Below are 115343 nucleotides of genomic sequence, written 5' to 3'. Positions count from 1 at the left end.
TGAGGCCCTGCCACAGCTAGCGACTGACGTTGAGGTGGCACTGCTGCGCACGGCACAGTCTGCACTGGGCAACGTGCGCCAGCACGCCGCGGCAAGCCGAGTCGTTGTGAGCCTCACCGAGTCTGGCGGCGCAGTGCGCCTCAACATTGCCGACGACGGTGCGGGATTCGATGTTGCCGCCTGGGAGCAACCAAGCGACGCAGAGTCCTCGAGCTATGGCCTGCGTTTCATTCGGGCGCGACTGCGTGAGCTCGGGGCGGGCTCGACATTGAGAGCGCGCCCGGTGAGGGAACCACCGTCTCGGTGTACCTGCCACTTCGACCGGGGAGCACACGGCTCGCGCAGGATCAGACCCAAGCAGAGGAGACCCCATGAGCATCACGGTGCTGCTAGTTGACGACCATCCCGTCGTGCGAAGCGGTCTGCGGGCGGTGCTTGAGAACGCGGAGGGCCTTCGCGTGGTTGGCGAGGCCGCGACCGGCGAGGAAGCGGTGACGCTCGCGGAGCACCTTCGTCCCGACGTTGTGCTGTGCGATCTGCGGCTCGGGGAAGGCCTTGACGGTATCCAGACGACCGCGATGCTGCGACAGCTTGATTCCGCACCGGCCGTGCTGATCCTGACCACCTTTGATCGAGACGCCGAGATTCTCGGGGCCATTGAGGCCGGAGCCGCGGGCTACCTTCTCAAGGATGTTGCACCGCAGGCGATCGTCGAGGGCATTCACCGGGCCGCCGCGGGCGACGTGATTCTTGCGCCCGAGCTGGCGTCACGCGTCATCCAGGGCATGCGCAATCCACTGCCGAAGCTCACTGAGCGAGAGGTAGAGGTGCTGCGATTGCTCGCCACGGGATCCACCAACAAGGAGATCGCCCTCGCCCTGTTCGTGAGTGACGCGACTGTGAAAAGCCATCTCGCCCACATCTTTACCAAGCTCGGCGTCGATGGCCGCTCACGGGCCATCCACGTCGCCCAAGAGACCGGGTTCATCTGAGCCCCGTTGTTTTTCTGACCACCCACCCGAAAGGTTTTCTCGTGAAGAAACTGCTCTACGCCTCGTTCATCTACATGCTCGCCGGGGTGCTCTCCGGCCTGTTCTACCGCGAGTTCACGAAGCTCAACGGCTTTCCTGAGGGGCAGTTCACCCAGCTCGGCCTTGCCCACACCCACCTGCTGATTCTCGGCTTTGTAGTGCTGCTGATCGTGCTGCTGTTTGAGAAGGTGTTCACCATTTCGGATAGCCCGAAGCTGTTTCGCTGGTTCTTCTGGCTGTACAACTCCGGCGTGATCCTCACCTCGGCGATGCTCATCGTGCACGGAAGCCTGACCGTGCTTGGCCTGGAATCGTCCGCGATGATCGCGGGGATCGCGGGACTCGGGCACATGCTCGTAACGGCGGGCCTGATCGTGCTGTTTGTTGCGCTGCGCCGCGCAGTAGTGCGGAGTTCTGCTGCGGTGGTGCCGCAGGCGGTGGCCGCCTAAGCCTTCTCGATAAATGCCTGCGGGGCAGCGTCTCAGTGAGAGACGCTGCCCCGCAGGCAGTGGTGCGATTCCGCGTTATTCGCTGAGGGTGGTGGCCCTGCGGCGGATCCTGGTAGCGAAGAGCACCGCACCACCCGTGAGCAGAAGTGCGCTCAGGATCAGCGCGCCCGCGGCGAGCCGTCCGCCGGTTGTGGCGAGGCCCGCGCCCGCGGCGTCGGTGCTGGGTTCGGGTGTAGCTCCGGATCCAGAGCCGTTGCTGCCGCCACCCGTTGAGGTGCCGCCGCCCGAGCCGTTGGTGCCGCCTGAACCGCCATTACTGTTGTTCCCGCCGCCGGTGCCGCCGTTATTACCGCCGTTGCCGGTCTCGCCGGGCTTCTTCCACGTTACGGTTGCGGTCGCCTCGGTCGAGTTGGCAACGGTGCTCGCGGGCCCCTGCCCGCTCGCGGTCGCGGTGTTGGTCAGCGTTTCGGCACTGAGCTGCGCCGCGGTCAGTGCCGAGGTCGCGGTGGCGGTCACGCTCTCACCCGGGGCAAGATTGCCGGGCTGGTCGGGCCACTCGCCGAACGTAATGGTAGACAGACCGGCCAGCTGATCCTGAATCTCAACGCCGTTCAGCGCAACCTGACCCGAATTGGTGACCGTGAAGGTCCAGGTGACAAGGTCGCCCGCGACCGGCGACTCCTTCACGCTGCCCGACTTCTCGATCGAGATGGAGACCGGGTCGAAGCGGTACCCGAAGTCGACATCGGTTAGATTCTCTGCAACCCCGAGGGTGAGCAGACCGGAGTCGCTGTTGAGGTCACCGTCGAAGTCCTCGATGTTGACCAGGTGCTCGCTCGCGGTTGCGCCAAGGGTCGAGGTGTCGACCGTCGTCCGATAGACGCCGTCGCGCAGACCAGTGAAGGAGTAGCTGCCGTCGGCGGATGTGGTGGTGGTGCCGAGCTCCACATCGTTCTCATTGAACAGGGTGACGGTTGCGCTCGGGATGGGGCTCTGCCCAATCGCTAAGCGGGCGAGCTGATCCTGCTTCCAGACGGATCCGCTGATTGAAGATGCAACGTAGTCAATCTGCGCGGGGTTCGACTTGCCGAGCAGGCCGTCGACTCCAAGCCAGGTGTTGACGTTGTTGACGAGCTCGTCGCTGGTCTGTGCGCCGTCGAGATCCGCTGCGACGTAGAGACCGATGTAGCCCGCTGTGGTCGCCGCAAAGTCGCCAACGACAACACGAAGCGCGGTGATTCCGCTCACGCTGCCAAGATCGGTGCCGTCGGTGTCGACCCAGTCGAAGGAGTCGTCGTCGGGGCTCGCGGCGTAGACCGCGGCGGATGGAGCCGTCGTGTACTGCAGCTGCAGATCACCCGAGGTCAGCCCGGTGAAGTGGGCTTCCGTCGGCTGCAGAGTTCCGGCAAAGGAGCTGCCACGCGGGTCGCCGTCGAACGGGAGCACGTCAACAAAGTAGGACTTACCTTGGCTGCTCGTGGTGGTGTTGTACCAGCGAGCCTCCCATTCAGCGGTGTCACCCGGCTGAAGCGGCTGGGGGCTGAGAACGATCTTCTGGCCAGACACGCTCTGGGTTTGCTGCACGGTGACCGTGTCGGTGCTCGTGCGGGTGTCAGGGGTCTGGAGTGTTCCGTTTGCGCTGATGACTGCCGTGGTGACGAGTGTCTTCGAGGTGGGGGCAAAGAAGGAGGAGGTGACGCTGTATGTAAACGTCGGCAGGGTCATGGTGGTGTCCCACTCGCCGTCGTACGCGTAGTGCAGGGTCATACCCGACTCGGGAGTGCCACTCGTGGTCTGTGTCCAGCCCGCTGGGGCGTCGTCGAGACGCACCTCAACAAGACCCGCTGGCAGCGCGACATCAACGACCAGGTCTTGCATGGTCGCGGTGTATTCGGCGCCCGGCGGTGGCGTCATGACCGGCTTCACCGTGTAATTCACGTTGGCGCCGCTCGAGATCGAGCTGCTGCTCGCCTTCACCTCGGTTGAGATGCGGTAGCTGCCGACGATCACGTACTGGCTTATTGAGGTGCCCTTGGGCTCTTCGTCGTAGATAAAGACCGCGCGATCCTCGACCTTGGTTGTGACCGGTGCCACGATCTTGTACGGAACGCCGACCGTGAAGTACGCGCTCGTGTAGGACTCACCCCTCTTCCAGACCCCCTCGTTGCCGGTGTACTCGACTCGGATGCCTGAGACCCGCGAAACCCCGCCCGCCTCTGCGATCGAGTCAAACCACAGGTTTGATTCGGGAGAGGCAGAGTTTGAGCCGGTGGTGTACTTCACGGTGTACAGGCTTGGACTGAGCGAAGTGGAACCGAAGTTCTGGCCCACGTAGATGCTGCGTCCATCAAGGATCTGCTGCTGTGTCGGATCCCAGAAGTCATAGGCAACGGGATGCGTCATGCCGTCCGACATTGAATCAGAGGAGGACGCGTTCATGAGGAAACGGGAGACAACCAGGCTGCCCGGTGCGACCTCGCGATCCTGATCGGTCAGCCCGGTGCCGCTTGTGATCGGCACGAGGTTGCTCTGCGAAATAGGGTCCGCTGTTACGTTGCCGGCTACCTTCTGATCGCTGAAGAGGTAGATGCCCTTCAGGATCGTCTTGCTCTTGGAATCTCCCGGACGTTTGATGGTGCGGGTGACGCTGGTGTTGTCAGTGTTGACGTAGAAAGCCTCACCCGAGGCAGACTTCAGAACTGAATCGGGAGCGACCGTGTTCTTCACCGTCAGATCGCTTCCGTTGACGGGAAGGTCAGTGAGGCGAACCCAGAGTCGAACATCGACCCAGGCGGAGGGAATCTCAGTGAAGCCGTCCAGCGTCACAGCCATGGTGTTGCCGCTCTGGTTAATCGTGGCCTGCGCGCCTGGTTCAGACTTGCCGACAACCTCACCTACGAACTCGGCGCTCGGGTTCGCGCCGGTGACAGTGAAGGTGTCACGCAGCACGGCGGGCTGAGCGATCTGAGCGTCGGAGGCGCCGATGGCAAACTGATCCTCGGCCTGCTTGAGGCTCAGACGGTAGTCAAGGTAGCGCGCTTGGACTGAGCCCTTGCCGTCGTTGAAGTTGTGAAACGTTGTTGGCGTCGAATTCTTCAGATCTGTCTTCCACAGCTCGGTTCGCGGTTCGCTGACAACCTCAATGTCGTAAGCGGTGGCCGTCTGCGTGCCGTTGCCATCGGTCGCGAGCATCGTGGGGGAGTACACGCTGCCGTTGGGAGCGGAAGAGGAGGGAATCGCGCGCAGCGCACCCATTTCGAAGAGTGCGGGGTTGCCAGGTATCAGTGTCGACACTGTGGCCGTGAGGGTGCGGCCATCCTCGCTGATGACACCCGTCGAGCGATACACCGAGGAGGAGGAATTGACGAGTGCGAGGGTGGTGGGATCCCAGCTCCATCCCTCAGGAAGAGTCTGCTCGAAGGTCGCGTCACTCAGATCGGTTCCGCGAATCTTCCAGCTAAAACCGACGGTGTCGTTTGTGGCGACTATCCCGTTGTTGGGATCTTCATCGAGCCCGGGCGCCGAATGGCCGTCGTAGAGCACCTCAAGCGAAACCGAGGTGAGTGTTCCACCCGGTGCCGCCTGCGCCGCAGTAACCCCGAAAAACGGTACGAGTCCGACGAGCAGCGCGACCGTTGCCGCGAAGGCCGCGCGAATACCTCGCGAGCTGTGCGTGCGCTTCGAGCGAGTAGCTGATTTCTGTGCGCGCTGAGTCATAACTGTAAGTTCCATCCCCCAAAGGTTCGAGGCGCAGTGCACCCCCGTGCGACCGTATGACCGGTCAGAATTTGCGCCGATGTTCATTCTTTCAGCGGAAACCACGCGCATAGGCGGTTCTTCGATTTACAGTGTGGGCTGCGGCTCAAGATCAGTACGGGCGAGCTCGAATCTCCGTGGGGTACTGATGTAATTCGAGGCTTCAGGTACGTGTGACCGAGCTTGGCTCAGTGATCGCGCTAACTCCAGCAGGCAGAAAGCAACGCCCCAACCCCCAGACCGTTGCACCCACTGCAACGACGAATTGTTGAGAGCGCATCGCCTGGGCTAGCCTCGCGATCGTGGTCATCAACGAAGATACATCCGCTGCTCGCACCGTCGCGGTGCTCGAAGCGCTCGCCGAGCCGAGCGACGGCGAACGCGGCGGGCACTCGGTCTCGGCCATCGCCCGCGCGATTGGGCGCGACAAGTCGAGCGTCTCCCGCCAGCTCAAGAGCCTCATCGAGCTCGGCCTCGTCGAGAAGAACGCCGACGGTGGCCACGTGCTCGGCTGGCGCGTTTTCACCATTGCCGCCCGCGCCGGTGACCAGCGTCTACTGCTGTTCGCGCCCGCGGTCATGCGGCAGATCGGGCGCCAGACCGGGGAGCGGGTGCACCTGTCGATTCGCCGCCAAGACGAGGTGCTGACCATTCACACCGAGGGTCCGCAGCGCGCCATCGGCACGGTGGGGTGGATCGGCCGCGCGGTTCCCATTCTCGGCACCTCTTCGGGCCGTGCCCTGATGATCGACGATAGTGACGAAGAGATCCGCACCATTTTCGCGCAGACGGAACTGTCGGAGCTGCAGGCGCAGCCGTCAGAACCCGGGCACTACGATCAGGCCCACCGCGGATCCAACCTGCCCCGCACGGCCGAAGAGACTATCGAGCGGGTGCGGCAGGCGCGGGATCAGGGCTTCGCCGTCACGGTTGACGAGCACGAGGAAGGCCTGGCAGCGATCGCCGCGCCGATCCGCGACGTGCACGGTCGTATCGTCGCCGCCATCAACGTGTCGGCCCCCACTTTTCGCATCGCCGACCGGGTCGCCGATCTGTCGCGCATGATCCACCGAGCCGCCGTCTACCTCAGCAGCGCCGTCTCGTCACCCGCGTCCGCACAGCGCGGCGCGCAATTCACCATCGATAACGAAGGCGTGGGCCCGGCCCGGCCAGAGAGGAGGAGTGCCTCATGAGCTTTATTGACTACATTGCGACGAACTGGAACCGCATCGCTCACCTATTCATGCAGCACGTGGAAGTTGTGTTGATCGCGGTCTCCATCGCGGCGGTGCTGAGCCTGTTGCTCGCCGTTGGAACAGAGCGGTTCCCGGCGCTGCGTCGAGTAGTGCTCTCGATTACCAGCACGCTGCTCACCATTCCGTCGTTTGCGCTGTTCGGGTTGATGATCCCGCTGTTTGGGCTCGGCGTCGCGCCCACGATCCTCGCCCTGACCATCTACGCGATGTACCCGATTCTGCGTAACGCGGTCACGGGGCTAGAGGGTGTCAGCCCCGGCCTCATCGACGCGGCGCAGGGTATGGGAATGGGCAGCGTGCGCCGGCTTGCACGGGTCAAGCTGCCCCTGGCGTGGCCCGTGATCCTGAACGGCATTCGTGTCGCCACGATTATGGTCGTCGCCACTGCCGCGATCGGCGCAGCAGTTCGCGGGCCCGGGCTCGGCGAACTCATCTTCACAGGGCTGTCGCGCATCGGCGGGGCGAACGCACTCAACGAGGCACTCGCGGGTGTTGTTGGCATTGTGCTGGTCGCCGGTGTGCTCGACGTGCTCTTCATTCTTATTGGCCGCATCACCACCTCGCGAGGTCTCAATGTCTAACACTCCCACCACCAAACCCATGATCCGCCTCGAAAACGTGACGAAGCGCTACGACGGATCCGACACGCTCGCCGTCGCGCCGCTCAACCTCGAGATCAAGGAGGGCGAGTTCGTCTGCCTCGTTGGCCCCTCGGGCTGCGGCAAGACCACCACACTCCGCATGATCAACCGGCTCGTTGAACCCACAAGCGGCACCATCTGGATCGACGGCAAAGACGTCACCCACGGCGACCCTAACGAGCTGCGCCGCCACATCGGCTACGTGATTCAGCAGGTTGGCCTGCTGCCGCACATGACGATCGAGCAGAACATCGGCCTCGTGCCGGGCATGCTCGGCTGGGATAAGAAGCGGATCGCGGATCGCGTCACTGAGTTGCTCGATCTCGTCGGGCTCGATCCCAAAGTCTTTCGCAAGCGCTACCCCAAGCAGCTCTCGGGCGGTCAGCAGCAGCGCATTGGAGTTGCCCGCGCGCTCGCCGCAGACCCGCCCGTCATGCTGATGGACGAGCCCTTCGGCGCGATCGACCCGATCACTCGCGATCGTCTGCAGGAGGAGTTCTTGCAGCTGCAGGAGCGCATCCGCAAAACCATTGTCTTTGTGACCCACGACATTGACGAGGCGCTGCGTCTCGCCGACCGCGTCGCTATTTTCGCGGAAGGATCACGCCTCGCGCAGTTCGCCTCACCGCTCGAAATCTTGAGCAATCCCGCTGACGACTTCGTGCGCACCTTCATCGGTGAGGGCGCCGCAGTGCGCAGGCTCAACCTGCTGAAGGTTGGGGAGCTCGGGATCGCGCCCAGCGACATTACGGGTGTGCCCTTCGTTGACGTTGAAAGCACCACAACGGTGTCGGCGGCGCTTGAGCGCATGCTGAACGCTGGGGCCTCGGCGGTGCGGGTGCGCGGTGGTGGCAGCTTCACCGTGCAGCAGATGCTGCTGGCGACGACGGCAGAGACGGACGGTGCTGGTGCTGGCGCCGGTGCTTCTGCGGCTGGCGCGGGCGAAGCGGTGGCCGCGTCGTGACCGCCCAGACCATCGCCCCGGCGACCTCTCTGATCGGCATCAAACCGCCGCGCAAGCCGGTCAACTATGCAATCTGGGTGCTGCCCAGCATCGCGGTGCTGCTTGTGGTCGGCTGCTTCGTCTACATCGCAAACGCGTCGCTCGACGACATCGAGGCTCGCGCCCTCGCACCCGAGGCCATCAGCGCGGCGTTCTGGGCGCACATTCGCCTCGTGCTCGTCTCGACCGTGGTGGTTGTGCTGCTCGGAGTACCGCTCGGCATTGTGCTGAGCCGCAAGTGGGCCAAGCCGATCCGCCCCGCCGTTCTTGCCGTCGCCAACGCGGGCCAGGCGATCCCGTCGATCGGTGTGCTGGTGCTGCTCGCGCTGCTCTTCGGCGTCGGCTTCGACAAGGCCGTCATCGCGCTTGTGCTCTACGCGCTGCTGCCCGTGCTGCGCAACACCCTCGTGGGGTTACAGCAGGTTGATCCGTTTGTGATCGACGCGGGGCGCGGCATGGGCATGGGGCCAATGCGCATCCTGTGGCGCATCGAGCTGCCGCTCGCCGTGCCGGTGATGCTTGCGGGCATTCGGGTCGCGCTCATCTTGAACGTCGGTGTCGCAACGCTCGCCACGTACACCAACGCGGGCGGGCTCGGCGACCTGATCGAGCGCGGGATCGTGCTCAACCGCATGCCGATTTTGATGGTCGGCAGCCTGCTCACCATTGCACTTGCCCTCGCGGTCGACTGGATCGCCGGCCTCATCGAAACCAGGCTGCGCCCCAAGGGCATCTAGCTGATCCTCACCCCTCATTTCCCTTTCTCCCCAAGAAACAAAGGAACCCCATGAAGAAACTCACCCCCCTCGCTCTTCTCGGCGCCGCAGCACTGTTGCTGACCGGCTGCTCGCTGAGCGCAAGCGGCGATACCGGCGGCACCGTTGCCGCGGGCTCGCTCGCAAAGATCGGCGACCTCAGCGGTGCAACCATCGCGGTTGGCAGCAAGGAGTTCACCGAGCAGCAGATCCTCTGCGAGATCACCGCGCAGGCCCTCGAGTCAACCGGCGCGAAGGTGAAGCGTGAGTGCGGCATGAGTGGCTCGGCCACCGTGCGCTCGGCGCTCGAATCCGGCAGCATCGACATGTACTGGGAGTACACCGGCACCGGCTGGATCACGCACCTCGGCAAAACCGATCCCATTGTGGATCCGGTCGAGCTGTGGGAGACGCTCGACAAGACGGACCAGGCGAAGAACGGCATCACCTGGCTGAAGCCCGCTCCGGCGAACAACACCTATGCTGTTGCGGTTGAGGCGAAGAAGGGCAAAGAACTCGGCGTCTCGACCCTCTCGGAGTACGCGGCGCTGGCCAACAAAGACGCGGCGGCAGCCTCGTTCTGCGGCGCGGCCGAGTTCTTCGGCCGCAACGACGGCTGGCCGGGGCTTGAGAAGGCCTATGGTTTTGACCTGCCTCGCGACAATACCTCGGAGCTCGCGGCGGGCGCCGTCTACAACGGGATCGCCAAGCAGAACCCCTGCAACTTCGGCGAGATCTTCGCGACTGACGGTCGTGTGCAAGCCCTCGGCCTGACCGTGCTCAAGGACGACAAGAAGTTCTTCACGCCTTACAACCCCGCGGTTGCGGTGCGTTCGGATGTCTTGAAGAAGAATCCTCAGCTCGCCGACATCATGGCTCCGATCTCGGAGGCCCTGACCGACGAGGCGCTGCAGAAGCTCAATGCCCAGGTTGACGTTGACGGCTCGACGCCCGCCGACGTAGCGAAGAAGTGGCTGCAAGACGAAGGATTCATCGGTGCCTAACACGCTCCCTGTTGCCGACGTCGCCGGGCAGCGGCTGCGCGTGCGTGTGCTGCAAACCGCTCCGATGCTCGGCGACGTCGACGGCAACCTCGCGCGGCTCGATGCCGCGGTGGCGGCCGCCGCGGATCGCGACCTCGTGCTCACCCCCGAGCTCGCGACGCACGGCTACGATCTCGGGCGAGTACCCGAGGTGTTGCCGCTGTCGCTTAGCGACCCGCGGCTTGTCCGACTTGGCCAGCACGGTCCCGCGGTCGTCGTCGGCACCGCAGTGCGTGCACTGCACGGTCAGTACAACGCGGCGGTGCTTGTGGGCGGGGGCGCCGGATCGCGCGGCGCTGCTGCTGGCTCGCAGGGCACCGGATCGCGCGGCGCTGCTTCGGGGGCGCCCGCCGATCCCGTGTCCCAGCACAAGATCACCCTGCCCACCTACGGCCGCTGGGAAGAGCGCAAGCACTTTGTTCCCGGCGGTCGGGTGCGGGTCACCGACGTTTCCCTCGGTGGTGGTGGTGGTGGCAGCGTACGAGTCGCGACCCTCATCTGCAACGACGCCTGGCAGCCCCAGCTCGCGTGGATCGCCGCGCAGCAGGGCGCCGAGGTGCTGCTCGCCCCGAGCAACAGCGTGATCAGCGAGGTCGGCATGCCGACCAGCGAGGCGTGGGACACGCAGCTGCGTGGCCTGGCCGTATCGCTACAGTGCTACATCGTGTTCTCGAACCGCGTGGGCGAAGAACCGTGCGGTCGCTTCTGGGGCGGCTCTGCCGCCTACGGACCCTCGGGTGAGGTGCTCGCTCGCGCCGACGACTCCGAGGGAGTGCTCGACGTCGATCTCGACCTCGCTCACCTGCGCGAACTGCGCCGCCGCTGGCCCTTCTTGCGGGAGTCGCGCGCCGACGTTGTTTTACGTGAAACGCAGCGCCTGCTCGACCGGGAGGCCGAAGATGTTTGACGCACACGTGCACGCGGGCCCAGATGTGCTTGACCGCATCGGCGACGACACGGACATCGCCCAGGCATATGCCGCAGCCGGATACACCGGTTTTGTGCTCAAAGCCCACTACGAGTCGACCGTTGGCCGAGCCCACGCCGCGGCCAAGTCGAGCGGGTTGCAGGTGTTTGGTGGCATCGCCCTCAACCAGCACTGCGGCGGGGTCAACCCGAGCGCGGTCGCGGCGACCCTCAGCGCGGGGGGCCGTGTGGTCTGGATGCCCACCGCCGACTCGCACACGCAGCAGACCGCGGGATTGCCCAGGCTCTGCCACGACGAGCCCCGCATCGGTGATCAGTTTTACGCGCTGCCGCCAGTCGACACCTCGACCCTCGCCGACACCGAGGCTGTGCTCGCACTGATCGCGGATCACGACGCCGTGCTGGCCACGGGCCACGTCAGCGGTGCCGAGGTGCGCTGGTTGCTGGAGCACAGCAAACGCTTCGGCGTTGGGCGAGTGCTCCTGACGCACCCCTCGTATACCGTGCCCGGGCTTGACGCCGCGGAGATCGCCGAGCTTGCCGCCCTGGGCGGGTACGTCGAGATCACCTGCTACCAACTGCTGCACCAGCCGGGATGCACGCCCGAGCTGCTGGCGGAGGTCGCGCGCGCCGCGGGGGATCGGCTGATCCTCTCCTCGGATGCCGGGCAACCGACGTCGCCCACGCCTCCCGAGGCCCTGCAACTGCTGATCGACACACTCGCCGCGCAGGGTGTGGACCGCGGTCGCCTGCAGGCCGCCGCGAGCGACGTGCCTCTCGCGCTGTTTGCGCCCTGATCCTGAACCAAAGACCCACAACCAAACACAACACCGAACACAAAGAGGAACAACACCATGATCGAGAAGAAGACGACCTTCTACAGCGAAGGCGCCGTGCTGCAGGCGAGCTTCTACTACCCCGACGACTACGTTGCCGACGGAAACCACCCCGTGCTCATCGTCAACTCGGGCTACCAGGGCTTCAACGAGTTCTACCCCAAGATGTTTGCCGAGCTGTTCACAGCGCGCGGCTACGTCTGCTTCGGCTTCGACTACCGCGGTATGGCCGACAGCGAGGGTCCCAAGGGCACCGTGCTGCTTGAGCAGCAGGTCGAAGACGTGCGCAACGCCGTCACGTTCGTGCAGAACCAGCCGAACGTTGACCCGAAGCGCATCGCGCTGCTCGGCTGGGGCATGGGCGCCGCCAACGTGGTGATGGCCGCCGAGCACGGCCGCAACGTCGCGGCGGTCGTCGCGATGAACGGCTTCTACGACGGGGAGCGCTGGCTCAAGTCGGTGCACACCTACGACGAGTGGACCAAAATTCTCGAGGAGGTCGAGCAGGATCGCGTGCGCCGCGTGCTCGAGGGCGAGTCGAAGCTCGCCGACACGTTTGAGCACTACCCGCTCGATCCCGCCACCAAGGACTACGTGGCGAACGAGCTTGAGCAGGTCTACGGCTTCGGCCACCCGACCCGGCTGCAGTTCACGGAGTCGATCATCAGCACCAACGTCGAGCAGGCTGCGGCTCGGCTCGACACGATCCCGCTGTTCATTGCGCACGGCGTCGATAACACCCTGCACCCGATCGCCGAGGCCGAGGGGCTCTTCGCGGCCGCAGCGTCACCCAAGGTGTTCTACCGCGTCGACGGTCGCCACAATGACTTCATGTTCGTCGATCACCCCGTCTTTGTGGCGATGTGCGACCAGGTCGAGGCGTTCTTGACTCCCGCCTTCGAGGAGAGCGCCCACGAAAAGGCCCTCATCGTCGCGTAGGGGCTTCTTCGCCACCCCAGCCCCGCCACCCCTGCCTGCCCCTGCCCGCCTCCTGCCCTGCCGCCCCGCCTCCACTCTGCCCCGCACCCTGCCACCCCCGCCTCCTCCCGAGGCCAACCCCCTGCGGTGAACGCAAATCAACATTATGAGAGGACTAAATGTTGACTTGCGTTCACCGCAGGGGAGGGGGAGGGTGGAGGCGAAGGGGGAGGTGGAGGTGGAGGTGAAGGGGTCCCCTACTCACGAAAGATGCCCATGCTGACACTGCGCGATGACCTGGCCACACGCTCGGTCTACGTCTCGGACGCCTCCATCTACCGGCGGTTTCCCGAGGCAATCGTCGAGCCGAGCTCCGTCGACGAGATTCGCGAGGCGCTCGCGCTGGCACAGGAGCGCGGCTGGTCGGTGACGATGCGCGGTGGTGGCACCTCGGTCGCGGGCAACGCGATCGGGGAGGGGCTCATCATCGACACCTCCCGTCACTTCAATCGGATTCTCGATATCGACCCCGACAGGATGACCGCGACGATCGAGCCGGGGGTCATCTGCGACCAGCTGCGAGACGCCGCCGCTGTGCACGGGCTCACCTACGGGCCCGATCCCTCGACGCATTCCCGCTGCACGATCGGCGGCATGGTCGGCAACAACGCCTGCGGCTCGCACTCGGTGGCCTGGGGCACAAGCGCCGACAACCTCGTGTCGCTGGTCATGATGCGCGCGGACGGCACCGAGGTCGAACTCTATAAGGGCGGCACGTCTGATCCTGATCTCAGCGATGCACTGCGCGGACTGCGCGACGCCAACCTCGCGATGCTGCGCACGGAACTCGGGCAGTTTCCGCGTCAGGTTTCGGGTTACGGCCTGCACTACCTGCTGAGTGAAAACGGCTTCGATACGGCCAAGGCGTTTGCGGGTTCCGAGGGCACACTCGGGATCATCACCCAGCTCAAAGTGAAGCTCGTTCGCAAGCCGGCAGCGACCGCACTCGCGGTGCTCTCGTTTGCTGATGCGATCGATGCGGCCGCGGCGGCGCCCCGGCTGCGTGTGCCCGGGGTCACCACGATCGAGGGCATGGGCGCGGATCTGCTCGAGGCACTGCGCAGCCGGCCCGGTCGCGAGGGTGCTGGTGCCGAGCTGCCCGCCGGTGGCGGCTGGCTCTACTGCGAGGTCGGGGGAGCATCGGCGGAGGAAGCCGAGGGGATCGCCGCGGATCTGCCCGGTGTTGTGAGTGACCTCGCTGTTGATTCCGTTGTCGTGAGCGACCCGCTGCGGGCGCGGGCGCTCTGGGAGATTCGCGAGGCTGGCGCTGGCATCGTGACCCGCCTGCCCGACGGTGGTGAGGCCTGGCCCGGCTGGGAAGACTCGGCGGTGCCTCCCGAAAAACTCGCCGACTACCTGCGCGACCTCTACGCGCTGCTCGACGAACTCGACCTACGAGGCATCCCCTTCGGCCACTTCGGCGAGGGGTGTGTACACATCCGAATCTCGTTCGACTTCGCGACCGAACAGGGCATGCAGGTCTACCGCGGATTTTTGGCGCGGGCCTCGGAGCTCGTGCGCAGTTACGGCGGATCCGTGTCGGGCGAGCACGGCGACGGACGCGCGCGCTCTGAGCTGCTCGAGGTGATCTATTCACCCGAGGCCCTCACGGCGTTTGGCCAGTTCAAGCGCATCTTCGACCCCAAAAACCTGTTCAACCCCGGGGTGCTGGTTGATCCCGAGCCCGCCACTCAGGGCATTCGACCGGGCATGGGCGCCCGCACGTTCGACATCACCCCCGTGCACGCGTTCAGTCACGATGGCGGTTCGTTCGCCGCCGCGGTCAACCGCTGCGTGGGGGTTGGATCCTGCCGCTCCGACATTGGCGCGATGTGCCCCTCGTTCCAGGCGAGCCACGACGAGAACAACTCCACGCGCGGGCGCTCGCGCAGCCTCGCCGAGATGCTGCGTGGTGAAACACTGACCGACGGCTGGCACTCCGCAGAGGTGCGCGAGGTGCTCGACCTCTGCCTGTCTTGCAAGGCCTGCGAAGCCGAGTGCCCCGTGAACGTCGACATGGCGACCTACAAATCCGAGTTTCTGCATCACCACCACGGCTCTGGACTGCGCTCGTTCTTCGGTAGGCGTCGTCGCCCGCGCGCGCACTTCACTATGGGGTGGATGCCGCTGCTGATGCGGACGGCCTCGAAGGTGCCGGGATCCTTGCGGGTGCTGAACTGGCTTGAGTCGTTTAGGCCGATTGAAGAGCTGACGAAAAAGCTGGGCGGGCTTGAGCCACAGCGCAGCATGATCACCTTCTCGGAGCAGTCGCTCGCCAAGTGGCATCGTAAGCGCTCGCGCGGCTCGGCGGCGGCCACCGGGCTCTCCGGGCCCACTACCGGCGATGCCAAGCCAACCGTCGTCATCTGGCCCGACACCTTCACGAACTTCACGGCGACAGGACCCGGGCAAGCGGCCATCGAGGTGCTCGAGGCTATGGGCTACCGGGTGCTGATCCCGATGGGAGACGTGTGCTGCGGGCTCACCTGGCACTCGACTGGACAGCTCGACATGACCAAGCGGATGCTGCAGCAGACACTCGACACGATGGGTCCGCTGCTCGACGCAGGGTACCCGGTGCTGGGACTTGAGCCCTCGTGCACCGTGATGCTGCAGAAGGAGAGCACTGAGCTGTTGCCCGATGATCCGCGGGCGGCGCGGCTTTCAAGGCAGACGGTGTCGTTCGGGTCATTTGTGGCCGATCACCTTGCCGCGGGCGGCGAGTGGCCGTTTGCTCGGCTCGGCGGTTCTCGGGCGGACAGCGGCGCGGGTGCAGGATCGCCCGCCGATCCCAAACCGCAGCGCGCCGTCTGCCAGGTGCACTGCCACCAGAAATCAAACGCCGGGTACGGTGACGAGTTGGCGATCCTTGAGAAGCTTGGCGTCGCGACCGACGTGGTCGGCGGTGGATGCTGCGGGCTCGCGGGCAACTGGGGGTTCGAACCGGGGCACTTCGAGATGTCGCAGACGCTCGGTGAGCGCGAGCTGTTCCCGAAGATCCGTGCGGCGGGCTCAGAAGATCTCGTGATCGCTGACGGCTTCTCGTGTCGCGTGCAGATCTCGCAGGGAACCGACGCCGAGGGGCTGCATCTCGCTGAGGTGATGCGGCGGGCGCTGATTTCACCAAACTGAGCGGACTACACCGGAACCTGAAAAACCTCACCGGGCACCCGCAGCGCAGCCGTTGAGATGCGGCGGTCGAAGGTGGCGAGTTGGGCGCCATGTTTGTGGGCGAGTAGAGCGAGGTAGGTGTCGGTGACCTGCGCTGAAGTTTCGAGGCGAGAAGGGTCGATGTCGGGGCTGAGCAGCGAGACATCGTCGGCAATGTGCTCGTGATTACCGACTGTGAGGAGGGTGCCGAGGCTCTCAAGCACCATGCCGGGGGTTCGTGCGCCTGGGTACTTTGGCAGACTGATGATGCGAACAGTTCCGTTCTCGGTAATGGGGCAGCTGAGCCAGTCACGCATCGCGCCACCATAGAACCAGCGGTTTGCGGCCGCATGAAATTGTTGGGCAGGATCAAGTAGCGCGATCAGCACGTTGGTGTCGAGTAGATAGCGACTCATGCAAACTCATCAATGAGTGCCTGGGTTTCTTCGAAGCTCACGACTCCACCCTCTGGCCGACTGGGTAGTATTTTTACCCCGTAACGTTCGAAAAGTGTGGTGGCATCTTGAGGGCCGTCGTATTCGAGACTTACCTCGTTCGTTGGAAATATGAAGTCGGTGAGGATAGCGCGAGCCTCGGCTTCCATGGAACGGCCACTCGCGCGAGCACGTTCACGCAGACCTTCCTTTACTTCGTCGGGTAGTTGACGAATAAGCAACTGAGCCATGACGGTCACCTCCAACGTTGATATCAAGCTTTGAGAAAATGATATCAATATAAATTTCGAGTAACAAGGTCCTGCTGATGCAATCAGGGAGTGAAACTCTCGAGGTCGCAGCTCTCGGAAGAGTTGTGATCACTGTAAATCCGTAATAATTCGCCGGGTAATGCGTCTTATGTATGTGATGGTACTTCTAGCGGTGCTCGCGATAGTTGGCTCCGGGGGTGCCCATCATGGTGTGAGCAGCGGCGGCAACCGCAAAACCGAGGGTTCAAACTTTACGGTTTTGCTTGGTTGCCGCCGCCACTCACGAACGGGAGTCTGCCCCCTACTCGTATCGCAGTGAGGTTACCGGGTCGGCCTTCGCGGCGCGTGCTGCTGGGAGCGTTCCAGCGAGGAACGCGATCCCCATCACCACGAGAATGATGGTCGCGATCGATGCCGGGTCGAACGCGATCAGCGTGAGCCCGTTGAGGTCTGCCAGCAGTGACGTCGACAGCGCCGAGCTCAAGGCCGTGCCGGCGATCATCGCGATGATCACACCCACCGCGCTGCCGAGGAAGCCCAGGAACGCAGCCTCAAGGCTGAACAGCGAGAACACGCGACCGCTGCCCATGCCCATCGCCTTCATCAGGCCGATCTCGCGGGTGCGCTCCTGCACCGACATGAACAGGGTGTTCACGATGCCGAAGCTTGCCGCGAGCAGCGCGATGATCGCAAACGCGTTCAGCACGAGCACGATGCCGTCGATCACGGTCTTGATCATGCCGAGCTGATCGGCAACGGTGGTGCCGGTGAAGCCCTCGTCGGCGAGCCGATCCTTCAGCGCCGACACCTGGGCATCGCTTGCGTCAGAGGCAAACCACACGGTCGCGCTTGAGTAGCGGTCAGCCTGTTCCGTGGGAATGCCGGTGTTCTGCAGCTCGAAGAGCTTGTTGGTGAGTGTGTCATTGGGCAGAATACTCGCCCCGAGTGGCGACACGAGCGCCTGCTCGGTAACCCCCACGATCTTCGCGTCGACTGTGTGCGGCGCGCGCATCGCGTCGGTGATCCCGATTGTGAGTGTGCCACCGAGCGCGTCTTTTGCACTCGAGAAGCCAAGCGACTTCACGTAGCTGTCGGGGATCGCGACCTCGAACGACGTCGAATCGCTCGCGGGCTCGGCACCGGCCGCCAGCAAAGTGGTCTGCCCCGGCACGAGGCTACCGACGCTCGCCACGTACTTCTTGCTGCCATCAACCTGCACGTAGTCGGGTGAGATGCTGCGGGTTGCATGCACCTTTTCGACGCCCTTGGTGCCCTTGATCGTGTCGATGTTTGCAGGGGTCAGAGCGATCACGGTGGATCCTGGCCTGCCCGTTGCGACCGCATCGGGGTTGTACTCGACCGGCCCCGAATCGCCAGACGCCATCGGGTTCGAGTTCTCGGGGGTGCCGGTCACGGTCATTGCGTTTGAGGATCCGACTCCACTCACGGTGTCGTCGATGTACTGGTTGATGCCGGTGCCAAGGCCGCTGGTCAGTGTGAGCGTGAACGCACCAACAAAGATCGCGAGGATCGTGAGGAGCGTGCGGGTTTTCGAGCGGAAAGTATTGCCTACGGCTGTGCCGATAAGGTCGAGAGTTTTCATGCTGCAACCCCCTGCGCGGCAACGGCGCTGTCTTCGACGATCTCGCCGTCACGAATCAGAATCCGGCGGTCGCAGCGCGCCGCCAACTCCTCGTCGTGGGTCACCACGATGAGCGTGATCCCGTTCTCTCGATTGAGCGTAAACAGAATATCTTCGACCACCGCACCCGTTGCCGAGTCGAGGTTGCCGGTTGGCTCATCGGCGAAGATGATGCGCGGGTTATTCACTAGCGCGCGGGCGATCACGGCCCGCTGTTTCTGGCCGCCCGAGAGCGCAGACGCCTTGTTCTTCGCCTTCGAATCGAGCTCAAGCTGCTCGAGAGCGGCCATGCCGCGCTCGCGACGAGAGGATCGGCCCACCCCCGCAATTTTCAGGGGCAGGATCACGTTGTCAAGCACACTCTCGTTGCCCGTCAAGAAGAACTGCTGAAACACAAAACCGAACGTCTTATTGCGCGTGCGGTTCAGCTTGGCTCCCTTGAGCGACTGGGTATCGACGCCCTCCAGCTCAATCGTGCCGCTGTCGGGCGCATCGAGCAGCGCCAGCACGTGCATGAGTGTCGATTTGCCCGAGCCACTCTTGCCCACGATCGCGACGCTCTCACCCTCGCGAATCGTGAAGCTGATGTCTTTCAAGGCCTCGAAGCGGTTTGCGCCCTGGCCATAGGTTTTGTTCACGTGCGAAACCGCGAGAATCGGCTTCGCGTGGGGATCAGTTTTGTTCATGCTCCCAGAATCGCGCGTTGCGCTCGATTGCGCGTCGCCCAGCGGGGTCATTTCCGTGTACAGCATCCGCGGTATGTTGCGGCTGGGTCTAACCCCCTGGCGCGATCAACCCGCTCTCGTAGCCCGCGATCACCAGCTGCGCGCGGTCGTGGGCGTTGAGCTTCGACATCACCCGATTGACGTGTGTCTTTGCGGTGTGGGGTGAGATGAACAGTGCATCGGCGATCTCCTGATTCGATTGCCCACGCGCAACGAGCAGCAGCACCTCGCGTTCGCGCTCGGTGAGGTGTTCCAGGTCGACGGTTGGTTCGGGCTGCGTGGCGGGTGCGGCCGTGAGGTGACGACTGATCAGCGCACGGGTCGCGGTCGGCGAGAGCAGCGCGTCACCGGCGGCAATGGCGCGCACGGCGCGGCAGATGTCTTCCGGCTCCGATCCCTTACCGATAAACCCGCTCGCGCCCGCCCGCAGTGCCGACACCACGTACTCGTCCTCTTCAAAGGTGGTCAGGATCAGCACCCGCGTTGATTCGGGAGGCGCATCAGCTGGAGTCGGCAATGCGGCACAGATCAGCGAGGTGGCGGTGATCCCGTCCATCTCGGGCATTCGAATATCCATGAGCACCACGTCGGGGCGCAGGGCCGCGGTGAGCTGCACTGCCTCGGCACCGTTGCTCGCCTGGCCGACAACACTGATGTCGTTCTCCGCCGACAAAATGGCGCTGACCGCCTGACGGATGAGTGGCTGATCGTCAACAACCAGGACGGTGGTCACGTGAGGGGCTCCTTTGAAAGAGGAATGCGCGCGGCGACTCGCCAACCACCCGGAGCCGGGCCAGCTTCGACCTGCCCACGCACGGAGGCAACGCGCTCGCGCACGCCGATGAGGCCGAGCCCGGCACCGTTTGGTGTGGGGAGAGTGGGCAGCGCAGGATCGGGATCGGCCGCGTCGAACGGGTTCGTCACGATGATCCTGAGTTCGCTCTCTTCGACAACGACCAGCAGGTGCGCGCGATGATCGGCTCCGTGTTTATGGGCGTTGGTGAGCGCCTCCTGAATCACGCGGTAGGCCACGGTGCTTGCGGCGCTGCCGACGCGAGTGAGGTCTCCTTCGCAACGGAGTGTGATGTCGAGGCCGGATCCGGTGAACTGGGTGATGAGCTGGTCGAGTTGGCCGAGGTCGTGCTGTGGGGCTGTCGAGGCGGTGGCCGATCCGTCATCGTCGCTGCGCAGCATCGCCATGAGGTCGCCGATCTCGCTGAGCACTGAGCGGGAGGCCTCGCGGATCGTGGCGAGTGAGGTCTTGGCGAGCTCCGGAGCCGCATCAACCGAAGAGGTGGCAACCCCGGCGTTGAGACTGATGACGGCGATCTGGTGCGCGACAACGTCGTGCAGATCCCGAGCGATGCGCAGCCGCTCCTCGCTCACCCGCCGCCGCGCCTCGGCCTCGCGGGTTTCTTCGGCGCGCCTTGCCCGCTCGGTGATCGCCTCGATGAACTGCCTGCGTGAGCGGGTGGCATCACCCGCGGCGACAGCGACGGCGATGGTGAGCGCAAACTGCACCACTCGCGGACTGAAACCGTCGATGATTGCCAGGGGAATGCTCAGCACGATCACAAACACGACAATGCCGACCGCAACCAAGATGCCGCGTCGCCTAGTCGAATGGTTGACGTACCCAAAGACCATGATGGCAACCGCCATGATGAGCCCGGAAGACATGACTCCGGTCAGGGCGACGATGGTGAAGCAGGCGACCGCGAGCGCCAGTGCTGTGCGGGGAAAGTGGCGTCGCAGCGGCAGCAGCACGATGGTGACGCCGGCAAACACGAGAGTGAGTGTGGTCGGGCGCACGTAGTGATCCCCGGGAACCGGGGCGTAGGTCATCGCGATAATCAGGAAGGCGAGAAAGATGTCGATCACCACGGGCGGTGGCGGACGCAGGCCAAGCACACCGCGCGGCGGCATCTCCACTGCTGTCTCCGGCTGAGCACCCATGGTTCAAGTATGCCTGGCGCAAGGGTTTGTGCGACGAGTGGCCAGGTTAGTGACGAGAGGCAAGGAAACCTACACGTAGTTATCCTTGCCTCTCGTCACTAACCTGGCCGAATGTTCACTTCCGAAACGCATTCAATTACGTAGTTTCACCGCAGAAATTACGTACTTGCCCCTTTTGGCGTCATGCGAGGGGTACGTAGTGCTTCAATTTGATGTTGGGGGCATTGTGTTGTCGTGGCACTTGTTTGAAACGTTCAGGGAACTCTCGGAAAAAATCTCCTTCCGCATGCAATTTATTGCGCGGTTTGACTCCTAGTGGGGTGTATGGAGGTCTTCAACCGTTCTCCTGAGTTTCAGCGGTTGGGTCTGGTTCTTTGAGATCTCCTCATGCAAATAGGGGCGCGTTTGGTGCGGGCCAGTGGGAAACGACTGACAGAGGAAATATGAGCAACACGGTAAAACAAAAGCTGGTGACGGCTCGCAGACGCGATGCTGGTACAGCTGGCAGGTTCGGGATCACACAAAAACCTTGGGCGGCGCTCGCCGCGGTGCTAGTGGGATTGCTCGCATTCAGTGGCCTGACGGCGAGCCCGGCGCTTGCTGATCCCGGTGACCTTGGCCTTTCCGTAAAGAACGGTGGGGTGACGACGGTTTCTGCGTTCACCGACACCGTACCGTTTGAGGTGCAGATCTCGCTTCCATCCGGCACGGCGCTGAAGCCGGGGGCGGTTACGAAGCTGGTGCTCGACAGATCTCTGAAGCGCACAAACAACGGTCCGTTGCCAGTGGGTGCGACGGCGCACTCCTGGGATGAACAATCGAACACCTACACGGTGACCTGGGGAGCACTCGTCTCGGGATCCGTCTACTCGGCAACTGTGAACGCGATTCCCTCGGCAACCGCAACCCTGGCGGAAACGTTCCAGGCGACCGCCACAACAACCGGCGTGACCACTGACAATGCGCCGATTACCCAGACGGTTTCGAGCGCCCCCATCACGGCAACGGGTACCACCATTCCCGCGACCCTCACGCAGCCACTTCCCGGCCAGTGGACTGCACCAGCTCCGACTTTCACGCTGAACCCTGGCGTTTCCAGCACTGGCTGGCCCCAAATGCTGCAGGCTGCCGGTGCAAAAACCGCATTCCGCAACCTGCAGGTTTCAACACAGTGGGGCGTGCAGAGTGGCACCGATAACCTGCTGCCACGAAGCTGGGTCAATACCGGTCCGCAGATGGTGAACGAGGGTGTATTTGTAAACCGCACGGTACTGCAAGACGATGCATCGGCACGCACGTTTGCTTACGGTGCGTTTGGCTGGCCGAGCACGTCGGCGCTCATGCAGTTCACGGTGACCGTGCCGGTGGGCGCCGCCCCCGGAACGTACTCTGTGCCATTTCAGGTGCTTGACGACGCCGATGCAAGCGGTGCGACCAAAACGATCGTTTCTAGCTCAGCGCTGAAAGTTGTCGTTCCTGAGCCCGCTGCGACCAACGTGGCGTACGTTGCGACGCAGGGTGCAACTCAGGCGGTTGCGGGCGAGCCCTTTGATTGGGTGCAGCGGATCGGCATCTCGGCAATCACGCCTCCTGTCAAAAACTTCACGGTTATCTCGAAGACTCCAGCAGGCGCAATTCCGCGTGGATTTACTTCCAACTACATAGACGGAACGGGCGGAGTGGCCACGCTCAAGAGCGTGGAGTACACAACCGATGCTTCAGTGACTGAGTCGAGCTCTTGGCAGACCCTGCCGCTTTCGGGCGGCCTGAGCGGGCAGATCACCCTTGCCGACCCGTCGGTTATTACCGGTTTCCGCTACGTGCTCAATGATTTTGGAATCGCGATTAACCGGGATGCAGGCGGCGCGTCAATTTCCTTCCAGGCTGACCCGGGCCTTGCTGAAGGCGCAACTCTTCGCTTCGACACCCCGTCGGTGACATATCGTGACGCTGTTGTCGGCGACATCACAATGACTCCAAACACAGGGTTCGGCAAGACCGTCACGATCGTGGCAGAATCGGCGACGCCGTCGCAGATTGAGTCCACAGACACCCCGGTTGGCAACGGTGCGGTGAGCTTTGACCGGACTTACGCCAACGGCAAAACACTCAGTGCCCGCCTGTTTCTCGGTTCCGACGGAGTGAAGGCGTTCAAACAGCCCTACATCTTTTTTGTGACGCCAAAGGGAATGGCGGCGTCGAACCTGAACCCATCAATCTGTGGGCCGATGGCCTGGGCAAATCAGTCTGACGGTTGCAGTCGAGGTTTTGTCGAGACGTACCCAACGGTGGCCGCCAACACCGGCAGCATTCCGCTCTCCGACGGATCCACGCTGAACTATGTTCGGATCACCAGCGGTCAACTCGGCTACGGCGCAGTTGGATTCCAGCAGCTCCTCACGAGCCCGAACCTCAAGCTCAACACGATGCTCGCGGGCACGCAGAAGGTGCTCGTTGGCATGGGATCACTTTCGCAGGACGCCTTCACCGTAAATGCCGCCCGCACGAAGGCCGACTACTCAAAGAAGTCCCTGTCTGCTGCGGCATCGTACGGCGCATACTCCGGGCTTTCGTCCGAGATTCACACCGCCCTGCAGGGCCTCGGCATTACAACCGATAACGCGATGATGGGCGAAAAGACGTTTACGGTTTCCCCATCGACTTCGGTTGGCTCGGTGACCTCGATTAAGGGGTCCGAAGACGCAGCCGCGATTGTGCAGGGCGCAGGAACCGCGACCGCTCGCCCGGGCGGATCGGTGAGCTACAAAGTGGACGTTTCGAACACGGGGTCGCAGACGTACAAGGACTTCCAGTTCATTGACGTGCTGCCCGCGAATGGCGACAAGTACACACTGAACTCGGCGGTGTCTCGTGGGTCGGCATTCGACGTGAACCTCTCCGGCAACGTGCAGGTGCTCGTCAACGGAGCTCCCTCGAGTGGCGCGACGGTCGAGTACACCACCTCAACGACCCCGGCGCGTTTCGACGCCGCCGGTGCCGACATCGCCGGTGACGCGTGGACCCCTTACACGGGCACCGCGACCGGTGCGAAAGCGCTGCGCGTGACGCTCGCCAGTGGCGTGAACTTCAACCCCGGCGACAAGATCACACTCTCGTTTGATGCGACCGTGCCTGCTTCGGCGCCGCGTGATGGGTCGACGGCGAAGAACACGATCGCGTACAGGTTCCAGGTTGGTGCGGGTGTGTGGGCTGCTGCTGAGACGCCGTCGGTGCCGGTGAAGTCGTCGGCTCCCGCTGGTGATACGCAGTTGTCGGGTCTGGCGTTCCTTGATCTGAACGGTGACGGGATCCAGAATGCGGGTGAGCCCGGTCTCAACGGGTCTGGTGTTGCTTTGCAGTTGTACAAGATGGTGTCGGGATCGCCGGTCGCTGTTGGATCACCCGTGACTCCGAACCTTGATGCCGGTACGGATGGGGTGTTCTCGTTCATCGGCCTTGACCCGAACCTGAGCTACCGGGTGAAGCCGGTCTCGTCGAACAGCAACGTCACGTTCACGTCGTCGGCGCTGGATGCTGATGGGTTCTTGAAGTACGTGCAGATCACAGATGCCGCAGTGAACGGTTCGGAGAACACGACGCAGTACGTCGGATCCTCGTCGTACTTGATCGGTGATCAGGTGGGTGCGAAGAAGTGGATCAAGGATCTGCGTCTGCCGCTGGTCGCGAAGACGACCGTGTCGGGCAGCTTGCAGCTGACCGATACCGTGAATACGCCTCTCACCGCGGGTACCGGTTCAGCAGCAGCACCGTACGTGAAGGACTACACGGTCAAGCTCATGAAGGGCGCGACCCAGGTCGCCACGACGACGACCAACGAGTCGGGTGCGTACACGTTCACGGGCATCGCCGGGCTGACCCCCGGTGACTATTCTGTGGTGTTCACCTCGCCGAGTGGCCGCAAGCTGGTTGCCTCGCCGCTCAACAACACCTCGGTGTTCAGCGGCGCGACAACTCCCGCGGTGGATGGTGTGTACAAGCTCACGAACATGCAGCCGGGGACCGGCGCGACTGGTGTGAGCGTGTACTACACCGACACTGACGCTCCTGTTGCGAGCGTGGCAGCGTTTACCGGTGGTGTGACGGTTGGATCGGCACGGTACAACCCCGCGAGCGCCACACTCAGTGGCACCGACGTGGGTACCTTCATCAAGAGCTACGCCTGGCAGGTGCTTGATGCCTCCTCGACTGTGGTGGCCTCGGGTAATGCTGCCGCGACTGGTGCTGCCGACACCCCGGCCGTCACGATCCCGGGTTCGCTCGCGGATGGTGCGTACACGCTGGCGGTTGCCGCAACTGATCTCGTTGGCAACGTGTCGGCGGTGAAGTACACCGCGTTCTCGGTTGATAAGACAGCGCCCGCTGTTGCGAGCACCGCTACGTCGGTGACGTATGCGAAGGGGAGCCCGGCTGCTCCGACGACCGCGGCTGGTTGGATCGCGCTGTATGGTGTGACTGCCTCTGATGCCGGTTCGGGCATGCCCGCCGGTGGTGGGATCACGGTTGACTCGTCGGCGGTGAAGACCGGTACCGCTGGTACTTACACCCTGAAGTTCACGGCGACCGATGCTGCGGGCAACGCGACCGCGTCCTATAACGTGTCGTATGTGGTCGCGTATGTCGGTGATCCGACGATCTCGCTCGGTTCGAACGCAGCGTTCTTCGAGATGGGGACCACGCAGCCCGCGAACGATGCCGCAGTCAAGGCGCTGTTTGGCGGCGTGACGACCGGTACGAGCGGTGGCGCGACCGTTGCGAGCGTGGCCGTTGACGCCTCGGCCGTGAACTATGCCGTGGCAGGTCCATACGCGGTGGTCTTCACGGTGACCGATTCGCTCGGCTACACCGCATCCGTGACAGGCACGCTGACGGTGCGTGACACGATCAAGCCAACGATCGCATCGACGAGTACTGCGCTCACGTTCCATGAGGGTGACGCGCAGGTCTCGGACGAGGCTGGCTGGATCGCAGCCTTTGGGGCGACGGCAGCTGATTCGGGATCAGGGCTCGCGAGCCTCACCGCTGACGCGAGCGCCGTCAACTACGCCACCGCTGGCACCTACCTTGTGGTCTTCACTGCAACCGATAACGCGGGCAACACGCAGACGAAGTCCGTGACCTACACGGTCGCGTTTGCGGGCGCACCGGCCATCACGCTCGGCAACGACCCTGTCGTCTACGAGATGGGCGACACGAAGCCGGCAAGTAAGGCTGATTGGATCGCACTGTTCGATGCGAAGGCGACAACGGCTGCCGGTACGACGCTCAAGTCGCTCACGGTCGATTCGACCGCGGTCGATTTCAACACCCTCTCCATGACGGGTTACAACGTCACGTTCACCGCGACGGACTCGTACGACAACACGTTCACTTACACGGGTAAGTACGTGGTGCAGGATACGAAGAAGCCGTCGGTCACGATCGGAAAGGACACCGCGAAGCACACGCAACGCGAGCCCCTTACCCCGATGACCACGCAAGACTGGCTCAGCCTGTTCGACGTGACCGCACAAGACACGACCGGTGGCAGCGGAATCGACGCCGACGCGTGGACGGTCACCGAGGGCGTGAACTACAACGCCGCGGGCGACTACACGATCGAGTTCGTGGCCCACGACAAGGCGGGCAATGCATCTGCGAAGCAGACCGCGACACTCACCATCCAGGCACCACCAACCGCGGACTCCGTGGCAATGAAGGTGGCCCAGAATCAAACCATCGTGCTCGATCCGAACGCTCGCACCGAAACGACCGGATCCCTTAAAGATCTCACCGCTTCGGCACTCGGCACACCCTCTGCGGGTGGCAAGGTTGCGCTCGACGGTAAGGGTGGTGTGACGTACACCCCGGCGAAGGACTTCTTCGGCCAGGAAACCGTGGTCATCACGGTGACGGACGACCTGAGCCAGACGGCAGAGATCACCTACACCTTCACTGTCGTGAAAAAGGGCAAGGTCCTGCCGAAGCTGCCCGAGTACTTCGTGCCCGTGGATGGAACGGCAACGATCCCAACGGCCGACGTGCTGGGAGCAGTTGACGTCGACGGCCTCACGATCGACAAGGTCGCAACCCCGGCCGGGTTCCACGGCAAGGTGAAACTCGACGGTGACACACTCGCGTTCGCAACGGACGGCACGGACTGGCACGGCGACGAATCCTTCACCGTGACCGTGAAGGACGAGCTCGCCCAGTCGGTCGAGGTGCCGGTCACACTGCACGTGCTCATGCCGACCCTCACGAGCGACAAGGCTAACGGCTACGCGGCAAGCACCGAGGTCACGGTGACCGCGAACGGGCTCGTACCTGGCAGGCAGTACTCGGTTGAGTTGCACTCGAGCCCGATCCTGCTCGGCAAGATCACCGCGGACGTAAACGGTTCAGGGCAGTTGACGGCCCTGATCCCGAGCGAAGCCAAGGCGGGTAATCACGAGATCGTGCTGCTCAACGACGCGGCCCAGACAAGGGGCGCCGTGAAGTTTGAAGTGCTCACAAAGGACCAGCCGCCGGTCATCGTGCCGCCGACAAAACCCACTGTCGCGACCGCTGCGTGGTTGTCACTCACGGGTGGAAACGGTCCGGGTCTTGCGCTCGCGATCGGATTGCCGTTGCTGCTTGCGGCTGCCGGGTTGTTTGTGGTCCTGTGGCTCCGCAGGAAGAAGCGCGAGAGTGACCAAGAAGTAACAAATTAAGTCATACCAAGTTACGCAATGCAGCGGAGCCGTGCAGCCGAAAACCCAGTGGGAATCGGCTGCACGGTTTCGGCAGTTATGGAATGAAGATGGGGATCGCAAAAAAGCACTACACGCAGGAGTTCTTGGACGACCAAGATCTTCTGCAGCGCCATCGAGCAGGCGACCCAGCCGCCTTTGGCGAGCTCTTCGCAAAGCATCGCCGGTTCGCCTACTCGCGCGCCTGGAAGTATGTTGCGACGAGCGACCAGGCTGACGATCTGGTGGTTGAAGCGTTCACCCAGATTCTCGAAACTATCAGGCGGGGCAAGGGCCCGACGATCTCGATGAGTCACTACCTCATCTCGACGATTCGCAGCATTGCTAGGGATGAAGAGCGGGAGGAGAAGGCCGAGGTTGCCCTTGATCCGGAAGACCTGGCCCGGCTGTACGAGGGTGAGCACTTCGCCATTTCGGGATACTCGGCCGAATGGCTCAGTGAGGCCTTCAACTCGTTGAGCGCCAGGTCGCAGCAGGTGCTCTGGTACCGGGCCGTGGAGAACATTCCGTCTCGCGAGATAGCGGAGCTTCTTGGCGTGAGCTCCGCTACCGCCACCCGGGCCTATCAGAGTGCCGCCGCAGAGCTTCGTGAGCAGTTTGTGGTGAGATCGGTTGCTGCGTCACCGAACCGCGCCTGCCGCGAGTACGCGCCGATGCTGCAGGAGGTTGCGAGGCGCAAGGGACGCTCGCGCGGGGTCGCCCTGAGCCCTGGGCTGCGCGAGCATCTTGAGACGTGCAACCGGTGTGTGCTCGTCGAGTCTCGTCTGCGAGGATCAGACCGGGTGTTGCTGTCGATCGTGTTTCTGGCTGGGCTCGGCACGCTGGCGGCCGAATCTCTGCGCAGCACTCCAGCCTCGGCGACGGCGGCTTCCCTGTTCGCCTCGGTCGGTGCGCCGCTCAAAGCCGCCATGGTTGTAGTGCCGCTTGTTGCTGCCGTGGTGTTGGGTGGTGTGATGTGGTCGCCACCGCTGTCCGACGGCATGCAGGTTCAGCTCGGGGAAAGCATTGGAGCCGTGAGTACCCTGCTGCGGGTGGGCAGCTGCGAGTTGCAGCGCCAGGCCGTCGACGTGCGCACCGAGGTGTGGAGCCTCTCCGAAGACTCGGCAAGCTGCAACGTAAAGATTGAAGTCGTCAAGGCCGCCGAATCCGGGGCCAATAACCAGGACCCAGTACGCACAACGGTGCTCGACACGACTCGGTCACCCCGCGCTCGGGCGCTCGAGGTGGTGCGCCCCGGCACCTACAGCGTCACGCTCTCCGACGACACCTCGGCCAAAAAGACCGCCGTAAACGTGCGATCTGCGAGGTAGCAAAAACTACGTAGTAACGGGTGTAAACATACGTATCTCAGGCACTCCACAGCTTCAGACCACCCCGCTCGAAGGGCCCCCTAGGGGCGTGATGACGCAGGTCTTGGCAGGTTTGCTGACCGTTGCGGGAAACTGCACACTACGTCCTCTGTTCTCAGGAATACTTACCCGGCGGTTGCGTCTGCCTACTATGAAATCCTCGCGACGGTTCTGAAACTTCGCGGCCTTGCAGATATATTTGCAAGGCACCCGCGCTCGGTCACAAGGGGAAACTGAGCGCCTCTCATTGAAAGTCAGACGTTGTAGTCGGTCCCTACGGCTCGATCAGGCCAGGAAATCACATGCAGTCATCCACGTCAGCAGCGATGTCAGACGAGGCGTTCGGCGAGCTCTTCGACCAGCTTCGCCCGAAGCTGGTCGGCTACGCCCACGGCTACGTAAGGGACTCGGCCGCGAGCGAAGACGTTGTCTCTGAGGCGTTTCTTTCTGTGCTCGCGATGATTCGCAAGGGCGCAGGGCCAACTCCCGAGACCTTCCTCAGCTACATGCGCGTGTGCATTCGAAACGAGTCGATCAACTACGGCAAGCGGGTAAACCGCGAGGTTGCGACCGACGAGCTTGCAGACCTGCTCGACGCAGAAGCGAACGTGGATCCCGATCTTGTCGGCAACGAAACCTGGGACGAGGGTGCTATCTCTCGGGCATACGCCGCCCTGCCGCAGCGTGCGCAGCAGGTGCTGTGGCTCGCCGAGGTCGATGGCGAGAAGATGGCCGATATCGGCGAGGCGCTCGAGATCTCTCCGCAAGCGGTTGCCACCGCTGCGTTTCGAGCGCGAGAGGCGCTGCGCCTCAACTACCTCGTGGAGGTGACGGCCGGTGAGAGCGCGTGTGCCAGCCTGCCGCAGATGTATCTTGCCCAGTCGGTGCTCAACGTGGTGCCGAGCAAACGGGCCAAGCGAGTTGCCCGCCACCTCGAGGAGTGCGCGCACTGCACGGCCACGGCTAAGCGGATGCGCTCGATCTCGTTGCCGGTGAACACCCTCGTGGTTGTTGCCGCAAGCGGAGCGCTCATGCACGAAATCGTGTGGGGTGCGGCTCCCGCGTCGGCAACGACGGGTGCGGCGGCCGGCACCACCGTGACGACCGCCTGGTTTGCTCGCAAGGGTGTGATCGCGATTATGGCCGGTGCTGGTGCGCTGGTGATTGCGATTGGGCTGTTGTTGCTGAACGCCCCCGTTAACTCGGATGCGGCCCGGGATTCCGGCACTTCCGGCACTGCACACTCTGCCGGTGGGTCGACGGTTCAGGATCAGGGATCCACAAGCTCCCCGAAGAAGCAGGGTGAAACGAAGGCCCCGCCGACGAAGCCGAAGAGTGATAAGCCCTCGAGCAACACCGACTCGGGAACGAACAACTCCGGCGATGGTAATTCCGGTGGTGGTGACGCAGACGTGGAGTTGCCGCCCGGAGTCCGCTCGCTCGACTGGGCCAATGGCGATCACATTGCGCTGCTCAACGTGCGCTTCGACCAGTCGACCAGGCCCGATGCCTACTCGGTCACGGTGACTGCTCCGCCCGGCGTGAGCATTCTGAACGCCTCGGCCGGGTGTGAGGTGAGCGGATCGACCGCCGTCTGCATTCCCGACCCGACCTTCGTTGGCCTCGATGATTACAACTGGAAGTTCCAGTTGTCGGACGAAACCGACGGCTTCCCCAAGGCGCAGATCGCGCGCCTGTAGTTCTGGCTCGAGCAGCGCCCTTCGGCGCTCTCTTCAACGACTCAAAAATTGATGAAACATCAATTTTGAAAATCACGTAATCAACGATCAATAGCGCTCTCTTCCCTATGAGCCACTCATCTGCCTGAGGCAGAGCAAGGAAAGTGAAACCGTGAATACCACCCCCACCGTTCGAAATTTGAAGCGCGGAAAGAAGCTGACCATTCAGTCCGTTTTCGCGCTGCTCCTGACCGTCATGCTGTCAGTGCTGGCCCTGAGCGGGCCGGGTCACGCTGCCTTTGCTGCTCCGGGTGGCGGTGGACTTCTTGAGGGCAACGAGGGCATGCTCAACACGGCCCTCGCGCCTAAGAATGCCACGGTCTACTCGGGTGACACGCTCGTATACGAGGCGCAGCTGAGCTGCTCGGATCCGGCGCAGTGCACCAACGTGACGCTGCACTTCAGCAAGCCGGCCGGTGTGACTGCCGGAGCGAAGGGTATTGTCAATACGCCGTACCCGCCCGGAGTGACCTCGGTCGCAATGAATGACGACGGCACGATCGACGTGGTGTACTCGGCAACGCAGCCGGGGCTTGTGTCGCAGCTTACGGTTTCGTGGCCCACGAAGAACTACTTCACTGCTCCGGGTGACCAGACTACGGTTATGACGGTGTCGCAGCCGGGCCTACCCGATGTGACGCGCGAAGCGACCATCGACCTGAAAGCGGCGAGCGAGCTTGTGGTGCAAAAGGGCGGAGCCGCGCAGACTAAGCCAAACGAGGTCTACTGGTACACGGTGAACTACGGTGTCACCGACCTCGATCCTGCGTCTCTGCACGGTGCCATCGGTTACCACGACATCACACTCGTGGATCAGCTTCCCCCAGAGGCAACGTATGTTGCGTCCACTAAGGGTGGCGTGTACGACGCGGCGACCCACACGGTTACCTGGCACCCCAGCTACATCGAGGGTGATGACTACGTCAACGTCGCGGTGACTTTCCCGGATTCCGCGATGGACACGACGATCATTAACCACGTCTCGCTGACCGGTACACAGAACGTGAGTAATGTACCCGAGACCGTCACGGCCCAGTCTCCCGTCGACATTCGCGACATTCCGACGATCTATAAAACGAACGCTCAGAAGACTGGAACCTCGTTTATCGCAGACGTCAGCCAGCACTTCGATATTCAGGCCGACAACTTCGGTAACGTCGCCGTGGATATCAATATTAAGGATCCGATTCCCGCGGGTGTTGTGGTGCAGAGAGCCGAATGGGGCTACTACAAAGATGGCGCGCGCCCGGGCAGCACTGTTGAATTCCTCTATGCCGATGGCACCTCTAGCGGCCCCTTAGATTTTGGGCTTGCCGGTGTTGACGTTCCGACTGGTGCTCCGCGAGTGACCCAGGTGAACTTCTTCTTCAAGAATGTGCCCGTCAACGGACACGTTGAAGGGGTCATCCGATCGATCGCTGACTGGGATGTCATGGGTGACAACACTGTGGTTACGAACTGCGCAACCATTGAGACTGTTGGCGCCGACGACAAACAGACTCAGTGTGCAAGCGTTCAAACGTCTCTCGTGCCGACTCCCGATCCCGCAATCGGAAAGAGCACCCCGCAGACTCCCGTTGGCCCCGGCGGCACGATGACCTGGACCCTGGAACTTGGCAACAGCAACGGGGTGACGCCGTGGATGCCGGTTGTATATGACGACATTCCAAACCAGCTGACCTTTGTGCCCGCAACCTTCAGGGATGCCGCCAACAACCCCGCTTACTGTCCTGCCGCGAGTGAGTACACCGAAGAGGTGCTCGACGGCTGGAACAGCCAGCACGGCACACCCTTCGTGGATGGGCCCCGCGCCACCACAGTACGTTGGACCTACAGCGGAACAAAGGGAATCTTGATCCCGCTCTACGGTGCGAACTGCAAGTACCAGTACGAGACGGTTGTGAACCCGGGTGCCGCCTCGGGCACCTACACCGGTAGCGCCACCCAGGCAGACTATCGAGGCAACCTCGTTCAGGCATTTGACCGAGATGTGCGCATCCCCGGTGGCCCGTACGGCTGGGTCTGGGACGTTTTTGACACCGATGGTGACGGTGACACCACCGAGAAAGCGGCGCGCAATGGCGGTTCTTTCACCGTCGCCGACACCGCGGCAACGTGGATCGAAAAGCACGTGACCGGCGACAAGGACAACGGCAAGTGGTTCGACTCTGCCGAGGTGCCCGGCCAGTCTGATCAGGTCGGCACCTCGACCCCCGGCGGTACGGTCTCGTACTCCGTGAAGATGGGTAACTATGGCAACCGCGATCTCAAGAACCTGGTCGCCTACGACCTGCTGCCGTACCCGAACAACCACGGTGTGACCAACGGTCGCTACGCGCAGAACCCTCCGGGCCTGGGCAACGAGTGGATCCCGACCATGACGGGGCCGATCACGGTGAGTGATCCCTCGACCGAGGTGACCTACTCGACAAAGACCGACCCGTGCCGGCCCGAAATGGACAACTCCGACAATCACTCGGCACCGTTCTACTGCGGTGGAGCTCAAGACACCTCGTGGCAGACAGCTGCAGAGGTGACCGACTGGTCGGCGATCCGCTCGATCCGCTTCGACTTCGGTGATCGGGTGTTCAAGGGCGGCGAGTTCGTGAACGCCGAGTGGACGATGGCAACACCGACCACACTGGCTGACGGTTCGCCGATCCTCGGCGGAGAACGGACCTGGAACCGCATCGCGCTCGACTCGGTGCAGGCTGCTGACGGCTCTCCGATGCTCGCGGCTGAGGCGCCGTGGGTTGTGGATCAGATGGCTGAGCCCACAGAGCCCGCGATCCACATCGAGAAGTGGTCGACGGCCGACGGGTACCCCGCTGGCGACTTCGACACCGCTCCCGGTAAGACGGTTGCGGTTGGTAAGACGACTCCGATCACGATGACCATCACCAATAATGGTGTTGAGGATCTGCGTGATGTGACGGTCAGCGATGCAACACTCGATGGCCCTGCGATGACGGGCTTGAGCTGTGACTTCTCGAAGCTTGGCGGTCCCGCCACGGGTGTCACCTGGAAGGGCACGTTCAAGGTTGGCGACAGCTTTGACTGCACCGGCACGGTACCTGCGCTGAAGTCGGGCAAGACCCACGGCGACAATGCTTCGGTTACAGGTACTGGCGAGAAGTCGGGCACCAAGGTGAGCGATGAGGATCCGTGGTACGCGGTCGCAGAAACAACGTATGCGATCGGCGACTACACCTGGGTCGACGCGAACAGCAACGGCATTCAGGATGCGGGCGAGAAGGCAATCTCGGGCGTGACGGTGATCCTCTTCGGATCAGACGGCACTGAGGTCAGCCGCACGACAACCGACAAGAACGGGTACTACCACTTCGACAACCTCTCAGCCGGCGACTACACGGTCGAGTTTGGGGCGGTCGACGGGTACACCCGCACGACAGCACTGGCGGGTGACGACTCAACGGTCGATTCCGACGCCGATGTGACGACCGGCCGCACGGCCGTGATCCACCTCGGTGAAGGCGAAGCCAATGTGACACCGTCGGTCGCGAGTGACGGGGTTGAGGCTCCGTTTATCAACCGCACGATCGACGCCGGCTACGTGCTGATCCCGACCCCCTACACCGACACCTTCGCAATCGGTGACTACACCTGGATTGATGCCAACAACAACGGCATTCAAGACAAGGGAGAGAAGCCGATTTCGGGAGTCTCGGTGATCCTCTATGGAGCCGATGGAACCGAGCTCAGCCGCACCACCACCGACAAGAACGGGTACTACCACTTCGACAACCTTGCCGCCGGTGACTACACCGTCGAGTTCGGTGACGTGAAGGGGTACACCCGCACGAAGGCGCTGGCTGGCAGTGACTCGAAGGTCGACTCCGATGCTGACGCGAAGACCGGTCGCACCGCGGTGATCCACCTGGGCAAGGGTGAGGCAAACGTGACACCCTCGGTTGCGAGTGATGGGGTTGAGGCTCCGTTTATCAATCGCACGATCGACGCCGGGTATGTGCTTGATAAGGGCCCGGTTCCACCAGAGGTCGGCCGCGTCAAGATCGTGAAAGACGACGGGCGCACGCTCGTCAAGCCGGGCGAGACGCTGAACTACAAGCTCGTTGTGACGAACTACACCAAGCTCATTGCGCCGAAGGTCGTGGTGCGCGACGCGCTGCCCGACAACGTCACGTTCGTGAAGTCGTCAATTCCGGGCACGGTCACCTTCGACAACCCGCGCGGTTTCGAGTGGTCGCTGGGCGATATGAAGCCGGGTGAGGTGCGCACGATCGTGGTGACCGTGGTCGTCAACAAGGGCCTGCCGGGCGACACGAAGATCGTCAATACGGCAACCGTGACCAGTGACGGCACCTGCACCGATGACCCGAAAATGCCGGGTGACGAGTGCTCGTCCACCGACATCGACCGCACCCCCGCAGGCCTCTGGGTCTCGAAGAACGACCACCGCAGCGAGGTGCGCGCGGGTGACACCCTCACCTACGACGTGACGATCGGCAACTCTTCAACAAAGAGTTCGGTCAAGAACGCCGTTGCCACCGACAACCTGCCGAAGAACGTCGAGTTCGTTTCGGCAAGCGATGGGGGAGCGCTGTCGGCCGACCGCACTGCGGTGACCTGGCAGATCGGAACCCTGGAGCCTGGCGCCTCGAAGACCGTGAAGGTGACCGTGAAGGTCGCTGCCTCGGCGAAGGGCGGCGACAAGGTCGTGAACACGGCGACCGTCAAGGCTCCGGGCGAGTGCACCGATGGCCCCATGGACAGTGACTCCTGCACCTCGACGGACACCGACAAGGTACTGGCGACCGAGTTCTCGTGGCTCGCTGTCACAGGTTCGGGATCGACGCTCGGCCTGCTGGGCGGCGCAACCCTCGTGCTTGCAATCGGAGCTGTGCTGATGGTTCGCCGTCGCCGCACCGCCGAGTGAACCCTTCAAGCTTAAAAAATCACCAATTTAAAGGAGAACACCATGGGACTATTTTCCCGATCCACCGACCGTGACGAGGCGATGGCAACCGCCGACAAGATCACCTCGGGCAAGGGCTTCACCGGCCGCATCGCGAAGGCGATGATGGGCAGCGAGAACCTCGCCAACGCTCACGGCGCCGTGCAGGCGGCACAGGGTGCGCAGCTCGCGGCCGCCGCGATGGCGCAGGGTATGCCGACCATCTCGGCGCGTGTCGTTGCCGTGGCAGACACCGGCAAGCTCGTCAATCACGACCCGGTTGTGGTGCTGCACCTCGTGCTGAACGACGGTAACGAGAGCCAGATTCAGCTTGAGACGCTGGTCTCGAAGCTGCAGATTCCGCGGGCCGCCGACATCGTGCTGGTGATGCCAAACGCGCAGGCGCCGCAGGGCTACCTGTATATGGGTCCCGCCGCCTAACACACCTGCGAAGCCGAGCGGGATCCCAGGTTGCTCTGGGGTTCCGCTCCTTCGTGTTGATCCCCCCCTCCGCTTCAACCCGATCGAGAACACCATGTCACTGCAGAACCCCATCATTGCTGCGCAAGAACGAGCCGAGAAGGCGCGAGGATCGGGCGGTAGCCTGTTCGCTGCCGTGATCTTCGCTGGCCTGACCGCCGTTGCGGGTGGTTCGGCCGGGTGGGGATTCGGCATCATCATGAATCAGTTTCGGGTGATGTCGCTCAACAGTGTGTTCGAGTGGGACACGGCTGATGCGGCGGACTGGCCGCTGCCGTTCTTTGTGGGTCTCTTCGGGGGCATCATTCTGGGCGGCCTGTACGCGCGGGCGGCACGTCGTTTCCGCGGTGCTCCGGCGCTGATCGGGCCGTTCTTCTTCACGGCGATGGGTGTGGCAGTTGGGTTCTGGATGTATAGCCAGAACTGGACCAAACCGACCGAGACCGGGTACGCGGTCGACACGACCTTTGGTGGCTCGGAGCCGTGGGGAATCATGGCGTGGGTCATGTATTACGCCAACCTTTGGATTCCCGCCGCGATAGTGCTGGTGGCCGTGATCGCGCTCGTGTCGCGGCTCGTGTTTGTTGGCAAGGTGTCGAAGAAAAGGGAGCGGGCTGAAAAGCTTCTTGCGAGCGGTACCCAGGTTCCAGGCACGGTGAGCACTGTGACCGAGACCGGGCTTGAGATCAACAACCAACCGGTGATCTCCTTTGTGGTGAGTTTTGTTGATCCTGCCGGCCAAACCCGCTGGGTCACGAAGAAGGGCCAGTTTCCGCGTGCAACCCTGCCGCGCATGGGCGACAGCGTGACGGTGTTCTTCGACCCCGCGACGATCGATGACGAGAAGACGATCGCGGTCGGGTTCGCAACGAGCGCGACGCCTCCGGGGGCGTAATGAGTGCTCGCCGGGGCCGGTAGGTACAACCTCCAAAACTACGACTCCTGCGGCAAAACTACTTATCTTTTGATCTCTCACTACGTACTGCGTTATCCCTCCTGCCTACTATGGCTGCGACGCGATGGTTTCCATCGCCCGGTCAGCACAACACCGTGTTGGCCTCTCGTGTCCGGCAGAGCAAGGGGAAGCGTCGGATGCATCTAGTTCGACGTTTGACCCGCGCACTGAGCCCCGTTTGGTGTCGTCGGGCGAGAGATCACTATGTCGCCACACGTTTCTGTACCCGTCTCAGACGAGGAGTTCTGCGAACTCTTTGAGCGGTTCCGACCGATGCTCATTGGGTACGCTCGCCGATTCGCCCACCCATCCGTCGCGAGCGAAGATGTTGTTTCTGAGGCATTCACCTCGGTGCTTGCGCGCATTCGGCACGGTGCGGGCCCGACGGTCGAATCGTTTCTGAGCTACATGCGGGTGTGTATTCGAAACGAGGCCACCCGCGCCAACCGGATCGCAAAGCGTGAGCTGATGAGCGGCGAGTTCACAGAGCTCGTTGACGGTCTCATCGCAGACGAAGAAGAACCGGCCACGATTCCCGACGCGTGGGATGAAGACGCGGTAACCCGAGCCTTTGGGGCTCTGCCGCAGCGAGAACAGCAGGTGCTGTGGCTCGCTGAGGTTGACGGCGAAAAGATGAGCGAAATCGGCGCTCGGCTCGAACTCTCTCCCAACGCAGCAGCGGTTGTGGCATTTCGGGCGCGGGAGTCTCTGCGGCTCAACTACCTACTCGAGGCCACCGCTGAGGCGAGCAGTTGCGAGCAGTTGCCGCGCATGTACCTGGCGCAGTCCGTGCTGAATGTGGTGCCGCCAAAACGCGGCAAGCGAGTTGCCGGGCACCTTGACGAGTGCACGAAGTGCACGTCAATGGCTCAGCGTATGCGGGCGATCTCGTTGCCGGCCGCCACCCTGGTGGTGGTCGCCGCGGGCGCAGAGATTATGCGAGAGATTGTGTGGGATGTGGCCCCCGCGTCGGCGATCGAGGGTGGTGTGGGCGGAGGATCCTGGCTCACCACAAAGACAGCAAAAGTGTTGATTGCCGCGGCAGGCGCCGCTGTGGTGGGTGCGATCGTGATTGTTGGGTTGCAGGGATCCTCGCCGAAAACCGATGGCCCTGGTGAAGCCTCATCGGGCGCGGCATCGTCGCAGACGACGGAGCCCGCCGCCAGCGACGACGCAACCACGACGCTTCCGGGCAGCCCGAAGAAGCATCCGAATGACACTGGCCCTCGGCCAGACGGCAACCAGCCGGACACCGCAAGCGGTGACTCCGGCAACACTGGCACCGATAACAGCGGTAACGGAGGCGGCGAAGATCTGCCGCCGGGGGTCCGTTCTCTTGACTGGCAAAACGGCAATCAGGTCGTGCTGCTGAACGTGCGCTTCGACCCAGACACACAACCCGACGCCTACTCGGTTACGGTCAACGCACCCGCGGGTGAGACGATCCTGCAGGCCTCGGCCGGGTGCGCGGTGACCGGCGCAACGGCGGTGTGTGTGCCCGGTCAGCGGTTCGTTGGCCTCGAAGACTACAACTGGAAATTCAAGCTATCGGGTGGAGCGAACGGTCGCCCCACCGCCGAGATCAATCGGCTCTAGTTCGGCGCTCTCGCCGATCTTTCTACGCGTTTCGAAAAACCTGTAATCAATTCGTCGCCGGGGCATCTTTCCTAACTGTCCCCAATTGCACCCCCGGTGTGTTTTGAAGAAAGAGTTCACTGTGTATACCCCTCTGATCGCAGCCAGGCCACGCGGCCGTAAATCCATGCGTACGTTGCTGCTGGCTATCGTGGCCGTTCTTGTTGTGCCCTTGTTGGTGCTTGGGGGATCAGCCCACAGCGCCTTCGCCGCTCCCGGCAACGACGGCATGCTGAGCACTGCGCTGGTTGCCAAGAACACCACTGTCTATTCTGGCGACTCGCTCGTCTACGAGGCGCAGCTGAGCTGCTCGGATCCTGCTCAGTGCAAGGACGTGACACTGCGCTTCAGCAAGCCCGTCGGTGCCACGGGTGCCGCGACGGTCGTCAAGCCGTATCCGCCCGGGGTGACCTCGGTTGTGGCCAACGCCAACGGCACGGTCGACGTTGTGTATGCGGCGACGGAGGCTGGGCTGGTGTCGCAGCTGACGATCTCGTGGCCGACCGAGAACTACACGACGATGCCTGGCGATCAGACGACGGTGATGACGGTGTCGCAGCCCGGCAAGGCTGACGTTACCCGCTCCGCAACAATCGAGCTGCTCGCGGCGAGTGAGTTGCAGCTCACGAAGCGCGGCGCACCGCAGACTCGACCCAATGAAAACTACACGTACTCCCTCAGCGCCGACATTACACATCTTGATCCCGCCAGCGACCACGGCGCAATCGGGTACCACGACCTGACGCTGGTTGACACTCTGCCAGCTGAGGCGACGTTCGTGAGCGCAACGGCAGGCGGTACTTACAATGCTGCGAGCCACACGGTCACGTGGACTCTCGACAACCTGTTTGGGCACGCAGACGCGAGCGTAACCGTCACCTTCCCGGCATCTGCAACGGGCAAGACCATCATTAACACTGCGACGCTTACGGGCACACCAAACGGCAGCCCCAAACCCGAGACAAAGACCGCGCAGTCTCCGGTGGTTGTCGCGGATACACCGCCTGACTATCGTGTCACGGCCTCAAAAACCGGCACGTCGATCAGCCGCGGGGGTGGTCAGCAGCGCTTCGAAATCGTCGCGACCAACTGGGGCAACCTGACCCAAGACATCACGGTGACTGACCCGATCCCCGACGGCCTCAACGTGACAGTGGTTGATCGCGGGCCCGAGTGGCGCAACGTGCACCCCGGCAGCACCGTCGAGTTTACGTATGCGGACGGCACCAGCAGCGGTCCACTCGATTTCAACGTGGATCGGGTCGAAGTTCCTGCGGGCGCACCTCGAGTGACCAAGGTGACCGTCAAATTTGTTGGTGTAAGGGTCGAAGAATCTTTCAGCGTTGCCATCTGGTCAGACGGTGATTGGGACGCCCTCGCCAATGTCACTGAGATTACGAACTGCGCCACGGTTAAGACCGCTGGTGCCAGCAACCAGGTCAGGCCCTGCGCGACCATTGAGGTCTCGCAGGTTCCCACTCCGAAGCCTGCCATCTACAAAGATGCATCACAGACCCCCGTTGGGCCCGGCGGCACGATCACCTGGACGCTGCAGTTGCAGAATAACGACCTCAATACTCCGTGGATGCCGCTTGTGTACGACGACATTCCGAACGAGCTGAGCTACCAGACGGGTTCTTTCCGGGCGCTTGCAAGCAACAAGAGCTACTGCCCGGCAGCATCGGAGTTCTCGGAGGAGGTGCTGAACAATTGGAACCAGGCGCACGGCACCCCATTCACAAGTGGCCCGCGCAGCGAGACCGTGAAGTGGACCTACACGGGCACTAAGGGCATCCTGATTCCGAGTCTCAACACCAACTGCAAGTACCAGTACGACACCGTCGTGAACCCGGGTGCGGTTTCGGGAAGCTACACGGGTGAAGCAACTGAGCCCTCGTACCGTGGAAACCTCGCGACGGCGTTTGATCGTGATGTGCGCGTTCCGAACGACTCCAACGATTGGAGCGCAGACCTTTACGATGCTGACGGCGACGGCGACACGAAGGAATACGCACCGCGCGCTGGTGGGGCCTTTACGCTCGCCGATACCGCCGCGACATGGATCGAAAAGCACGTCACCGGCGATCAAGACAACGGCAAGTGGTTCGACTCCGCCGAGGTTCCCGGCCAGTCGAACCAGGTGGGCACCTCGACCCCTGGCGGCACGGTTTCTTACTCCGTGAAGATGGGCAACTTCGGCAACCGCGATCTGAAGGATCTCGTCGCGTACGACCTGCTGCCGTACCCCGGCAATCACGGCGTGACCAACGGTCGCTACGCGCAGGATCCCCCTGGCAATGGCAACGAGTGGGTACCGACCATGACCGGGCCGATCGCGGTGACCGATCCTTCAATGACGATTACCTATTCGACCAAGACCGATCCGTGCCGCCCCGAGATGGACAACTCCGACGACCACAGTGCCTCCTTCTACTGCGCTGGTGCCCAAGACACCTCCTGGCAGACCGCTGCCGGGGTGACCGACTGGTCGGCGATCCGCTCGATCCGCTTCGACTTCGGTGAGCGTGTGTTTAAGGGTGGCGAGTTTGTGGACGCCCAGTGGACGATGGCCACACCAACGACGCTGGCCGACGGTTCGCCGATCGTGGGCGGCGAGCGCACCTGGAACCGTATCGCGCTCGACTCGGTGCAGGCGAAGGATGGTTCGCCGATGCTTGCGGCCGAAGCGCCGTGGGTTGTGGATCAGATGGCCGAGCCAACCGAGCCCGCGATGAGCGTCGAGAAGTGGTCGACTGACGATGGGTTCCCGGCTGGCGACTTCGACACGGCTCCCGGCAAGACCGTCACGATCGGTTCTGCGACACCAATTACCATGACCGTCACCAACACCGGTGCTGAGGCGCTGCGTGATGTGACTGTCTCCGATGTGACCCTCAACGGGCCCGCGATGACCGGCCTGAGCTGCGACTTCTCGAAGCTCGGTGGGCCCTCGACCGGTGTGGCCTGGGGCGGCCCGTTTGTGGTCGGCGCGAGCTTCGAGTGCACCGGCACCGTGCCCGCGCTGAAGTCGGCGCAAACCCACGGCGACAGCGTCTCGGTGGCGGGCGTCGGGGTGTCCTCCGGCACTCGGGTGAGCGACGAGGATCCCTGGTACGCGGTCGCCGCGACCACTTACGCGATCGGCGACTACACCTGGGTCGACGCCAATAAAAACGGCGTTCAAGACAAGGGAGAGGATCCGCTTGCGGGGGTCTCGGTGATCCTCTATGGAAGCGACGGCACCGAGCTCGCGCGCACCACCACCGACAAGAACGGTTACTACCACTTCGACAACCTGGCTGCCGGTGACTACACCGTCGAGTTTGGGGCTGTCGACGGTTACGACCGCACGGTCGCGCTTGCGGGCAGCGATGCCACCGTCGATTCGGATGCCGATGTGGCCACGGGCCGCACCGCGGTGATCCACCTGGGTGAGGGCGAAACAAACGTGACCCCCTCGGTCGCGAGCGACAAGGTGGATGCTCCATTTATCAATCGCACGATCGACGCCGGGTACGTGAAGATTCCTGCGCCGGTTGACGAGATCGGTCGGGTCAAGATCGTAAAGGACGATGGGCGTACGCTCGTCAAGCCTGGCGAGACACTCAACTACGTTCTCGAGGTGACGAACTACACGAAGTACACCGCACCCGACGTGGTCGTGCGCGACGTGCTGCCCGACAACCTGACGTTTGTGAGGTCGTCTATTCCGGGTACGGTCTCGTTCGACAACCCGTACGGTTTCGAGTGGTCGCTTGGCGATATGGCTCCCGGTCAGGTGAAGAAGATCACCATCACCGTCACGGTGAACAAGGGCCTGCTTGGCGGCACCAAGATCGTCAACACGGCCACGGTCACAAGTGACGGCACCTGCAAGGACGACCCGAGCATGCCCGGTGACGAGTGCTCCTCCACCGACATCGACCACACCCCCGAGGGGCTGTGGGTGTTGAAAGATGACCACCGCACCGAGGTGAAGGCCGGCGACACACTCACCTACGACGTGACAATTGGTAACGACTCGGTCAACACTGTCGTGAAGAACGCGATTGTCACGGACATCCTGCCGAAGAACGTGTCGTTCGTTTCGGCGAGCGACGGTGGCAAGCTGTCTGCTGAGGGCTCTGCGGTGGTGTGGCGGGTGTCTTCGCTTGCGGCGGGTGCTAACAAGGTTGTGCACGTCACGGTAAAGGTGTCTGAGCAGGCGCGTGCTGGCGACAAAGTCGTGAACAGCGTGGTCGTTAAGGCGCCGGGGCGCTGCGAGGATGACAACGACACGTGCACCTCGACCGACACCGACCGTGTGGTTTGGGCGACCGACCTCGCACTGACCGGCTTCGAGTCGGCGGCCGCCCTGACGGGTGTTGGCCTGCTGCTCGCTGGCCTGGGTGCCGTGCTGGTACTACGGCGCCGCTCCCAGCAACACCCGGCTCGCAACTAATGGCCACCTAAGTGACGAGAGGCCAGGAAAACTGCGCGTGGTTATCCTGGCCTCTCGTCGCTAACCGGTGCACTCGCGGGAGAGGGTGATAGCTTTCAAGAGGCGCGATCAACGCATAGACACGTTGGCGTGGCCTCTATTCCCTACTCTGGAGGAAGATATGCATGTCTAAGTACCGGGTTCAGAATCCTGCCACCGGCGAGATTCTCGAAACGTTCGAAGCCGCAACCGACGCACAGATCGAGGAGACCCTCGCGAGTGCCGATGCGGTCTACCGGGAATGGCGAGAGCGCAGCGTGCAGGATCGCGCCGCCGTCGTCAAACGAGTCGCTGAGATTTTTGAGGAGCGCAAGGAAGAGCTCGCGCGTCTCATCGCGCTCGAAATGGGCAAGTCGATCGCTGAGTCCATCGACGAGGTCGAGTTCGCACGCGACATCATCGAGTACTACGCGGTGCACGGGCCCAGCCTGATCACCGACTACGAGATCCCGAGCACCGTGCCGGGTAAGGCTTACATCGAGCACCGCCCGGTTGGCACGCTGCTCGGTGTGATGCCGTGGAACTTCCCGTACTACCAGGTCGCCCGCTTCGCGGCGCCGAACCTGCTGCTCGGCAACACCATTCTGCTGAAGCACGCTGATATCTGCGCGCGCTCCGCCCTCACGATCCAGGAGATCATGGAGCAGGCGGGTGTGCCCGTTGGCGGTTACCAGAACGTCTTCGCGTCGCACGATCAGATCGCAACAATCATTGCGGATCCCCGCGTGCAGGGTGTTTCTCTCACCGGTTCCGAGCGCGCTGGCGCAATCATCGGCGCGCAGGCAGGCGCCCACCTCAAGAAGTGTGTGCTTGAGCTCGGCGGCATCGACCCGATGGTGGTGCTCGACTCCGACGACGTCGCAGCCGTGGCGAAGCAGGCGTGGGACTTCCGCGTCTACAACGTCGGCCAGGTCTGCAACTCGAACAAGCGCCTCATCGTCATGGACACGATCTACGACGAGTTTGTTGCCGAGCTGAAGAAGCTCGCGACCGGGCTTACGCCAGGGGATCAGCTGGACCTCGCCGAGGGCCAGTACGTGCCGCTGTCGACCCGCGCTGCGGCCGAGACCGTCAACGCGCAGGTGCAGAAGGCAGTTGCCGAAGGTGCGACGCTCGTTGCGGGTGGCGTGCTGTCCGAAGGACCCGGCGCGCACTACTCGCCGGCCGTTCTCGTTGACGTGCCGCGCGATTCGGAGTCTTACGGCGAGGAAATCTTTGGACCGGTCGCGACCGTCTACAAGGTGTCGAGCGACCAGGAAGCGCTTGAGCTTGCGAACGACTGCGCGCTCGGCCTCGGTGGTTCGGTGTTCTCGACCGATGAGGCCCGCGCGACCCGCGTTGCTTCACAGCTCGAGGTCGGCATGAGCCACGTCAACACGATCGCGGCAGAAGCGGCTGAGATCCCCTTCGGCGGTGTGAAGCGCTCCGGCTTCGGCCGCGAGATGGGCCCGGTTGGCATCGGCGAGTTCGCGAACAAACGACTGTTCTTCGTGTCGGCGTAGTTTCTGGCACGTGTTGCTTGAGGGCCGCGGGGGTTTCCCCGCGGCCCTTTTGGCATCTGTGGACCCCGTTCAGGGGATCGCAAGCGATCGAGTCTGTACACTCGACTAGCCGGTAGTCACCGGTTCAGAGAGGAGACAGCTGGTAATTGGGCGCCGCAGGTCGGTAGTTTGCGCCCACCGAAAGGACGACGGGTTCATGTTAAAAATGAACGCGCGAATTTCCGGCATGTTGTTCGCAGTCTCGAGTTCGGTCAGCAACCAGGTTGGCGCGGGCATGGGCGCCCTGGTTTTTCCAGCAATCGGTCCCCTCGGCGTTGTGGCCGTGCGCCAGTTTGTCACGGCGATCGTGTTCGTGTGCCTGGCGCGACCTAAATGGCGGCAGCTCACCCGACGCGACTGGGCGTACGCGGGCGCGCTTGGCGTGGCCCTCGGCGCGATGAGCGCGGGCACTTACGGAGCCATCAACCAGATCGGCCTTGGCCTCGCCGTGACCATTGAGTTTCTGGGCCCCCTCGGTGTGGCGATCGCCATGTTGCGGCGCCGCATCGACCTGTTCGCCATCGTTGCCGCCCTGGTTGGAGTGGTGCTGCTCGTGCAACCGGGGCCAACGAGCAACTACCTCGGAGTCGCCTACGCCGGTATCGGGGCCCTGGGCTGGGCGTCGTACATTCTACTGAACCGCACCCTCGGTGCTCGGCTGAACGGGCTCGAGGGACCCGCGGTTGCGAGTGTTGTTTCGGCGGTGCTGTGGATCCCGGTCGCCGTATTTTGGTTTACGGCCCACCCGCCGCCGCTCTGGGCGATTGGCGTTGCGATGGTGTGCGCGATCTTCTCGTCGTTGCTCCCGTTTGCCTCAGACCTGGCTGCCCTGCGACGGGTGTCCGCCGGAATATTCGGCATCTTGACCAGCCTGAATCCGGTGTGGGCGGCGCTGATCGGCTGGCTCGTGCTGGGACAGCTGCTCGAACCACTCGAGTGGACCGGGCTCGCCCTGGTCGTCGGTAGCAATGCGCTCGTGATGGCTACGTCTTCGCGGCGGTAACGGGTTCCGCGTGTAGCGGTCGAGCCTGCGCTTCGCTGCCGTGCTTGCGCCTCGCCACCGTGCTTGCGTTTCGTCGCCGTGCTTGCGCTTCGCCGCCGAGCTTGCGCTTCGTCGCCGAGCTTGCGCCTCGCTGCCGAGCCTGCATTCCAGCGCTGAACTTGCAGTTCTGAACCGCACTTTCGACGCTGCAATGCAGGCTCGGCGACGAGGAGTCGCCCGCACCCGGATCTTGGCCCCGTGTATAGGCTTACACTGTGAAACCGACGGTGCATGAGCTCACAGTCACTGACGGCACCGTCATTTCTTACACGGTGTTTGAGGGGGCCGATCCTGCCGTTGTGATCCTCCACGGTCTCATGGGCAGCGGTCGCGAGTTCATTCCCACGGCGCATGCGCTTGAGGGCCGAAAGGTCGTGCTTGTTGACCTGCGTGGGCACGGTCGAAGCACCCGGATCCCGAGCGACCTTTCGCGTGACGCGTTTGTCAGTGACGTTGCAGCCGTGATTGATGCGGTAACCGAGGGTGGGACCACCGGGCCGGTCGATCTGGTTGGCCAATCGATGGGAGGCCACACAGCGATGCTGGTGGGTGCCGCCCACCCGGAAAAGGTGCGTCGACTCGTGCTGTTAGAGGTTGACGAGGGGAACGGATCTCCCGAGGATCATGCGGACCTTGGCGAGTGGTTACGTGCCTGGCCCGTCCCGTTTGCGAACCGTGAGGCGGCGATCGCTCACCTCGGTGATGACCCGCTGTCACAGGCGTGGGCAAATGATCTTGAGCAGCGCGCGGACGGTCTACACCCGCGCTTCGACGCCGACGTTATGGTCGAGACGATTCGGGCCGTCGCCGTGCCGCGCTGGGAGGAATGGGAGAGCGTCAGCGCGCCAACTTTGGCTGTATATGCAAAAGGCGGCATGTTTACCGCTGAGCAGAAAGATCGGTTCATCTCGCGAGGTGCACAGGTGACTCGCGTGGATCTTGCCGGGGGATCACACGACGCTCATCTCGACGCGTTCGATGAGTGGGTCGCGGCGCTTTCGGGGTTTGTTGCGGCGTAGATGTTGGTAGTGGCTCTGGAGCCTAGAGCCGCAGCGCGGGCATCTCCACCAGCGCCTCGATGGCTGACCCAATGCGAAACACCATTCCCTCTTCGAACGGGTGACCGACGACCTGCACCCCGGTGGGCACCCCGACGCTCGACATGCCGCTGGGAACCGATAACACCGGGCAGCGGTTTGCCACGTTGAAGGGGCTGGTCATGTGGGCCTCCCAGTAGTGGCCGAGGCGCCTGGTGTCGCTGCTGCTGCCATCGCCGCCGCTGTTGGGCGCCGTGACGCCATCGAGATAGTTTCCCTCGGCATCGAGCATCTCCACGGCCTGCGTTGGGGTGAGGAGCGCGTCGAGCCCCGACATCTCAAGGGCCAAATCGCGCTGCAGCGAAGCGTCCATCGCCAATGACTCTGGAAGCGAAACCTCGCGCGCGACCGACGCCGCATCCGCGATGAACTGGAGCGTGTAGGCGGCGAGCTGATCCTCGGTTCCCGCGGTGATTTCGGACATGGCCGGCCCAAGAATGTGCCCAAAGTGGGCGAAGGTCGTTCGGGTGATTCGCTCGGTTGTCCAGGGCAGCGACACGGGCACAATCTCGGCTCCCGCAGCCTCAAGCAACTGGGCCACGCGCAGGGTGTTGGCGCGCACGCTCGCTGCCACGGGATAGTCGCCGAGCGTCACATCCAGGCCAATCCGAAGCCCTCTCACGGCATCTGGGCCCGTCGGCTGCCCATGATCCGGCCGGATCCCGTGCGCTCCCCACGACCCGTGATCGACGGGATGACGACCACTCATCACTCCCGCCAGCAGCGCCGTGTCGGCCACCGTTCGCCCCATCGGACCATCGCCGCGATACCAATCCGCGGCCAACGGAGGCAGTCCGGGCACACGACCGTAGGGGGCCTTGTAACCAACGGTGCCGGTGAACCCCGCCGGAATTCGAGTGCTGCCAGCAATGTCTGAGGCTGTAGCTAGGGTTGCCATACCGGCCGCGAGAGCAGCACCGGCACCCCCGGAGGATCCGCCGGGAGTGGCAGCAGGGTTCCAAGGATTGCGGGTAATACCCCAGAGAGGAGAGTGCGTGACAGTAGCGCAAGAGAATTCGGGTGAGGTCGTGCGCGCGTGAATGATGCCCCCGGCGGCGAGCACACGCTCAACGACGGGGTGGTTTGTCGCCGCGATTTCACCCTTGCAGGCGGCAAGACCCTGGGTTAAGGATCGACCAGCGAGACCGTGCTTCTCCTTGGTCGCCACGGGGATCCCCAGAAGCGCCGGGGTTCGGGTGCCATCGCGGCGGGCGTTTGCGTAGGCGTGGTCTGCAGCGACGGCAGAGGTCATTGCGTCTTCGAAGAGTAGCTCCGTGAAGGCGTTGATGCCGGTGGAGCGGTCACCGTTCACCGCGTGGATGCGTGCGATTGTCGCGGCGAGGAGTTCGCTCGGGACGAGGGATCCGTCGCGGAACGCGGCGAGTGCCTCGGTCGCGCTGAGCGAGGTGAGGTCGTCAGTCTGTGCTGGCCCGGTACCTGGTGCGGGACAGGTTCCTGGTGCGGGACCGGTTCCTGATGCGGGCCCGGATGCTGGTGCTGAGGTGCTGGCGACCCGCAGGCGCTCAGTGAGCTCGGCCGAGCTCATGACTGGGCCATCGCTTCACGAATAAGCCCTTGTTCAGACAGCGCCCCACCCAGCATTCGCCAGGCCACCTCGGTGAGCATGTCGACGCCCGCGACCATGTCCTCGTCGCGGCTGAACTCGCGCTCGCAGTGGCTGACGCCGTCGACTGAGGGGATGAAGAGCATGACGGTGGGGGCGATCCTGTTCATCGCGACGGAGTCGTGGCCCGCCATGGTGCGGATCCTGCGAGCGCCCAAACCAAGCTCAGTGGCGACCTGCTCGGCGAGCGCAATCCCGGCCTCCGGGTAGTGCTGGTTGTCACGCACGTCGAAGTCGCGCACATTGATGGTGAGTCCGGCGGCATCACCGATCTCCGCGATCTCGGCGAGCAACCGGGCCCGCGCAGCGAGCACAACCTCCTTGTCGGCCGCCCGCAGATCGGCAACGAGATGCACACGACGAGCGACAACGATGGGGGAATTCGGTTCGAGCGTGAGCTGACCCACCGACGACACCAGAGCTTCAGGTTCAAAATGCCCCGTCACCTCGTGCACCTTCACGATCACCTTCGCGGCGCCAACGAGCGCGTCGTGCCGGTCCGCCATCGCGGTTGCTCCCGTGTGGGACTGCTCGCCCAACACCTCAATATCGAGCTTCTGCGTGTACCAGCTGAAGTCGACCGCGCCGATCGGCATCGACTCGCGCTCCAAGATGCGCCCCTGCTCGATGTGAATCTCGGCGTAACCGGCGATCTCTGGTCGGGCATCAGTTCCGAGGTACCCGATCTCGCCCAGCGCCTCCCGCACAGACACCCCAGCGAGATCCCGAACCTCAAGCATTCGCTGCTCATCCATGAGACCCGCGAACACAGAGCTACCCATGATGGACGGTGGAAAGCGGCCACCCTCCTCGTTGAACCAGTTGACGACCGCAAGATTCAAGCGGGGCCGCGGCTCGCCGGCGGTAACGCGCTCCACAAGACGGTCCGCCGCGTGCAGCGCGGCAATCACACCGTAGGCCCCGTCGAAGCGACCGCCGAGCGGCTGCGAATCGAGGTGTGAGCCGAGCAGAATGTGCGGCGCACCGGGCTCAAACTCAACGAGCGCGAACTGGTTGCCGATCCCGTCGACACGCACCTCCCAGCCGCGATGCTGCGCGAAAGCGCGAAACCACTCGCGGGTGAGGCGATCTTCGGCGGTTGCGGCCTGGCGATCCACGCCTTGGTTCGGGGTTGCCCCGATTGCGGCGACCTCGTGGAAATCGGAGAGAAAGCTGGTGGCGCTCATGCGTCGGCTCCTTGGGTAGTCCGCCGCTTGAGCGGGTGGGTTTCGGGCACGTTGGTGAAAACGAGAATGAGGAAGACGATGGCTGCGGCTATGGCGACGTAGATGCCCGGGCTGGCGTTCATGCCGGTGGCGTCGACGAGCCAGGTGCCAACGAAGGGCGCGGTGCCGCCGAAGAGTGCGTAACCGACGTTGTAGCTGACGGCGGCAGACGTGAAGCGGGTGCGTGTCGTGAAGATCTCGACGAAGAAGGTGTAGCAACCGCCGCCGTAGGTGCACAGGCACAGCACAAACATGAACTGGCCGAGCAGCGCGAGCACGAGGGATCCTGAGGTGACGAGCATGAACGCGGGTATGGCAAGTACGGCGATCGCGAGTGATCCTGCAATCAGCATCGGTTTGCGGCCAACCCGGTCACCGAGGATGCCACCGAGGGGAGCACCAGTGCGTAGAGCAGCATGGCCGCCGCATTGATCAGCAGTGACTGTTCGCGGCTGAGCTCACCCGCGGTCTGCACGTACGAGACGAAGTAACCGGTGAGAAAGTAGAAGCCCATCGCGGTGAGTCCCATCACCAGGATCACCTGCAGCATCTTCAGCCAGTTCTCGCGGAACGCGTCGCGAATCGGGGTGTGCACCTCGCCGCTGTGCTTCGCCTGCACCTGCTTAAACGCCTCGGATTCCTCAGTGCGCGTGCGGATCCACAACCCAAAGAGTGCGAGGGGTAGCGCGAGCAAAAACGGAATCCGCCAGCCCCAGCTCTGAAACGCTTCGGTATCCATGTTGGTCGAGAGGACCAGGATCAACGTGCCGCCAATCACCGAGGGCAGTGCCGTCGCGGCAAGGGTGATGTTCAGCCAGAATCCACGGCGGTCCTTTGGCGCGTGCTCGAAGACGAACGCGGGCGCACCAACCGATTCGCCGCCAGCGGAGAATCCCTGCAATAGGCGGCAGAGCACCAGCAGGATTGGCGCGAACACTCCAATCTGCGCGAACGTCGGCAGCACCCCGATTGCCGCGGTGGCCCCACCGATAGTGAGCAGCGTCACGTAGAGCACGGGCCGTCGACCGTAGCGATCCCCGAGGGCCCCGAAGAAGAGTCCGCCGAGCGGTCGGATGAGGAAGGCAACACCAAACGTCGCGAAGGTTGCGAGCAGCGCCGCGACGGGGCTTTCTCCAGGGAAGAACAGCTGCGAAAGGGTGATGGCCGAGAGCCCGTAGAGGCTGAAGTCGTAGAACTCGATGAACTGGCCGACACTGCCGGCGAGCAGAACGCGCCGCTTCGTGCGGTCGAGCGCGCGGCGCTCAACAACGGGTAGCGGGCCGGTGGGAATGTTGACGGGATCGGTCGCGGGGGCGACGTTTGGGGGAGTTGCCTCGCGTGGTGGGTCGGATTGAAGCGTCATTGCGTTCTCCTGGGGTGTGCCTGCGGGTGTGGATCACGGCTTCGTTGCCGGTACAGCCAACTCGAGAGTCGGGGCACTCCCTATCTTCAGGGTCGGCGAAGCTCCCGTCGAATGGAGATGTTCGTTGCTTCTGATCGATGAAATCGATGTGAAGTGGTGCGAGGGGCTTCCGGGGCCAGTTGATCCTGCCATGACCCACAAGAGGCAAGGTTAGTAACTTAAGGCCAGGTTGCTGACGCGGAATTATCCTGGCCATTGGTTACTAACCTTGCCTTTGGTCGCCAGAAGGCCGCCCCAAACACACAGCCTCAAACGCCAGCGACTTACGCGTCGGCCGGTTGTCGACGAGCCGCACGAGCGAGGCCTCCGTTGGTGGCAGGGGATCGGCGAGCCGAATCGGCACCACACGCTCTCCCGCGTAGGTCATGCCGTGATCGACCCAGTGGTTGAGCACCGAGTAGCCGTGCCCGAGGGCAACAAACGAGCGCACCGTCTCGTAGCCGAGCGACACGTGGCGCACGCGGGGCGTGATCCCGAGCTGCTTGAACAACCCCAGGTAGTACTCGCGAGTGTGCGGCAGATTGAGCAGGATCAGCGGCTCGTCTGCAAACTCAGCGAGACTGGCCTCGCTGCGACCCGCGATAGCGAGCGGATGATCCTCCGGCACAATGACGTGCGGCGACACTCGCTCCACGACCTGGCGCGTGAAGCGATCGCCAACCCCGAGGTCGTACATGAGGGCTACCTCGCAGTGCCCGTCGAGCAGCGCCTGTTGCAGGGTGCCCTGATCACCCTCAAGAAAGACCAGGTTGACCTCGGGGTGTAAGCGCTCGAACTTCTGCAGCAGCACTGGCGCGCGAAACGGCGCGAGTGGCGCGTATATGCCCACGACGAGCTCGCCAGTGAGCACCGGGGTGTCTTCGCGCACGGCGCGGGAAATAAGCGAGGCCTCCTCGAGAAACGCTCCGCTGCGCGCGAGCAACGTCTGCCCGGCGGGCGTCAAGCGGAGCCCGCGGCGCGGCAATCGCACAAAAAGTGGCACGCCAAACTCGGCCTCGAGCTGCGCGATGGCGCTGGAGAGCGTCGACTGCGTCACGTTGAGCTCGGCCGCCGCGGCCGTCATGTGCTCGAGTCGGGCGACCGTCGCGAAGTAGCGCAGCTGAACCAGGGTGAACGACGTTGTCATGGCGTCATTCTTGCAGGCTTGGGTTGAGGATCAGACAATCCGCAGCAGCGACACCGACTTCTGCTCGCCGAGTTCAGCGATGTTGGAGTTGATCGCGACCCTCAGATCAGACGCATCCATCGCCGAGGTAAATGCGATCCGCAACTGCCCACTCGAGTCGGGCGCGAGTGTGCCAACCGTGGTGCTAACGACGTGATCTGAAACACCCGCGTACTGCACATTTCCGCTCTGCTGGCTGCCCGGTGGCACGAGCGTCGCCCGAGAGTCGAGCGTCACAGTCACGACGATTCCGGTGAGTGTGCGCCCCGTCGGGTTATGAAAGCGGATCACCGCTGTTCCCTGCCCGTTCTGCAACAGGGAAGCGTCGGTATCGAGATAGGCGATGGTGTCATCGATGTTCACCGGCGGCGGAGGGTCAGTGGTGCCTGAACCGTCAGTACCTGAATCATCACCCTGGTCGTTAGTCGTGGAGGAGTCGGGGTCGGGCGCGGGGGTTGTCGCTGAATCGGTTTGGCTCTGCGAGTCGGAATGAGAGCTCTGGTCTGAGGGGATAACGGGCGTCGGTTCGGGATCCGGGATGTTGTTCGCCGCAGCGATCGTGACGCCGGGATCCTGTTGCTGATCCGACACGATGGCCTGCGTGGTCACGGCACCCAGCGCAATGACGGCCGCGATCCCGACCCCAATCAATAATGCGGGGCGGGCGCCGACCCGAGAAGCTGCGAGGAACCTGCCCGCCGATCCTTGTGCAGCCTGAGCGGGACGAGCACCGGCCCAACCGAGAGCGCCAAGCACCCCGGCTCCCAGGATGATCGGCGCGATGACACCGTGAATACCGCGGTTGACATCGCGCAATTCTGCCGTGGCGGCGGTGCAGTAAACACAGTGACTGACGTGGTTTGAGACGATGCGTTTTGTGGTCGGGCGAACGGTTCCGCGTATATACCGCGGGAGCAATTTGGATACCGATCTGCACTCGTCATCACGTTCCGCCGAGGTGGAGATATGCACGCGCAGGTATTCTTCGCGAAGGTGTTCTTTTGCTGTGCGGAGTGCTCTGTAGGCGACGGGTTTACTGAGCCCGAGAATGTCTGAAGCGCTTGAAACCGTGCGGTTTTCAACCTCGGTGCACCAGAGAATTTCTTTGTCTTCGGGGGTGAGTCCGCTGAAGGCCGCCCGCACGAGTTCGGTCTCTTCTGGCTCAAGCTCGGGTGCAAATTCGGCGGCGGGGATCAGGCTTTCATCCCACTCATCGATGTCGACGTAGCGGCGTTCGGTCGCGGCTGTACTGTATGCCGCATTTCGGATGGTGCTGTAGAGATACGCGCGAAACATAGAGGTTGGACCCGACCCTGTTCGGATCGCGGAGAGGATGCTCGTGAACGCGTTGGCGACGAGATCTTCGGCCTCGCTGAGGGATCTCGCCCACTTCTTGGCAACGGAAAGTGCTGCGCCGCAATGGCGCTGGTAGAGCTGGGCGTAAGCGTCTTGGTCGCCTTCGCGAACGAGAGTAAGCAGATCGATATCGCTGATGAAACCAGCGTCGTTTGACGTAATCAGGTGTTCGCCGAGAGGGTTGGGCATTTCAACTTTTCTGCGTAGACGGGCGAGCGGCGCCAGGGGCAATGCCCGCAAGCGTGGAGCGAAAAGTTCGTAGTGCCCGGCTGTGACCACTTCATATGGTGCGCGGGCTACGTACATTTCGGGGCGAATAGTTCGTAGTCGCCGAATATTTTTCGGTAATGAAGCCTAGGTAACTAGGCTCAGTTCCTGCCAGTTCGTCCGTTTTCTGCATAAGCGGACTGGAGTTGTGCTCGACCGTGATCTGAATTCCACAGGGTAAAGCTGAAAGTTACCTGGGAAGGCGGACGGGGTGATCAATAGCCCGCTCTTCATAGGTGTGAGCAGAAGTCTCGCCCGTGAGGGTGCGGCTCTCTACTCGACTGTATATCTCTCGAACGTTGGTGCACTGCATTGCTCCGACGGGTGGTTCTAGGAAGGTCCCCGCTTTATGTCATCCCCCCAAGTTCTGAATTCTCCGCGCACAGCGTGGCTGAAACGACATCGATCTCTCGGGATCGCCGTTGCGATCTTGATGGTCGTTGCCGTTGTGCTCACGGCTGGTGTCACCATGGCGCGCGCCGCGATCGGTTCGGTGTCGGAGGTGACGCTCTCAGTCGTGTCAGATGGCACGGCTCCGTTTGATGCCGACAACGCCGCAGGCAACGACAGTAGCTCTAACAATGGAATCGTGCGCACTGGCGACTTCGTCACTTATAGGTGGGCCTACTCTGTGGCCACTGCTGGGGATGTGACGTTTAAGCAGACGCTCCCTGCTGGGATGAAGTGGGACGCCGGTTCAACAACCAACTGTTCCGAGGGAGCAGCGGCTATTGCAGGACAGGTTCTGACTTGCACAATCGCGAACGCGCCTTCGGGATCGGGCGCGTACAACGTGAAGGCAAAGGTATTAGGGCTCGCAAACGGGGCGACACCAACGGTCTCGGTGACTGCAACTACCGGTGGAGTCACCTCAAACAACATCTCGGTAAAAGTATCAGCGAGTGCACCGCAAGCGATTCTAGACTTTTCTAACGCTCAGATCCCAAACCCAGCAAAGGGGCCCGGAACGTTTAGTGGCGTCGACGGTATTTACGTTCAGGACCGGGTTAATCTTTACATGCCGGTCGATCCAAGTAAGGGCGTAAAGGGGCTGCAATCATTGCAAAACCCAATGACCTTTACGGTCAATCTTCCGTCAACTCCTGCTGGCGGAGTGGTACGAAACTGTGGCACCAGCCCATCCACGACGGGCGACCCAACTGTTGGTGGTACGTCAATCACTTGTACCCAGCCGGGCGGTGCAGGCACTCCGATTACTGTTTCGGTGACCGCGAACTCAACTGTAGATTCTTGGCCAACAAAGGGCGCGAGCGGTGCTGCTCTCCCATCGGACCGTGCATATTTCTTCTCAGGAGCGTTGGCAGTGTGGTATCCGCTGAGCAGCTTCCCCGCCAATACGACCACAGTGATTCAAGAACAGGCAACCGGATTTGACCCTGTTGGGTTGGACGGCTCTTCTAATTTCGGTGCGGGATACGCCCCAAATCAACAACCGGGTGCAAGCTGTGTCCCGACCTTACCTGGCAACTGCGCAAAGCTTTCCTTCAACACAAGTCAAGTCTTTGTTCAAGACTGGAGGTTGTGGACATCTGGAACGACTGGCGTGCCCGTTGCCGGGGCAAGCGCTGTAAGCGACGGCACAGCCCCCCTGTACCCCGGTACAAAGTACCGTGCGTACTACAACATTCAGGCGGGCGCAGCAAATACCCCACTCGATAACCTGCGTGAGTGCCTGGTGTTTGATAACACGATTGTGAACGTTGACCCCACCGTCGACACTTATTTGACCGTGAATTCAGTCAGGGCCGCGTCCAGTGACTATGTACTTGAATACGGAACCGGTTCATTCGCTTCAGATTTTGAACGGAACAATGCCAATTGTGGTTCTGCTGGTGACGGGGCTGCAGGATGGTATTCAAGTATTGCTACCGTCCCGGGTGGCGCGGCTGCGATCACTTCCGTACGTGTGCGTTACTTGCTTTCTTATCCAGCGGGAATGAACGTAGCTATGTATGCGTCGATGCAGCGCACATCGGCGCCGTTGGTCGACGGCACACGCATCAGTATTTTTAGCAACTGGAATGCGGACGGAACTACTGGGGCGCGTCAGAACAACCTTGGGAACAGCGGCAAGGCTTCGATCGCTGAGGTGAGGAATACCGCGGCTTGGGATCAGGCGACGGGTGCTCCGGGCAATGTTCGTCAGGTGACAATTAAGCCGTCAGTGTCGACTCCGGATGGTGAGACCTGGGCGACGGCGCAGGATGTTCGGGTGACTGTAAAGTTGCCGAACGCGTGCGTGACGTATCAGACGGGTTCTGCGTCGGTGACGCCGGTTTCTGTGACCCCGCCGGTTGCGGGTTCGTGTTCTGCATCTGATCCGGGTCAGACGGTTGTATTTAGCTTGGGGCCGTGGCCGGTGAATACGCCGGTGCCTGCGATCACATTTAACACGATCGTGTCGCCGTTGATCGCCACGCCTTCGTCACAGACGGTGACGTCGACGATCACGTCGGCGTCGGATCTCGCGACCGACGCGTCAGGAGTACGCAACGCGTCTGCTCTGCTGCAGGTGAATAGTCCCGCGGTCTTTGCGGTGACGAAGACCTCGTCGTCGTTGACGGCGAATCCGGGTGTGCCGTTTACGTACACGATTGGGTGGGCGAACCGCCTCACCAACACCGCCGGTACGGGGTCGTTTGTCGATGTGCTCCCCTTTAACGGGGATAGTCGTGGCACGACGGGTTTGAACGGAATGACCGTTGATTCAGTGACGCCGTCTGCTGCCGACACTTCGGTTTGGTACACGTCGGATGTGTCTGCTGCTGTGCAAGCGGCGGTTGCCGCGAACCCGTCGGGTATGACTGGGATCACATGGACCGACGTGAAGCCTGCGACGGTGACGGCGATCCAGTTCCGGACTGGGGAACTCACCCCAGGAACAGTTCAGTCCGCCGATATCGTGGTCACCCCAGGTGAGCTCTCGCGCACCGGCGTCATTAAGAACGACGTGTGGGGGAAGGCAACTGCGGTGACCGCCCCTGTGCAGGGAGCATCCCGAGTGTCGATGACCTCGTCGGCTGCGGAACTGTCGGGCAACGTATACAAGGACGTCGACTACTCGTTCTCGAGGACCGCCGGTGATACACCGATTGCGAATCCGGTCGTGAAGATCGTATCGGGATACGGGTTTGGTGCAGATGGCATTGATGACGGTGGCATGGGTGATGATGTGCCGCTCGCGGCTCCAATTACCGCGGACTCGTTCGCAAATGGTGACTACGACTTCCCGGGTGTTGCGCCCGGTAAGTACAACGTGGAGTTGACCGCACCCAACGGCACACACGTGGTGGTCTCCCCGAAGCAGCCGATCGAGCTCGCGAATGGTGCGACGGTGACGGGGAAGGACTTCGGGGTGCAGGCAGATATTACGCCGTCGGTCGCGAAGGACGACACCAAGTCCGTCGGCATCAACAGCACCGCGAACACTATTAATGTGTTGGCGAATGACACGCTCAATGACGCGTCGGTGAAGATCACCAAGACGGGTGCCACCTCGAATGGTGGGACCGTTTCGATCGCTGCCGACGGCCAGACGGTCAGCTACACGCCTGCGGCTGGGTTTGTGGGTGATGACACGTTCACGTACACGATTGCGGACAAGTCTCGCCAGGAATCTTCTGCGACAGTGACGGTGCACGTGCTGGCGGCACCTGTTGCTGGGAATGATACGGCGCAGACGGGTGAAAAGCAGGCTGTCACGGTGAACGTGCTCAGCAATGACACTGGCATCAACCTGCAGGTGACCGGGAAGGGTGCGAACTCTGACGGGGCCGTCGTGATTAACGCAGACAACACGATCACGTACACTCCGAACAGTGGGTTCAGCGGCCTGACCTCGTTCACGTACACGGTGACCGACAGCGTAGGCCAGACTGCCACCGCGACGGTCACGGTAAATGTGATCGCGAAGCCGATCGCTCGTGACGACACCGCAACAATCGCGCAGGGTGCAACCGCGACTGTGGCCGTGCTCACAAACGACACTGCGACGCTGCCTCGCGTCACACTCGCGAGCACGAACGATGGCACGGTTGTGGTGAATGCCGATAACACGGTCTCGTTCACCCCAGCCACTGGGTTCTCGGGTGTCGCGGTTGTGGATTACACGATCACGGACACCGTCGGACAGTCCGCGTCAGCGAAGCTGCGCGTCACGGTCGTGAAGGCCCCCACCGCTACCCCTGACACGGCGACGACGGGGCAAGACAAGCCGGTCACGGTTGATGTGCTCGCGAATGACACAGGCACGAACCTGTCTGTCGCGGTCACGACCGCTCCCACCAACGGCTCCACTACGGTGGCAGCGGATGGCCGGGTCACGTACACCCCCGCGAAGGGATACACCGGCACGGACACGTTCTCGTACACCGTCACCGACAGTGTCGGGCAGACCGCAACCGCGACCGTCACGATCACGGTGGTGGCGGGTCCGGTCGCGGTCGATGACAGTGCGCTGACGAAGGAAGACACGCCTGTCTCGATCGATGTGCTGAGTAATGATGTTGGTGACGGGATCACCCTCACCAGCATTGGCGCGAACAGTGATGGCAGCATCGTGGATAACGGTGATGGTACGGTCACGTTCACCCCAAACAGCGGGTTTACCGGTGGTACGACGTTCACGTATGTCGAGACCGACAAGTACGGCAACACTGCCACCGGCACCGTTACCGTCCGTGTGATCCAGAAACCCGTCGCAACCGATGACACCGCGACGACCGCACACCACACGGCTGTCTCGGTTGATGTGCTCGCGAACGATACCGGGACCGGGCTCACCGTGACGAAGGTTGACGACAGCACGGATGGCACCGCGGTGATTGGGTCGGATGGGAAGGTGACGTTCACCCCGAACGACACCTTCGCAGGCGACACTGACCTCACGTACACGATCACGGATGTCGTCGGACAAACCGCGACCGCGAAGATCCACGTGCACGTGGTTGCGGTTCCGGTCGCGAACCCCGATGTGGTGAAGACCCCGCAGTCGACCGCGGTCACGGTTGCGGTCCTGGGGAACGATGTGGGTGAATCCTTGTCGGTGCTGGGCTTGGGTGACCTCGCAGATACCACTGCTCCTACCGCTCGCACGGCTCCTGCCACCACCCTGGAACTCGACGGCGGGACCGCGGTCGTGAACACGGACGGCACGATCACGTTCGCACCCAAGGCCGGCTATTTCGGGGTGGTGACGATCCCGTACACCGTGATTGACGCGGTCGGACAAACCGCCGAGTCGAACCTCACGGTCACGGTCGTGAAGGCGCCGACGGCGCCTGACGTGAAGACCAGCACCGAACAGAACACTGCGGTGACGGTAAAGCCGATGGACAAAGTCACGGGTGAGAAGGTCACCCTCATCTCCGTCAGCGACCCGAAAGACGGCGCGGTGAAGGTGAATGATGACGGCACGCTCACGTTCACCCCGAACGACGGCTATGCGGGAACGACCTCGTTCACGTACACGGTCGCGGATGATCTAGGGCAGACCGCGACGGGCACCATCACGGTAGTTGTCATGAAGAAGGCTGTCCCGTTCGTCTCCCCAACCGAACAGCCCAAACCGGTAGTGACTGTGGGCGGGCTCGCGCTCACCGGCGGTGACATCGCCGGGGTAGGTATCGCGGCCGCGATCCTGCTCGCCCTCGGCGGCACTGCCCTCGTGCTGGCACGCCGCCGCCGGCGGGGAGACCGCCCGGCCGGGTAAAGAAGACCGGCCAACGCTTCTCCCCCTTTTCCCCCAAAGACGAAGCGTTGGCCCCAACGAAAACGGCAGAAGGCCCGGAACAGTTCCTGTTCCGGGCCTTCCCCCTTTCTATGGCGCCGCGACCCGTATACTATTCAAGTTACATTGACGCAGTAGTGCTGGGGAGCCTACTTCATTCTCAGAGAGGTCTGCATTTATGCATGCCAGAAGTACTTTTGTGAACCGTTTTCGCTCCCACGCTGATCACCGCGTACTGACGGCGGTGGTTGCCATTGCCGCGGTCTTAGCAATACTCGTCGGGGCGGGGATCTCGGCCGCCCAGGCGGCCATCGGTTCCGTTTCGGGCGTGACCATTTCGGTGGTGTCAGACGGCACGGTTCCCTTCGACGCCGACGATGCCCCCGGCAACGACTCTGGCGCGACCAACGGCATCGTGCGCACGAGCGACTTCATTACGTATCAGTGGGCCTACTCGGTGGCGACCGCCGGTGACATCACCCTGAGGCAGACGCTGCCCACGGGATTGAAGTGGGACGCCTCTTCAACAACGAACTGTTCGCAGGGCGCCAGCGCCATCGCGGGTCAGGTGCTCACCTGCACGATCGTGAACGCGTCAGCGGGAGCGGGGGCCTACAACGTCAAAGCGAAGGTGCTGAACGTTGCGAACGGTGCCTCGGTGGCGGCCTCGGTTACGGCAACGACGGGCGGCGTGACCTCAAACACCGTCAACACCGCTGTGTCGGCGGCTCCGAAGGCGATGCTGGACGCCTACCTGCCCACCAGTGTCGGCCCCGTCTACGTGCTCGGAACAGGCGTCAACGCGGGCATTCCCGGCTTTCGTTTCCCTTTCTCAGCCGACCTCTACATGCCAATTGATGCGTCAAAGGGCGTGCGCGGCCTTGAGTCTCTGCAATCCCCACTGACCTTCACGGTGCAGCCCCCAGCGGCGTACCCCACAGCCACGCTGTGGAGCTGCGGGGTTGGCGGCCTATCACCCACGACTCAGCCCTCGCCCAACGGCGGCGGCACGAACGCGGTGATCGCCTCGGGTTCTTGGACGTGCGCGCAGCCCGGTGGCCCAGGCACTCCCATCACGGTGACCGTGACCGGCGCTAATACGACCCTCGACACCTATCCCTCACGCAGCGTGCTGGGTAACCTGCTCGACGCCACGAAGGCCTACTTCGCGGTTGGCTCGGTGAACTGGTGGATCCCAGAGTCCGCCTTCCCAACCGGAGCAATCACCAGCTTCACGACTCAGGTCACGGGCTACGACCCCAACGGCCTCTCGGGTGCTTCGAACTTTGGCACTGGGTACGCCCCCGCGCAAGAACCGGGCGCTCCCTGCATCACGACCAAGACTCCCAGCAGCAACTGTGCGACCCTCACGCTCGACCGGTTGAATACCAACCTGCAGATCTCCTCCTCGGTTCAGGCGTCAACGTCGACCACTTCGACGCCGATTCCAGGCGGAACCGTAACGACGGCCGGTGACGGCCCCGTGACCCCGGGTCAAAGCTTCGCCTTCAGAACGGGTGTCACTAACCGCGCCACAAACGGCCCCGCAACGGGCGTCACCGTGTGTGCGAAGTGGGATCCTGCCCTCGCGACGATCGATGACACGCAACCTCCCGTGGTGATCTTGGGGGTCACGAGCCTCGCCTACGTGGTCGAATACGGTAATCACGTGTTTGCGAGTGACGCACTTCGCAGAACCGGCACCTGTGATGCCGCGGGCGATCCCGAGTGGTACTCCTCGATCGCGGCGGCCGGTGGCCCCAGCGCTGTGACCCAGGTGCGCGTGCGCATGCTCGACCCCTACCCGGCGGGCAGCGGATCCACGACCATGATCGTGCCGGTCATTCGCACAACCCAGCCGCTGCCCGATGGCTCGCCCGTCCCGTTCTTCTTCGCGATGCAGTCCAGCGCTGGCAACCAGGTCTCGAGCTACGTGCCCGCGACCAACGCGAACTCCAGCTCTGGCGGCCGCGCGCTTGCCGCCTCGGCCGCGGTGCGAAACACGGTTTCGTGGGACGCGAGTTCGGGTGTGCCCGGTGACGTGCGCCAGGTATCGGTGCAGCCCACCGTCACTACACCTGACGGCGCGACGGGTGTAACTGCCCAAGACGTTCGGGTGAGTGTGACCCTGTCGAGCCCGTGTGCCGCATATCAGGTTGGATCGGCGTCGCTCACTCCCATTTCAGTGACGCCGCCCACTCCGGGTTCTTGCACTGGCGGTGGAGCGGGGCAGACCCTTGTGTTCGATCTCGGCCCCTGGCCGGTCAACACTCCGGTGCCTGCGGTCAACTTTAATACGGTGCTGAGTCCGCTGACTGCAACGCCCTCGTCTATTGTGGCCACGTCGACGATCACGTCGGCGTCAGACCTCTCTACGAACGCGAGTGCGGTTCGCACCGCATCGTCCACCTTGCCGGTCAGTGCCCTTGCGAGCTTCGGCGTCACCAAAACCTCCTCGGCTTCAACCGCGACCCCCGGCGTGCCCTACACGTACACGATCGGTTGGGCGAACCGATTGCCAACGACAGCGGGCACCGCGTCGTTTGTTGACGTGCTGCCGTTCAACGGCGACAGCCGCGGCACGACGGGTCTGAGTGGCCTGACGGTGAACTCGGTCACGACCTCGAAGCCCGCGGTCACGGTCTGGTACACCTCCGACCCGTCGGCCGCTGTCGAAACGGCGGTGCACGCGGACCCCTCCGGCATGACCGGGGTCACCTGGTCGACGGTTAAGCCCGCGACGGTGACGGCGATCCAGTTCCGCACCGATGAGCTGGTATCTGGAACAGTCGAGTCCGCAGACATTAACGTCACTCCCGGCACACTCTCGCGATCCGGAACCATCAAAAACGACGTGTGGGGCAAAGCGAGCGGCATCCCAGCGCCCGTGCAGGGGGCCTCGCTCGTCACGATGACCTCGTCAACGGCCGAGCTCTCGGGCAACGTCTACAACGATCTCGATTATTCGTTCTCAAAGACCCCGGGTGACACCCCGGTGCCGAATCCGACGGTGCGCATCACGGGTGGTTACTCCTTCGGCCCTGACGGCGTCGACAACGGTGGCACTGGCGACGACGTGCCCGTCACGGTGCCGATTGATGCCGAGGGGCAAGCGAACGGCGATTACCTGTTCCCGGGTGTGCTCCCGGGCAGGTACACGGTCGAGGCGACCGCTCCCGCTGGTTCGAACGTCGCGGTGTCGCCGCCGATGCCGATCCTGCTCGCGAGCGGGGCCACGGTCACCGGCAAGGACTTCGGCATTCAGGTCGACGTCACTCCGTCGGTTGCGGTCGACGACGTGACCTCCGTGCCCATGGACGCGGGTGCAACGCCCATTGACGTGCTCGCGAACGACGAGATCAACGATTCGTCTGCCGTGGTCACCGCGACCGGCGCAACCTCAAACGGCGGCACGGTCACCATCGCCGCAGACGGCAAGTCGGTCAACTACACGCCAGCCGCGGGATTTGCCGGCACCGACACCTTTACTTACACCATCACCGACAAGGCCCGGCACACCTCGACCGCCACGGTGACGGTGAACGTTGTGGCTGCCCCGGCAGCGCAAAACGACACGGCACAAACGGGTGAGGATCAGGCCGTGACCGTCGACGTGCTTGCGAACGACTTGGGCGTAGACCTGCGAGTGACCGGCACGGGATCGAACTTAGACGGCACCGTCGCGATCAACCCCGACAACACGGTCACCTTCACACCGAACACCGGGTTTACCGGGGCCACCACCTTCACCTACACAGTGACGGATAGCGCCGGGCAGACTGATTCGGCGACCGTTACGATCAATGTGATTGCCAGGCCCATCGCCCGCGACGACAGCGCGACAGTGGCTCAGGGTTCGACGGTCACCGTGAACGTGCTCGCCAACGACGACGCCACGCAGCCGACCGTCACGAGCGCGACGTCGGCCAATGGATCGGCGGTCGTGAACCCCGATAACACGGTGTCTTTCACTCCCTCACCGGGCTTCTCGGGGCCAGCCGTGGTCGACTACACGATCACGGACGCCGTGGGGCAGACGGCATCGGCGAGGATCTTCGTAACCGTTGTTGAGGGGCCGGTTGCCCGCGACGACAGCGCCACGACGGGGCAGGGTGTGCCCGTTCTTGTCGATGTGCTCGCGAACGACGACGGCGACAACCTCACCGTGACCATTGCCAGTGACCCGGCGAACGGAACAGCGATTGTGGAGTCCGACGGCAGGGTGACCAACACGCCGGTCGCCGGCTTCGCTGGCACCGACACCTTTGAGTACACGGTCACTGATCCCGTTGGTCAAACTTCGACCGCAACCGTCACCATCACGGTCGTCGCGGGGCCCGTCGCGGTTGACGACTCCGCGCTCACTCCAGAGGACACGGCCGTAACCGTCGACCTGCTCGCCAACGATGTGGGCGAGGGCCTCACCCTCACCGCGGTCGGCACGAGCGCCGACGGCACCATCGTCAATAACGGCGATGGCACCATCACCTTCACGCCAAACGCTGGTTTCACCGGGGCAACAGAGTTCACCTATACGGTGACCGATTCCTTCAGCAATACCTCGACCGGCAACGTGACGATCCGGGTTGTGCAGCGACCAGCCGCCACCGATGACTTTGTGGCGACTCCGCAGGGCCAGGCGGTTGTGATCGACGCGATTGCCAACGACTCGGGCACCGGGCTGGCGGTCACCGCGCTCGACGTGAACGTGAACGGCACGGCCACGATCGAGGCCGATGGCACGGTGAAGTTCACTCCGAACGCGGGCTTTGTTGGTGACACCGAGGTCGGGTACACCATCACCGATGTTGTCGGCCAGACCGCGACCGGCACAATCCATATTCGTGTGGTGCAGAACCCCGTGGCGAACCCCGATGTCGCAAAGACGCCGCAGACCACCGCGGTCACGGTGCCGGTGCTCGCCAACGATACGGGCGACTCGCTGTCGGTCACGAGCATCGGGGCGATCACGTCTCGTGGTGCCGCGGCGGCCGCGGTGACCGCCGCCTCGGGAACGGCCGTGATTAACGCCGACGGCACGATCACCTTTACACCGGCCAGTGGGTTCTCGGGGGTCGTCACCATTCCCTACACGGTGACCGACGGGATCGGCCAGACCTCAACAACCACACTCACCGTGACGGTTGTGCGTGCCCCGCTCGCCCCAGATGTGAGCGCGACCACCAAAACCGCCACACCCGTGACCGTGCGGCCGATGGACAAGGTGACGGGGGAGAACCCGCGGATCATCTCGGTCGGCACGACCGCCGATGGCACCGCCGTGCTGAACGCGGACGGCACCGTCACATTCACGGCTCGAAAGGGTTTCACGGGCAAGGCGACCTTCACCTACACCGTGATCGATGACTTCAGCCAGGTGACGGTCGGCACCATCACGGTGACCGTGACGGGGGAATCGGGGCCACCGACACCGCCGCCGACCACCCCACCCGTGCCGCCGACAACACCACCCGGTGGCACCCCGGTGGGTGGCCCGACCGGCGGCCTCGTCAACACCGGCGGTGACATCGCGGGGTTCGGGATCGCGGCCGTTGTTCTACTGCTGCTCGGTGGCGCCACGGTCGTGCTTGCACGCCGTCGTCGTCGTGAACGCTAGTCCGGCGCTCATGAGGTACCGCTCCGTCATCCTGCGCGAGCTTGCGAGTCGCAGGATCTCACACGAGATTCTGCGACTCATCCCTCGCGCAGAATGACGGGGGTTATCTGAGCAGCGGCCTCAGCAAGCAGCTCGAGGCAATGCTCCTGCAGCTCCGCGAGCGTAGCGGGACCCTGGGCGATGGAGAACGCTGCGGTGACGCCCGCCTGACGGGTCTCCGCAGCTGAGAGAGCGACGGATCCCGCGATCACAACCACGGGAACCCGACCAGCGGCGGCAGCGACCACACTCGACACGACCTTGCCGTCGAGCGACTGTGCATCGAAGCGTCCCTCGCCGGTCAGCACGAGGTCCGCGCTCGCAAGCGCCTCCCGAAGTCCCACGACCTCGCTCACAAGCTCGGCGCCGGGAACAAGCTCGGCGCCGCAGAGCGCCACGAGCCCGAGGGCCAGCCCTCCAGCAGCGCCGAGGCCGGGCCGATTCATTAGGTCGGCCGAGTGCGCAGCACCCGCCGCCCTAAGTAGTGCGGCCAGCCGCTCAAGTCCGGCGTCAATCTCGGCCACTTCCGCGGTGCCAGCACCCTTCTGCGGCCCAAACACCGCGGCGGCACCCCGCGAGCCGATGAGTGGGTTGTCAACGTCGCAGGCGATCCGCCACTTCACAGCCCGAGCGCGGGCATCAAAATCGGCGAGGTCGATCCTCGCTAGGTCTGTCAACCCGCGAGCACCCGGGGCCACCTCGTCCCCGAACGAATCGAGCAGCCGCGCGCCCAACGCCCGCAGCATGCCCGCACCGCCGTCGCTCGTGGCAGACCCGCCGATGCAGAGTAGAACTTCGTCAACACCGGCATCAAGCGCCGCGAGGATCAGCAAGCCAACCCCGTACGAATCGGCATCGAGGGCCCGCAGCGGCTGATCCGACACCCAGGGCAGGCCGTTGGCGTCTGCCGCCTCAATGATCGCCAGGCGGCCAGCAGATGTGCGATCCACACCACCGCCCGATCCTGAACCCCTAAACCCCACTCGCCCGGTGCGCGGGCGACCCAGGGCATCGCTCGACGGGACCGATGTAACTCGCCCGTCCCAGGCCGAAACGAGCGCATCGAGCGTGCCCTCTCCGCCGTCGGCCAGGGGGATCTCGACGACCTCACAGGCCGCCCCGAGCGCAGATCGCGCACCGTCGGCAAGGGCGCCCGCGGCAGCCGCGGCAGAGCAACTGCCCTTGAAAGAATCGGGTGCCACCACAATCTTGAGTGCTGCTCTGCTCATGCTCGCAAGGCTACCGCGTAGGCGAACCACACGGAGGCTGTCGCGAAAATCTCAGGAATGGCCGAGCTTTACCGGAATGTTACTTGTAGGCGAGGGTTGGCTCATCCGCGAAAAAACGGGAGAAATGACCTTTTGCTCTAGTCAGCGTATGGAGCCAGGTAGATACAATGTAGTTATACAGATGGCACCGCGCAGTACACTCAAGGCGAGGTGTCAATTAAGCACACTACACAGGAATAAATTGGAGGATCGATGAAGATTCGTTACGCCCTTCCCGCCCTTGCCGCCGTCGCAGCGCTCACGCTTGCCGGTTGCACAAACACCACGGACGAGCCCAAGAAGGACTCGACCGACTCCTCGAAGGTCACCGTCGACGAGGCTGCGGTCGCGCTCCTCCCCGCGAAGATCAAGGACTCGGGCGAGCTGACGATCGGCACCGATGCAGAGTACCCGCCGAACGAGTACAAGGACGACAACGGCAACCCCGCAGGCTGGGGCGTCGATCTGGCAGAGGCCGTTGCCGGCAAGCTGGGTCTGAAGCCGAAGTGGGAGATCCTCGGCTTTGACAGCATCATCCCGCGCATCCAAGAGGGCGCACTCAACATGGGATCCTCCTCGTTCACCGACAACGTTGAGCGTCAGAAGTCGGTCGACTTCGTCAACTTCCTGAACGCCGGTACCCAGTGGGCTGCTCCTGCTGGTTCAAAGGTGAACCCCGATGACGCCTGTGGCCTGAAGGTCTCGGTTCAGTCGGGCACCGTGCAGCACCTCGACGAGCTGCCCGCAAAGTCGAAGGCCTGCACCGACGCTGGCAAGAAGGCCATCGAGATCCTGCCGTTTGACGGCCAGCCCGAGGTTACCAACGCCGTTGTTAACGGTTCGGCAGACGCCTTCTCGGCTGACCTGCCCGTCACCGGCGACGCCGTGAAGCAGCTGGACGGCAAGCTCGTGACCGTTGGAGAGGTCTTCGACGCGGCTCCGTACGGCTTCGCAACCGAAAAGGGTAGCGACACGACCAAGGCTGTGCAGGCTGCACTGCAGTCGCTCATGGATGACGGTACCTACCTCCAGATCCTGACCGACGCGGGCATTGAGTCGGGTGCGCTGACCAAGGCCACCATTAACGCTGGCAAGAACTAACGAAGGGGCCTTGACGAGTCATGTCTGAATCGTCACCTCGGGGCGTGGGGGAGCAATCCTCACGCCCCGAGGCGTATCAAGAACCGGAAGCGATCCAAGCGATCAAGCTTCGCCACCCAGGGCGCGCGATTCTCGCGGTTGTGCTTCTTGCCGCCGCCGCGCTCTTTATCTACGACGCGGCGTTTAACCGCCCGGTCTACAACTGGCCATCGGTAGGAAAGTACCTCTTCGACGTACGAATTATCGACGCTATTGGCTACACGCTGCAGCTCACCGTGTACTCGATGATCATCGCGGTTGTATTGGGCATCGCCCTCGCGATCATGCGGTTGTCGCCGAACCCCGTTGTGCGCTCGGTTGCCTGGGTGTACCTGTGGATCTTCCGCGGTACCCCCGTGTACGTGCAGCTCACGTTCTGGGGCCTGATCGGAGTGGTCTACAAGACCATCGACATCGGCATCCCCTTTACCGAACCGTGGCTGTCGCTCACCACCAAGGATCTGCTCAGCTTCTTCACGCTCGCCGTGATTGGCCTTGCGCTCAACGAAGCCGCCTACATGGCTGAGATTGTGCGTGCTGGTCTGCTGTCGGTCGACAAGGGCCAGGACGAGGCCGCGGTCGCTCTCGGGCTCGGCTGGTGGCACACGATGTCGCGTGTGGTGCTGCCGCAGGCAATGCGGGTGATCATTCCGCCGACCGGCAACGAAGTCATATCGATGCTGAAAACGACGTCTCTGGTGACCGCGGTGCCGTTCACGCTCGAGCTCTACACGAGGTCTCGCGACATCGCGTCACGCACCTACGAGCCCGTACCGATGCTGATCGTGGCGTCGATCTGGTACCTCGTTATTACGTCGATCCTGATGGTTGGTCAGTACTACCTTGAGCGACACTTCGCGAAGGGTGTCGCGCAGCGGCCAGACGTGATGCAGCCGTCGGTTGAGACCGGCGTGATCGGTGTGATGCCCGGTGGCACCGAGCACCACCAAACATTTAACGAAGTTGAGGGCGGCGATACGATCGTGCCGCCGCACGGCCGACCAGGAGGAGGTGGCGCATGAACATCCACGCAACCGATGTCCCTATGGTTTCTGCCGAGGGCGTTTCGAAGTCGTTCGGTAGCAACCTCGTATTGAAGTCGATCTCGCTTGAGGTGCAGCGCGGCGAGGTGCTGTGCCTCGTTGGTCCGTCAGGATCGGGCAAGTCAACGTTCCTGCGGTGCATCAACCACCTCGAGACCGTGAACGCGGGCCGTCTCGCCGTTGACGGTGAGATCGTGGGCTACCGTCAGAAGGACGACAAGCTCTACGAGATGCACCCGCGTGAGGCAGCGAAGCAGCGCCGCGACATCGGCATGGTGTTTCAGCGCTTCAACCTGTTCCCGCACATGACGGCGCTTGAGAACGTGATGCTGGCACCGCGCCTGCTGAAGAAGGGTGAGAAGGCGATCCTCAAATCGCGCGCGATGGATCTGCTCGCTCGTGTGGGTCTCGCCGAGCGCTGGGATTACTACCCCGCGCACCTTTCGGGTGGCCAGCAGCAGCGTGTTGCGATCGCCCGCGCGCTCGCAATGGAGCCGAAGCTGATGCTGTTCGACGAGCCGACATCGGCGCTCGACCCCGAGCTCGTTGGTGAGGTGCTCGACGTTATGAAGGGTCTCGCCGAGAGTGGCATGACCATGATCGTCGTGACCCACGAGATGGGCTTCGCCCGCGAGGTCGCCGACAAGCTCGTGTTCATGGACGGCGGCGTGGTTGTCGAGGCCGGCGATCCCGCCGAGGTGCTGAGCAACCCGCAGCGCGAGCGCACGAGGGCCTTCCTCTCGAAGGTGCTGTAGGGGCCAGGGCGCACCCAAACCCGCTCGCCCAAACCCGCTCACTCAAAACGGTGTAGCCATATTGCTAGTTGGCAAGAGCTCAACTAGCAATATGGCTACACCGTTTTTTGCAGGGGTAGGAGGGCCTACGCGTTAACGCCCAGATCGTTCTTAATCTTGGTGGTCGAGACACCCTCGGTGCGGTCGAGGTAGATGACCTCGCAGTAGTCACGCAGCAACTCGAAGCGGGGATCCCCCTCCCAGTCACCGCCCATCACGACGGCGTCGATTTCGTACTTCTGCACGTCGCGGATCTTCTGATCCCACTCCTGCTCGGGGATCACCAGATCCACGTAACGCACCGCCTCGAGCATGTTCTTGCGCGTTTCGAAGTCGTGGTAGGTCTTTTTGCCTTTGCCCTCGTTGAACTCCTCGGTCGAGGCGGCCACCACGAGGTAGTCACCCAGGGCCCGTGCGCGGCGCAGCAGACGAATGTGCCCCCAGTGCAGAAGGTCGAAGGTGCCGTAGGTCAGGATCCGCTTCATCTCTCCATAGTACGGTCGCTTGGCTGTGCGGCGTAGTTTTGCGGGGTACGTGTGGTGCTTCGGGTACGTACGGGAATCGCCACGCCTCTTAGTGATGTCTGAAAACTACTACTGTCTCGCCGTTTTGGTACTTCGGAATGGACGGGTGGCGAGCGTGACCGATTTGGCTGGCTATGTTTGAATTCACGCCAATGATTAGGGGAGTTATTCATGCGTAAGGTTCATTCAACTCGGGGACGCCTGGCAGCCATTGCGGTTGCCCTGGGACTCACAACAGCCATGGTTACTGGAGCCGCGGGTGCGGCGATGGCTGCCGACATGACGCCGTATCAGGATCAGCGAGCGATTCCAGATCAGCTGACCAGCTGGATGCCCGGTGCGGGCACCGTTTCTGCACAGCCCTTTGTGCCGCAGACGACGGGTCTCGCTTCGTCGATGACAATCTGGTCGTTCCAGCAGAACGGCGCAAACATTGTTGATCCCGAAATTCACACGATGGATGCCTCCAACGATGTGAGCGCTGATCCGATCCCAAACGGAACCGGCACCGCAACCGTCAGCTCCACCCCGGATCCCTCGCTTCCAGCGAGTGGCACAGATGACTTCTACCCTGTGACCATCACCTTCCCGAACGCCCCTGAGCTAACCGCGGGTTCCTCGTACGTTCTCACGTTCACGTCGCAGGCCGGGGATCGCTCGTACGCGCTTGGACTGAGCTGGTTTGGCGGGGATCCCGAGACCTACATGCAATACAAAGACGCCGGACAAACCGATTGGGCTGGTAACAGCGGCGTGATCTGGTTCGAGCTCAACATGACGGCGCTTCCTGACACCGTGGCCACAATAGCGCCATCATTCACGAAGTCCACGACGTGCGATGTTGAGTCGACCGTGACTCTGCCGCAGGTTGCCGGTGTGACGTATGCGCAAACCCGCGTCGGTTCGACCGTGACGGTGACCGCGACGGCCGATACCGGATACGTGCTGGACGCCGCGAGTGAAACCTCGTGGACCTTCGACGTGGCCGCAGATGCCTGCTCGACCGTTCCTCCGACAGTACCTCCAACGGTGTCGCCCACAGTGCCACCAACAAACCCGCCCACAACGACAAACCCGCCCACCACGCCTCCAACGACTTCGACCACTCCCGCAACCGCTGTCACCCCAGCAGCATCCGCCGCATCACTCGCGGTTACCGGTGGGACGTCGCAGTTGCCCGTGATCATTGCCGCGGGCGTTCTGTTGCTTGCCGGTGCGGCAGCTCTCGTAGTGCGCCGTCGCCGCCGCGCAACGGATGCGAGCGACTAGGCAGAGGGCCCGACACCCTTCCTCTTTGCAGCTTGCCCGCGTAGTCTGAAAGGACCCGTTCAAGCGCACAATTGCAAGGGAGGGCATTATGCAGAACACCGAAGATCGCCACGTTCCGGATCACGAGTCTGACCCCGCGCACACGCCAGGCGACGGCTGGGTTGGTGAGGGTGGCGCGTCACACTTGGGGCCGGCCACACACACTGACACCGGTCACCACGACCTCGACGAAGACGACTCGAAGTAGTCGTCCGAGCGAGCGTGCTAGCTCAGCAGCAGCATGACCCCGGCGACGGCTGACACCAAAGCGATCAGCAGCGCGACACCGATCAGGATCGCGTGCACCTTGAGAAAGTAGGTGGCGCGACCCTGATCGTCGTGCGCCCGGGCGTCGGTCTTCACCCGCGTCCAGAATCGTGGCCACACCACCACGTTGTACACGGCATTAACGAGCAGCATGATTCCAGCGAAGACGGTCATGACAACCAGCCTACGCGCTAGCAGTGGTCTCACTCCCTTGGGCGTGACTGCGACGCCCGGGAGGCCGCAACTCCAAAGCACAGCTCACCCGCCGAGGCGACGGTGAGCAGGAGCAGGATCATGGCCCACGGCAGTCCGACCTGCGCGAGCAGGCCAAGCAGCAACGGTCCGGTTGCCGCGATTGCATATCCAACGCCCTGACTCACCGCCGAGAACGACGCGGTCTGCGTCACGCTCGGTGCCGTGAACACAATCAGGGCGATGGCGAGCCCAAAAGCGGCGCTCTGCGCCACCCCAAGCGCAGCCACCATCAGCGGGGCAAGCGCCAAGGGGCCGAGCGCGAGCCCCACCAGACCAAGCGCTGACAGGATCGCGATCCCCGCGATGAGGCCGGTACGCAGTTTCGGGCGCGAGGCAAGTGTTGGTGCCAAGAGTGAGGCGGGCAGCCCGGCCACGCTCATCCACGCGAGCAGCAGGCCCGCGTGTGTGGCGTCCATACCGCGGTTGGTCGCGATGGTCGGTAGCCACGCGGTGAGCGAGAAGTAAATGAGTGCCTGGCACCCGAAGAACCCGGTCACCGCCCACACGCCCGGAGCGCGCAGCACTGAGGCGGCTGGCGAGGCCGACCGCTGACGTGCCGGCCGCGCGAGACCGAGCCGCGGCGCGAATCCAATCACAAACCCGAGCGCCACCAGCAGCGGCACACCCCAGGCTGCGAGGGTGGGCGCAACGGCGTCGCCCAGCGCGTGGAACAGCGGCACGGCGAAGGCCGCCCCCGCGGCAGCGCTCACACCAAAGGAAGTCGTGTAGATGCCGGTCCAGAAGCCGCCGCGGTGCGGCAACGCGTGTCGGATGATCTGGGGCGCGAGGATCCCGAGCAGCGCGATGACCCCGCCTACGATCACGGTGCCAACAAACAGCAGGGGCGCAGAAACTGGCCGCAGCAGCGTCGCAACGGCAAGAAGTGCAAGCAGCACAGTGAGGGCGCGCTCGAGCCCGAGTCGAGAAACAAGCAGGGGAGCGAGGGGCGAAGCAAGGCCAAACAGCAGCACCGGGATCGCACTCAGCACGGCAAGCCCCGAGGCCGAGAGCGAGAAAGCTGTGCCAATATCACCGAGCAGAGGCGAGACCGAGGTGATCGGAAAGCGCACACTCAGGCCGATGGCGACGACGAGAACGCCGCCCGCGATTCCTTGACGTCGGTTAGCTCCACTCATTGAGCAGTCGCGTCTGTTGTTCGAGAACTCCGAGGGCTGCCGCCTGTGCGGAATCAGGATCGCCAGCTGAAATGGCGAGAAAGAGCTGCTCGTGCTGGTCGGCCTTGTCTGGGTCGCTGCCGTTTGAGAGGCAGGAAGCGTCTGTCACTGACTCGCGCAGTGAGGTGTCGAAGCTCGCGTAGATGTCGGAGAGCAGCCTGTTGCCAGACGCGTCCGCGATCCCAAGATGAAACGCAACGTCGGCCGCTGCGAACGCCGCCGTGTCGTTAGCTGCGATCGCGAGGCTGCGCTGTTGCAGGTGAGAAGCAAGCTGCATGAGGTCTTCGTCGGTGCGAGCTTGGGCGGCCTCACTCGCTGCCAGTGCATCGAGTGCACGCCGCACGGTGATCACCTCGCGGCTGTCGGCCGAGTGCAGGGTGCGGCGCAGCGCCACCTGGGTTGCATCGGTGGCGATGAGATACGTGCCGTCGCCCTGGCGGGTCTCAAGCAGGCCGAGCTGCACGAGCGAGCGCACCCCCTCGCGCACAGAGGTGCGGCTGACTCCCAGAATGGAACCCAGCTCGGCTTCGGACGGGAGCCGGTCGCCAATTGACCAGCTTCCCTTGGCTATTTCACGCTTCAACTCGTCGACCACAGTGTCAACGAGAGAGCGCCGTTCAATAGGTTGCACGATTTTTTCCTTGCAGTATTGAGTGGTTGTGTGGTTATCATATGTCTGATGACCCGACCGGCGCTAGCGTCAATTGGGTCGAGGAATCAGTTCGATTGAGAAAGGTTCTCCAATGACGGTGACCCAGAACTCCACGCTTCTCGCGACCCCAGGGCTGGTTGACGCGCACATTCACCCCGACAAGTCGGCCTGGGGTGCACCCTGGATGTCGAGGAAGCTCGCGGCGAACCTTGCCGAGCTGATCGCAAACGATCGCGACTCGCAGTTCGACTTCACCATGAGCGTTGAGGATCGGGTCACCGGCCTGTTCGAGCAGGCGGTCGCAAACGGTACGCTCGCGCTGCGCGCCCACGTCGACGTATCACCCGAGCTCGGCACGACACACGTCGAGGGCGTCCGCGCAGCGGCCGAGCGCCTCGCACCGTTTCTCACCGTGCAGATCGTCGCGTTTCCGCAGTTCGGGCTGCTCACCAACCCCGGCACCCTCGACGTCATGGCTGCCTCGCTCGACGCGGGCGCCGACATCGTTGGTGGCATTGATCCCGTTGGTGTCGAGGGAGACATGCACGGCCACCTCGACGCGGTCTTTGGCCTCGCCGACAGCAAGGGCCGCGACCTCGACATTCACCTGCACGACGGCGGTGAGACTGGCCTCGAGCAGATCCGCGAGATCGCGGCGCGCACCATCGCCACCGGTCGCCAGGGCCGGGTCACCATTGGGCACGCCTTTGCGCTCTGCGACGAGTCACTGCCGAGCCTGGGCCAGACACTCGACCTGGTTGCAGAGGCGGGGGTGTGGATCGCGACCTGCGGCCTGGGCGCAGACCCGGTGCCGAACCTCGCCCAGCTGCAGCAGCACGGTGTGCGCGTCGTCGCCGGCTCCGACGGGGTGCGCGACACCTGGAGCCCCTTCGGCACGGCGAGCATGGTGGATCGCGCGCACCTCATCGCCTACCGCACCGGTGCGCTGACCGATGCCGACCTCGAGCACGTGTTGAGCCTCGCCACCAAGGCGGGCGGCGAACTGCTCGGTGTGCCAGAGATCGCGAACTGGGCCGGGCCGGAGAGCGACACCCGCCTCGAGTTTGCCGCCGAGAACCTCGCACAGCTGGTGGTGGATCGACCCGCACCGCTGCGGGTGATCCGCAATGGCCGCGAGTTCACCCGCGGGTAACCAGCCCCGCCCCACAAACCTGAACAAACCACGCACAAACGGAACGAAGGAGTCCCCGTGTCGAAACGATCACTCACCCTGGTTGGTGCTGCCGCAGTGGTAGCGCTCACCCTGACAGCCTGCGCAGGCAATGGCGGCGGGGGAGGCGGGGAGAAGACGAACGGAGAGGCGACGGCGTTCAGTGTTGACCGCGACAGCCTCGCCTCCACCACAGAACCCGGTACGAAGCCCGTTGCCGACGTGACGTGGAACCTGCCCTACGAGCCACTCTCGCTCGACCCCATGCTCACGTTTAACTACGCCGAGAACACGGTCGATGCGAACCTGTGCGAGGGGCTCACGCGCATCACGCCCGACCTCGGCACCGAAAACGCCCTCGCCGAGTCGGTCGAGAACCCGAACGACACGACCGTCGTGTTCAACCTGCGCACCGACGCCAAGTTCTGGGACGGCAGCCCCGTCACCGCTGACGACGTGGTGTTCTCGCTCGCGCGCCAGGTCGGCCCCGAATCGGCGACGTACTGGAGCGACTACTTCAAGAACGTCGCCTCGGTCGAAAAGACCGGCGACGCGCAGGTCACGGTGAAGATGACCCAGCCCGACGCACTGTTCGAGCAGGGCATGTCGAGTGCCGCTGGCTCGATCGTCTCCAAGGCGTTCGCCGAGAAGGCGGGCGAGCAGTTCGGCACACCCAAGGGCGGCCTGATGTGCTCGGGTCCGTTCAAGCTCGACAGCTGGGAGCCGGGCAAGGCCATCAACATCGTCAAGAACGACGCCTACTGGGACAAGAACCTGATCCCGAAGGTCGACAAGCTCAGCTTCAGCTTTATCGCTGACGAGTCAACCGCGATCAACGCGCTGCGCTCGGGTGACGTTGACGGCCAGTTCTTCTACCTGCCACCGGCGGGCCTCAGCCAGCTGAAAGACAGTGACGCGACGATCACCTTCGGTAAGTCTTACATCTTCTGGTCGCTGCGTGCGATCCAGCCGACGGGCACCTTCTCGAACCCGAAGGTGCGTGAGGCGCTGCTCGAAGCAATCGACCAGCAGGCAATCGCGGATGTCGTGTTCCAGGGCACCTCGATCCCATCGCCGGTGCTGACCGGGCCCGCGTACTTCGGCACGGGTGAGGCCGCAGAGAAGTTCCAGAAGGCCTACGACAGCTACACCGTGAAGCCAGATATCGCGAAGGCGAAGGAGCTGCTCGCCGAGGCCGGCGACATCTCAAAGCCGATCGTGCTCGGTGTGCAGGGATCCTCTGCGGTGCACGAGCAGACCGCCAACCTCATTCAGGCTGCCGGGCAAGCGATCGGTCTCAAGATCGAAACGAAGGTGATCCCGGTTGAGCAGTTCGGCAACCTCTACTTCGACCCGAAGGCGCGCGAGGGCCTCGACGGCTTCTTCACGACTTACTACGGCAACGTGACGGATCCGCTCGACGTCTACACGACCTTCACACCCGACAGCACTAACAACTTCATCAAGTACGACGGGGCCGCGAAGGAGCTGGAGGACGCACGCAAGACGCTCGACCCGTCGAAGCGGGCCGACTACACGATCGCGGCGCAAGAGAAGATTACGCAGGATCTGCCCTGGATGCCGATGGGCGACCTGCCGGTGATCCTCGTGCAGAACAAGAAGATCTCGGGCGCGGTTCCGTCGTCGGCGTACCTCGGGTACCCGTGGGCGGCCACCATCGGGGGCGTGGAGTAACACCGTGTCTACCCCCGCGTTCCTACTGCGACGGCTGGGCAGCCTTGTGCTCGTGCTGTTCGTGACCTCGTTTGTGGTCTTCGGCATGCTGTATCTCGCCCCGGGAAGCCCGCTGAGCTTTGTGCTCGGGCCCCGGGGTGGGACACCCGAGCAGATCGCCAAGGTCACCGAGCAGTATCACCTCGATGACCCGTTCTTCGTGCGCTACTTCGCGTGGATCGGCGACCTGCTGCAGGGCAACCTCGGTGACTCCGTCGTGTATCGTCAGCCGGTGGCCGATCTGATCCAGGGTCGCATCGGCACGACCGTCGCGCTGATCGCACTCGCCACGATCATCATCGCGATCGTGGGTGTTGGTCTCGGCCTCTTCGCGTCACTCAAGGGTGGCTGGGCCGATCACGCGGTCACCACCGTCGCGACCCTCGGGCTCGCCACCCCCGCCTTTGTGATTGGTGTCGCGCTCATCAGCGTGTTCGCGGTGGGGCTCGGCTGGTTCCCGACGAATGGCAGTGGCAGCGGGGGGCTAGACACGCTCTACCACCTGATTCTCCCGGCGATCGCCCTCGCGGTTGCCAGCACGGCGTACCAGGCGCGCATCACGCGGGCCTCGGTGCTCGAAGAGGAGGGTCGCGAGCACGTGCAGACCGCGGTCGCGCGCGGCCTGCGCCCGAGGATCATCATTCGGCGGCACGTGCTTCGCAACGCGCTGATTCCGATCACCACCGTGCTCGGGCTCACGATCGCGACGCTCATCGCGGGGGCCGTGGTCGTCGAGAGTGTGTTCGCCCTCGACGGCCTCGGCTCGCTGCTGGTGCGCGCGATCCTGCAGCGCGACTTTGCGGTCGTGCAGGCGGTCATACTCGTGCTGGTTGTCGCGTTTGTTGTTATCAACGCCATCGTCGACTTCCTCTACACACTCATTGATCCGCGCATCAAGCTGGGGAGCAAACAATGACGACTCCAAGCACAACACAGATTGCGCTCACGCGTCCCGTCGATCACGACCCGGGCTGGTTCACCCTGCTGGGCCGCAAGCTTGGCGTGGTGGGGATCATCGCGGCGGTGGTGCTGGCGGTCATCGTGCTGTTGGCGACGCTGGCACCGTGGATCGCGCCCTACGACCCCGATTACCCCGATCTGTTTGCGGCGCTCTCGGGCCCGAGCGCGGATCACCTGCTCGGCGCCGACGCCCTCGGACGCGACCTCTTTACACGCCTGCTGTACGGCGCACGCATCACGCTGCTTGGCCCGACGCTCGTGATTCTGATCGCGACGGTTGTCGGCACGCTGCTCGCGCTGATTGCGTCGTGGAACCGCGGCGCCGTCGACACGGTCATCTCGTGGATTCTAGACGTGCTGTTCTCGGTGCCCGGTATTGTGTTCGCGCTGATCGCGGTGGCAATCTTCGGGCCCGACCTCATGACCGTGGTGATCGGTCTGTCGATCGGCTACATTCCATACGTCGCGCGTGTGGTTCGCGGGGCGGCCCTGCGCGAGCGCGGCATGCCCTACGTGCAGGCCGCATGGCTACAGGGGCAGTCGGGAGTGGGGATCAGCCTGCGCCAGATTCTGCCAAACGTGCAGCCGATTGTGGTCGCGCAGGCGGTCTCCTCGCTCGGCTTCGCGGTCATCGATCTCGCGGCCGTGTCGTTCCTCGGGCTCGGGGTGCAGCCGCCGACGGCCGACCTCGGCCTCATGGTGAAGAGCGGCTTCGACTCGGTGCTGCGCGGGCAGCCGCTGGAGGCCATCAGTGCGGGCCTTGCAATTGTGCTGATCGTCTGGAGCATCACCGTCATTGGCGACAGGCTCGCCTCAAACACCAGGAGCATCCGATGAACGCACCGCTGCTTGAAATCAAAGATCTGCACGCCAGCCTCATCACCAAGTACCGGCGGCTCGACCTGCTGAACGGCGTCAGTCTGACGCTCGACCGCGGCGAGGCCCTCGGCCTGGTCGGTGAGTCGGGATCGGGCAAATCGCTCACCACACGCGCCGTGACCCGCATGCTCGCGAAGGGATTCCAAACTCAGGGCCAGATCCTGTTCGAGGGTGAGTCTGTGCTCGGCATGAATCGGGAGCGGCTGCGGCGCTATCGGGCCACCGAGGTCGGCATGATCTTTCAAGATCCGCGGGCCCACGTGAACCCCGTGCACACGGTCGGCGACTTTTTGACCGAGGCGCTGGTGCGGGATCGCGGGTTGCCGCGCGCCGAGGTCGAGCGTCGTGCGATCGAGCTGCTCGACGAGGTCGGGGTGCGTCAGCCCGAGCGGCGCCTGCGCCAGTACCCGCACGAGCTGTCGGGTGGGCTGCTGCAGCGCGTCATGATCGCGAGTGTGCTGCTCGCCGAGCCGAAGCTGATCCTCGCAGACGAGCCGACCACCGCCCTCGACGTGACCGCCCAGTCAGACGTGATGGCGATCCTCGATGAGCAGCGGCGCGCCCGCGGGCTGTCACTACTCTTCATCACCCACGACCTCGAGCTCGCAAACGCGTGCTGCGACCGCCTCGCGGTCATGTACGCGGGTGAGATCGTGGAGCAGGGATCGCACGTCTACGACAACCCCACGCACCCCTACACAATTGAGCTGCTGGGGGCGCGGCCGAGCATCGACGAGCGGCTCGATCGCCTGCCGGTGCTCGACTACAACATCGAAATGCACGAGGAACTGAAAGCGAGGGCAGCGCGATGAGTTCGAATCAGCCGCTTATCAGCGTCACCGATCTGCGTAAGGTCTTTCCCGCTCCGCGCGGCACCAAGGCCGAAGACGTGGTCGCGGTCGATGGCGTCTCCTTCGACCTGCACGCCGACGAGTGCCTCGCCATTGTGGGGGAGTCGGGATCGGGCAAGACCACCGTCGCCCGCATGATCGTCGGCCTCGAAACGGTTACTAGCGGCGCAGTGACGGTCGAGGGGAAGGATCGCACGGCCGCGCCCCGGCACCTGCGCGATCGCCGCGAGCGCGCCCGCCAGGTGCAGTACGTGTTTCAAGACCCGTACTCGTCGCTCAACGGGCGGCAGACCATTGGCAACGTGATCCTGAGCAACCTCAGCCTGCACGCGACCGACCGCCCTGGTCGCACCGAACTGCAGCGTCATGCGCAGGAGATTCTCGACGCGGTCGGATTGCCCCGGCGCTTCGCCGACCGCCTGCCGCGCGAGTTGTCGGGCGGGCAGCGGCAGCGCGTCGCGATCGCGCGGGCGCTCGCCGCCGACCCGCAGGTGGTGGTGCTCGACGAGGCCGTCGCCGCGCTCGACGTGTCGATCCAGGCGCAGATTCTCAACCTGCTCTCCGACATCAAAGCCGAGCGCAAGGTCAGTTACCTGTTCATCTCGCACGACCTCGCGGTGGTCAACCAGATTTCGGATCGCATGATCGTGATGGAGAACGGCAAGGTTGTTGACCAGGGTGACACCGCGGCGCTGCTCGCGCACCCGACGCACCCGTACACGAGGGCGCTGCGCGCCGCGGTGCCCGGGCCTGGTTGGCGGCCGGTGCGGCGTGAGAAACTTGCGTCGTGAGTGAAGCGCACTTCCCGTCATCCGGCACCACCGCACTCCGCGCGGGTTCCAACCCGTCATCCGGCACCACCGCACTCCGCGCCGCCTTCGTGCTCGCGTTCGACGAGGCCCGGCCAGGCGGCCCGGGCTTTGTCGAGCTGCGCGACGCGACCGTGCTTGTGCGCGGCGACACGATCGAGGCAGTCGCCGCGGGCCCAGAGGGTGAAACACTCGCCAAGGCCGCCGACGAAGTGATCGACCTCGGCGAGAGACTGCTCATGCCCGGCCTCATCGACCTGGAAGGCCTCACCGACATCGATCACTTGCTGCTCGACTCGTGGTGGAGCCCCGAGCACGAGGCCCGGTTGGAGTGGTCGGAGTCGTACGCCCGCGCGCCCCGCGAGGTGCTGACCCCGGCGGAGCGCAGCACTCTTCGCCGGTACGGGCTCGCGCAGCTGATCCTGCACGGCATCACCAGTGCGATGCCCATCTCGACGGAGGTACACGGCGCGTGGGCCGAGACCCACGACGACGCGCTCGACACCGCCCATACCGCGAGCGAACTCGGCATTCGGGTGTTCCTCGGGCCGTCGTATCGCTCGGGGGTGCACGTGACCCGAGCCGATGGCTCGGCAGCGATCCACTGGGACGAGGCGAAGGGTGAGGCGGCATTTGAGGGGGCCGTGCGCTTTCTCGACACGGTCGCGGCGCTTGGCGACCCGCTCGTCACGGGTGTGCTCGTGCCGTGCCGCGTGGAAACGGTGAGTGACGCGATCCTCACCCGCACCGCCGAGGTGTCGGCAGCGCGTGACGTGCTCGTGCGCGTCCACGCAACGCAGGGACTGGAATCGGAGCGCACGATCCTCGCCGCTGAACGGGACGCAACCCCTCTCGGCCTGCTTGAACGCGTGGGGCTGCTGAACGACCGGCTGATCCTCGCCCACGGTGTGTACCTCGATATTCACCCGGACGTGCACGGCGAAGATCGGGGTGACCTGGCAGCGCTCGCCGCCGCGGGGGTGACGATCGTGCACTGCCCACTGACAAACGCGCGCTACGCGTTCTGGCTTGAGCGCTTGTCGCAGTACCTTGATGCAGGTGTGGGTATTGCGCTTGGCACCGACTCGTTTCCGCCCGACCTGATTCGGGCGATCGACACCGGCGTGCAGCTCTCGAAGGCGCAGCACGGCGACCTCGGCATGGGATTGCTGGCTGAGTACGTGGAGGCCGCGACCCTTGGCGGAGCGCGGGCGCTGCGGCGGCCTGACCTGGGGCGGATCGCGCCGGGGTCTGCTGCCGATCTGGTGGCGTTCTCGCTGAGTGATCTGCGCATGGGTGCCGTTGATGACCCGATCCGCACGCTTGTGCTCGCGGGCACTGGGCGCGACGCTCACTTCAGCATGGTGGCGGGGCGCGTGGTGATGCGGGAGGGGCTTATCCCCGGTCTTGATGTCGCTGCGTTGCGTGCCGAGGGGCAGCGCATCTTCGAGAAACTGCGCGCGGCGTACCCGGAGCGCGACGCGCTTGCGGGGGCTGCGGGCACCGCCAGTTCGAGCGAGGCCGAGCTGTTTCCGCCGGTGTTTCCGCGCGGCAGCTAACTGCGCTTTGCGACCAGGCGTGCTTGCTGCTCGAGCACCCCGAGGGCAGCGGCCTGCGCGGTTTGAGGGTCGCCGGAGGCGATTGCGCGGTACAGGTGCTCGTGCTCTTCTTCGGGGTCAGGATCCTTGCCCTCGGCAAGAACCGACGCGTCAATGATCGACTCGCGCAGGGTGGCGTCAAAGCTCGCGTAGATGTCTGAGAGCAGGCAGTTGCCTGACGCGGCAGCGACTCCGAGGTGGAACGCGACGTCCGCGTCGGCGAAGGCTTCAGCGTCGCGTGCAGCAACGGCTGCTTTGCGCAGGCGAAGCTGCTCCGCGAGTAACGCGAGGTCGCTCTCGGTGTGCCGCGTTGCCGCTCCGCGGGCAGCGATAATGTCGAGCGCGCGGCGCACCTCGATGACATCGCGAACGTCTGCCACCTGTAGCGCACGCCGGAGCGCGACCTGAGTGGGGTCGGTGGCAATGAGGTAGGTGCCGTCCCCCTGCCGCGTTTCAAGCAGACCGAGCTGCACGAGCGAGCGCACCCCCTCGCGCACCGAGGCTCGACTGACACCAAGAATAGAGGTCAGTTCTGCTTCAGACGGAAGGCGGTCGCCGACAGACCAGGTTCCCTCGGCGATCTCGCGTTTGAGTTCATCAACAACCACGTCTACGAGCGAGCGTCGTTCAACCTGTCGCATGCTTACATCCTTAGTCGACATAGACCCTTGCGGGAAGAGGATCTGCAGGCCTCCCCCAAGAGACGCAGAAGCTTATGAACACACCATACATCTGATGAATAACACTGCGCCACTTCTGATGGATCAATGATGGGCTTGTGGGTGAGCTTGCGAATCAGTGGCATAGGCTTGCGCTCATGAACGAGTACCGGCAGACCGTGCGCAAGTGGGTAAAACCCGAAGACCTGAATCAGCACAGCGCGCTGTTTGGTGGACGAGTGCTGCAGTGGCTCGACGAGGAAGCCGCGATTATCGCCGTCGCCCAGCTCGGCACTCGAAGTGTGGTGACGCGCTACATGTCAGAGGTCAACTTTGTGGCCCGTGCCGAGAGTGGTGACCTGCTGCAGCTCGACTACCGAATTGTCGCGTTTGGTCGCACGTCTCTGACCCTGAGCTGCAGTGTTGAAAACACGGTGACTGGGCAAGAGGTGCTCACCCTCGACCGCATCGTCTTTGTTGCCGTCGATGAAAACGGCCAGGCTTACGCCCATGGCCAGACGGAGCCCACCGAGGGTACCGAGCGCCTGCGGGGGTAGGTTGCCGCCAGCTGCCAAGTCATACATCTAGGTATGAACCTTTTATGTGATTGACTTGCGTTCGCGCGAATCAGTTTTGACACTTCGTTCTCGAAACCCATATGTTTGATTACTGACTTAGTAAGTTCGGGGAGAGCTTTCATAGGTTGAATCAACCGTGCCTGAGCGGGACGCACTTCCGTACCCTTTGGCAATGAAGTGAAAGTGGTAGAGACATGAAGTTTTGGAGACGCGTTTTTGCAGTGATGCTCGCTGCGGCGCTCGTTGGCTCGTTCGGTCAGGCGGCAAATGCTGCTCCCCAGGCAGAGCCGCCACCAGAGGCAACAGAACAGGCCCTGGATCCCGAATTGGGTTCGGAGAGTGACGACACCGAGGCGGATGAGGTAGACGACGGTGTTACCTCTGATGGGGATGCTGTCGACGGTGATGAACCGGTAGAAACAGGCGCGGAGGTGGCACCAGCGGCGGATTCGAGCAGCGAGGCCGCTGAGATCGAGTCGGCCCCAGAAACTCTGGAGGTCTCGGGAACGCTGAAGGTCTTTCCAGCGGAACCCACTCAGGAATCACTGAAGCGACGCGCCGTTGCCGAAGCGGAACAGGCGAATCACGAAACCGGCAAAGAGGATCCTCCTGCGGCAACGCCCATTGAAGATCAGCGCTTCGAGCTAGATCCCGAAGACGTGCCCCTCGAGTCTTCACTGAGTGAGCTCTACGAAGACACGGAGCCACTTGAGATGGCCCCCGGCAAGGTTCTGCTTGAAACAGATGACGGCGAGATTCTTCCTCTTGATCCCTCAGCCGTTGACGAAGACACAGCGGGTGGCGCAACGTTTGTGGGCACCGTTGCGGTGACGCCGGACGGTGTCACGTCAATCGACGAAGCGATAGCTGAATCACCGGAACTAGCTTTGAGTGAGTCCGAGATTGTTGAGATCGCGGCCGAGTCGGCCTTAGCCGCCGATGAAACGTTTGTGGTGCTTGAATCGGAAATCACCCCGTTGCCAGTGCCGAAAGCTGCAAGTGCGTCAATGATGCACTCAGCAGACGTGGTCTTCTTCACCAACGCTTCGGCCTCGCAGACGGCGGCTGTTCAGGAACTGATGACACTTACCTCCGACTACTGGAAGAGGGAGTCTGGGGGACTTGTCGCGGGCATCAAGGTCAACGCAATCAAGCAAGAAAAAGTTGGCAGCCTGAATGTGTGCGACGAGCACGCAGCTTGGAAGCGAGCGAGAGAACTCTTCAACGAACGTGGCATTTATTACGGTGCAGCCAAGCATCTTGTAGTGCTCATTGATCAGAAGTGCGCGAAGGAGCAGGCTACCGGGTGGGGAGACACCTACAATCTGCACGCTGGTGGAGAGACCTGGACGAATCTCAGTATTCGCCATGATGGAGACGTTAAGAGCGGAAGACCTCTGAAGGACGCCGTAAGTGTTCTGCAGCACGAAATTGGCCACAACCTTGGGCTTGACCACAGCGGCGCTCGAATCTGTGCGGCTTCGGGAGTTGGAGACACCGCTCTCGCGCACACGAGTTACTCCTCCGACGGATCCAAAGACCTATCTAAGCTGTGCTACGACGATGGCTATGGCGACATGTGGGGCGTGATGGGGTACAGCAGCGCATGGCGTGATGCAAACACTCCCGCCTTGCCAATTGCCCAAAAGCTTGCGCTGGGTGTGCCGAGCTCGGGAATAGTTGTAGATGCGAAGCCGGCGGCCGGGGTGACTCAGCGCTTTACACTCAATGCAACTAGCTCGAACACCGGTATAAGAGGTGTTCGTGTGCAGCAGTCGGCAGGCAGTGAGCCGTTTTTTGTGGAGTATCGAAATGGGCTCGGATCCGACTCTTCTATCAATCGCAATTGGCCGAAAGATAAGGGCGTTCGTGTGCACAAGATCCGCGACGCCTACAGCATCGAGATTCGCACCCCACAAGAAACGGCATTGAGCAAGGGGCAGTCCATGCACCCGTATGGTGGACGCGCGCGTGTGACGGTTGAGTCGACAACCTCGACGCAGGCAGTTGTGCGCGTTGATTTCTACACCTCGTTCACTGATGTGATGTCGAACGACCGCTTTGCGGGAGACATTCAATGGATGTACGACTCAAAAATTTCAGGGGGTTCGATACAGGCCGATAGGTCTGTTGTCTACGGTCCTAAGGTGAACGTGTCGCGTGAGGCAGTGGCGGCGTTTTTCTTCCGCGGGTACGCGCCCGCGACCTATAAGCCCGGGGCGAAGGGTAAATTGCCGTTCACCGATATCTCGACCACCCACAAGTTTTACAAAGAGATCTATTGGATGTGGGAGCGCGGTATTACGACGGGAACGAAACAGCCAGACGGCACGGTGAAGTATCTGCCGAGCGATCCGCTGTCGCGGGAGGCCATGGCCGCGTTTATCTATCGTGTGAAGGGTGCAAAATACACACCCCCCGCGAAGTCCCCGTTCGTCGATGTGCCGACCACGAGCCAGTTCTATACGCACATTACATGGATGTATGCCAAGGGCATATCTACGGGTACCGTGACGACAAGCGGCCGAGTGTATGAGCCGAAGGTGGACACGACGCGTGAAGTGATGGCACCGTTCATGCGGCGAGCAGCGCAGCTGTAGATCGATGGAGAAGATCAGAATGCTAGCTGTTCAAACGCGTAGCGCTCGTCTACGGTGGGTGGCCGTTACCGTTGCGGCCGCACTTGTCATGAGTATCCTGCCTGTCGCCGCAAGCAGTAGCGCGTCGGCGACAACAACCGAGCGGGCAAACTTTAAGACACATTCGATCCGCTGTGATCGGTCGGTCACGAGTTTCGTCGATGTGTCTTTGGGGTCCAGATTTGCAGATGCCATCGGCTGGATGACGTGCCGAGGTATTTCACGCGGGACCCCGGTTGCTGGTGCCCCCGGTGACTATCATTTTCAACCAAAGGCATCGCTGACTCGCGAGGCGATGGCGGCGTTCCTGTTTCGAGTGCAGGACCAGAGAGACTATACGAACAATGTGGTCTATCAACCTCCGGCGGTGTCGCCTTTTGCTGACGTGCAGCCGGGCGACAAGTTCTATCTCGAAATTGCCTGGATGTATGAGAACGGCATCTCCACTGGCACGGCGCAACCCTCGGGCAAGCCCCTGTTTGAGCCGAAGCAGACGCTGACCCGCGAGGCTATGGCGGCGTTCCTCTTCCGGCTGCAAGGACTTCCGGGCGATGAGAATACAGCGGAGGGGTTTGTGGCTCCGCCGTCGACTCGGTTTGCCGACATCACAACGAGCTCGAAGTTCTACCGCCAGATCGCCTGGATGGATGCCGCAGGTGTTTCAACCGGCGTGAAGGTTGGCGGCAACACTGAGTATCAGCCGAAGGGACAAGTGACCCGCGAAGCAATGGCGGCGTTCCTCTACCGGCTGTTTGGGTAAAGCGTTCGGGTGTCTCGGCGTTGGCGACAAACCAACGCCGAGACACTCCCAACGCGCGCCTGCGTGTCGGGCCGGTGGCTACTCCGCGGGAGCGAGGTCGTACGTGACCCAGGCGGTCTGCTTGGCTAAGCGATCGTAAACGCTGCGAGCTGTTGCATTGTCGTCTGCCGTGATCCAGCGCACGAGTGAGGCGCCCTCGTCGCGAGCAACCTCGGCAAGTCCCTGCAGGATCGCGCTGCCCGCGCCTGATCCTCGAGCCTCGGGTGAGGTGAACAGGTCGTCGAGATACAGGGCATAGCCGCCGTCGATCGGTCGAGCGAAGCGGCGGAAGTGCCCGAGGCCAACGAGCGATCCGTTGAGCTCGGCGACGAGCGCGCGGGTTTCGTGCGCGGGATCCATCAGCCATCCCCACACGGTCGTGTACACGTCAGGGTTGTGCGGCTTCTTGTAGAAGTCACGGTAGCCGCGGTACAGCTTCGCCCAGGCCTCGTGGTCGCTGGCCTCAACGGGCCGAACAATGACGTCGCTCATGCCAGCTTCTCCACTTCCACGAACACGATGGCTGCGCTTGAAGTGCGGTTCTCGACCTGATGCTCGGAGCCGCCGGGGCGAGTGTAGCTCTGCCCCTGCACCAGATCCGCGACGATCAGCTCGCCGTCGGCGGTGGTTATGTGCATGGTGTCGGTCACCATCGGCACCACCACGTACTCGTAGTCGTGGCGATGCATGGGAATCACCCCACCCGGATCAATCGTCCACTTGGTAACGCGAAAGTGCTCGTTCTCGAGCTGCACTTCGCTGTGTGATCCGGTGCTCATGTGATTCTCCTTTGGCTCAGTCTTCTTCAGCCTAGTACCGGTGAACCCTCTGCTGGCCTCGATTACCAGGGAAAGATGTTTTAATTGAGCGGGGGAAAATTACGGGGATTGACCTCATCTAGGACGCCCAGGCAACTATCAGCAAAAAAGTCGCCCGGCGTGGGATTTCTGGCCCAGGTCGCAGTCTTACTTACGCATGCAGTATTTGTGTGCGTTCGTTGCTGTGCGCTCAGCGTTCGGGGAGAACGCGCGTACTAGACGCAAAAACGTGACCCCTCAGCGGGTTCTTTAAGCAGAATGAGGATGAACAAGTGGTTGTGAAGCTCGGAAGTATGCTTCGTCGTACCCCAAGTCGAGGATCAAATCGGCGAGAGTCTGGGTCTCGTCGACGCGGGACGAATCGAACCGTGTGGGTCACAGTTGCCACTGCGCTTGTTGGGCTGTTGGCGTTTGGAGGTCTTCCCGTGGCGCCCGCGCAGGCCGCACCAACTGATCTCGGTCTCTCGGTCGTCAACGGCGGGGTAACCACGCTCTCCTCGTACACCGACGTTGTGACATTTGAGTCACGAATTTCGCTTCCCGCTGGCACCTCACTGCAGGCCGGAGCGGTTACAAAGTTGACGCTCGATAAGTCCCTGAAGCGCTCCAACAACGGAACACTTCCTACGGGTGCAACGGCGCAGACGTGGAACGAGCGAGCCAACACCCTCACGGTGACCTGGGGCCCCCTCTCATCGGGCAATGTGTACGCCGCGAACGTGAACGCTACTCCATCAGGGATCGCGGATCAGACCTCAACCTTCCATGCAACAGCCACGCTGAATGGTGTGCTCGCCGGCGGTGGCGCGGTTGACCAGACCACAGTGAGCGAACCGATCAGCCCAAACAGTTCGTTTCCCGCAACCTTCGTGCCGGCAACCCCGAATTCTTGGACACTTGACAGGGACGGCCTCTCGATCACGGTGCAGCCGGGGGCCGCGCTTCTTACAAACGCGACGCTTATTCAGCGGGTGCCCGGAGCGACCTTCCAAGATATGCAGCTGTCCACCTCGTGGGGAGTGCAGAGCGGATCCGATCAGCTGCTGCCGCGCAGCTGGGTCTCTGGTGGCCCGATGATGAACGCGGGTTCATTCAATAACTACGCAACGCTGCAGGACGATGCAGCCGTGCGGGCTTACAGCTACGGTGTTGTTGGTGGATCAACCACCACCGGAAACTTTCGGGCCTACGTCACCGTTCCAAGCGACGCCGCTCCCGGGCGCTACTCCGTGCCCGTACAGTTCTACGACGCCGTAGACGCCACGACACGCAACCTGGTGTACGACACGACAGTTACCGTGATTGTGCCTGAGCCCAACGCGACTGCGGTGACCTACACCGCAACTCGCGGTGCCAGCAAGGTCTACCCGGGTGGGGTGTTCGAGTGGGGGCAAACCGTAGGCTTCAGCGCGCCTCCGGCACCGATTACCGATCTCACCGTCACGCTGCCGATTCCCGCGCGCACTACTCCGGTCGGGGTAGCCGCTCGTTTTGGCACCGACATTCAGAGTTTTACTGCGAAGTCGTATGAGTACACCACCGACTCCACGGTGAATGACGCGAGTAGCTGGCAGCCGCTTCCTCTGGCTGACGACCTGATCACGCTCGGCAATCCCGAGAGCATCACTGGTATTCGTTACGTCATGAACGATCTCAAGGTTGCATCGGCTGCCGGTATGTGGGGTGGGGTTGTAACCCTGCGGGCGGACGAGGATCTGACCCCCGGTCAGGTGCTGCGCTTTGACACCGCGTCGGTTGCCTACAACGATCCCGTGGCGGGTGGCACCACTGTGACTCCAACCGCAAGCTTTGGCAAGAACGTAACGGTGGTAGCCGATACGGGAGCCGTTCCTATTGCAGCTGCTCAAGATGCGCCCGTGGGCAACGGCAACCTGAGCTTCGATCAGACTTACCCCAACGGGGCCTCGTTCAGTACGCGGTTCTTTTTGGGCAGTGATGGGCTGACCCCGCTGCAGCAGCCCTACCAGTTTGTGGTGGTGCCGCGAGGTGTTGACGTTTCGTCTCGTGCGAGCCAAGCGTGCAGCCCCTACCTATGGGCCTATCAGCAGGGCGGTTGCAACCTCGGGATGTCTCCCGTTTCACCGACACCGGTTATCGATAGCGGATTTGCTGTGCTTTCCGACGGGTCAAAGCTGTTCTATTCACGGATGACTCAGGGACAGCTGCTGATTGGTGGCGCGACGCTCATGCAACAACTGCACTCGCAGATGACACTGACACCCAAAACGGCGCTTGCTGGCCCCCAGAAGGTGCTTGTTGGTATGGGATCGATGACGCAGAATGACTTCGCAGTGTCGGCCACGCATTCGACCCGAGACTCCTACCCAAAGACTTCGCTGTCGAACTCTGCGTCGTATGGATCGTATTCGAGTCTTGCCTCTGAGATTCAGGGGAAGCTTGCGGGTCTTGGTATTGAGACGGATACCGCGTTTATGGGGGAGCGTGTATTCAACGTTTCGCCTGCGACTTCGGTGGGGTCGGTGACGACGATTAAGGGTTCGGAAGACGCGACCGGGATCATGCAGGGCGCCGGGACGGCGACTGCCCGGCCGGGTGGTGTTGTGTCGTACAGCGTGGACGTGTCGAACACAGGGTCGTTGGAGTACCAGAATTTCCAGTTTATTGATCAGCTGCCGTCTGTCGGCGACGGATACACCCTGAACGCGGGGGTGGCTCGTGGGTCAGCATTTGATGTGAACCTGTCAGGCAACGTGAAAGTGCTGCTGAACGGGGTGCCGTCAGCGTCTGCGCGGGTGGAATACACGACCAGTGCCGCGCCGGCCCGGTTTGATGCGAACGGCGCTGACATTGCTGGGGATGCCTGGCTGCCGTACACGGGATCCGCGACCGGTGCGAAAGCACTGAGGGTGACTCTCGCAAGTGGCACCGTGTTTGGACCCGCCGACAAGATCACGCTTTCGTTTGACGCGACCGTACCGGCGTCGGCACCCAGGGACGGGTCGACGGCGAAGAACACGATCGCCTACCGCTTTCAGACGGGCCCTTCTTCGTGGGTGGCGGCGGAGACGCCGTCGGTGCCGGTGAAGTCGTCTGCTCCCGCGGGCGATACCGAACTGTCGGGGCAAGCGTTCATTGATCTGAATGGTGACGGGATCCAGCAGGCTGGCGAGCCTGGTCTGAACGGGTCAGGGGTGTCGCTGCAGTTGTACAAGATGGTGTCGGGTAACCCTGTCGTGGTGGGGTCACCTGTGACGCCGAATACGGATGCTGGCGTGTACGGGGCGTTCTCGATGATCGGCCTCGACCCAAACCAGACGTACAAGATCAAACCCGTGTCTTCGAACCCGAACGTCACCGTCGTGCCGTCAGCGCTCGACGCCGATGGGTTCTTGAAGTACGCACAGGTCACTGATGCTGCCGTGAACGGGAGCGAAAACACGTCCCAGTATGTGGGCTCGTCGTCGTTCTTGATCGGTGATCAGGTGGGGGCGAAGAAGTGGATTAAGGATCTACGCCTCCCGCTGACCGCGAAAACGACCGTGTCGGGAAGCCTGCAGCTGACCGATACTTCGAATACGCCGATGACTGCGGGGGTGGGTTCCAACGCGGCAGATTACGTCAAGAACTACACGGTGAAGTTGATGCAGGGCACCACCGAGAAAGCGTCCACCACGACGGACGTGTCGGGTGGGTTTGCGTTCACCAGTGTTGAAGGCCTCACCCCTGGCGATTACAGGCTCGTGTTCGTGTCGCCGAGTGGCCGGAAGCTTGTCGGATCACCGCTGAACAACGGCACCGTGTTTACGGGTGCCGCGACCGCGGGCGCCGACGGAACTTACAAGCTTGCGGGTTTGCAACCCGGTACGGGTGCGTCGGGTGTCAACGTCTACTACACCGATACTGATGCTCCGGTCGCGACCGTGCCGACACTGTCGGGCGGCGTCGTTATTGCTGGGTCGCGCTTTAATCCGCAGGCCGCGACCTTGTCGGGCACTGATGTGGGGACGCGAGTCACGAAGTATGCGTGGCAGGTCCTCGCGGGTGATAACTCGGTGGTGGCTTCGGGGAACGTGGCTGCAGACGCGACTGGTGACGCAAACCTCACCCTGCCGACGACGATGGCAGAGGGCGGCTACACGCTTAGTGTGGTCGCGACCGACGTGGTTGGCAACGTGTCGCCGGCAGCAACGGCTGGGTTCGCGGTTGACAAGACCGCCCCCGTGATCGCGTCAACTGAGTCCTCGGTCACATATGTGAAGACGAGCCCTGCGGCTCCGACTACGACTCAGGGGTGGATTGACCTGTACGGGGTGACCGCAACGGATACTGGTGCTGGGATGCCCGCCACGGGTGGGATTACCGTGGATGCGTCTGCGGTTGATCCGACCACGGCGGGAAGCTATACGGTCACGTTTACGGCGACTGACGCGGCGGGTAACACGACCGCCAGCTTCGATGTGACGTATTTGGTCGCGTATGTGGGCGACCCCACCATCACGTTAGGCACAAACACCGCGTTCTTCGAGATGGGCACCACACCTCCCGCAACCGATGCGGCCTGGAAGGCCCTGTTTGGGGGCGTCACGACCGGGACGAGCGGCGGGGCGACCGTTACCGGAGTGGCCGTCGACACGTCCGCGGTGGATGTCACGACCCGGGCAAGCTATCCCGTCGTGTTCACCGTCACCGACAGCCTCGGCTACACGGCCAGTACGACGGGCACGTTGACGGTCAGGGATACGATCGCGCCCGCGATCACCACCACGACTGACACGCTCACGTACCAGGATGGCGACACCCAAATCGACAATGATCAGGACTGGATCACGGCGTATGGTGCGACCGCGTCAGATACCGGTTCGGGTGTTGCTTCACTCACGGTGGAGGCTGGCAGCGTGGATTACACGACGGCAGGCACCTACGTAGTCACGTTTACCGCGACCGATAATGCGGGCAACACGTCCACGAAGACTGTGAACTACACGATCGCGTTTGCAGGTGCCCCCTCGATCACGCTCGGCAACACGCCAGTGGTCTACGAGATGGGAGGCACGAAGCCGAAGACGGAGCAAGACTGGATCGACCTGTTCGATGCGACAGCTGCGGCCGCGAAGGGTGCCACGATCAAGTCGTTCGCGGTTGATCACAGTGCGGTCGACTTCACGATGCTGAATAGCACGGGGTATGACGTGGTGTTTACCGCGACCGATAGCTACGACAACTCGTTCACGTATACGGGCAAGCTGATCGTGGCAGACACGAAAGCCCCAACAGTTACGGTCGGGAAGGCGAAGGCGAAGCACGCCCAACGCGCCCCCGAGACACCGTTCACCACGGCTGATTGGTTGACCATGTTCGACGTCATCGCGACAGACACACAGGGTGGCAGCGGGATCGATCCCGACGGGTGGACCGTGACCGAGGGCGTCAACTACACGCTCGCGGGTGATTACGAAATCGTATTCACCGCGACCGATATCGCGGGGAATGTGTCGAAGAAGGCGACAGCGACGTTCACGGTGCAGGCGCCGCCGACGAGTGACACGGTCACCATGAACACCGCACAAGATAAAAAGGTGGGGATTGATCCTCTCGGGCGAAGCACCACCACCGGTTCCTTCAAAGCTCTCGCCGAAAGCGATCTCAGTGAGCCATCAGCCGGAGGCACTGCGAAGCTCGACAGGAGTGGAGTTGTTTACACCCCCACCAAGGGATACTTCGGCGAAGATACGCTGACGGTCACCGTGACCGACGATCTGGGGCAGACGGCCAAGGTCATGTACATTTTTACTGTTGTGAAGAAGCCTGACACCGTGGCAAAGAACCTGCCTGAGTATTCCGTGCCTGTTGACGGTCGTGTCGTGATCCCGGTCGCTGACGTGTTGAATGCTGTTGATGTGACGGGCCTCACTATCGACGAGCTCGTCACGCCGAAGGGGTTCCACGGCAGGGTGAAACTCGACAAGGATCAGGCCACGTTCACCACGGACGGCAGCAACTGGCACGGTGACGAGAAGTTCACTGTCACCCTGCGAGACGCCCTCGGCCAGACCGTCGACGTGCCCCTCACGCTCCACGTGGTCCCGCCGACACTCACCATCGACCAGGCACAAGGCTATGCCGGCAAAACCGAGGTGACGCTCACCGCCAACGGTGTGATCCCGGGCAAGGAGTACGCGTTTGAGTTGCACTCGGATCCGATGCTTCTCGGCACTGCCATCGCAGACGCAAACGGCACCGCGATCCTCACCACCACGATCCCGGCCAAGGCAGCAGCGGGCGCGCACCACGTGCGACTGTTCAACGCCGACGCCAAGGAACGCGGCAGCGTCGCCTTCGAGGTGCTCAGCCCTGACGGCCCAACCGCCGCCACCACCACGGGAGGCCCGGAAACTGGTGCCACGGGCTGGCTGTCACTGACCGGCGGAAACGGCTTCGGCATCGCAGCAATCGTGGCATTCGGACTGCTGCTGCTTGGTGCCCTGCTGTTTATTGCACTTCGGTTCCGCGGGCGATCACGCGAAGAAAAAGAGACAATGATTGTGGGTAACTAACCGCGCAAGCGATAGAAACCGTGGTGCCGACGTCTGGGGGTTCGGCATCACGGTTTCGCCGGTTCTGGAGAGCGGATGACAAGCGACAATCAGGGGTATAGTGAGGAGTTTCTGGACGACCAGGAACTCCTGGAGCGACATCGCAGCGGGGACTCCGCCGCGTTTGGTCTGCTCTTCAACAAGCACCGGGATCGGGCGTACCACTATGCCTTCAAATATGTGAACAGCGAGGATCGGGCCGACGATCTGGTGCTCGAAGCGTTCACGCGAATCCTCGAGACCATTCGCCGCGGCAAGGGGCCCACGGTGTCGATGGGGCACTATCTCGCCTCGACGATCCGCAATATCGCGATCACCAATGGTGCGAACGATCGGGCTGAGACGCCAAGCGATCCGCACGAACTGGCTGAGCGTTACGAGCGTGAGCAGTTTGAGGATTCGGGCAGCACCGCCGGCTGGTTGGCGGAGGCCTTCAACACGCTGAGCGCCAGGTCGCAGCGGGTGCTGTGGTTTCGGGCGATTGAGAACTTACCCTCGCAGCAAGTCGCGAAGGAGATCGGGGTCAGCACCTCGTCTGCGAGTCGGATCTACCAGGAGGCAGCGAGCGAACTGCGCGAGCATTTTGTGGATGTTTCGGTGAACGCATCGCCCGATCCTGCCTGCCGAGAATTTGCGCCCCTGCTGCGCGAAATGGCCGAGCAGAAGCGGCGAGTGCGAGGCAAGGACCTGAACCAAAAACTGCAGGATCATCTCAACAGCTGCCCCTACTGCAGCATCGTCGCGACAAGGCTTGGCGCATCGGATCGGGTGCTGCTCTCGCTTATTTTTCTTGCGGGGTTGGGTGCACTTGCCGCAGACGCGCTGCGCAGCACTCCCGCTTCGGCCGCCACCATGTTGCCCGTGGCGCTGAAGGTTGCCCTTGTTGCGGTGCCAATTATCTCGGTGGCCGTGATCGTAGGCGCGCTGTTTATGCCCGCGAGCTCGGGCGATGCGAGTGTGATCCTGGGAGAGAGCGGATCCGAATCCTCGAACACCCTTCTCAGGGTTGGAGATTGCGAGCTTGCCCGAGAACCTCTCGACGAGCGCACTGAGGCCTGGCGTCTTTCAACCGAGGCCAAGGACTGCGATGTTCACATTGATTATTTGGGGGATGAGGATCGGGGACGCTCAACCAACGCCACCTTCATGGACACGGCACAAGATTCTGAGTTGCGTACCCGCGAGGTCAATCGCCCTGGGCAATACGCCGTGACGTTGACCGACGGTTCGAAAACGGTGAAAGCGACGATTACGGTGCGTGCTCGCGACTAGGAGCCACTCGCTTCGGGGTTAGCTCTCAGGGCGATCGCGCCGGAGCTCTGCGGAGCGCCCGATGAGGTCGGGGTAGAGGGCGAGGATCAGGTTCGCCACCGCAAAGGGTGAGGTGATCGAAGACCCGAGGGCCTCCTCGACCTTGCTCAGGCGGTATCGGACGGTGTTGGGGTGCACGAAAAGTGCCTCTGCCGTGAGGGTGATGTTCTGCTCAGCCGCCAGGTAGGTGATGAGTGTCTCACGCAGCTGAGCCGAGCCAACCTTGGCGAGTGTGCGGTCAATGCGATCGCTGAGTTGGCGCGCATCAACGTGCGAGAGCAGCCACGTGGAGAGGTCGATGCGGTCAATGAAGACCGCGCCGATCTCGCTCGGGAGTTCTGCGGAGTTGGCCCACTGCCGCGAGATCCCCAGGGCGGTTTCGGCCTCCCTCACACCGTCTGGAACACCGGACAACGCCGAAAAAGGGGCGGATGACCCAACAAGAAAGTCGCGGGAGACCGCGGCAATCCAGCGCTCACTGAGCTCTGTCGCCGGGACGAGGGCCGCAATTGTTGCTGGTGAGTCCATGTCGACTCGGTGGAGCATCACGAGCAGCGGCAGATCCTCTGAGCGAGCGTGGATAACGAGGTGCGCGATATCGGCATCGACCGCCGAGGCCGCGGAGATCGGGGTGATTTCTAGGGCGCGTACTGGCGCGTACGCCGGGAAGCGAAACTGAGCGAGCTGGCTCCAGAATCGATGTTCACGCGAAGGGAGCACACCGTCGTGCAGGCTCGCGAGCAACTGCTCGTTGTCACGTCGGTCTCGCTGCGAAGCGCCGTACTGAATTCCGTGAACCGCCCCGAGCAGTCGCTCTGACGTGTCGAGCAACAGCTCGCTGAGCTGGTCGAGCGTGTCGAGTCCGCGGCTGGCGAGCGCGATCACGTGGACACCATCACGCAGGGCCACGCGCCGCGTGCGCACGTGCCAGCGGCCGATTTCGGTGCTGAGCTCGCGTCTATTTGTGGCGGCAACCTCGTTCCAGATGAGCTGCGTCGGGGCTTCCCCGGTGCTCGCAACGACGGCTCCCTCGAAGTCGTAGATGATCGCGGTGCCGCGGCAGAGTGTGCTGATGCGCGAGGTAAGCGTGCGCACGGGATCCGCAGATGAAACCGCCGAGATGAGGGTGTTTGTGATGTCGAGTGCGGTCTGCAGGTGATCGATTTCTGCGTGCGTGTCGTGTGTATCGCGGGTGTCGAGCACACCAAACCCCTCACAACATTGTTCAAACGGGACGTTTTCTCTCTCGATTCTGCGTGATTTTTGGACAATTTACAATCAACTCTCGATAAAGCTTCGTATTCTCTAGTGACCTGTGCTCCCGCTCGCACGAGGGTTAGATGCATCCGGAACTCAACGAGGAACTTCAGGAGGAGCCCATGAGCAGTGTTCGTGTCGCGGTAGATGTTGGTGGAACGTTCACCGACGTCTGCATCTTTGACGATGAGACCAAACAGATGCGCGTCACGAAAGTGCCGTCCACTCCGCACGACCCGATGATCGCGGTGATGAACGGGGTCGAGCGTGGCAACATCGACCTGAACGAGGTGTCACTCTTTTCACACGGCACCACCGTCGCGACCAACGCGCTCATCACCCGCAACTTTCCGGTCGCCGCGCTCGTGACCACCCGCGGTTTTCGCGATGTGCTTGAGATTCGTGACGGCACCAAAGACGATCTCTGGGACGCCTACAACGACGTTTCGGAGCCGTACATTCGCCGCCGTGATCGCTTCGAGGTGACCGAGCGCATCGACTACAGCGGCAACACAGTGCAGCCGCTCGACGAAGACGAGGCGCGCTCGTTGGCCGCACTGCTGAAGCGCCGCGGTGTGAAGACCATCGCCGTCTGCTTCTTGAACTCGTACGCAAACCCCGCGCACGAGACGCGAATGCGCGAGATTCTCGAGGAGGTTATTCCAGACGCGACGGTCTCGACCTCGGCCGAGATTTTGCCCGAGATCTTCGAGTACCCGCGCTTCAACACCGCGGTCGCAAACGCGGTGCTCGCGCCGCTCGTGTCGGGGTACGTGAACCGGCTCGCCGGGCGCTTGCGCGAGGGAGGGTACGGCGGTGATCTGCTGCTGCTTCACTCGGGCGGCGGATCCATGACCCCTCGACTCGTGGAGAAGTTTCCGGTGCGGCTCGCTGCCTCCGGCATCGCGGCGGGCGCCATCTCGGCGAAACACATCGCGCAGCAGTGCGGCTACGACAACGCGGTCAGCCTCGATATGGGCGGCACGTCAACCGACATCGCGCTTGTCGCGGGCGGCGAGCTGCGGGTCTCGCAGGAGTGGCAGGTTGAGTACGGCCACCCGATCATCTTTCCCTCGATCGAGGTGCTCACAATTGGAGCGGGCGGCGGATCCCTCGCCCACATCGACATCGCCGGTTCGCTGCGCAACGGCCCGCAGTCAGCGGGCGCGGATCCTGGCCCCGCCTGCTACAACACCGGGGGTGACCAGCCAACCAACACCGACGCTAACGTGGTGCTTGGGCGCCTCGGCACCTCACTCGCGGGAGGCGTGAAACAGCTGAGCAGTGCGCTCGCCGAGTCGGCCATTCGCCGGGTGATTGCCGAGCCGCTCGGTATGGGTCTCGAAGTGGCTGCGCACGCGGTGGTCTCGGTGGCAAACGCGAACATGGCCGACGCGGTGCGACTGGTGTCGATTCGCCGCGGCTACGATCCCCGCGACTTCGCGCTGCTCGCGTTTGGTGGAGCCGGTGCGCTGCACGGTGCCGACGTGGCGCGAGAGCTTGGGATCCCGACCGTCGTTGTGCCGCCGAGCCCGGGGGTGACCTCGGCCATGGGGTGCCTGCTCGTCGACATTCAGCACGACTTTGCGCAGATGCACACGGGGCTGGCCTCAGCGGCCGACGAGGAAGGCATCGAGCAGGCCTTCGTTTCGCTCGAGAGTGAGGCGGCCGCGCGGCTGCGGCACGAGGGGGTCGCCGACGAAAACGCCGTGCTACAGCGCAAGATCTCAATGCGTTACCAGGGCCAGTGGCGGTCGCTGCAGGTTCCGATGGGATCGGGGCCGGGCGCGCTCGAACAGGCGGTGCGCACGTTCCACGAGGAGTACGAGCGAGAGTTCGCGTTCCGCCAAGACGATGCGCCGGTAGAGGTGTACCAGTTGCACCTCGCCGCCGTCGGCAAGATCCCCAAACCGTCCTTCCGGCCAGCGGAGATCGTTCCCCAGACGCCGGGCACCCCCGCAGAGCGGCGACCCGTGTACTTCGGTGAAGACGGCTGGATCGACACTCCCGTCTACGACCGGAGCGAACTAGCCGCCGGCACCGAGTTTGCCGGACCCGCAATTATCAACCAGCTCGATTCCACCACGGTCGTGCCCCCGCACACCCGCGCTGAGATCGACGAGTGGCTCAACATTCGCATGCACCTTGAGGAGATCAACCGATGAGTGACACCGCTACGGCTGCCGCCCCGGCAACCGCCACATCAACCCCGGCACCCGCGCGCCAGACCGCGCTCGACCCCGTGACATTTGAGGTGCTGAAGAACGCCTTTGCCACGAGCGTCGACCTGATGAGCGAGCAGATCCTGCGCACCTGCTACTCCTTTGTCATCTACTCGCGCGACTTCTCGTCAGCGCTCTGCGACGCAAACGGCAACACCGTCATGCAGGGTTCCGGCGACATCGCGGTGCACGTTGGCACGCTCCATTTTCAGGCGAAGGCCGTGATCGAGGAGTTTCCCGACGACATTCACCCCGGTGACGTGTTTGCGATCAACGATCCCTACCGCGGCGGCACGCACTTCAACGATGTCTCGTTTGTGCGGCCGATCTTCTCTGAGGGGCGCATCATCGCCTTCGCCCAGAATAAGGGCCACTGGGCCGATATCGGGGGCAAGGTGCCCGGATCGTTCGACGTCTCTGCAGCGGAGCACTTTGGTGAGGGGCTGCGGATCACCCCGATTCGCGTGTGGTCGCGGGGCAAGTTCTTGCACGACGTGGCACAGTTGCTCGTCGCAAACACGCGGGCTCCCGAGCAGGCGCTCGGCGACTTGCACGCGCAGTCAGAGGCGACCGCGGTGTGCGAGCGCGAGGTGCTGCGACTCGTTGACCGCTACGGCACCAGCACCGTTGAAATGGCGATGCAGGAGACGCAGGACTACGTCGAGCGCACGGTGCGTCGCCGCCTGGCTGACCTGCCCAAAGGTCGGTGGGAGACCGTCGACTACATGGATGTTGACCCCGGCAAGTCGGAGGGCCTTGTGCCCATCAAGATCGTGATGACGCTTGATGGCGAGGGGATCCACTACAACCTCGAGGGCAGCGCCGAGGTTGTCGATACCTTCTTGAACTCGGGGTACGGCACCACGTTCTCCGCGATCTACGCGGGCACCAAAACCTTCTTCCCTGACGTGCCGCTCAACTCGGGGTTTTATGCGGCGGTCACCGCTGACATTGGGCCCGAGGGTACGGTCGTGAACGCTGGCTGGCCGTACGCGGTGACTGGGTTCTGCTCGGGCCCGTACGAGAAGCTGATGAACGGCATCTTCGAGATCTGGTCGCAGATTATGCCCGAGCGCGCGATGGCGTGCGCGTTCAATCTCGAGTACCTGCTCGTTGGTGGTCGTGACGCGCGCAACGAAGAGAACCCGTACTTCATGTGGTACGACTGGATGGCCGGTGGGTGGGGTGGCCGCTCCTCAAAGGACGGCTCGAACGCAACGGCCCCCGTGTTTGGGGTGGGGCTCGCGGTGCAGGCGTGCGAGGGGCAAGAGCGGCTCACGCCCGTGCTCACCACGATGCACCAGATTGGCACTGACTCGGGTGGCCCGGGGCGGTTCCGCGGAGGGTGCGGGGTCGAAAAGGGTGGCACGCTCACCGACGCCGATGCCTCGGTGATGAGCTACTGCTGCGACCGGGCCCGCTCGATCACCTGGGGCATCGAGGGCGGTCTGCCGTCAATCCCGCACGGCGTGTGGCTCAACCGCGATACCGCAGACGAGCGGTTTTTGGGCTCCATCTTCTCCTCGGTGCCGGTGCAACCGGGCGACACGTTCTACCGTCCCTCTGCCGGGGGCGGGGGCTTCGGGGATCCGCTCGACCGCACCCCCGAGGAAGTGCTCGAAGACGTGATCGACGAGTACGTCTCGGTTGAGCGCGCCGCCGAAGACTACGGCGTGGTCGTCTTGGCGGTTGATCCCGAACTCGATCAGTATGAGATTGATCGCGAAGCCACGGCCTCGAAACGAGCCTGGATTCGGGCGAATCGGGCTTCGTGGCTGCAGGCCGATCCTGCTGTCGTCGCCGAGCAGTATCGCGCTGGCGAGATCGGTCTGCTCGATGTGATCCGGCGACACGGGGTCATTCTCGACTGGGGCACGGGTGAACTCTTCGAAGAGACAACCCAGCAGCACCGTGAACAAATGTCTCGCCGCTCAGCGGCGCACTGGGCGGCCTAAGCAACGACGCTAAGCCACTCAGCTCGGGTGGGATGTTGTTTTGAGCATCCCACCCGTCCTTCCCCAATTGTGCAAGTGACAGAAATAACGTCGTTCATTCCGGCGGGCGCACAGTGCAGCTGTGCCCTGGCGGTCACCAAAATGAGATGACGAGGCGAAGTTCGGTGTGGAAGTCGGGCTCGCAGGGGGCGCTCATCGGGGCGCCTTTTTTGACAGCAAAGCAGCTGGATACCAATGGAGGTACGAACAGTGAGTCTCAATTTAACGGGCAGTAACACGGACGTCGAGGCAACCGACGCTCTGGCCCGCGAAGGCAATGACGAAGACCAAATGAGTCGTGGCAAGCTCACGATGGCCTGGTACGGCACCGCGAGTGCGTTTTTCTTTGTGTACATCGGCGCCGCGATGGCGGTCGCCTACGGCACACTCAACGCCATCATCGGCATCGTGTTGACGATCATCGTGTACGGCCTGATCAACACGGTGCTGTCGCGCTACGCCATTAATAACCGCACCACCGTGGCGCAGTTCTCGCGCACGATTCTTGGCAATGCGGGGTCAGCGATCGCCATGATCATCTTCGCGCTCATCGCGATCTACTACGCCGTGTTCGAGGGCTCGATCGTGGCCTACGCGTTCATGACCGCCTTCGGTGGTGAGATGTGGATGTGGAGCCTGATCGTGGTCATCTACTCGACCCCGCTGATTCTCGGTGGCGTGCGTCGCTTCCTCGACAAGATCAATGGCATCCTCATGCCGATCTACTTCTTCGGTCTCGTCGCGGCAGTCATCTGGGCCGGTGTGCAGTACGGGTTCAGTGACGCGTGGCTGACGCAGGCTCCGGATCTGCCACTGCCTCTCGCCATGGGCGGACCCGGCTGGCTGGCAACGTTCGCGGGCTACATGGGCGTGTGGATCATGATGATGTTCACCATGGACTTCGCCTCACTCGGCAAGCGCAAGGACATCAAGTACCACCAGCGCGTCACGTTCGGGCCGCTGTTCTACGTGCTCGCCTACGGTTTCGCTGCGTTCGTCGGCATCTTCCTGACCTTCACCATCCCCGGAATCGACGCCTCCGAGACCGGACTTGCGGGCGGCCTCGTAAGCCTGATGGGTGTCTTCGGCCTGATCGTCGTGATCGCCACCCAGACCCGCATCAACACCGCGAACTACTACCTGGGCGCCGCGAACCTGCGGGCCTTTGGTGAGAAGGTGTTCCGCATCAATATGCCGAACGTCGCCTGGGTGATCCTGTCTTCGGTGATCATCTACCTCTTCATGCTGTTGCCCGTGGTGCAGTACCTGCTGATCGCCCTCGCCTGGCAGGGTGTGCTGGTCACCGCCTGGGTTGCGATCGCGCTGACCCACATTCTGCTCGACAAGTGGCGCAACGAGGAGCACGCCGCGATTGGCGATCAGCACTACAAGACCTTCAACGGCAACGGCCTGACCGCCTGGATCGTGGGTACCGCCATCGGCATCGTCATGCTGCAGCTCGGCACGATCAATCCCGACCTCGCCGGTGTGGGGGCGACCTGGGGTCCGATTCTCACCGCGGTGTCTGCTGCGCTGGTCTACGGCATCCTCTGGAAGACGAACCCGGTGAGCCGCACCGGACTCATCAAGGTGGTGGGGGTCTAGCGAGGCTGCGGGTCGGGCGCTCCCGCCGCGCCCGCGCCCGCGCCCGGGCCCCCGACTCCCGCCCCTGGCTCCCGCCCCAATCGCCCAATCGAGTGTTGCCATATTGCTAGTTGAGCGTGCTCCAACCCGCAATATGGCAACACTCGATTGGGCGATTGGGGCGGCAAACGCGCGGCCCGTGCCCGCTACACCAGCTCGTCGGTGCTCACGACCTTTGCGAAGCGGCCGCCGTGCAGGCTGGTTGCTGTTGCGCGGGTGAGGTCATCGGCGCTGAGCACGGTGCCATCGGGGCCCGTAAGGTCGAAGGTGTGACACGCGTCAAGCGCCACGATTGTGTCGTAACCGAGGTTGCCCGCCATGCGCGCGGTCGTCTCGACGCACATGTTGGTCTGGATACCGCAGAGCACGAGCTGCGAAATGCCGGCTTCGGCGAGCCAGGCGGCCAGGTCAGGGGTCCCGTAGAACGAGGAATTCACTGACTTGGTGATCGCCAGTGCGGGCTCGACGCTGGTCAGAAACGGCTTGAGACTGTTTCCCTTCCGTTCGGCATTGAGCGGGGAATCGGGGTGTGCAGAGTTGTGGCGAACCATCACGATCGGGCGACCCGCGGCTTGCCACACGGTAACCAATCGGGCGATGTTTTGCTCAGCCTCGGGGTTGTTGCGTGCGCCCCAGAAAGCGGAGTCGTCGAACCCCTGCTGTACGTCGATAACGATCAGTGCTGCGTTTGATGAAATGGCCATGGCATAAGTTTGCTCGCGAAGCGCAGGTGCGCGTGAGTGGCAGATACGCAACATTGCGATGGAAACCCGCCATACACTGTTACCGTGCTCAATGTTGCCCTGCTGCTGTTACCCAATGCGCGAGTCTTTGACGTTGCCGTGATGACCGAGACCTGGCAGACAGAGCGACTATCGTCACCGCCGCTCGCGATCCGAGTCCGCCACTGCGCGGCCAAGCCGGGTGCCGTCAAACTCGGAGACAACGCAACCATGGTCGCAGGCGAAGACCTGGAGTGGTTACAGAATGCAGACGTAGTTCTCGTTCCCGGGCTCAGCAGCCTTGAGGAGTTACCGAGCCGAAATTATCTCAAGGCGCTAGCGCACGCCCATAGAGCAGGGGCAACCATCGCCTCACTCTGCTCGGGTGCCTTTGTGCTTGCAGCGGCGGGGCTGCTCGACGGAAAGCGCGCCACAACACACTGGGCACTCGCGCCCCAACTTGCCGCCCGCTTTCCGAACGTGACCGTCGCGAGTGACGAGTTATTCATAGGGCAGGATCGAGTCTGGACCTCAGCCGGTGTCGCCGCGGGCATCGACCTGAGTATCCATCTGATTCGCGAGCTGCTCGGGCCGACGGCAGCCACAAACATCGCCCGCTCAATGGTTTCAGCGCCAAACCGCGCGGGCGGTCAGGCTCAGTTCTTGCGGGCTCCTGTGCGAGCGGCAGCCGGGATCGGCACCGCGCTCGGAATCGCCCAGGCTGCGGTCGAAGAGCACCCCGATTACAACTGGAGCGTCGCCGATCTCGCCGCCCGTGCTCACCTGGCAGAGCGTACGTTCGTGCGGCACTTCGCAGACGAAACGGGCACGACCCCGCACCGTTGGCTCACCGAGTCGCGCATTGATCGTGCATCCGCGCTCTTGGAGCAGGGGGCGTCGGTCTCCGAAGCAGCGACCGCAGTCGGGTACGGGTCCGTCGTGACGTTCCGGCAGCGCTTTCGAGAGCTGCGCAAGGTCTCGCCGTCGCAATACCGGGCGGCGTTCGGGGAGTGATGCCCTCTGCTCCAGGGGCATTGAGATGAGAGCCTAGTAAGGCTCCAACTCCACCAACCGCAGTGCCATCAGGCAGGTCGCCCGGCCGTCGAGGGTGTCGAGCGAAATGCCGAGCAACTCTTGAATGCGGCGCAGCCGGTAGCTCAGCGAGTTGCGGTGAATGAACAGTTCGTCGCAGGTGCGTGAGGGCTGGGCGTCGTTGCGCAACCAGGTGCGCAGGGTCGGCAGCAGCTCGGTGGTGCGCTGCTCATCGTGTTCGACCAGAGGAGCGAGAAAGCGCTCGGCCGACTCGCGCGCACCGCGACCGGCGGCCGCCGCGACGACCGCGCTCAAGCCGAGCACCGGCGCCAGCACGGGCCGCGTGACGTGGTGGATCAGGTCGAGCGCGTGCACGAGCGCGATGCGCAACTCGTCGATCGTGTGAGTCGGACCGCGCAGCACCAGCGGCAGCTCGGGGCGGATCGCGAGGATCCTGTCGACCGTCTCATCGAACTCCTCGCGCGGAAACTGCGCCAGCGCGATGAGCTGATCGTCGAGCTCGGCCACGCGCACGTCGTGAAACGTGTCGTGCAGGGCGACCCGCAGCTTCCACGCCGCCGCCGCGTGGTCGCCGCTCATGTCGGCAACGAGCAGTGTGGTCTCTGCCCGCCGGCTCAGCCCGAGCTCGTGGAAGGCGTTGGCGACGTCGCTGCGGGTCGACTCAGACCAGGCGACGCAGCGGTTGACGAAGCGCAGCATGTCTTGGTGGCTGCTCGCGTCGACCGCGACGGAGCGGTTGAGTTGCAGGGCGAGGATCGACGTCACCGGAGCAAGAAGCGCCTCGTACTCGCTCGACAGGCCGTACAGGCGAACGGCGAGCTGACACGGATTGCTGAGCCCCATGGGCAGCGGCACGGTAAGTACGTCGGGCTGGGTGGAGTACGCGGATCCTGTGCGCCACGTCACCGACTCCGGGTACTGTGCGATCAGCGATCCGAATGCGTCGTACACCGCAATCGGCGACTGGATCGCGGCATAGATGGCGGCGAGCAGCGTCGAGACCTCGGCGCCCTGGCTGGCGAGTCGGGCGCACTCGTCGGCGAGCGACCAGCCGAGATCAAGCCGCGCGATCTGCTCCGCCCGCAGCATGTTCTCGACGTGCTGGTCGATCTTCAACAGCGGCACCGTCGTTGGCACCTCGAGCAGCGGCAGGTCGTGGGTGGTGCACGCCGCGACGAGGCCCTTCGGCAGCGTCGCGTGTGCGGTACCGATGGCGAAGGCGAGCGCTGAAACGGGCACGCGTGTGAGTCGTTCGACGTAACCGTCCCAGATGCTCTGCTCGGTGAAGTTCATGCCGATGCCCGAGGTCAGCAGCAGCACGTTGGCGTCGAGAAAGGGGGTGGGATCGAGGTGCTCCGTGGGGGCGCAGCGCACGATTTCCTGGCTGAGTCGCTTGGTGCCCGACGGGGTTTCCAGGCGCAGCTGCAGCGAGTGTTCCGTCAGTAAATCAGCCACTCGCATCGTTGCTCCTCTGGCATCTGCACAAACTCAAATTCAAAATTCTTGCATCTGCATAATAACCTTGCTCAGCTACTCCGCGTAACTTTGACCCTATGACTGCACAGCGTCGTGATGATATTTCAGTGAACTCAGATATGGGCGAGGCCCTCGGCCTCCACACCTTCGGCAACGATCCCGCACTTATGCCGGTGATCGACGTTGCTAACGTGGCCTGCGGCTTCCACTCCGGTGATCCCGAAGCCATGGACACCACCGTTGCCCTCGCGAAGCAGCACGGTGTGAGCGTTGGTGCGCACCCCGGGCTGCCCGATCTCGTCGGCTTCGGGCGCCGCGAGATGAAGCTCACCCCGAGTGAGGTCGAGAGCCTCATCCGCTACCAGGTGGGAGCCCTCAGCGGCTTTCTCACAAAGCACGACGTGCCGCTCAGCCATATCAAACCCCACGGTTCGCTCTACGGCATGCTCGCCCGCGACGAAGAACTGATGCTCGGCGCCGTCAAGGTCGCGCGCGACTATGGTGTGCCCGTGTTTGGCCTTGCCGGAACCGCCCACCAGCGCGTCGCCGAGCGCGAGGGCGTCGAGTTTGTTGGCGAGCTGTACGTCGACCTCAACTACAACTCCGAGGGTGGCCTGATCATTCTGCGCCAGCCCCACGAGACCGACCCTGCAGCCGCCGCCGAGCGCACGCGCCGCGCACTCGAGACCGGCACGATCCTCTCCGTCGACGGCACCGAGCTCGCCATCGACTTCGGCAGCATCTGCGTGCACTCCGACACCGCCAACTCGGTTGAGGTCGCGACCGCGGTACGCGCGGTTGTCGACGGCCGATAAGCCCCAACACTTACCAAACACAAGAACACCCACAGAAAGAATTACCAATGAGCACTCAGATCATCGCCCCCGTTCCGGGAATCTTCTACCGCCGCCCCGCCCCCGACAAGGCTCCCTTTGTTGAGGCGGGCGACGCGGTCGAGGCGGGCCAGACCATCGGGGTTATCGAGATCATGAAGCAGTTCACCGAGGTGCGCAGTGAGGCCGCCGGTGTGCTCGAGTCCTTCGCCGTTGAAGACTTCGGGATGGTCGGCCCCGGCGACGTTATCGCCACGATCAACTAGCTCTCGCCGCCTGAACCGCGCTGACTGAACCGAAGGACACCACCTTGAAGAAACTGCTGATCGCCAACCGCGGTGAGATTGCTGTGCGCATCATTCGCACCGCCCGCGAGATGGGCATCGCCACCGTCGCCGTTGTGAGCGAGGCCGACCGCGACTCCAACGCCGCGAAGTACGCCGACGAGTCCGTGGTCATTGGGCCAGCCCCCGCGGGGCTGAGCTACCTGAACCACGAGGCGATCCTCGATGCCGCCGCAACAACCGGCGCCGACGCGATCCACCCCGGCTACGGCTTCCTCTCTGAAAACGCCGAGTTCGCGCGCAAGGTGCAGGCCGCCGGTCTCACCTGGGTGGGTCCGAGCCCCGATGCCATCGACCTGATGGGCGACAAGTCGCGGGCCAGGCAGGCCGCGATCGACGCGGGTGTGCCGGTGCTCAAGGGCACCGAGGGTGCACTCGACAGTGCGGGCGACATCGAGGCAATCGCGGTAGAGATCGGTTACCCGCTCGTGGTCAAGGCCTCGGCTGGCGGCGGCGGTCGCGGCATTCGCCGCATCAACTCGGTCGAGGATCTGCGCAGCACCGTCGAGGTCGCGCAGGCCGAGGCGCTGGCAGCGTTCAACTCGAGCGATGTGTATTTCGAGCGCTTCGTGACGCAGGCCCGCCACGTTGAAGTGCAGGTGTTTGGCGACGGCGAGACCTGGGTGCACCTGGGCGACCGCGACTGCTCACTGCAGCGTCGCCAGCAGAAGGTCATCGAAGAGGCCCCGGCTCCCGGGCTGCCCGACGCCCTTCGCGAGCAGATGCGGCAGACCTCGGTTGAGCTGGCGCGGCACTCGAAGTACGTCGGCGCAGGCACCGTCGAGTTTCTCTACGACCCCGTGCGCCAGGAGATCGCGTTCATCGAGATGAATACGCGCCTGCAGGTGGAGCACCCGATCAGCGAGGCCATCACTGGCATCGACCTGGTGCGCGAGCAGCTGCGCGTTGCGGCGGGGGAGAAGCTCGGCTACACGCAGGCCGACGTGCGCTTCGAGGGGCACGCATTTGAGTTCCGCATTAACGCGGAAGACCCCGACAACAACTTCATGCCGAGCCCCGGCCGCATCGAAACGCTCGAACTCGCGGGTGGCCCCGGTGTGCGCACCGACTTCGGCTTCAGCGCGGGCCAGACGGTCATGCCGTTCTACGACTCGCTGCTGGGCAAACTGATCGTGTGGGACACGGATCGGGATCGCGCCCTCGCCCGGGCAGCACGCGCCCTCGAAGAGACGGAGATCGATGGGATCAAGACCACGGTTCCGCTGATGCGTCGCCTCATCGCGCTCGAAGACTTCGCCGCGGCGAAGCACCACACGACCTACCTTGAGACCGTTCCCGGACTGTTTGGAGCACTCGTATGACCCTCTCAGAACACGCCCGCTACAGCTGGGGCGGTGACGAGTTTCTGCTCGTCGAGATCGCACCCGACATGTCGCTCGAGGCAAACTTCGTGGCCAACGCGATGGCCGCGGGGCTTGAGGATCGGGCACTTGACGGTGTCGTCGACATCTGCCCCGCCAACGCTTCGCTGCTGGTGCGCTTTGATCCTGACGTCTTGAGCCACGGCGAGCTCGAGCGCATCGTGCGCGAGCTTGAGGCCGAGGTGAAGAAGGCCGCGGTGCAGGAGCTGCAGACCCGCATCATTGAGGTGCCGGTCTGGTACGACGATCCCTTCACGAGCGAGACTGAGCAGCGGTTCCGCGAGGGCTACCACCAGCGCCCCGAGGGCACCGACCTCGACTACAGCGCCGAGGTGAACGGCCTCGCCAATGCGGAGGAGTTCATTCGCCGTCACCACGAGACGCCCTGGCTTGTCTCGATGGTCGGCTTCGTTGCGGGTCTGCCCTTCCTGTTCCAGCTCACCCCGCGCGAGCGCCAGCTCGAGGTGCCGAAGTACCTGAGCCCGCGCACCGATACGCCACCGCTGACGGTCGGTATCGGTGGCTGCTTCACCGCGCACTACTCGGTGCGTGGTGCCGGTGGCTACCAGATGCTCGGTATCGCGCCGGCACCGATCTTTGACCCTGAGCAAAAGCTCGCCGACTTCGCCGACTTCATGGTGCTGTTTCGCACGGGCGACATCGTCAAGTACCGCCCGGTCGATGAGGCCGAGTACAAGGCGATCCAGGCCGAGGTCGAGGCGGGCACCTACCGCTACAAGCAGGCCCCCGTGCGCTTCAGCCTCGCCGAGGCGCTCGCCGATCCCGATGCCTACAACCGCTCACTCTTGGAGGCGCTAGATGCCTGAAACAAAAGCTTCGCTTGAGATTCTCACCCCCGGCCTCGCCACGACCGTGCAGGATCGCGGACGCTTCGGCTACTACCGCTTCGGCATTCCGCAGGGCGGCGCGATGGATCAGTACGCCGCCGCTCTCGGCAACCGGCTCGTGGGCAACACCGAGGCCGAAGCCGTGCTTGAGTGCACCTATCTCGGACCAAAGTTGAAGACCGATGCAGCTGTGGTTATCGCGGTCACGGGAGCCCCGGTTGACGTGCTCGTCAACGGGGCTCCGGTCGCGCAGAACTCCAGGATCGCGCTCGCCGCTGGCGACGAACTCTCTTTTGGCGTGATCAAGGGTGGCACCAAGTTCTTCATCGCCGTCGCCGGTGGTATCGACGTGCCAGAGGTTCTCGGATCCCGCTCGACCTACCCCATCGGCAAGATGGGTGGCTTTGAGGGCCGCGCGCTGCAGATCGGTGACGTGCTGCCGGTGGGGCGTCCGCTCGCCGGGGCGCTGCCCGTTCTCGAGACGATCCCAGAAGACCTGCTGCCCAGCTACGACCGCGAGGTTGCGGTGCGCATCATGGTCGGCCTGTACGATCACAAGCTCACCTCCGAGGGTCTCACCAACCTCACCGAGGCCGAGTGGACTCTGACGCCGGTCGCCGACCGCATGGGTCTGCGCTTCGATGGCCCGGGTGCTCCCTGGAAAGAAGAGGAGCAGCCGTTTGGTGCGGGGCAGGATCCCTCGAACATCACCGACGCGGGCTACCCCGTTGGCTCGATCCAGATTCCCGGCGGCACGCAGCCCATCGTGCTGCACTGCGACGCGGTCTCGGGTGGAGGCTACGCGCAGGCGGCCACCGTGATCAGCGCGGACATGGACCTCTTCGCCCGCATGGCACCCGGCACGAAGGTGCGTTTTGTGCCCGTGACCATGGAGGAAGCGCTTCAGGCACGCGCGGAGCGTCGTGCGCGATTCGAGCGGGTCTGGTCGTAGTGCTGACGGCTATGGCATAACACGGCAGGCCCGGTTGACTTCACTTGTCGGCCGGGCCTGTTGCTGTTGAGCGAGGTGCTACGAGAGGGGTTGTTGCGCCGGCGGAGTGCCACCAACGTTGGGCAGCTGCCGCAGCTCGGCGACTGAGACGTGTGGCATAAGACTGCTCAGAAACGCCTCAAGCTGTGTCGCGGGCGCGTTGAAGCGGGTGATGGGAACCACGGTGACGAACGTCGTAAACCTCACGAGTGCCAGGTGTCCAACCGTTGTGTAGCCGACAGCTTGTGCCCAAGGGGCTTGAAGGAGCGTAGAGGACTCACCCGGACGTGCTGGGTGTGTCTCGACGTACTCGGTTGCGCTGATTGAGTATGCAACCGTGTCAGCCTCCCATGACCGTTGTTCTCGACTCAGCAGCCACACTCTTGAAACCATCGTTATGGATTGGCACAGGATCAGAAACAGCGCGAGCACGGCAAGTCCGATCACCGCATCCCAGAGGAGCCCGATGATCAAGACCGCCCACAGCGTAGCGGCGAGGATCACGTTGAAGCGTGCCGAGGGGATCGTTCGGGTTCGGAAGTACTTTCCTATCAGCGCGCGCGACGCCCAAAACTCGGGCTTTGCGAAGCTCTGGAACGCTTCAGAATCCTGTATGGAATGACTCACGTCTCCATTTTGAACCCAGCCGCTGAGATGCGCGCTCAGCTGAGGGGGAAACCCGGCGGAGGCTGCATCGGTCAGAGCGAGTCAGTGCGGCCTTCGGTCATGAACGCTCAATGGTTGTGTTCAGCGCCCGGGCTGTTTCTCTCGCAACCGCAAGAAATTTGGTGCAGGCCGCAGTTGGCTCGTGCTGGAATGCGACCTCGATCACAAATCGCTCGAAGTGTCGTTCGGGGAAATTCTGCTCAAATTGACGGGACTCGATGTAACCGAGGTAGGCATTGATCTTGTTCTGCAGGAGCTCTAGGTGCTCGTATTCAAAATCTTCAAAGCCGTCCCAGGGCAAGTGATCGGTGATCAACAGTCGCAGTTCGCCTTGCGAGCCGATCCCAGCACCATCAATCACATCTGGTTCAGCCACGCTCATGCGGGCAAGTTTAGTCTTCGGTGTTGCGAGTCCAGATGTGGAGGTCTTCATCGAGTGCAACGAGAGTGTTTCCGGACCAAGAGAAACCGAACTGGCGAATGAATCCGCGAAGTACAATGGTGCAGCCCTGTGAATGCTGGGGGACCAGATATCGCTGCCAGGGAGGGTTAAACACGAGATGCCCCGCGGGCCAGCTGGGCCAGGCCATTTCGACTGATTCACCCCGAGGGGTGCCCGTCGGCAACCCGCCGCCGGCGAGGCCAGCGACCTGCACCCGGTGCCCCTCGAGCACATCGAAACCGCGGCAGGTGAGTGACGATTCGTCGATGTCCCCCTCCTCAACTGGGCGGCGAGCGAGAATCGACCCGTCACGCGTATCAATGAGCGACTTCTCGTCGCTGGATACAAGAAGCAGGATGTCGCTTGTGTGGGTGAATCCCAGATACTCCGCGTTGCCAACCGTGAGCGCTCGGTAGCTCCATCCCGGCACGGACTCAGCGACCGGCAGAGCATCCACCTGCTCAGCAAGGCGTTGTCTGTGCTGCAAGAACTGCGGAGAAGAGAAGTAGTCCACGCGATCAGCATATGACAGTGAAAAGTTTTTCGATTGTGAGAGAGAGATTTCGCCTCCGCTCACATCTCTATAAGTGCGGCGCTCAGCTCTGCGAAAAGTAACCCCGTGCAGAGGAGATCCCCCCACTGGGCGCCGCACCCAGCACTTTCCCTAGGTTCTCGGGGGAAATCCCACAGTTCACAACTCACACTAAATAGAGATGGAGGTCACATTGTCTGATCTTTCATTACAAAAAATCAACAGAAGGAACCGCTTCATTTTGAAACACGGCCAACGCCAGAACGTTCGACCGCGCTCCAGAAATCACTTTCTTTCAGCACTGAAACGTGCTTCCGCCGCATTCGTTGCGACCGCCGTCGTTGCCGGTGCCGCTGTCACTGTGACGACGCTCCCGGCCCAGGCAGACGTCGAGACGTTTGCGAGCCCCCGGTTTGTCTCACAAGCCAGCTCAAACGAGCAAATCTCGCTGCTCGACGATTCCGGCAACATCTATCGCTGGGGTTTCAACGATGAGGGCGGCCTGGGAACTGGCGATACCTCACGTCTCTACACCCCGACTCTGCTCACAAACCTTCCTCCCCTCGCTAGCGGCGACAAGGTAGCAAGTGTTGCGAGCGGCACCATGGGCAGCCTCGCTGTCACCGAGACTGGCCGCGTCTTCACCTGGGGCCGCGCGACTCCAAACGGAGGATCCCTGGTGCCTGTTGAGGTAACCAGCTTTCCTGGCCTTCCCGCGGGCGACAAAATCGTTCAGCTTACGTCGGGCAACATGCACTCCGCTGCAATCAGTGAGACTGGCCAGCTCTTTACCTGGGGCTCCGGATCAAACGGAGTACTTGGTACCAATAACCAAACCACGCAGAACAGCCCGGTCAACGTGACCTCTCACGTGCCGCTCGCCGCCGGTGAGAAAATTGTGCACGTCGAAGCCACGCTTGGCAACACTATGGTGCTGACCAGCCTCGGCAAGGTATACATCTGGGGCGTCGGCAACTGGGGCCAGCTTGGCAACGGTGGCACCGGTAATTCATGGGACGCAGTTTCTCCCGCGGGCCTTCCCGCTGGCGATCCCGTGGTGCAGTTGGTTGGCCACTCAGCAACCATGTTTGCCCTCACCCAGTCGGGTCGCGTGTTCTCGTGGGGCAGCAGCTCCAGCGGTGAACTAGGCACTGGCTCAACGGCACTCGGTTTGTCTGCTGCAGAGGTCACCGACTTCCCGGGACTTCCGGCCGGCGACAAGATCGTTCAGATCGAGTCGGGTCAGTACAGTGAAGTCGCGCTCAGCGCGAGCGGCATTGTTTACACCTGGGGCTACGCCCGCTATGGTCGACTCGGCAACGGTGCGATTGATACGAGCAAGCAGCTCACGCCGTTCCGGGTGCCCGATGTGCCGAGCATGATCCCTGGCGATCGCGTTGTAAACGTTGCCGTCGGTGGCGCCTTGACCTCCCTGATTACTGAGTCCGGCTCGGTCTTCGCAATGGGCTACTACGTCGGCACCGGTGCACTTGAAGCGCACGCAGAGCCGACCGCCATCGAGATCGCACAGTTGACCGGCTCAGTTGCCGTGGCCGGCCGCGCCATCGTTACAGGCACGCTGACCGCCGAGCCCTCGGCCGCTGCGGGCGACTGGAACCCGGCAGTGCAGTTTTCGTATCAGTGGCTTCGCGACGGTGTCGCAATCACCGGCGCAACCGCAAAGACCTACACGCCTGTCGCGGCTGACGCGGGCAAGGCAATCACCGTTGAGCTGACCGGTGCAGCACCGAACTACAAGGCAGCGACCGTTACCTCTGCTCCGGTGACACCTGAGGCGGGCACGGCTCCGAAGATTACCTCGAGTGACCTCGTAAAGGTTGAGGTCGGCAAGAAGCTCAGCCACCAGGTCACCGCGACCGGTGATCCTGTTCCCTCGACCTTCACGGTGACGGGCACACTGCCCGCTGGCGTGACGATGAACGCGAACGGTCTCATCACCGGTACGCCGACGGCTGCGGGTAACTACAAGGTCACCGTGAAGGTGTCGAACGGGATCGAACCCGACGCAACCCAGGCACTGACTATTCAGGTGGCCAAGAGCGATGTAAAGCCGCCCGTGCCCTGCGCGACGCCTCGTAAGGTGGCGGTATTCGCAGACGCACCGTTGACCCAGAAGTTCTACAAAGAGATCGACTGGATGCACTGCATGGGTTACTCGACGGGTTGGAGGCAGCCCGCGGGCAAGCCGCTCTACAAGCCGAAGGATCAGCTTTCACGTGAGGCGATGGCTGCGTTCATCTTCCGCATGAAGGCTCCGAAGAGCTATGTGGCACCCAAGGTCTCGCCGTTTGCCGACGTGAAGCCTGGCGATCCGTTCTACCGCGAGATCTCGTGGATGCACGACGCGAAGCTGTCCACCGGTTGGACAAGGCCTGGCGCAAAGCCGGTCTACAAGCCGAAGGACTCACTCTCACGTGAGGCGATGGCAGCGTTCATCTTCCGTCTGCAGGGCACAACCGACAAGAAGGTTGCAAGCTACAAGGCTCCGAAGGTGTCTCCGTTTGCCGACATGAAGTCGAGCGACAAGTTCTACCGCGAGGTGTCTTGGATGTGGGATGCGAAGCTGTCGACCGGCAACAAGACTGCCGCTGGCAAGGAGTACTGGCCGAAGGACTCGCTGTCTCGCGAGGCGATGGCGGCATTCATCTACCGCTTCCAGATGGGCCTCAACGCTCCCGCCGCAACGGGTGCCACTGAGAAGGCCGCGGTGAACACCACCGAGGTGGCCACTGACCCCGCCGTGCAGACGGTGAAGGTTGACACACGCCGCGGGTACACTCTGAGCCTCACACCCCTCGGCGACACCACTCTGCAGAACCCGCAGGCGCTGTCTGAAGCGAGCTTCACTCAGCCGGAGGAGGGAACTGTGGCACTGGGGAGCAACAACGAGCTCCAGGTCAAGATCCCGAACTCGGGTGCGAAGCAGCTGAGCTTTGACGTGACCGTCACTGCTCAGGATGGCGAGAAAGAAACTGTGAGGTACGTACTCACGATCGCTGGCTAACCGTAGCGAAATGGAAGGTTGGGTGGGCTCCGCGGGGGCCCACCCAACAACTATGTTTTCTTAGTGTAAAAAGCGATAGATTCGAAGAATCGCAAGGGGTTCCGGGGGGAAAGCTCTTATGGTCGATGACAGATTGGCTGCACGAGACAGTCAAAGCGACGCCGAATTGACGGACGCCTATCGCAACGGCGACGAACAAGCGGCGGCAGAGCTGTACCGCAGGTACTATCTCAAGCTGCTGCGCGGGGTTGCAACCAAGCTCCCCTCTATGGAGATCGCAGAAGACTGCGTGGGCGAGGCGTTCTTAAACGTACTCGAAATCATTCGACGCGGAAGCGGTCCGACCTCAAACTTCTACGGTTATCTGCGCAGCGCCGTCGTGCGTGAGAGCGCCAAGTATTTTCGCGACCGTGAAACTGGGCCCAGCCTTGACGAGGCCACCGAGGACGGCGGCAGGCAGCTTGCCGTAGACGACGACGTGTCGCACATCGAGGAGAGCCTGTTGCAACCGGCGCTTCGATCCCTGCCGAAAAAATGGCGCGATCTCGTCACGCTCCGTTACGTCGAGAATCTCAAACCGGCGCAGATTGCGACCATGCTCGACACCGAGGCCCCGGCGCTGCACAAAATGCTGTATCGGGCCAAAAATGGCCTGCGCGACGAGTATCTGAAGCAGGTAGCCCTCAGTCGGAGCAGCAAGGACTGCCGCGAACACGCAACCGACCTGACAGCTCTTGCTACCTCGGCAAGCGAACCGGTGCCGGGCAGCGGCCTGGAGATACATC

80 protein-coding genes (2 of these 80 running past the window's edge) are annotated in these 115343 nt (G+C 62.9%); 53 read left to right on the top strand and 27 right to left on the bottom strand.

Annotation, left to right across the window (positions count from 1 at the left end):
- The 3 genes in view from G7068_RS08925 to G7068_RS08915 are tightly spaced (at most 41 nt apart) and all read left to right on the top strand, a layout consistent with a single transcriptional unit that may run on beyond the window.
- On the top strand, window positions 1-397 hold the final stretch of the coding sequence (locus tag G7068_RS08925; protein ID WP_244304410.1) for a sensor histidine kinase. It extends 911 nt beyond the left edge of the window; only the last 397 of its 1308 coding nucleotides appear in the window; its start codon lies off the left edge, out of view; its stop codon occupies window positions 395-397.
- A complete protein-coding gene (locus G7068_RS08920) occupies window positions 372-992 on the top strand; it encodes a response regulator (RefSeq protein WP_166291264.1) in 621 nt (206 codons plus the stop codon). Before G7068_RS08925 ends, G7068_RS08920 begins: the two co-directional genes overlap by 26 nt.
- A gap of 41 nt (window positions 993-1033) precedes the next feature.
- A complete protein-coding gene (locus G7068_RS08915) occupies window positions 1034-1480 on the top strand; it encodes a DUF2871 domain-containing protein (RefSeq protein WP_166291262.1) in 447 nt (148 codons plus the stop codon).
- Window positions 1481-1555: 75 nt separating this feature from the next.
- Here G7068_RS08915 and G7068_RS08910 read toward each other — a convergent pair whose 3' ends face one another.
- A complete protein-coding gene (locus G7068_RS08910) occupies window positions 1556-5212 on the bottom strand; it encodes a DUF7507 domain-containing protein (RefSeq protein WP_166291260.1) in 3657 nt (1218 codons plus the stop codon).
- 326 nt (window positions 5213-5538) lie between these two features.
- On the opposite strand from G7068_RS08910, the gene G7068_RS08905 reads away from it, so the two are divergent.
- The 9 genes from G7068_RS08905 to G7068_RS08865 all read left to right on the top strand — a co-directional run bounded on the left by G7068_RS08905 (window position 5539) and on the right by G7068_RS08865 (window position 15807).
- Window positions 5539-6429 carry an IclR family transcriptional regulator gene (locus G7068_RS08905; protein ID WP_166291258.1) on the top strand — a complete coding sequence of 297 codons (891 nt, stop codon included), beginning with the start codon at window positions 5539-5541 and terminating at the stop codon, window positions 6427-6429.
- Window positions 6426-7073 carry an ABC transporter permease gene (locus G7068_RS08900; RefSeq protein WP_166291256.1) on the top strand — a complete coding sequence of 216 codons (648 nt, stop codon included), beginning with the start codon at window positions 6426-6428 and terminating at the stop codon, window positions 7071-7073. The genes G7068_RS08905 and G7068_RS08900 overlap by 4 nt, the downstream gene beginning before the upstream one ends.
- Window positions 7066-8097 (top strand): ABC transporter ATP-binding protein, encoded by a 1032-nt coding sequence (locus G7068_RS08895; RefSeq protein ID WP_166291254.1) that lies wholly within the window; start codon window positions 7066-7068, stop codon window positions 8095-8097. The genes G7068_RS08900 and G7068_RS08895 overlap by 8 nt, the downstream gene beginning before the upstream one ends.
- On the top strand, window positions 8094-8873 hold the full coding sequence (locus tag G7068_RS08890) for an ABC transporter permease (RefSeq protein ID WP_244304408.1): 780 nt from the start codon (window positions 8094-8096) through the stop codon (window positions 8871-8873). Before G7068_RS08895 ends, G7068_RS08890 begins: the two co-directional genes overlap by 4 nt.
- Window positions 8874-8923: 50 nt before the next feature.
- Window positions 8924-9895: a glycine betaine ABC transporter substrate-binding protein gene (locus G7068_RS08885; RefSeq protein WP_166291252.1), complete on the top strand. Its 972-nt coding sequence runs from the start codon at window positions 8924-8926 to the stop codon at window positions 9893-9895.
- Complete coding sequence (locus G7068_RS08880; protein ID WP_166291250.1) at window positions 9888-10841, top strand: nitrilase-related carbon-nitrogen hydrolase; 954 nt, start codon at window positions 9888-9890, stop codon at window positions 10839-10841. The genes G7068_RS08885 and G7068_RS08880 overlap by 8 nt, the downstream gene beginning before the upstream one ends.
- Entirely contained in the window at window positions 10834-11658 is an 825-nt protein-coding gene (locus G7068_RS08875) for a DUF6282 family protein (protein ID WP_166291248.1), read from the top strand. Before G7068_RS08880 ends, G7068_RS08875 begins: the two co-directional genes overlap by 8 nt.
- A 57-nt stretch (window positions 11659-11715) precedes the next feature.
- Complete coding sequence (locus G7068_RS08870; protein ID WP_166291246.1) at window positions 11716-12636, top strand: alpha/beta hydrolase; 921 nt, start codon at window positions 11716-11718, stop codon at window positions 12634-12636.
- Between the two features lie 255 nt (window positions 12637-12891).
- Entirely contained in the window at window positions 12892-15807 is a 2916-nt protein-coding gene (locus G7068_RS08865; RefSeq protein WP_166293086.1) for an FAD-binding and (Fe-S)-binding domain-containing protein, read from the top strand.
- Between the two features lie 5 nt (window positions 15808-15812).
- On the opposite strand, the gene G7068_RS08860 is transcribed toward G7068_RS08865, so the two are convergent.
- The 6 genes from G7068_RS08860 to G7068_RS08835 all read right to left on the bottom strand — a co-directional run bounded on the left by G7068_RS08860 (window position 15813) and on the right by G7068_RS08835 (window position 20854).
- Complete coding sequence (locus tag G7068_RS08860; RefSeq protein WP_166291244.1) at window positions 15813-16241, bottom strand: PIN domain-containing protein; 429 nt, start codon at window positions 16239-16241, stop codon at window positions 15813-15815.
- Window positions 16238-16510: a FitA-like ribbon-helix-helix domain-containing protein gene (locus G7068_RS08855; protein WP_166291242.1), complete on the bottom strand. Its 273-nt coding sequence runs from the start codon at window positions 16508-16510 to the stop codon at window positions 16238-16240. Before G7068_RS08855 ends, G7068_RS08860 begins: the two co-directional genes overlap by 4 nt.
- Before the next feature lie 322 nt (window positions 16511-16832).
- Window positions 16833-18134, bottom strand: coding sequence for an ABC transporter permease (locus G7068_RS08850; RefSeq protein WP_166291240.1), 1302 nt, complete (start codon window positions 18132-18134; stop codon window positions 16833-16835).
- Window positions 18131-18859, bottom strand: coding sequence for an ABC transporter ATP-binding protein (locus G7068_RS08845; protein WP_205881262.1), 729 nt, complete (start codon window positions 18857-18859; stop codon window positions 18131-18133). Before G7068_RS08845 ends, G7068_RS08850 begins: the two co-directional genes overlap by 4 nt.
- Window positions 18860-18947: 88 nt before the next feature.
- Window positions 18948-19631 (bottom strand): response regulator, encoded by a 684-nt coding sequence (locus G7068_RS08840; protein WP_166291237.1) that lies wholly within the window; start codon window positions 19629-19631, stop codon window positions 18948-18950.
- The gene (locus G7068_RS08835) at window positions 19628-20854 is read right to left on the bottom strand and encodes a sensor histidine kinase (RefSeq protein ID WP_166291235.1); all 1227 of its coding nucleotides are present in this window, start codon (window positions 20852-20854) and stop codon (window positions 19628-19630) included. Before G7068_RS08835 ends, G7068_RS08840 begins: the two co-directional genes overlap by 4 nt.
- Window positions 20855-21297: 443 nt before the next feature.
- On the opposite strand from G7068_RS08835, the gene G7068_RS08830 reads away from it, so the two are divergent.
- The 11 genes from G7068_RS08830 (at window position 21298) to G7068_RS08780 (ending at window position 46776) form a co-directional block, all read left to right on the top strand.
- The gene (locus G7068_RS08830; RefSeq protein ID WP_166291232.1) at window positions 21298-27561 is read left to right on the top strand and encodes an SdrD B-like domain-containing protein; all 6264 of its coding nucleotides are present in this window, start codon (window positions 21298-21300) and stop codon (window positions 27559-27561) included.
- 89 nt (window positions 27562-27650) lie between these two features.
- Window positions 27651-28910: an RNA polymerase sigma factor gene (locus G7068_RS08825; RefSeq protein WP_166291230.1), complete on the top strand. Its 1260-nt coding sequence runs from the start codon at window positions 27651-27653 to the stop codon at window positions 28908-28910.
- Between the two features lie 341 nt (window positions 28911-29251).
- Window positions 29252-30649, top strand: coding sequence for an RNA polymerase sigma factor (locus G7068_RS08820; RefSeq protein WP_166291228.1), 1398 nt, complete (start codon window positions 29252-29254; stop codon window positions 30647-30649).
- Window positions 30650-30800: 151 nt separating this feature from the next.
- Entirely contained in the window at window positions 30801-35606 is a 4806-nt protein-coding gene (locus tag G7068_RS08815) for an SdrD B-like domain-containing protein (protein ID WP_166291226.1), read from the top strand.
- Window positions 35607-35648: 42 nt separating this feature from the next.
- Complete coding sequence (locus G7068_RS08810; RefSeq protein WP_166291224.1) at window positions 35649-36065, top strand: hypothetical protein; 417 nt, start codon at window positions 35649-35651, stop codon at window positions 36063-36065.
- Window positions 36066-36159: 94 nt separating this feature from the next.
- Complete coding sequence (locus tag G7068_RS08805) at window positions 36160-36999, top strand: hypothetical protein (protein ID WP_166291222.1); 840 nt, start codon at window positions 36160-36162, stop codon at window positions 36997-36999.
- 264 nt (window positions 37000-37263) lie between these two features.
- On the top strand, window positions 37264-38655 hold the full coding sequence (locus G7068_RS08800) for a sigma-70 family RNA polymerase sigma factor (RefSeq protein ID WP_166291220.1): 1392 nt from the start codon (window positions 37264-37266) through the stop codon (window positions 38653-38655).
- A gap of 121 nt (window positions 38656-38776) precedes the next feature.
- Window positions 38777-43135, top strand: coding sequence for an SdrD B-like domain-containing protein (locus tag G7068_RS16600; protein ID WP_166291217.1), 4359 nt, complete (start codon window positions 38777-38779; stop codon window positions 43133-43135).
- Between the two features lie 164 nt (window positions 43136-43299).
- Window positions 43300-44676 (top strand): NAD-dependent succinate-semialdehyde dehydrogenase, encoded by a 1377-nt coding sequence (locus G7068_RS08790; RefSeq protein ID WP_166291215.1) that lies wholly within the window; start codon window positions 43300-43302, stop codon window positions 44674-44676.
- Between the two features lie 226 nt (window positions 44677-44902).
- Window positions 44903-45718 (top strand): EamA family transporter, encoded by an 816-nt coding sequence (locus G7068_RS08785; RefSeq protein ID WP_205881261.1) that lies wholly within the window; start codon window positions 44903-44905, stop codon window positions 45716-45718.
- A gap of 254 nt (window positions 45719-45972) precedes the next feature.
- Complete coding sequence (locus G7068_RS08780) at window positions 45973-46776, top strand: alpha/beta fold hydrolase (protein WP_244304406.1); 804 nt, start codon at window positions 45973-45975, stop codon at window positions 46774-46776.
- Window positions 46777-46798: 22 nt separating this feature from the next.
- Here G7068_RS08780 and G7068_RS08775 read toward each other — a convergent pair whose 3' ends face one another.
- The 6 genes from G7068_RS08775 to G7068_RS08755 form a co-directional block, all read right to left on the bottom strand.
- A complete protein-coding gene (locus G7068_RS08775) occupies window positions 46799-48400 on the bottom strand; it encodes an amidase (protein WP_166291211.1) in 1602 nt (533 codons plus the stop codon).
- Complete coding sequence (locus G7068_RS08770; protein ID WP_166291209.1) at window positions 48397-49665, bottom strand: M20 family metallo-hydrolase; 1269 nt, start codon at window positions 49663-49665, stop codon at window positions 48397-48399. Before G7068_RS08770 ends, G7068_RS08775 begins: the two co-directional genes overlap by 4 nt.
- The gene (locus G7068_RS16465; protein ID WP_244304404.1) at window positions 49662-50057 is read right to left on the bottom strand and encodes an MFS transporter; all 396 of its coding nucleotides are present in this window, start codon (window positions 50055-50057) and stop codon (window positions 49662-49664) included. Before G7068_RS16465 ends, G7068_RS08770 begins: the two co-directional genes overlap by 4 nt.
- Entirely contained in the window at window positions 50051-51067 is a 1017-nt protein-coding gene (locus G7068_RS08765; RefSeq protein WP_244304402.1) for an MFS transporter, read from the bottom strand. Before G7068_RS08765 ends, G7068_RS16465 begins: the two co-directional genes overlap by 7 nt.
- 262 nt (window positions 51068-51329) lie before the next feature.
- A complete protein-coding gene (locus tag G7068_RS08760; RefSeq protein WP_166291207.1) occupies window positions 51330-52253 on the bottom strand; it encodes a LysR family transcriptional regulator in 924 nt (307 codons plus the stop codon).
- 30 nt (window positions 52254-52283) lie between these two features.
- Window positions 52284-53837: an RNA polymerase sigma factor gene (locus G7068_RS08755; protein WP_166291205.1), complete on the bottom strand. Its 1554-nt coding sequence runs from the start codon at window positions 53835-53837 to the stop codon at window positions 52284-52286.
- Between the two features lie 427 nt (window positions 53838-54264).
- Here G7068_RS08755 and G7068_RS08750 point away from each other — a divergent pair, with 427 nt between their 5' ends.
- Together G7068_RS08750 and G7068_RS08745 are read left to right on the top strand one after the other, a co-directional pair.
- Window positions 54265-59646 (top strand): beta strand repeat-containing protein, encoded by a 5382-nt coding sequence (locus G7068_RS08750; protein WP_166291203.1) that lies wholly within the window; start codon window positions 54265-54267, stop codon window positions 59644-59646.
- Between the two features lie 217 nt (window positions 59647-59863).
- Window positions 59864-65281, top strand: coding sequence for a beta strand repeat-containing protein (locus G7068_RS08745; protein WP_166291201.1), 5418 nt, complete (start codon window positions 59864-59866; stop codon window positions 65279-65281).
- A 77-nt stretch (window positions 65282-65358) separates the two neighbouring features.
- On the opposite strand, the gene G7068_RS08740 is transcribed toward G7068_RS08745, so the two are convergent.
- Entirely contained in the window at window positions 65359-66549 is a 1191-nt protein-coding gene (locus G7068_RS08740) for a glycerate kinase (RefSeq protein ID WP_166291199.1), read from the bottom strand.
- Window positions 66550-66801: 252 nt separating this feature from the next.
- Here G7068_RS08740 and G7068_RS08735 point away from each other — a divergent pair, with 252 nt between their 5' ends.
- Genes G7068_RS08735 through G7068_RS08725 form a run of 3 tightly spaced genes read left to right on the top strand, consistent with a single transcriptional unit; the run spans window position 66802 to window position 69526 of the window.
- On the top strand, window positions 66802-67689 hold the full coding sequence (locus tag G7068_RS08735) for an ABC transporter substrate-binding protein (RefSeq protein WP_166291197.1): 888 nt from the start codon (window positions 66802-66804) through the stop codon (window positions 67687-67689).
- A 20-nt stretch (window positions 67690-67709) separates the two neighbouring features.
- A complete protein-coding gene (locus tag G7068_RS08730) occupies window positions 67710-68750 on the top strand; it encodes an amino acid ABC transporter permease (protein WP_166291195.1) in 1041 nt (346 codons plus the stop codon).
- Entirely contained in the window at window positions 68747-69526 is a 780-nt protein-coding gene (locus G7068_RS08725) for an amino acid ABC transporter ATP-binding protein (protein ID WP_280116193.1), read from the top strand. The genes G7068_RS08730 and G7068_RS08725 overlap by 4 nt, the downstream gene beginning before the upstream one ends.
- A 125-nt stretch (window positions 69527-69651) precedes the next feature.
- Here G7068_RS08725 and tagD read toward each other — a convergent pair whose 3' ends face one another.
- Complete coding sequence (gene tagD / locus G7068_RS08720) at window positions 69652-70050, bottom strand: glycerol-3-phosphate cytidylyltransferase (RefSeq protein WP_166291193.1); 399 nt, start codon at window positions 70048-70050, stop codon at window positions 69652-69654.
- 210 nt (window positions 70051-70260) lie between these two features.
- Between tagD and G7068_RS16325 the strand changes: the two genes are divergently transcribed.
- Both G7068_RS16325 and G7068_RS08710 read left to right on the top strand, forming a co-directional pair.
- On the top strand, window positions 70261-71358 hold the full coding sequence (locus tag G7068_RS16325; RefSeq protein ID WP_205881260.1) for an LPXTG cell wall anchor domain-containing protein: 1098 nt from the start codon (window positions 70261-70263) through the stop codon (window positions 71356-71358).
- Window positions 71359-71446: 88 nt separating this feature from the next.
- Entirely contained in the window at window positions 71447-71605 is a 159-nt protein-coding gene (locus G7068_RS08710) for a hypothetical protein (protein WP_166291189.1), read from the top strand.
- A 17-nt stretch (window positions 71606-71622) separates the two neighbouring features.
- Here the strand turns inward: G7068_RS08710 and G7068_RS08705 are convergent, their stop codons facing one another.
- Genes G7068_RS08705 through G7068_RS08695 form a run of 3 tightly spaced genes read right to left on the bottom strand, consistent with a single transcriptional unit; the run spans window position 71623 to window position 73725 of the window.
- Window positions 71623-71838 (bottom strand): SCO4848 family membrane protein, encoded by a 216-nt coding sequence (locus G7068_RS08705; protein WP_166291187.1) that lies wholly within the window; start codon window positions 71836-71838, stop codon window positions 71623-71625.
- 29 nt (window positions 71839-71867) lie between these two features.
- Complete coding sequence (locus G7068_RS08700; RefSeq protein ID WP_166291185.1) at window positions 71868-73055, bottom strand: MFS transporter; 1188 nt, start codon at window positions 73053-73055, stop codon at window positions 71868-71870.
- Complete coding sequence (locus tag G7068_RS08695; RefSeq protein WP_166291183.1) at window positions 73042-73725, bottom strand: FadR/GntR family transcriptional regulator; 684 nt, start codon at window positions 73723-73725, stop codon at window positions 73042-73044. Before G7068_RS08695 ends, G7068_RS08700 begins: the two co-directional genes overlap by 14 nt.
- Window positions 73726-73837: 112 nt before the next feature.
- Here G7068_RS08695 and G7068_RS08690 point away from each other — a divergent pair, with 112 nt between their 5' ends.
- From G7068_RS08690 to G7068_RS08660, 7 genes are read left to right on the top strand one after another with little or no spacing between them, the layout of a single operon-like run.
- On the top strand, window positions 73838-74899 hold the full coding sequence (locus tag G7068_RS08690; protein ID WP_166291181.1) for an amidohydrolase family protein: 1062 nt from the start codon (window positions 73838-73840) through the stop codon (window positions 74897-74899).
- A 57-nt stretch (window positions 74900-74956) separates the two neighbouring features.
- The gene (locus tag G7068_RS08685) at window positions 74957-76612 is read left to right on the top strand and encodes an ABC transporter substrate-binding protein (protein WP_166291179.1); all 1656 of its coding nucleotides are present in this window, start codon (window positions 74957-74959) and stop codon (window positions 76610-76612) included.
- A 4-nt stretch (window positions 76613-76616) separates the two neighbouring features.
- Window positions 76617-77567 carry an ABC transporter permease gene (locus tag G7068_RS08680; protein WP_244304400.1) on the top strand — a complete coding sequence of 317 codons (951 nt, stop codon included), beginning with the start codon at window positions 76617-76619 and terminating at the stop codon, window positions 77565-77567.
- Window positions 77564-78448 (top strand): ABC transporter permease, encoded by an 885-nt coding sequence (locus tag G7068_RS08675; protein ID WP_205881259.1) that lies wholly within the window; start codon window positions 77564-77566, stop codon window positions 78446-78448. Before G7068_RS08680 ends, G7068_RS08675 begins: the two co-directional genes overlap by 4 nt.
- Window positions 78445-79302 carry an ABC transporter ATP-binding protein gene (locus G7068_RS08670; RefSeq protein ID WP_166291177.1) on the top strand — a complete coding sequence of 286 codons (858 nt, stop codon included), beginning with the start codon at window positions 78445-78447 and terminating at the stop codon, window positions 79300-79302. Before G7068_RS08675 ends, G7068_RS08670 begins: the two co-directional genes overlap by 4 nt.
- The gene (locus G7068_RS08665; RefSeq protein ID WP_166291175.1) at window positions 79299-80132 is read left to right on the top strand and encodes an ATP-binding cassette domain-containing protein; all 834 of its coding nucleotides are present in this window, start codon (window positions 79299-79301) and stop codon (window positions 80130-80132) included. Before G7068_RS08670 ends, G7068_RS08665 begins: the two co-directional genes overlap by 4 nt.
- The gene (locus G7068_RS08660) at window positions 80129-81709 is read left to right on the top strand and encodes a chlorohydrolase family protein (protein ID WP_166291173.1); all 1581 of its coding nucleotides are present in this window, start codon (window positions 80129-80131) and stop codon (window positions 81707-81709) included. Before G7068_RS08665 ends, G7068_RS08660 begins: the two co-directional genes overlap by 4 nt.
- On the opposite strand, the gene G7068_RS08655 is transcribed toward G7068_RS08660, so the two are convergent.
- A complete protein-coding gene (locus G7068_RS08655; protein ID WP_166291171.1) occupies window positions 81706-82389 on the bottom strand; it encodes a FadR/GntR family transcriptional regulator in 684 nt (227 codons plus the stop codon). The genes G7068_RS08660 and G7068_RS08655 overlap by 4 nt on opposite strands.
- A 176-nt stretch (window positions 82390-82565) precedes the next feature.
- On the opposite strand from G7068_RS08655, the gene G7068_RS08650 reads away from it, so the two are divergent.
- The 3 genes from G7068_RS08650 (at window position 82566) to G7068_RS08640 (ending at window position 86384) form a co-directional block, all read left to right on the top strand.
- The gene (locus G7068_RS08650; RefSeq protein ID WP_166291169.1) at window positions 82566-82964 is read left to right on the top strand and encodes an acyl-CoA thioesterase; all 399 of its coding nucleotides are present in this window, start codon (window positions 82566-82568) and stop codon (window positions 82962-82964) included.
- A 215-nt stretch (window positions 82965-83179) separates the two neighbouring features.
- The gene (locus G7068_RS08645; RefSeq protein ID WP_166291167.1) at window positions 83180-85585 is read left to right on the top strand and encodes an S-layer homology domain-containing protein; all 2406 of its coding nucleotides are present in this window, start codon (window positions 83180-83182) and stop codon (window positions 85583-85585) included.
- A gap of 406 nt (window positions 85586-85991) precedes the next feature.
- The gene (locus G7068_RS08640; RefSeq protein ID WP_166291165.1) at window positions 85992-86384 is read left to right on the top strand and encodes an S-layer homology domain-containing protein; all 393 of its coding nucleotides are present in this window, start codon (window positions 85992-85994) and stop codon (window positions 86382-86384) included.
- A 78-nt stretch (window positions 86385-86462) separates the two neighbouring features.
- Here the strand turns inward: G7068_RS08640 and G7068_RS08635 are convergent, their stop codons facing one another.
- Together G7068_RS08635 and G7068_RS08630 are read right to left on the bottom strand one after the other, a co-directional pair.
- Complete coding sequence (locus G7068_RS08635) at window positions 86463-86915, bottom strand: GNAT family N-acetyltransferase (protein ID WP_166291163.1); 453 nt, start codon at window positions 86913-86915, stop codon at window positions 86463-86465.
- Window positions 86912-87202 carry a cupin domain-containing protein gene (locus G7068_RS08630; protein ID WP_166291161.1) on the bottom strand — a complete coding sequence of 97 codons (291 nt, stop codon included), beginning with the start codon at window positions 87200-87202 and terminating at the stop codon, window positions 86912-86914. Before G7068_RS08630 ends, G7068_RS08635 begins: the two co-directional genes overlap by 4 nt.
- A 407-nt stretch (window positions 87203-87609) precedes the next feature.
- On the opposite strand from G7068_RS08630, the gene G7068_RS08625 reads away from it, so the two are divergent.
- Window positions 87610-93777, top strand: coding sequence for an Ig-like domain-containing protein (locus tag G7068_RS08625; protein ID WP_166291159.1), 6168 nt, complete (start codon window positions 87610-87612; stop codon window positions 93775-93777).
- Between the two features lie 75 nt (window positions 93778-93852).
- The gene (locus G7068_RS08620; RefSeq protein WP_166291157.1) at window positions 93853-95088 is read left to right on the top strand and encodes an RNA polymerase sigma factor; all 1236 of its coding nucleotides are present in this window, start codon (window positions 93853-93855) and stop codon (window positions 95086-95088) included.
- A gap of 18 nt (window positions 95089-95106) precedes the next feature.
- On the opposite strand, the gene G7068_RS08615 is transcribed toward G7068_RS08620, so the two are convergent.
- On the bottom strand, window positions 95107-96330 hold the full coding sequence (locus G7068_RS08615; protein WP_166291155.1) for a PucR family transcriptional regulator: 1224 nt from the start codon (window positions 96328-96330) through the stop codon (window positions 95107-95109).
- A gap of 176 nt (window positions 96331-96506) precedes the next feature.
- Here G7068_RS08615 and G7068_RS08610 point away from each other — a divergent pair, with 176 nt between their 5' ends.
- From G7068_RS08610 to G7068_RS08600, 3 genes are all read left to right on the top strand, one after another.
- Window positions 96507-98549 (top strand): hydantoinase/oxoprolinase family protein, encoded by a 2043-nt coding sequence (locus tag G7068_RS08610; RefSeq protein WP_166291153.1) that lies wholly within the window; start codon window positions 96507-96509, stop codon window positions 98547-98549.
- A complete protein-coding gene (locus tag G7068_RS08605) occupies window positions 98546-100561 on the top strand; it encodes a hydantoinase B/oxoprolinase family protein (protein ID WP_205881258.1) in 2016 nt (671 codons plus the stop codon). Before G7068_RS08610 ends, G7068_RS08605 begins: the two co-directional genes overlap by 4 nt.
- A 249-nt stretch (window positions 100562-100810) precedes the next feature.
- The gene (locus G7068_RS08600; RefSeq protein ID WP_166291151.1) at window positions 100811-102205 is read left to right on the top strand and encodes a purine-cytosine permease family protein; all 1395 of its coding nucleotides are present in this window, start codon (window positions 100811-100813) and stop codon (window positions 102203-102205) included.
- Between the two features lie 185 nt (window positions 102206-102390).
- Here G7068_RS08600 and G7068_RS08595 read toward each other — a convergent pair whose 3' ends face one another.
- A complete protein-coding gene (locus G7068_RS08595; RefSeq protein ID WP_166291149.1) occupies window positions 102391-102948 on the bottom strand; it encodes a cysteine hydrolase family protein in 558 nt (185 codons plus the stop codon).
- An 84-nt stretch (window positions 102949-103032) separates the two neighbouring features.
- On the opposite strand from G7068_RS08595, the gene G7068_RS08590 reads away from it, so the two are divergent.
- The gene (locus G7068_RS08590) at window positions 103033-103980 is read left to right on the top strand and encodes a GlxA family transcriptional regulator (RefSeq protein ID WP_166291146.1); all 948 of its coding nucleotides are present in this window, start codon (window positions 103033-103035) and stop codon (window positions 103978-103980) included.
- Window positions 103981-104013: 33 nt separating this feature from the next.
- On the opposite strand, the gene G7068_RS08585 is transcribed toward G7068_RS08590, so the two are convergent.
- Window positions 104014-105474, bottom strand: a complete 1461-nt coding sequence (locus G7068_RS08585) for a helix-turn-helix domain-containing protein (RefSeq protein ID WP_166291144.1) — start codon at window positions 105472-105474, stop codon at window positions 104014-104016.
- 98 nt (window positions 105475-105572) lie between these two features.
- On the opposite strand from G7068_RS08585, the gene pxpA reads away from it, so the two are divergent.
- Genes pxpA through G7068_RS08560 form a run of 5 tightly spaced genes read left to right on the top strand, consistent with a single transcriptional unit; the run spans window position 105573 to window position 109854 of the window.
- Entirely contained in the window at window positions 105573-106310 is a 738-nt protein-coding gene (pxpA, locus tag G7068_RS08580; RefSeq protein ID WP_166291142.1) for a 5-oxoprolinase subunit PxpA, read from the top strand.
- 47 nt (window positions 106311-106357) lie between these two features.
- Complete coding sequence (locus G7068_RS08575) at window positions 106358-106594, top strand: acetyl-CoA carboxylase (RefSeq protein ID WP_166291140.1); 237 nt, start codon at window positions 106358-106360, stop codon at window positions 106592-106594.
- A 44-nt stretch (window positions 106595-106638) separates the two neighbouring features.
- Complete coding sequence (locus G7068_RS08570) at window positions 106639-107994, top strand: acetyl-CoA carboxylase biotin carboxylase subunit (protein ID WP_166291138.1); 1356 nt, start codon at window positions 106639-106641, stop codon at window positions 107992-107994.
- Complete coding sequence (locus tag G7068_RS08565) at window positions 107991-108881, top strand: 5-oxoprolinase subunit B family protein (RefSeq protein WP_166291136.1); 891 nt, start codon at window positions 107991-107993, stop codon at window positions 108879-108881. The genes G7068_RS08570 and G7068_RS08565 overlap by 4 nt, the downstream gene beginning before the upstream one ends.
- The gene (locus G7068_RS08560; protein WP_166291134.1) at window positions 108874-109854 is read left to right on the top strand and encodes a 5-oxoprolinase subunit C family protein; all 981 of its coding nucleotides are present in this window, start codon (window positions 108874-108876) and stop codon (window positions 109852-109854) included. Before G7068_RS08565 ends, G7068_RS08560 begins: the two co-directional genes overlap by 8 nt.
- Window positions 109855-109932: 78 nt before the next feature.
- Here the strand turns inward: G7068_RS08560 and G7068_RS08555 are convergent, their stop codons facing one another.
- The 3 genes from G7068_RS08555 to G7068_RS08545 all read right to left on the bottom strand — a co-directional run bounded on the left by G7068_RS08555 (window position 109933) and on the right by G7068_RS08545 (window position 111515).
- Window positions 109933-110520 carry a hypothetical protein gene (locus G7068_RS08555; RefSeq protein WP_166291132.1) on the bottom strand — a complete coding sequence of 196 codons (588 nt, stop codon included), beginning with the start codon at window positions 110518-110520 and terminating at the stop codon, window positions 109933-109935.
- 97 nt (window positions 110521-110617) lie between these two features.
- Complete coding sequence (locus tag G7068_RS08550; protein ID WP_166291130.1) at window positions 110618-110941, bottom strand: DUF6572 domain-containing protein; 324 nt, start codon at window positions 110939-110941, stop codon at window positions 110618-110620.
- A 10-nt stretch (window positions 110942-110951) separates the two neighbouring features.
- The gene (locus G7068_RS08545) at window positions 110952-111515 is read right to left on the bottom strand and encodes a hypothetical protein (RefSeq protein ID WP_166291128.1); all 564 of its coding nucleotides are present in this window, start codon (window positions 111513-111515) and stop codon (window positions 110952-110954) included.
- Between the two features lie 379 nt (window positions 111516-111894).
- On the opposite strand from G7068_RS08545, the gene G7068_RS08540 reads away from it, so the two are divergent.
- Together G7068_RS08540 and G7068_RS08535 are read left to right on the top strand one after the other, a co-directional pair.
- Window positions 111895-114558 (top strand): RCC1 domain-containing protein, encoded by a 2664-nt coding sequence (locus tag G7068_RS08540; RefSeq protein ID WP_166291126.1) that lies wholly within the window; start codon window positions 111895-111897, stop codon window positions 114556-114558.
- Window positions 114559-114676: 118 nt separating this feature from the next.
- Window positions 114677-115343 carry the beginning of an RNA polymerase sigma factor gene (locus tag G7068_RS08535; protein ID WP_166291123.1) on the top strand. 680 nt of this gene lie beyond the right edge of the window, so only the first 667 of its 1347 coding nucleotides appear in the window; the start codon lies at window positions 114677-114679; its stop codon lies off the right edge, out of view.

This window comes from Leucobacter viscericola, assembly GCF_011299575.1.
In the GTDB taxonomy this organism is placed as follows: domain Bacteria; phylum Actinomycetota; class Actinomycetes; order Actinomycetales; family Microbacteriaceae; genus Leucobacter; species Leucobacter viscericola.
Note: the sequence above shows the minus strand (reverse complement) of the source record. Positions and strands in the feature narration are given on the sequence as shown.

Bases quoted from the DNA above. Each gene is read 5' to 3' on its own strand.
- G7068_RS08920 (WP_166291264.1), top strand. From the start codon at position 372: ATGAGCATCACGGTGCTGCTAGTTGACGACCATCCCGTCGTGCGAAGC.
- G7068_RS08910 (WP_166291260.1), bottom strand. From the start codon at position 5,212: ATGGAACTTACAGTTATGACTCAGCGCGCACAGAAATCAGCTACTCGC.
- G7068_RS08900 (WP_166291256.1), top strand. From the start codon at position 6,426: ATGAGCTTTATTGACTACATTGCGACGAACTGGAACCGCATCGCTCAC.
- G7068_RS08895 (WP_166291254.1), top strand. From the start codon at position 7,066: ATGTCTAACACTCCCACCACCAAACCCATGATCCGCCTCGAAAACGTG.
- G7068_RS08885 (WP_166291252.1), top strand. From the start codon at position 8,924: ATGAAGAAACTCACCCCCCTCGCTCTTCTCGGCGCCGCAGCACTGTTG.
- G7068_RS08875 (WP_166291248.1), top strand. From the start codon at position 10,834: ATGTTTGACGCACACGTGCACGCGGGCCCAGATGTGCTTGACCGCATC.
- G7068_RS08870 (WP_166291246.1), top strand. From the start codon at position 11,716: ATGATCGAGAAGAAGACGACCTTCTACAGCGAAGGCGCCGTGCTGCAG.
- G7068_RS08865 (WP_166293086.1), top strand. From the start codon at position 12,892: ATGCTGACACTGCGCGATGACCTGGCCACACGCTCGGTCTACGTCTCG.
- G7068_RS08860 (WP_166291244.1), bottom strand. From the start codon at position 16,241: ATGAGTCGCTATCTACTCGACACCAACGTGCTGATCGCGCTACTTGAT.
- G7068_RS08855 (WP_166291242.1), bottom strand. From the start codon at position 16,510: ATGGCTCAGTTGCTTATTCGTCAACTACCCGACGAAGTAAAGGAAGGT.
- G7068_RS08850 (WP_166291240.1), bottom strand. From the start codon at position 18,134: ATGAAAACTCTCGACCTTATCGGCACAGCCGTAGGCAATACTTTCCGC.
- G7068_RS08845 (WP_205881262.1), bottom strand. From the start codon at position 18,859: ATGAACAAAACTGATCCCCACGCGAAGCCGATTCTCGCGGTTTCGCAC.
- G7068_RS08835 (WP_166291235.1), bottom strand. From the start codon at position 20,854: ATGGGTGCTCAGCCGGAGACAGCAGTGGAGATGCCGCCGCGCGGTGTG.
- G7068_RS08830 (WP_166291232.1), top strand. From the start codon at position 21,298: ATGAGCAACACGGTAAAACAAAAGCTGGTGACGGCTCGCAGACGCGAT.
- G7068_RS08825 (WP_166291230.1), top strand. From the start codon at position 27,651: ATGGGGATCGCAAAAAAGCACTACACGCAGGAGTTCTTGGACGACCAA.
- G7068_RS08820 (WP_166291228.1), top strand. From the start codon at position 29,252: ATGCAGTCATCCACGTCAGCAGCGATGTCAGACGAGGCGTTCGGCGAG.
- G7068_RS08810 (WP_166291224.1), top strand. From the start codon at position 35,649: ATGGGACTATTTTCCCGATCCACCGACCGTGACGAGGCGATGGCAACC.
- G7068_RS08805 (WP_166291222.1), top strand. From the start codon at position 36,160: ATGTCACTGCAGAACCCCATCATTGCTGCGCAAGAACGAGCCGAGAAG.
- G7068_RS08800 (WP_166291220.1), top strand. From the start codon at position 37,264: ATGTCGCCACACGTTTCTGTACCCGTCTCAGACGAGGAGTTCTGCGAA.
- G7068_RS08790 (WP_166291215.1), top strand. From the start codon at position 43,300: ATGTCTAAGTACCGGGTTCAGAATCCTGCCACCGGCGAGATTCTCGAA.
- G7068_RS08785 (WP_205881261.1), top strand. From the start codon at position 44,903: ATGTTGTTCGCAGTCTCGAGTTCGGTCAGCAACCAGGTTGGCGCGGGC.
- G7068_RS08775 (WP_166291211.1), bottom strand. From the start codon at position 48,400: ATGAGCTCGGCCGAGCTCACTGAGCGCCTGCGGGTCGCCAGCACCTCA.
- G7068_RS08770 (WP_166291209.1), bottom strand. From the start codon at position 49,665: ATGAGCGCCACCAGCTTTCTCTCCGATTTCCACGAGGTCGCCGCAATC.
- G7068_RS16465 (WP_244304404.1), bottom strand. From the start codon at position 50,057: ATGCTGATTGCAGGATCACTCGCGATCGCCGTACTTGCCATACCCGCG.
- G7068_RS08765 (WP_244304402.1), bottom strand. From the start codon at position 51,067: ATGACGCTTCAATCCGACCCACCACGCGAGGCAACTCCCCCAAACGTC.
- G7068_RS08760 (WP_166291207.1), bottom strand. From the start codon at position 52,253: ATGACAACGTCGTTCACCCTGGTTCAGCTGCGCTACTTCGCGACGGTC.
- G7068_RS08755 (WP_166291205.1), bottom strand. From the start codon at position 53,837: ATGCCCAACCCTCTCGGCGAACACCTGATTACGTCAAACGACGCTGGT.
- G7068_RS08750 (WP_166291203.1), top strand. From the start codon at position 54,265: ATGTCATCCCCCCAAGTTCTGAATTCTCCGCGCACAGCGTGGCTGAAA.
- G7068_RS08740 (WP_166291199.1), bottom strand. From the start codon at position 66,549: ATGAGCAGAGCAGCACTCAAGATTGTGGTGGCACCCGATTCTTTCAAG.
- G7068_RS08735 (WP_166291197.1), top strand. From the start codon at position 66,802: ATGAAGATTCGTTACGCCCTTCCCGCCCTTGCCGCCGTCGCAGCGCTC.
- G7068_RS08730 (WP_166291195.1), top strand. From the start codon at position 67,710: ATGTCTGAATCGTCACCTCGGGGCGTGGGGGAGCAATCCTCACGCCCC.
- G7068_RS08725 (WP_280116193.1), top strand. From the start codon at position 68,747: ATGAACATCCACGCAACCGATGTCCCTATGGTTTCTGCCGAGGGCGTT.
- tagD (WP_166291193.1), bottom strand. From the start codon at position 70,050: ATGAAGCGGATCCTGACCTACGGCACCTTCGACCTTCTGCACTGGGGG.
- G7068_RS16325 (WP_205881260.1), top strand. From the start codon at position 70,261: ATGCGTAAGGTTCATTCAACTCGGGGACGCCTGGCAGCCATTGCGGTT.
- G7068_RS08710 (WP_166291189.1), top strand. From the start codon at position 71,447: ATGCAGAACACCGAAGATCGCCACGTTCCGGATCACGAGTCTGACCCC.
- G7068_RS08705 (WP_166291187.1), bottom strand. From the start codon at position 71,838: ATGACCGTCTTCGCTGGAATCATGCTGCTCGTTAATGCCGTGTACAAC.
- G7068_RS08700 (WP_166291185.1), bottom strand. From the start codon at position 73,055: ATGAGTGGAGCTAACCGACGTCAAGGAATCGCGGGCGGCGTTCTCGTC.
- G7068_RS08690 (WP_166291181.1), top strand. From the start codon at position 73,838: ATGACGGTGACCCAGAACTCCACGCTTCTCGCGACCCCAGGGCTGGTT.
- G7068_RS08675 (WP_205881259.1), top strand. From the start codon at position 77,564: ATGACGACTCCAAGCACAACACAGATTGCGCTCACGCGTCCCGTCGAT.
- G7068_RS08670 (WP_166291177.1), top strand. From the start codon at position 78,445: ATGAACGCACCGCTGCTTGAAATCAAAGATCTGCACGCCAGCCTCATC.
- G7068_RS08665 (WP_166291175.1), top strand. From the start codon at position 79,299: ATGAGTTCGAATCAGCCGCTTATCAGCGTCACCGATCTGCGTAAGGTC.
- G7068_RS08655 (WP_166291171.1), bottom strand. From the start codon at position 82,389: ATGCGACAGGTTGAACGACGCTCGCTCGTAGACGTGGTTGTTGATGAA.
- G7068_RS08650 (WP_166291169.1), top strand. From the start codon at position 82,566: ATGAACGAGTACCGGCAGACCGTGCGCAAGTGGGTAAAACCCGAAGAC.
- G7068_RS08645 (WP_166291167.1), top strand. From the start codon at position 83,180: ATGAAGTTTTGGAGACGCGTTTTTGCAGTGATGCTCGCTGCGGCGCTC.
- G7068_RS08635 (WP_166291163.1), bottom strand. From the start codon at position 86,915: ATGAGCGACGTCATTGTTCGGCCCGTTGAGGCCAGCGACCACGAGGCC.
- G7068_RS08630 (WP_166291161.1), bottom strand. From the start codon at position 87,202: ATGAGCACCGGATCACACAGCGAAGTGCAGCTCGAGAACGAGCACTTT.
- G7068_RS08620 (WP_166291157.1), top strand. From the start codon at position 93,853: ATGACAAGCGACAATCAGGGGTATAGTGAGGAGTTTCTGGACGACCAG.
- G7068_RS08610 (WP_166291153.1), top strand. From the start codon at position 96,507: ATGAGCAGTGTTCGTGTCGCGGTAGATGTTGGTGGAACGTTCACCGAC.
- G7068_RS08605 (WP_205881258.1), top strand. From the start codon at position 98,546: ATGAGTGACACCGCTACGGCTGCCGCCCCGGCAACCGCCACATCAACC.
- G7068_RS08595 (WP_166291149.1), bottom strand. From the start codon at position 102,948: ATGGCCATTTCATCAAACGCAGCACTGATCGTTATCGACGTACAGCAG.
- pxpA (WP_166291142.1), top strand. From the start codon at position 105,573: ATGACTGCACAGCGTCGTGATGATATTTCAGTGAACTCAGATATGGGC.
- G7068_RS08575 (WP_166291140.1), top strand. From the start codon at position 106,358: ATGAGCACTCAGATCATCGCCCCCGTTCCGGGAATCTTCTACCGCCGC.
- G7068_RS08565 (WP_166291136.1), top strand. From the start codon at position 107,991: ATGACCCTCTCAGAACACGCCCGCTACAGCTGGGGCGGTGACGAGTTT.
- G7068_RS08560 (WP_166291134.1), top strand. From the start codon at position 108,874: ATGCCTGAAACAAAAGCTTCGCTTGAGATTCTCACCCCCGGCCTCGCC.
- G7068_RS08550 (WP_166291130.1), bottom strand. From the start codon at position 110,941: ATGAGCGTGGCTGAACCAGATGTGATTGATGGTGCTGGGATCGGCTCG.